This window comes from Salinibaculum sp. SYNS191, assembly GCF_037338445.1.
Taxonomy (GTDB): Archaea; Halobacteriota; Halobacteria; order Halobacteriales; family Haloarculaceae; genus Salinibaculum; species Salinibaculum marinum.
This window is the reverse complement of sequence record NZ_CP147838.1, coordinates 2,459,407-2,570,931: the sequence shown is the minus strand read 5'-3', so window position 1 is coordinate 2,570,931 and position 111,525 is coordinate 2,459,407. Positions and strand designations below refer to the sequence as shown.

The 111,525-nt window shown below is 67.8% G+C and carries 105 protein-coding genes and 2 tRNA genes (2 of these 107 cut by a window edge); 56 read left to right on the top strand and 51 right to left on the bottom strand.

Going from position 1 to position 111,525, the window contains the following annotated elements; translation table 11 throughout:
* Positions 1-188 carry the 5' portion of a zinc ribbon domain-containing protein gene (locus WDJ57_RS13730; protein ID WP_338901384.1) on the bottom strand. It extends 28 nt beyond the left edge of the window, so only the first 188 of its 216 coding nucleotides appear in the window; its start codon is at positions 186-188; its stop codon lies off the left edge, out of view.
* A gap of 150 nt (positions 189-338) precedes the next feature.
* Between WDJ57_RS13730 and WDJ57_RS13725 the strand changes: the two genes are divergently transcribed.
* The 3 genes from WDJ57_RS13725 to WDJ57_RS13715 all read left to right on the top strand — a co-directional run bounded on the left by WDJ57_RS13725 (position 339) and on the right by WDJ57_RS13715 (position 2,744).
* Entirely contained in the window at positions 339-1,379 is a 1,041-nt protein-coding gene (locus tag WDJ57_RS13725) for a phytoene/squalene synthase family protein (protein WP_338901383.1), read from the top strand.
* Between the two features lie 48 nt (positions 1,380-1,427).
* A complete protein-coding gene (locus WDJ57_RS13720; RefSeq protein ID WP_338901382.1) occupies positions 1,428-1,916 on the top strand; it encodes a GNAT family N-acetyltransferase in 489 nt (162 codons plus the stop codon).
* Positions 1,917-2,042: 126 nt separating this feature from the next.
* Positions 2,043-2,744 carry a 5-formyltetrahydrofolate cyclo-ligase gene (locus tag WDJ57_RS13715; RefSeq protein ID WP_338901381.1) on the top strand — a complete coding sequence of 234 codons (702 nt, stop codon included), beginning with the start codon at positions 2,043-2,045 and terminating at the stop codon, positions 2,742-2,744.
* 102 nt (positions 2,745-2,846) lie between these two features.
* Here WDJ57_RS13715 and WDJ57_RS13710 read toward each other — a convergent pair whose 3' ends face one another.
* From WDJ57_RS13710 to WDJ57_RS13695, 4 genes are all read right to left on the bottom strand, one after another.
* Positions 2,847-3,296 carry a hypothetical protein gene (locus WDJ57_RS13710; protein ID WP_338901380.1) on the bottom strand — a complete coding sequence of 150 codons (450 nt, stop codon included), beginning with the start codon at positions 3,294-3,296 and terminating at the stop codon, positions 2,847-2,849.
* A 204-nt stretch (positions 3,297-3,500) separates the two neighbouring features.
* Positions 3,501-5,837: a DEAD/DEAH box helicase gene (locus tag WDJ57_RS13705; RefSeq protein ID WP_338901379.1), complete on the bottom strand. Its 2,337-nt coding sequence runs from the start codon at positions 5,835-5,837 to the stop codon at positions 3,501-3,503.
* 555 nt (positions 5,838-6,392) lie between these two features.
* Positions 6,393-6,806: a universal stress protein gene (locus tag WDJ57_RS13700; protein ID WP_338901378.1), complete on the bottom strand. Its 414-nt coding sequence runs from the start codon at positions 6,804-6,806 to the stop codon at positions 6,393-6,395.
* Positions 6,807-6,926: 120 nt separating this feature from the next.
* Complete coding sequence (locus WDJ57_RS13695) at positions 6,927-8,324, bottom strand: dihydrolipoyl dehydrogenase family protein (protein WP_338901377.1); 1,398 nt, start codon at positions 8,322-8,324, stop codon at positions 6,927-6,929.
* A gap of 165 nt (positions 8,325-8,489) precedes the next feature.
* Here WDJ57_RS13695 and WDJ57_RS13690 point away from each other — a divergent pair, with 165 nt between their 5' ends.
* Together WDJ57_RS13690 and WDJ57_RS13685 are read left to right on the top strand one after the other, a co-directional pair.
* On the top strand, positions 8,490-8,633 hold the full coding sequence (locus WDJ57_RS13690; RefSeq protein WP_338901376.1) for a DUF7331 family protein: 144 nt from the start codon (positions 8,490-8,492) through the stop codon (positions 8,631-8,633).
* Positions 8,634-8,661: 28 nt separating this feature from the next.
* Positions 8,662-9,042 (top strand): winged helix-turn-helix transcriptional regulator, encoded by a 381-nt coding sequence (locus tag WDJ57_RS13685; protein ID WP_338901375.1) that lies wholly within the window; start codon positions 8,662-8,664, stop codon positions 9,040-9,042.
* Here WDJ57_RS13685 and WDJ57_RS13680 read toward each other — a convergent pair whose 3' ends face one another.
* The gene (locus tag WDJ57_RS13680) at positions 9,043-9,621 is read right to left on the bottom strand and encodes a response regulator transcription factor (protein WP_338901374.1); all 579 of its coding nucleotides are present in this window, start codon (positions 9,619-9,621) and stop codon (positions 9,043-9,045) included. It abuts the gene before it with no gap.
* 97 nt (positions 9,622-9,718) lie between these two features.
* Between WDJ57_RS13680 and WDJ57_RS13675 the strand changes: the two genes are divergently transcribed.
* Positions 9,719-10,441 carry a hypothetical protein gene (locus tag WDJ57_RS13675; protein WP_338901373.1) on the top strand — a complete coding sequence of 241 codons (723 nt, stop codon included), beginning with the start codon at positions 9,719-9,721 and terminating at the stop codon, positions 10,439-10,441.
* 40 nt (positions 10,442-10,481) lie between these two features.
* On the opposite strand, the gene WDJ57_RS13670 is transcribed toward WDJ57_RS13675, so the two are convergent.
* Positions 10,482-11,057, bottom strand: a complete 576-nt coding sequence (locus tag WDJ57_RS13670; protein WP_338901372.1) for a response regulator — start codon at positions 11,055-11,057, stop codon at positions 10,482-10,484.
* A 113-nt stretch (positions 11,058-11,170) separates the two neighbouring features.
* On the opposite strand from WDJ57_RS13670, the gene WDJ57_RS13665 reads away from it, so the two are divergent.
* On the top strand, positions 11,171-11,464 hold the full coding sequence (locus tag WDJ57_RS13665) for a hypothetical protein (RefSeq protein WP_338901371.1): 294 nt from the start codon (positions 11,171-11,173) through the stop codon (positions 11,462-11,464).
* On the opposite strand, the gene WDJ57_RS13660 is transcribed toward WDJ57_RS13665, so the two are convergent.
* Positions 11,465-12,334: an NAD(+)/NADH kinase gene (locus tag WDJ57_RS13660; RefSeq protein ID WP_338901370.1), complete on the bottom strand. Its 870-nt coding sequence runs from the start codon at positions 12,332-12,334 to the stop codon at positions 11,465-11,467.
* A 114-nt stretch (positions 12,335-12,448) separates the two neighbouring features.
* On the opposite strand from WDJ57_RS13660, the gene WDJ57_RS13655 reads away from it, so the two are divergent.
* A complete protein-coding gene (locus WDJ57_RS13655; RefSeq protein ID WP_338901369.1) occupies positions 12,449-13,540 on the top strand; it encodes a KaiC domain-containing protein in 1,092 nt (363 codons plus the stop codon).
* Between the two features lie 289 nt (positions 13,541-13,829).
* Here WDJ57_RS13655 and WDJ57_RS13650 read toward each other — a convergent pair whose 3' ends face one another.
* A complete protein-coding gene (locus tag WDJ57_RS13650) occupies positions 13,830-14,927 on the bottom strand; it encodes a hypothetical protein (RefSeq protein WP_338901368.1) in 1,098 nt (365 codons plus the stop codon).
* A gap of 276 nt (positions 14,928-15,203) precedes the next feature.
* Between WDJ57_RS13650 and WDJ57_RS13645 the strand changes: the two genes are divergently transcribed.
* Complete coding sequence (locus tag WDJ57_RS13645) at positions 15,204-15,737, top strand: NUDIX domain-containing protein (protein ID WP_338901367.1); 534 nt, start codon at positions 15,204-15,206, stop codon at positions 15,735-15,737.
* On the opposite strand, the gene WDJ57_RS13640 is transcribed toward WDJ57_RS13645, so the two are convergent.
* Positions 15,734-16,162 carry a universal stress protein gene (locus tag WDJ57_RS13640; protein ID WP_338901366.1) on the bottom strand — a complete coding sequence of 143 codons (429 nt, stop codon included), beginning with the start codon at positions 16,160-16,162 and terminating at the stop codon, positions 15,734-15,736. The genes WDJ57_RS13645 and WDJ57_RS13640 overlap by 4 nt on opposite strands.
* Positions 16,163-16,337: 175 nt before the next feature.
* Positions 16,338-18,209: an ATP-binding protein gene (locus WDJ57_RS13635; RefSeq protein WP_338901365.1), complete on the bottom strand. Its 1,872-nt coding sequence runs from the start codon at positions 18,207-18,209 to the stop codon at positions 16,338-16,340.
* A 102-nt stretch (positions 18,210-18,311) separates the two neighbouring features.
* Here WDJ57_RS13635 and WDJ57_RS13630 point away from each other — a divergent pair, with 102 nt between their 5' ends.
* The 8 genes from WDJ57_RS13630 (at position 18,312) to WDJ57_RS13595 (ending at position 25,662) form a co-directional block, all read left to right on the top strand.
* On the top strand, positions 18,312-18,650 hold the full coding sequence (locus tag WDJ57_RS13630) for a DUF7113 family protein (protein WP_338901364.1): 339 nt from the start codon (positions 18,312-18,314) through the stop codon (positions 18,648-18,650).
* A 193-nt stretch (positions 18,651-18,843) separates the two neighbouring features.
* The gene (locus WDJ57_RS13625; protein WP_338901363.1) at positions 18,844-19,134 is read left to right on the top strand and encodes a DUF211 domain-containing protein; all 291 of its coding nucleotides are present in this window, start codon (positions 18,844-18,846) and stop codon (positions 19,132-19,134) included.
* Between the two features lie 6 nt (positions 19,135-19,140).
* The gene (locus WDJ57_RS13620) at positions 19,141-19,722 is read left to right on the top strand and encodes a VIT1/CCC1 transporter family protein (protein ID WP_338901362.1); all 582 of its coding nucleotides are present in this window, start codon (positions 19,141-19,143) and stop codon (positions 19,720-19,722) included.
* A gap of 115 nt (positions 19,723-19,837) precedes the next feature.
* Positions 19,838-20,899 carry an NAD(P)-dependent alcohol dehydrogenase gene (locus tag WDJ57_RS13615; protein ID WP_338901361.1) on the top strand — a complete coding sequence of 354 codons (1,062 nt, stop codon included), beginning with the start codon at positions 19,838-19,840 and terminating at the stop codon, positions 20,897-20,899.
* 34 nt (positions 20,900-20,933) lie between these two features.
* Positions 20,934-21,395 carry a pyridoxamine 5'-phosphate oxidase family protein gene (locus tag WDJ57_RS13610; RefSeq protein ID WP_338901360.1) on the top strand — a complete coding sequence of 154 codons (462 nt, stop codon included), beginning with the start codon at positions 20,934-20,936 and terminating at the stop codon, positions 21,393-21,395.
* A gap of 40 nt (positions 21,396-21,435) precedes the next feature.
* Positions 21,436-23,991, top strand: a complete 2,556-nt coding sequence (locus WDJ57_RS13605; RefSeq protein ID WP_338901359.1) for a calcium-translocating P-type ATPase, PMCA-type — start codon at positions 21,436-21,438, stop codon at positions 23,989-23,991.
* Positions 23,992-24,024: 33 nt separating this feature from the next.
* Positions 24,025-24,474 (top strand): pyridoxamine 5'-phosphate oxidase family protein, encoded by a 450-nt coding sequence (locus tag WDJ57_RS13600; RefSeq protein WP_338901358.1) that lies wholly within the window; start codon positions 24,025-24,027, stop codon positions 24,472-24,474.
* Between the two features lie 72 nt (positions 24,475-24,546).
* Positions 24,547-25,662 carry a hypothetical protein gene (locus WDJ57_RS13595; RefSeq protein WP_338901357.1) on the top strand — a complete coding sequence of 372 codons (1,116 nt, stop codon included), beginning with the start codon at positions 24,547-24,549 and terminating at the stop codon, positions 25,660-25,662.
* Between the two features lie 4 nt (positions 25,663-25,666).
* Here the strand turns inward: WDJ57_RS13595 and WDJ57_RS13590 are convergent, their stop codons facing one another.
* From WDJ57_RS13590 to WDJ57_RS13580, 3 genes are read right to left on the bottom strand one after another with little or no spacing between them, the layout of a single operon-like run.
* Positions 25,667-26,350: a hypothetical protein gene (locus tag WDJ57_RS13590; RefSeq protein ID WP_338901356.1), complete on the bottom strand. Its 684-nt coding sequence runs from the start codon at positions 26,348-26,350 to the stop codon at positions 25,667-25,669.
* Positions 26,351-26,408: 58 nt separating this feature from the next.
* On the bottom strand, positions 26,409-27,008 hold the full coding sequence (locus tag WDJ57_RS13585; protein WP_338901355.1) for a metal-dependent hydrolase: 600 nt from the start codon (positions 27,006-27,008) through the stop codon (positions 26,409-26,411).
* Positions 27,009-27,066: 58 nt separating this feature from the next.
* Complete coding sequence (locus WDJ57_RS13580; RefSeq protein ID WP_338901354.1) at positions 27,067-27,918, bottom strand: hypothetical protein; 852 nt, start codon at positions 27,916-27,918, stop codon at positions 27,067-27,069.
* Positions 27,919-28,027: 109 nt separating this feature from the next.
* Here WDJ57_RS13580 and WDJ57_RS13575 point away from each other — a divergent pair, with 109 nt between their 5' ends.
* Together WDJ57_RS13575 and WDJ57_RS13570 are read left to right on the top strand one after the other, a co-directional pair.
* On the top strand, positions 28,028-29,305 hold the full coding sequence (locus WDJ57_RS13575) for an MFS transporter (protein ID WP_338901353.1): 1,278 nt from the start codon (positions 28,028-28,030) through the stop codon (positions 29,303-29,305).
* Entirely contained in the window at positions 29,302-30,174 is an 873-nt protein-coding gene (locus WDJ57_RS13570) for a hypothetical protein (RefSeq protein WP_338901352.1), read from the top strand. Before WDJ57_RS13575 ends, WDJ57_RS13570 begins: the two co-directional genes overlap by 4 nt.
* 31 nt (positions 30,175-30,205) lie before the next feature.
* On the opposite strand, the gene WDJ57_RS13565 is transcribed toward WDJ57_RS13570, so the two are convergent.
* Positions 30,206-31,063 carry a DUF6544 family protein gene (locus WDJ57_RS13565; protein WP_338901351.1) on the bottom strand — a complete coding sequence of 286 codons (858 nt, stop codon included), beginning with the start codon at positions 31,061-31,063 and terminating at the stop codon, positions 30,206-30,208.
* A 126-nt stretch (positions 31,064-31,189) separates the two neighbouring features.
* Between WDJ57_RS13565 and WDJ57_RS13560 the strand changes: the two genes are divergently transcribed.
* Positions 31,190-32,488, top strand: a complete 1,299-nt coding sequence (locus tag WDJ57_RS13560) for an MFS transporter (RefSeq protein ID WP_417750486.1) — start codon at positions 31,190-31,192, stop codon at positions 32,486-32,488.
* A 432-nt stretch (positions 32,489-32,920) separates the two neighbouring features.
* On the opposite strand, the gene WDJ57_RS13555 is transcribed toward WDJ57_RS13560, so the two are convergent.
* The 7 genes from WDJ57_RS13555 to WDJ57_RS13525 form a co-directional block, all read right to left on the bottom strand.
* Positions 32,921-33,526 carry a class I SAM-dependent methyltransferase gene (locus WDJ57_RS13555; RefSeq protein ID WP_338901348.1) on the bottom strand — a complete coding sequence of 202 codons (606 nt, stop codon included), beginning with the start codon at positions 33,524-33,526 and terminating at the stop codon, positions 32,921-32,923.
* A gap of 84 nt (positions 33,527-33,610) precedes the next feature.
* Positions 33,611-34,060 carry a cyclic nucleotide-binding/CBS domain-containing protein gene (locus WDJ57_RS13550; protein WP_338901347.1) on the bottom strand — a complete coding sequence of 150 codons (450 nt, stop codon included), beginning with the start codon at positions 34,058-34,060 and terminating at the stop codon, positions 33,611-33,613.
* Positions 34,061-34,321: 261 nt separating this feature from the next.
* Positions 34,322-35,482 carry an acyl-CoA dehydrogenase family protein gene (locus tag WDJ57_RS13545; RefSeq protein WP_338901346.1) on the bottom strand — a complete coding sequence of 387 codons (1,161 nt, stop codon included), beginning with the start codon at positions 35,480-35,482 and terminating at the stop codon, positions 34,322-34,324.
* 181 nt (positions 35,483-35,663) lie between these two features.
* Entirely contained in the window at positions 35,664-36,374 is a 711-nt protein-coding gene (locus WDJ57_RS13540) for a helix-turn-helix domain-containing protein (RefSeq protein ID WP_338901345.1), read from the bottom strand.
* 55 nt (positions 36,375-36,429) lie between these two features.
* Complete coding sequence (locus WDJ57_RS13535) at positions 36,430-37,557, bottom strand: zinc-binding dehydrogenase (RefSeq protein WP_338901344.1); 1,128 nt, start codon at positions 37,555-37,557, stop codon at positions 36,430-36,432.
* Positions 37,554-37,964 (bottom strand): nuclear transport factor 2 family protein, encoded by a 411-nt coding sequence (locus WDJ57_RS13530; RefSeq protein WP_338901343.1) that lies wholly within the window; start codon positions 37,962-37,964, stop codon positions 37,554-37,556. Before WDJ57_RS13530 ends, WDJ57_RS13535 begins: the two co-directional genes overlap by 4 nt.
* A gap of 175 nt (positions 37,965-38,139) precedes the next feature.
* Positions 38,140-39,588, bottom strand: a complete 1,449-nt coding sequence (locus WDJ57_RS13525; RefSeq protein ID WP_338901342.1) for an aldehyde dehydrogenase family protein — start codon at positions 39,586-39,588, stop codon at positions 38,140-38,142.
* Positions 39,589-39,726: 138 nt separating this feature from the next.
* Between WDJ57_RS13525 and WDJ57_RS13520 the strand changes: the two genes are divergently transcribed.
* Positions 39,727-40,845: a mandelate racemase/muconate lactonizing enzyme family protein gene (locus WDJ57_RS13520; RefSeq protein WP_338901341.1), complete on the top strand. Its 1,119-nt coding sequence runs from the start codon at positions 39,727-39,729 to the stop codon at positions 40,843-40,845.
* 42 nt (positions 40,846-40,887) lie between these two features.
* On the opposite strand, the gene WDJ57_RS13515 is transcribed toward WDJ57_RS13520, so the two are convergent.
* The 5 genes from WDJ57_RS13515 to WDJ57_RS13495 form a co-directional block, all read right to left on the bottom strand.
* Positions 40,888-42,363 (bottom strand): CoA-acylating methylmalonate-semialdehyde dehydrogenase, encoded by a 1,476-nt coding sequence (locus WDJ57_RS13515; RefSeq protein WP_380629846.1) that lies wholly within the window; start codon positions 42,361-42,363, stop codon positions 40,888-40,890.
* A gap of 180 nt (positions 42,364-42,543) precedes the next feature.
* Positions 42,544-44,616, bottom strand: a complete 2,073-nt coding sequence (locus WDJ57_RS13510; RefSeq protein WP_338901339.1) for an ABC transporter ATP-binding protein — start codon at positions 44,614-44,616, stop codon at positions 42,544-42,546.
* Positions 44,613-45,497, bottom strand: a complete 885-nt coding sequence (locus tag WDJ57_RS13505; RefSeq protein WP_338901338.1) for an ABC transporter permease — start codon at positions 45,495-45,497, stop codon at positions 44,613-44,615. The genes WDJ57_RS13510 and WDJ57_RS13505 overlap by 4 nt, the downstream gene beginning before the upstream one ends.
* Positions 45,498-46,454 (bottom strand): ABC transporter permease, encoded by a 957-nt coding sequence (locus WDJ57_RS13500; protein WP_338901337.1) that lies wholly within the window; start codon positions 46,452-46,454, stop codon positions 45,498-45,500.
* Between the two features lie 21 nt (positions 46,455-46,475).
* Positions 46,476-48,143, bottom strand: coding sequence for an ABC transporter substrate-binding protein (locus WDJ57_RS13495; RefSeq protein WP_338901336.1), 1,668 nt, complete (start codon positions 48,141-48,143; stop codon positions 46,476-46,478).
* A 251-nt stretch (positions 48,144-48,394) separates the two neighbouring features.
* Here WDJ57_RS13495 and WDJ57_RS13490 point away from each other — a divergent pair, with 251 nt between their 5' ends.
* Complete coding sequence (locus WDJ57_RS13490) at positions 48,395-49,447, top strand: alcohol dehydrogenase catalytic domain-containing protein (RefSeq protein WP_338901335.1); 1,053 nt, start codon at positions 48,395-48,397, stop codon at positions 49,445-49,447.
* Between the two features lie 37 nt (positions 49,448-49,484).
* On the opposite strand, the gene WDJ57_RS13485 is transcribed toward WDJ57_RS13490, so the two are convergent.
* From WDJ57_RS13485 to WDJ57_RS13475, 3 genes are all read right to left on the bottom strand, one after another.
* Positions 49,485-50,621, bottom strand: coding sequence for a mandelate racemase/muconate lactonizing enzyme family protein (locus WDJ57_RS13485; protein WP_338901334.1), 1,137 nt, complete (start codon positions 50,619-50,621; stop codon positions 49,485-49,487).
* A gap of 74 nt (positions 50,622-50,695) precedes the next feature.
* Positions 50,696-52,138: an aldehyde dehydrogenase gene (gene aldA / locus WDJ57_RS13480; protein ID WP_338901333.1), complete on the bottom strand. Its 1,443-nt coding sequence runs from the start codon at positions 52,136-52,138 to the stop codon at positions 50,696-50,698.
* 257 nt (positions 52,139-52,395) lie between these two features.
* Positions 52,396-53,706: a hypothetical protein gene (locus WDJ57_RS13475; protein ID WP_338901332.1), complete on the bottom strand. Its 1,311-nt coding sequence runs from the start codon at positions 53,704-53,706 to the stop codon at positions 52,396-52,398.
* 543 nt (positions 53,707-54,249) lie between these two features.
* Here WDJ57_RS13475 and WDJ57_RS13470 point away from each other — a divergent pair.
* From WDJ57_RS13470 to WDJ57_RS13455, 4 genes are all read left to right on the top strand, one after another.
* Positions 54,250-55,041, top strand: a complete 792-nt coding sequence (locus WDJ57_RS13470; RefSeq protein ID WP_338901331.1) for an IclR family transcriptional regulator — start codon at positions 54,250-54,252, stop codon at positions 55,039-55,041.
* Positions 55,042-55,607: 566 nt separating this feature from the next.
* Complete coding sequence (locus WDJ57_RS13465) at positions 55,608-56,537, top strand: DMT family transporter (protein WP_338901330.1); 930 nt, start codon at positions 55,608-55,610, stop codon at positions 56,535-56,537.
* Positions 56,538-56,645: 108 nt separating this feature from the next.
* Positions 56,646-56,900, top strand: a complete 255-nt coding sequence (locus WDJ57_RS13460) for a DUF5789 family protein (protein WP_338901329.1) — start codon at positions 56,646-56,648, stop codon at positions 56,898-56,900.
* A gap of 29 nt (positions 56,901-56,929) precedes the next feature.
* Complete coding sequence (locus tag WDJ57_RS13455; RefSeq protein WP_338901328.1) at positions 56,930-57,112, top strand: hypothetical protein; 183 nt, start codon at positions 56,930-56,932, stop codon at positions 57,110-57,112.
* Positions 57,113-57,550: 438 nt separating this feature from the next.
* Here the strand turns inward: WDJ57_RS13455 and WDJ57_RS13450 are convergent, their stop codons facing one another.
* Positions 57,551-57,931: a cyclic nucleotide-binding/CBS domain-containing protein gene (locus WDJ57_RS13450; RefSeq protein WP_338901327.1), complete on the bottom strand. Its 381-nt coding sequence runs from the start codon at positions 57,929-57,931 to the stop codon at positions 57,551-57,553.
* Between the two features lie 98 nt (positions 57,932-58,029).
* Entirely contained in the window at positions 58,030-58,464 is a 435-nt protein-coding gene (locus WDJ57_RS13445) for a DUF7539 family protein (protein WP_338901326.1), read from the bottom strand.
* Between the two features lie 182 nt (positions 58,465-58,646).
* Between WDJ57_RS13445 and WDJ57_RS13440 the strand changes: the two genes are divergently transcribed.
* Entirely contained in the window at positions 58,647-59,096 is a 450-nt protein-coding gene (locus WDJ57_RS13440; RefSeq protein WP_338901325.1) for an Hsp20/alpha crystallin family protein, read from the top strand.
* Positions 59,097-59,218: 122 nt separating this feature from the next.
* A complete protein-coding gene (locus WDJ57_RS13435; protein WP_338901324.1) occupies positions 59,219-59,845 on the top strand; it encodes a phosphoribosyltransferase in 627 nt (208 codons plus the stop codon).
* Positions 59,846-60,377: 532 nt separating this feature from the next.
* Here WDJ57_RS13435 and WDJ57_RS13430 read toward each other — a convergent pair.
* Positions 60,378-63,713, bottom strand: a complete 3,336-nt coding sequence (locus WDJ57_RS13430; RefSeq protein WP_338901323.1) for a PAS domain S-box protein — start codon at positions 63,711-63,713, stop codon at positions 60,378-60,380.
* Positions 63,714-63,935: 222 nt separating this feature from the next.
* Between WDJ57_RS13430 and WDJ57_RS13425 the strand changes: the two genes are divergently transcribed.
* The 3 genes from WDJ57_RS13425 (at position 63,936) to WDJ57_RS13415 (ending at position 68,610) form a co-directional block, all read left to right on the top strand.
* A complete protein-coding gene (locus WDJ57_RS13425) occupies positions 63,936-65,498 on the top strand; it encodes a globin-coupled sensor protein (protein ID WP_338901322.1) in 1,563 nt (520 codons plus the stop codon).
* A gap of 116 nt (positions 65,499-65,614) precedes the next feature.
* Complete coding sequence (locus tag WDJ57_RS13420) at positions 65,615-67,426, top strand: PAS domain S-box protein (RefSeq protein WP_338901321.1); 1,812 nt, start codon at positions 65,615-65,617, stop codon at positions 67,424-67,426.
* The gene (locus tag WDJ57_RS13415; protein ID WP_338901320.1) at positions 67,423-68,610 is read left to right on the top strand and encodes a sensor histidine kinase; all 1,188 of its coding nucleotides are present in this window, start codon (positions 67,423-67,425) and stop codon (positions 68,608-68,610) included. Before WDJ57_RS13420 ends, WDJ57_RS13415 begins: the two co-directional genes overlap by 4 nt.
* 263 nt (positions 68,611-68,873) lie before the next feature.
* On the opposite strand, the gene WDJ57_RS13410 is transcribed toward WDJ57_RS13415, so the two are convergent.
* Positions 68,874-68,948, bottom strand: a tRNA-Ile gene (locus WDJ57_RS13410).
* Positions 68,949-69,052: 104 nt separating this feature from the next.
* On the opposite strand from WDJ57_RS13410, the gene sufU reads away from it, so the two are divergent.
* Positions 69,053-69,475 carry a Fe-S cluster assembly sulfur transfer protein SufU gene (sufU, locus tag WDJ57_RS13405; protein ID WP_338901319.1) on the top strand — a complete coding sequence of 141 codons (423 nt, stop codon included), beginning with the start codon at positions 69,053-69,055 and terminating at the stop codon, positions 69,473-69,475.
* A gap of 170 nt (positions 69,476-69,645) precedes the next feature.
* On the opposite strand, the gene pan2 is transcribed toward sufU, so the two are convergent.
* Together pan2 and pepF are read right to left on the bottom strand one after the other, a co-directional pair.
* Entirely contained in the window at positions 69,646-70,866 is a 1,221-nt protein-coding gene (pan2, locus tag WDJ57_RS13400) for a proteasome-activating nucleotidase Pan2 (RefSeq protein WP_338901318.1), read from the bottom strand.
* 99 nt (positions 70,867-70,965) lie between these two features.
* A complete protein-coding gene (pepF, locus tag WDJ57_RS13395) occupies positions 70,966-72,756 on the bottom strand; it encodes an oligoendopeptidase F (protein ID WP_338901317.1) in 1,791 nt (596 codons plus the stop codon).
* Between the two features lie 122 nt (positions 72,757-72,878).
* On the opposite strand from pepF, the gene WDJ57_RS13390 reads away from it, so the two are divergent.
* Complete coding sequence (locus WDJ57_RS13390; RefSeq protein WP_338901316.1) at positions 72,879-74,210, top strand: M28 family metallopeptidase; 1,332 nt, start codon at positions 72,879-72,881, stop codon at positions 74,208-74,210.
* Positions 74,211-74,247: 37 nt separating this feature from the next.
* Here the strand turns inward: WDJ57_RS13390 and WDJ57_RS13385 are convergent, their stop codons facing one another.
* The 3 genes from WDJ57_RS13385 to gpmI form a co-directional block, all read right to left on the bottom strand.
* A complete protein-coding gene (locus tag WDJ57_RS13385; RefSeq protein WP_338901315.1) occupies positions 74,248-76,950 on the bottom strand; it encodes a PAS domain S-box protein in 2,703 nt (900 codons plus the stop codon).
* An 83-nt stretch (positions 76,951-77,033) separates the two neighbouring features.
* Entirely contained in the window at positions 77,034-77,840 is an 807-nt protein-coding gene (truA, locus tag WDJ57_RS13380; protein ID WP_338901314.1) for a tRNA pseudouridine(38-40) synthase TruA, read from the bottom strand.
* Positions 77,841-79,451: a 2,3-bisphosphoglycerate-independent phosphoglycerate mutase gene (gpmI, locus tag WDJ57_RS13375; RefSeq protein WP_338901313.1), complete on the bottom strand. Its 1,611-nt coding sequence runs from the start codon at positions 79,449-79,451 to the stop codon at positions 77,841-77,843.
* Between the two features lie 88 nt (positions 79,452-79,539).
* Between gpmI and WDJ57_RS13370 the strand changes: the two genes are divergently transcribed.
* Positions 79,540-80,202 (top strand): helix-turn-helix domain-containing protein, encoded by a 663-nt coding sequence (locus WDJ57_RS13370; RefSeq protein ID WP_338901312.1) that lies wholly within the window; start codon positions 79,540-79,542, stop codon positions 80,200-80,202.
* A 7-nt stretch (positions 80,203-80,209) separates the two neighbouring features.
* Here the strand turns inward: WDJ57_RS13370 and WDJ57_RS13365 are convergent, their stop codons facing one another.
* Positions 80,210-80,404, bottom strand: coding sequence for a hypothetical protein (locus WDJ57_RS13365; RefSeq protein WP_338901311.1), 195 nt, complete (start codon positions 80,402-80,404; stop codon positions 80,210-80,212).
* Between the two features lie 131 nt (positions 80,405-80,535).
* Here WDJ57_RS13365 and WDJ57_RS13360 point away from each other — a divergent pair, with 131 nt between their 5' ends.
* Positions 80,536-80,925: a DUF7522 family protein gene (locus WDJ57_RS13360; protein WP_338901310.1), complete on the top strand. Its 390-nt coding sequence runs from the start codon at positions 80,536-80,538 to the stop codon at positions 80,923-80,925.
* Between the two features lie 49 nt (positions 80,926-80,974).
* The gene (locus WDJ57_RS13355) at positions 80,975-82,225 is read left to right on the top strand and encodes a DNA double-strand break repair nuclease NurA (protein ID WP_338901309.1); all 1,251 of its coding nucleotides are present in this window, start codon (positions 80,975-80,977) and stop codon (positions 82,223-82,225) included.
* Here the strand turns inward: WDJ57_RS13355 and WDJ57_RS13350 are convergent.
* The gene (locus tag WDJ57_RS13350; RefSeq protein WP_338901308.1) at positions 82,222-83,535 is read right to left on the bottom strand and encodes a glycosyltransferase family 2 protein; all 1,314 of its coding nucleotides are present in this window, start codon (positions 83,533-83,535) and stop codon (positions 82,222-82,224) included. The genes WDJ57_RS13355 and WDJ57_RS13350 overlap by 4 nt on opposite strands.
* 233 nt (positions 83,536-83,768) lie before the next feature.
* On the opposite strand from WDJ57_RS13350, the gene WDJ57_RS13345 reads away from it, so the two are divergent.
* From WDJ57_RS13345 to WDJ57_RS13320, 6 genes are all read left to right on the top strand, one after another.
* A complete protein-coding gene (locus WDJ57_RS13345; protein ID WP_338906299.1) occupies positions 83,769-84,353 on the top strand; it encodes a 2Fe-2S iron-sulfur cluster-binding protein in 585 nt (194 codons plus the stop codon).
* Between the two features lie 41 nt (positions 84,354-84,394).
* Positions 84,395-84,467, top strand: a tRNA-Arg gene (locus WDJ57_RS13340).
* 333 nt (positions 84,468-84,800) lie between these two features.
* The gene (locus tag WDJ57_RS13335; protein WP_338901307.1) at positions 84,801-86,042 is read left to right on the top strand and encodes a hypothetical protein; all 1,242 of its coding nucleotides are present in this window, start codon (positions 84,801-84,803) and stop codon (positions 86,040-86,042) included.
* A 270-nt stretch (positions 86,043-86,312) separates the two neighbouring features.
* Entirely contained in the window at positions 86,313-88,451 is a 2,139-nt protein-coding gene (gene katG, locus WDJ57_RS13330; RefSeq protein WP_338901306.1) for a catalase/peroxidase HPI, read from the top strand.
* A 636-nt stretch (positions 88,452-89,087) separates the two neighbouring features.
* Entirely contained in the window at positions 89,088-89,417 is a 330-nt protein-coding gene (locus WDJ57_RS13325) for a hypothetical protein (protein WP_338901305.1), read from the top strand.
* Between the two features lie 115 nt (positions 89,418-89,532).
* Complete coding sequence (locus WDJ57_RS13320) at positions 89,533-89,778, top strand: hypothetical protein (protein ID WP_338901304.1); 246 nt, start codon at positions 89,533-89,535, stop codon at positions 89,776-89,778.
* A 21-nt stretch (positions 89,779-89,799) separates the two neighbouring features.
* Here the strand turns inward: WDJ57_RS13320 and WDJ57_RS13315 are convergent, their stop codons facing one another.
* The gene (locus WDJ57_RS13315; protein WP_338901303.1) at positions 89,800-90,123 is read right to left on the bottom strand and encodes a YbjQ family protein; all 324 of its coding nucleotides are present in this window, start codon (positions 90,121-90,123) and stop codon (positions 89,800-89,802) included.
* Positions 90,124-90,250: 127 nt separating this feature from the next.
* Here WDJ57_RS13315 and WDJ57_RS13310 point away from each other — a divergent pair, with 127 nt between their 5' ends.
* The 4 genes from WDJ57_RS13310 (at position 90,251) to WDJ57_RS13295 (ending at position 95,639) form a co-directional block, all read left to right on the top strand.
* Complete coding sequence (locus WDJ57_RS13310; protein WP_338901302.1) at positions 90,251-91,810, top strand: cryptochrome/photolyase family protein; 1,560 nt, start codon at positions 90,251-90,253, stop codon at positions 91,808-91,810.
* Entirely contained in the window at positions 91,807-92,106 is a 300-nt protein-coding gene (locus WDJ57_RS13305; protein ID WP_338901301.1) for a hypothetical protein, read from the top strand. Before WDJ57_RS13310 ends, WDJ57_RS13305 begins: the two co-directional genes overlap by 4 nt.
* A gap of 578 nt (positions 92,107-92,684) precedes the next feature.
* The gene (gene cooS, locus WDJ57_RS13300; RefSeq protein WP_338901300.1) at positions 92,685-94,610 is read left to right on the top strand and encodes an anaerobic carbon-monoxide dehydrogenase catalytic subunit; all 1,926 of its coding nucleotides are present in this window, start codon (positions 92,685-92,687) and stop codon (positions 94,608-94,610) included.
* A gap of 69 nt (positions 94,611-94,679) precedes the next feature.
* The gene (locus tag WDJ57_RS13295) at positions 94,680-95,639 is read left to right on the top strand and encodes an ArsA-related P-loop ATPase (RefSeq protein ID WP_338901299.1); all 960 of its coding nucleotides are present in this window, start codon (positions 94,680-94,682) and stop codon (positions 95,637-95,639) included.
* 38 nt (positions 95,640-95,677) lie between these two features.
* On the opposite strand, the gene WDJ57_RS13290 is transcribed toward WDJ57_RS13295, so the two are convergent.
* Entirely contained in the window at positions 95,678-97,108 is a 1,431-nt protein-coding gene (locus WDJ57_RS13290) for a carotenoid oxygenase family protein (RefSeq protein WP_338901298.1), read from the bottom strand.
* Between the two features lie 130 nt (positions 97,109-97,238).
* Here WDJ57_RS13290 and WDJ57_RS13285 point away from each other — a divergent pair, with 130 nt between their 5' ends.
* Entirely contained in the window at positions 97,239-97,874 is a 636-nt protein-coding gene (locus WDJ57_RS13285; protein WP_338901297.1) for a DsbA family oxidoreductase, read from the top strand.
* A 6-nt stretch (positions 97,875-97,880) separates the two neighbouring features.
* On the opposite strand, the gene WDJ57_RS13280 is transcribed toward WDJ57_RS13285, so the two are convergent.
* The 3 genes from WDJ57_RS13280 to WDJ57_RS13270 form a co-directional block, all read right to left on the bottom strand.
* Complete coding sequence (locus WDJ57_RS13280) at positions 97,881-98,144, bottom strand: HalOD1 output domain-containing protein (RefSeq protein ID WP_338901296.1); 264 nt, start codon at positions 98,142-98,144, stop codon at positions 97,881-97,883.
* Between the two features lie 126 nt (positions 98,145-98,270).
* A complete protein-coding gene (locus WDJ57_RS13275; protein ID WP_338901295.1) occupies positions 98,271-98,915 on the bottom strand; it encodes a helix-turn-helix domain-containing protein in 645 nt (214 codons plus the stop codon).
* 252 nt (positions 98,916-99,167) lie between these two features.
* Positions 99,168-99,629 carry a deoxyuridine 5'-triphosphate nucleotidohydrolase gene (locus tag WDJ57_RS13270; protein WP_338901294.1) on the bottom strand — a complete coding sequence of 154 codons (462 nt, stop codon included), beginning with the start codon at positions 99,627-99,629 and terminating at the stop codon, positions 99,168-99,170.
* Between the two features lie 128 nt (positions 99,630-99,757).
* Here WDJ57_RS13270 and WDJ57_RS13265 point away from each other — a divergent pair, with 128 nt between their 5' ends.
* Positions 99,758-101,728, top strand: a complete 1,971-nt coding sequence (locus tag WDJ57_RS13265; protein WP_338901293.1) for an aconitate hydratase — start codon at positions 99,758-99,760, stop codon at positions 101,726-101,728.
* Between the two features lie 191 nt (positions 101,729-101,919).
* Here the strand turns inward: WDJ57_RS13265 and WDJ57_RS13260 are convergent, their stop codons facing one another.
* Positions 101,920-102,426 carry a hypothetical protein gene (locus WDJ57_RS13260; RefSeq protein ID WP_338901292.1) on the bottom strand — a complete coding sequence of 169 codons (507 nt, stop codon included), beginning with the start codon at positions 102,424-102,426 and terminating at the stop codon, positions 101,920-101,922.
* Between the two features lie 96 nt (positions 102,427-102,522).
* On the bottom strand, positions 102,523-103,590 hold the full coding sequence (locus tag WDJ57_RS13255) for a Brp/Blh family beta-carotene 15,15'-dioxygenase (RefSeq protein WP_338901291.1): 1,068 nt from the start codon (positions 103,588-103,590) through the stop codon (positions 102,523-102,525).
* Between the two features lie 121 nt (positions 103,591-103,711).
* Between WDJ57_RS13255 and WDJ57_RS13250 the strand changes: the two genes are divergently transcribed.
* Genes WDJ57_RS13250 through WDJ57_RS13240 form a run of 3 tightly spaced genes read left to right on the top strand, consistent with a single transcriptional unit; the run spans position 103,712 to position 105,202 of the window.
* A complete protein-coding gene (locus WDJ57_RS13250; RefSeq protein WP_338901290.1) occupies positions 103,712-104,026 on the top strand; it encodes an SHOCT domain-containing protein in 315 nt (104 codons plus the stop codon).
* The gene (locus tag WDJ57_RS13245; protein WP_338901289.1) at positions 104,023-104,574 is read left to right on the top strand and encodes a DUF4188 domain-containing protein; all 552 of its coding nucleotides are present in this window, start codon (positions 104,023-104,025) and stop codon (positions 104,572-104,574) included. Before WDJ57_RS13250 ends, WDJ57_RS13245 begins: the two co-directional genes overlap by 4 nt.
* 37 nt (positions 104,575-104,611) lie before the next feature.
* Positions 104,612-105,202, top strand: a complete 591-nt coding sequence (locus tag WDJ57_RS13240; RefSeq protein WP_338901288.1) for a TetR/AcrR family transcriptional regulator — start codon at positions 104,612-104,614, stop codon at positions 105,200-105,202.
* Between the two features lie 33 nt (positions 105,203-105,235).
* Here WDJ57_RS13240 and WDJ57_RS13235 read toward each other — a convergent pair whose 3' ends face one another.
* Positions 105,236-106,231: a sodium:calcium antiporter gene (locus tag WDJ57_RS13235; RefSeq protein WP_338901287.1), complete on the bottom strand. Its 996-nt coding sequence runs from the start codon at positions 106,229-106,231 to the stop codon at positions 105,236-105,238.
* Between the two features lie 112 nt (positions 106,232-106,343).
* Between WDJ57_RS13235 and WDJ57_RS13230 the strand changes: the two genes are divergently transcribed.
* The 4 genes from WDJ57_RS13230 (at position 106,344) to WDJ57_RS13215 (ending at position 109,689) form a co-directional block, all read left to right on the top strand.
* Entirely contained in the window at positions 106,344-107,450 is a 1,107-nt protein-coding gene (locus WDJ57_RS13230) for an aminopeptidase (RefSeq protein WP_338901286.1), read from the top strand.
* Complete coding sequence (locus tag WDJ57_RS13225) at positions 107,447-107,659, top strand: hypothetical protein (RefSeq protein ID WP_338901285.1); 213 nt, start codon at positions 107,447-107,449, stop codon at positions 107,657-107,659. Before WDJ57_RS13230 ends, WDJ57_RS13225 begins: the two co-directional genes overlap by 4 nt.
* Before the next feature lie 110 nt (positions 107,660-107,769).
* Complete coding sequence (locus tag WDJ57_RS13220; protein ID WP_338901284.1) at positions 107,770-108,438, top strand: HAD family hydrolase; 669 nt, start codon at positions 107,770-107,772, stop codon at positions 108,436-108,438.
* 66 nt (positions 108,439-108,504) lie between these two features.
* Positions 108,505-109,689, top strand: coding sequence for a PQQ-binding-like beta-propeller repeat protein (locus tag WDJ57_RS13215; RefSeq protein ID WP_338901283.1), 1,185 nt, complete (start codon positions 108,505-108,507; stop codon positions 109,687-109,689).
* Between the two features lie 12 nt (positions 109,690-109,701).
* On the opposite strand, the gene WDJ57_RS13210 is transcribed toward WDJ57_RS13215, so the two are convergent.
* Both WDJ57_RS13210 and WDJ57_RS13205 read right to left on the bottom strand, forming a co-directional pair.
* On the bottom strand, positions 109,702-110,607 hold the full coding sequence (locus WDJ57_RS13210) for an alpha/beta hydrolase (RefSeq protein WP_338901282.1): 906 nt from the start codon (positions 110,605-110,607) through the stop codon (positions 109,702-109,704).
* Positions 110,608-110,679: 72 nt separating this feature from the next.
* Positions 110,680-111,051 carry a cyclophilin-like fold protein gene (locus WDJ57_RS13205; protein ID WP_338901281.1) on the bottom strand — a complete coding sequence of 124 codons (372 nt, stop codon included), beginning with the start codon at positions 111,049-111,051 and terminating at the stop codon, positions 110,680-110,682.
* Between the two features lie 79 nt (positions 111,052-111,130).
* On the opposite strand from WDJ57_RS13205, the gene WDJ57_RS13200 reads away from it, so the two are divergent.
* Positions 111,131-111,525 carry the 5' portion of a dCTP deaminase gene (locus WDJ57_RS13200; protein WP_338901280.1) on the top strand. Its footprint extends 31 nt past the window's final position, so only the first 395 of its 426 coding nucleotides appear in the window; its start codon is at positions 111,131-111,133; its stop codon lies beyond the right edge, outside the window.

Genomic DNA, 111,525 nt, shown 5'->3' with positions numbered 1-111,525 from the left:
CTGCCGCGCGAGCCGGTGTCGCGGTACAGCTCCGAGTACCCGCAGTTCAGGCAGGAGACGACCTGAAACTCGTTGGTCTGGATGTCGAACATCTTGCTCAGGCCGCCGCCGGTTGCCGCGATGGTGCCGACGTCGGTCTCCGTGTGGCCACACTTCGGACAGCCGGAGTCGGAGTGGTCGGGGACCATGCGATAAAGTTCGGCTATTTGTCACATAAACGTGTCGGCCCAGGGGGGAGAGTAGCGAGGCGAACAACGGTAGTATATAACCGATGATACCATAGTATAGACAAGAAAATCGATGAGCCCTCAGCCGCCCTGCTCTACGGTGGTCGAGCGATGACACAGCGCAGTACCGGCAACGCCGACCTCGCGTGGTGCTACGACGCCGTCACGGACGTCTCCCGCACCTTCGCCATCACCATCGCCGAACTCGACGAGCCGATGGCGCGCGACATCTGCGTCGGCTACCTCGTCTGCCGCGTCGCCGACACCATCGAGGACGACCCACACATCCCGCCGTCGGAGAAGGCCCGCCTGCTCCGGATCTACGACGACGTGCTCGACCCGACGAGCGACGCCGACGCCGGGCAGTTCGAGTCGGCGGTGAGCGAGTGGGTCCCGTCCGACCCCGGCGCCGACTGGCGGGTCGTCGCCAGCGCTCCCCGCGTCCTGGGGACGTTCCGCGCGCTCGACGCCGACACCCGCGACCGCATCCGGCCGCCGGTCCGCGAACTCGTCTCGGGCATGGCGGAGTTCGTCGAGCGCTACGCCGACGAGGGCGGCCTGCGCATCGAGACCGTCGACGAACTGGAGGAGTACTGCTGGTACGCCGCCGGCACGGTCGGCGATCTCGTCACCAACCTCGTCGCACAGGAGGCCAGCACGGCGGTCACGGACCGGCTGGAGGAACACGCCCGCGACTTCGGCCTCCTGCTCCAGCTCGTCAACGTCGCCAAGGACGTCGGCACCGATTACGCCGAGGAGAACAACGTCTACCTGCCGGAGGCGTGGCTGGACGACGCCGGCGTCAGCCCGTCGGACATCGACGACCCCGCCGCCGTCGACCGGCTGGCGTCGGTCGTCGAGCGCGTCACCGCCCACGCCGAGGGCTACCTCGACGGGACGCAGGCGTGGCTCGAAGCCATGCCCGAACACCGCGGCAACACCCTGTCGGCCTGGGCGATTCCGTTCCTCCTGGCGGTCGGGACCATCCGCGAACTGAAAGCGCGACCGGAGGACCCAATCCGCGAGGGCAACGTGAAGATCTCGCGGGCGGAGGTCCACGCCGTGATGGCCCAGTTCGGCCAGGGCGTGACGGCCGACGACCTCGACACCCTCCGGAACCGCATCGAGCAGCGACCGCTCCACGAGTGGTGACGGCCCCGGCCGGCAACGTTCTTGTACCATGCCAGTAAATGCCACAGTATGTCGGCCGTCCAGTTCCGGCAGGCGACGCCGGACGACGCCGCCGCCGTCCTCGCGGTAAAGCGGGCCGCCATCCGGGAAGTCGCCGGCTTTCACTACAGCGACGAGCAGATAGCCGCCTGGGCACCCGACCAGGACGGCCTCGCCGACTTCGAGCGGGCCATCGGCAGCGACAGGTTCACCGTCCTGCTCGCGGAGGCCGACGGCGAGACGGCGGGCTACGGCGTGCTCAACGCCGACGCGGGCCGCATCGAGGCCGCCTACGTCCACCCCGACCACGGCGGCGAGGGCATCGGCAGTTCGCTGGTGGGACAACTGGAGACCCGCGCCGAGATGCGCGACGTCGACCGTCTCGACGTCGTCGCCGCCCTGAACGCGACGGGGTTCTACGAGTCGCTGGGGTACTGGCACCTCGACACCGAGGTCCGCACCATCGACGGCGTCGACGTCGAGTTCGCCATCATGGCGCGCCACCTCGACGGGGCCTGACCGCGGCGACTTTTTTGTAGCCACCCGCGCGAGCCCGACCGCGGCGACTCCAGGTTTTTGTAGCCGCCCCCGCAACCCTGACCGCGGCGACTCCAGGTTTTTGTAGTCGCCAGCGCAAGCGATGCCATGGACAAGCAGGCGCTCCGCGAGCGGGTCTGGGACGACCTGGAGGCGTCCGGTGAGGCGCGGTTCCCGTTCCCACCCCACGGCCGCATCCCGAACTTCGCCGGCGCGGACGCGGCCGCCCAGCGACTCGCCGACGAGCCGGAGTTTCGCGCGGCCGACGCCATCAAGATAAACCCGGACTCGCCCCAGCGGCCGGTCCGCCGGCTGGCACTGGAAGCCGGGAAGACCCTCTACATGGCGGTGCCGCGGCTGGCCGAGGAGGAGTGTTTCGTGGAACTGGACCCCGACCGCATCGACGATATCGACAACGCGACGACCATCGGCGGGGCCGACGAGGAGGGCGTGCAGGTACCCCCCGACGACGTGGCTCCCATCGACCTCGTGGTCTCGGGAAGCGTCGCAGTCACCGAGGACGGCGACCGCATCGGCAAGGGCGAGGGCTACAGCGACCTGGAGTACGCGCTGTTGCTCGAACTCGGGCTGGTCGACGGCGAGACGCCGGTGGCGACGACGGTCCACGAGCGGCAGGTGGTCGAGGGGCCGGTCGAGACCGCCGCCCACGACGTCGGGATGGACCTCGTGGTGACGCCAGAGCGGGTCGTCCGCCCAGGGGAGGTCTACAAGCCGGCGGGCATCGACTGGGCCCTGCTCTCGGAGGAGCGCATCGCGGAGATACCGGTGTTAGAGCGGTTCCGGCTGTAGGTCTCGGAGTGCTTTGCAGAAGTATTCGTACGTTCTAACGTGGCAGATTCGTGACTGAATGAAATCGAGGTGACCGACTCAGAGCATGAATCTCGCATTGTGCTATTGAGGGTCTCCACAGGTCGGTTCGAGTCGTACCAACTCGGTGGAACTGATACGGACAAACACTCCGGTTACTGAGTCGCCCCCTTGGACGCAGAGACTCTCACCGAGTCTCTCGGGTCGTTCTCCTGCTCGAACCTCGGTGATTTGGGACGGCCACTCTGCGGTAAGCGGTTCTGCATCATCCACGACGACCGAAATCCGTGCTGGTTCTCCGTCGAACCACTCGGTATCTTCCTCTTGATCTCCCGCCTCAATCATGAATGACTGTCGAAATATCGTTTCGTCCGCTTCGTCGGTTACCTCCACGAGTGTCTCAATGTCTTCGTCAGTGTTATTGTCCAGTTCGACTTGACTAAGTGGCTCAGAGTCGCTCAGAGCCGTACAGCCAGCAACTCCGCTTATCCAGATCAGACTGAGGCCAGCAAGGTAGTCACGTCGGGAGGGCATGACACCCAGTTTGCCTGCTCGAATCAAATCAGTTTGGTTGACTGAGATACTCGCGCTATCTATACCATCTGTATCGACCGATGCTCTTTGGCCGCTATTCGAGCAGATCCTCGTGCAAGACTCGCGCTCTGTATCTTGCACGGCAAATACAACAACTATCTTATATTACTCTCGCAAACCTGTGGATTGCTCCAATACTCCCTATCAGTTCCCGCCGTCCGTCGGCAGGTCACCGGTGACCAGCGCGTTCAGCAGATCCGTCGCCACGGACTTGGAGAGCGGGTCGTTGGCGTTGCCGCAGTGAGGTGACTGGACGCAGGCCGGACAGCCGCGCTCGCACCCGCAGGAGGTGACCATCTCCAGTGTCGTCTCGGCGAGGTCGTCGATGGTCTCGTAGCCGCTGCGGGCCAGGCCGACGCCGCCGGGATAGCCGTCGTAGATGAAGATGGTCGAGCGGTCGGTGTGGGGGTGCATCGGCGTCGATAACCCGCCGATGTCCCGGCGGTCACAGAGGAACTGGAAGGGGAACATCGAGATCATGGCGTGCTCGGCGGCGTGGATGCCGCCGGCGAAGTCGCCCCGCTCGCGCAGCGCGCGGTCGAGGTCCGGCGGGAGCGTGTAGTACAGCGCCCGCGTGCGCAGCGTCGTCTCCGGCAGGTCCAAGGGGCGCTCGCCGAGAACTTCCCCGCTGTTGCTGTCGCGGCGCTCGAACCCGGTGATCTGCTTGCGCATCGTGACCTCCGCGAAGCGGACGGGCACCTCGGGGTAGGCGTCGACGGCTTTCTCCTCGAAGTCTTCCTCGACGGTGATGGTCTTGTCGTGGAGGACGCGCGTGTAGTAGTCGGCCCAGGTGCGGTCGAGTTCGGCCACGTCGTGGGTCAAATCGAGGTCGGTCACCTCGTAGGTGGTGCCCTGATGGTGGTAGATAGCGCCGGGGTGGGCGTCCCGGAGCGCGTCGTCGAACGGCAGCGTGCCGATGATGTCGCCGTCGCGGGTCCTGAGTTGGACCTCGCGGTCGGCGGCGGTCCGGAGGCTCATCTCGTGCTGGGGGCTGCCCGCGCCGCTGTAGAGCCAGCGCAGGCCCGCGTCGGTCGTCCGCCGGTCGAGGTCACCCCGCGATTCGAGGTCCGCGACGACGTCGGGGAAGGTGTCGCCGAAGTGGCGGTCGTCGTCGGGTCGGAGCCACGTCTCGCGGGCAGCGGCGCGGACGTGGTCGGGCATGAGCGCGTCGTTCTCGGGGTTGGTGACCGCCTGCTCGGGGTGGGTCTCGAACAGCCGGTCGGTGTTGCGCACGACGAACTGGTCCAGCTGGTCCTCGCCGGCGACCAGCGCGACGAGGCTGGGGTCGGTGCCACGGCCCGCGCGGCCGGCGCGCTGGAAGGTCTGCATCCGCGTGCCGGGGTAGCCGTCCAGGATGACCGCGTCGAGGCCGCCCACGTCGACGCCGAGTTCGAGCGCGCTGGTGGTCCAGACGCCGCGAAGGCTGCCGTCGTGGAGTTGCTGCTCGATGTCCTCGCGGCGGTCGTCGGTGAGTGCCGCCTGATAGGCCCCGACCTGTCCCGCGAGGTCGGCGTGCCCGCGCTGGCGGAGTTCGTCGGCGCTGTCGGTGGCGTACCGCTCGACGGTCTGGCGGGAGTCGGTGAACACGGCCGTCTGGAGCCCGCGGGTCACGAGGTCGACGAACAGCCGTTTCGCCTCGGTGTGGCTGGACTTCCGGCGGCCGCTGCCCCAGCCGTCGTCCTCGTACTCCGGGGGGTTCCAGCACAGCCAGTGGCGCGGCCCCGTCGCCGAGGTGTCGGTGTCCACGAGCGCGAAGGAGGACTCGGGGCGGCCGGTGACGCGGGCGGCGTGCTCGCGGGGGTTGCCGATGGTCGCCGACGCGCAGACGTACTGCGGGTGGGCGTCGAAGCGCTCGCAGACGCGGTTCAGCCGGCGCAAGACGAGCGCGACCTGGCTGCCGAAGACGCCGCGGTAGGCGTGGACCTCGTCGATGACGACCGTCTCCAGGCGCTCGACGAACCACTCCCACAGCCGGTGGGCGTGGGGCAGAATGCCGTAGTGCAGCATGTCCGGCGTCGTCAGAAGCACCGTCGGCTGGCGCTCGCGGACCGCCTCCTTCTCGGTCCGGGAGAGTTGCCCGGTGTAGCGGTCGACCGTGACGCGGGAGCCGAAGCCGAGGCCGTCGGCGAGGGCCGAGAGCGTCTCCGCCTGGTCGTTGATGAGCGCCACCTGCGGGCCGATATAGAGCGTCGTGCCGAAGTTCTCCATCGCACGCTCGAACGCCGGGACGGTGTACGCGAGGCTCTTGCCGCTCGCCGTCTCGGTGGCGACGACGACGTTCTCGCCGTTGCGGACCGCCTCGATAGCGTCGGCCTGGTGGGCGTAAAACCGGTCGATGCCGTCGCTGGCGAGAGCCCCTTCGAGGCGCTGGTCGACGTCCACGTCCCGGAACTGCGCGTCGCGGCCGTCGAAGACCCGGTAGTCGGTCACCTGCCCCTCGTAGTAGGGGCGACCGCGGAGCCAGTCGACAGTCTCGTCCACACGCCGGGTAGCGGTCCCCCGCACGTAGCGGTTGCGCTTGGGGCTGTCAGAAGTCGGAGCGCAACCGACCCGGACCCTCTAACGACCCGTTCGACCGTGAAACCGGCGGAGATACGCCGAATCGACCCCCTCCGCCGGGGACGGCATGGTGTCCATACCCTGCCGTCGCCGAGGCCGGCAGACCGGTAGTGTCATCGTGTCTCGTGGCATCGGTACGCATACCCAATACGGTCGCACGCCATTGACAGTGTGGCGACCGGCATCGCTGGCCGTCGAGAAACAGTATGAAACACACCATTCCAGCCACCGAAGCACTGTACAGCGACGGCCGGTTCATCGTTCACGAACGCGGTAACCCGGATGCCTGGCTCGCCTCGACCTCGCCGGTGGTGGTCGTCGACTGACCCGGACGCAATCATCCCTCACGACGTCAAACGGACCAGCCGATGACCGCCCCAGAAACGCCATAGTCGCGGCACCGCTCCGGCGGTGCCCGGAATCCGACGGGTCCGTCCCATCGGACCCTTTTCTCTCCCCGTCACGCAGACCGGCGGGTCAGACCGCGAGCACCTGCCGCTCGGTGTCCTGCAGGACGCGGTCGACGACGCTCCCCATCTTCTGGCTGTGCGTCTGGCCGCGGTAGCCCATGACGATGATGTCCGCGTCGATGTCGTCCGCGTACGCGATGATTTCGTCGTGCGGGACGCCGTGGCAGCAGTGTGAGGTGACCTCGACGCCGCGCTCCTCCCCGGTGTCGATGACGTCGGCGAGGAGGTCCATCGCGCGGTCCTCGGCCTCGTCGGTCACCAGTTCCATCGCGCTCAGCGCCGGTTCGCTGTAGTGACGGGTGTCGATGACGTGCATCGCGTGTACCTCCGCGCCGAACTGGTCGGCGAGGCCGAGCGCGGTCTGTTCGGCCCGAGCACTTCCCTCGCTGCCGTCCGTCGGAAACAGTATCGTCTCGTACATTGATGACACTCTATCTAGAGGTTGGTCGTGCGAGGATATAGGCCTACCCTTGGGGCAGGACAAGTGGACCGACAGCGGGAGAAACCCGTGTAGCGCCGGGAGAAAGCGTCGCGACCCCGCTCAGTCGTCCGCGAGCCCGTCGGCACACTCCCGCAGGAGGCCGTCGAGTATCTCGGGCGTCGTCGGGTGGTACGAGCGGTCGGGCACCTCGCGGACGTCCAGCCCCATCTCGACGACCACCTGCATCGTCTTCGCCATCACGTCGGCGTGGTAGTGTAACCCCTGATAGCCCAGCACCGTCCCGTCGCTGCGGTCGACGACCAGCCGTGCCAGTCCCTCGGGGGTGTCCTTGGTCTTGAACACGCCGTCGTCGCTCGCCTCGCGGGTGGCGACGACGACGTCGTAGTCCGCCTCGCGGGCGGACGCCTCGCTGTGGCCGACGCGGGCGAAGGGGTAGACGCCCAGCCCCGAGAACATGACGTGGTGGTGGACGTTCTCGTAGGGCGCCATCGACTCGCCGCGGGCGTCCGCGAGGATGTTCGCGGCCGTCTGGTGGCCCTGTTCCTTGGCGACGTGGAGAATCGGCTCCTTGCCGTTGGCGTCGCCGGCGACGAAGACGTGGTCGGCGTCGCGGGCCTGCATCGTATCGGCGACCCAGTCGGGACCGGGCTCTATCGCCGTGTTCTCCAGGCCGAGGCCGTCCAGCGTCGGTTTGCGGCCGGTGAAACAGAACAGCTGGTCGGCCTCGACGGTCGACCCGTCGTCCAGGTCGAGCGCGACGCCGCCGTCGGCCGTCTCAGCGATTCGCTCCTCGTAGACCTCCGTCCTGACGTCGATTCCCAGTTCCTCGCGGTAGATGTCCAGGGCGGCGTCGCCGAAGGCGGGGTCGGCCTCGTCCAGCGGTCGCGCGTCGTGCTCGATGACGGTGATGTCCATCCCGGCGGCCTCCGAGAGGTAGGGGACCATCTCCATGCCGATGTAGCCAAAGCCCATCACGACGCCGCTGTCGGGGAACTCGGTGGCGTCGAGCACGTCCGCGCTGGTCATCACGTCGACGTCGTCGATGCCCGGCAGGTCCGGGAGGTTCACCGTCGACCCCGTCGCGACGACGACGTAGTCCGGTTCGACCGTCTCGTCGCCGACGGCGAGGGTGTGGTCGTCCACGAACCGGGCGGTGTCCCGGAGCAGCGTCACGTCCTCGCGCTCGGCCCAGCCGTGGACCGCGCTGCGGCGGTGCTCGGCGAAGTTCGCGATGTGTTCGTCCTTCGTCTCGACGACAGCGTCGAGGTCGACCGGCGGTGCCTCCCCGACGCGGTGGTCGTGGCGCGCCTGGAAGCGGTGTGCGCCCGCCGACAGGACCTCCTTCGACGGCATGCACCCGCGGAGGATGCAGAGGCCGCCGCCGGGGTCACCGTCGTCGACGAGCGTGAGTTCGACGTCCGAGACCTCCACCAGTCTGTCGGCGACGGCGGTACCGGCGCTCCCGTACGCACCGACGATGGCGACGTGGATGCTCATACGGACCCCACGACCGGCCGAGAGTTGAATCTAGGTGAGGTCCGGGAAACCCCCACATCGGTTACTATCTGTAACCTGGTTACCGGTTGGTGTGCTAAGTCTTAACAATGACGAAGGGTTACCTAGTGGTGAAGTGAAACGCCGGCCCGTCCGGCACTCCCCAGCATGGAACAGGACGACACCACTGCGGACGACGAGGCACAGTACGCCGAACTCGAACTGAGCGACAGCACCGTCATCTACGACCGCGGCAACCACCAGGCGTGGCTGCAGTCCGACGGTGCCGTCGAGGCCAGGGCCATGGTGTAACGATGGGCGACGTACCCGGGACCGACCGATGAGCGAGACGGACGACCCCGAACGGCACCCCGTCGAGTGCGTCGGGGAGGACTGGTGCCCGGTGACGACGACGGCGATGCTCATCGGGAAGAAGTGGCACCCGGTCATCGTCCACCGGTTGCTGGACGAGGGACCGCTCGGGTTCAACGCCCTCCAGGAGGCCGTCGACGGCATCTCCAGCAAGGTTCTCTCGGACAGCCTCAGCGACCTCGAGGAGTCCGGGCTGATCGCCCGCGACATCGTCTCGGAGAAGCCGTTTCGCGTCGAGTACTCGCTGACGGCCCGTGGGACGGCGTTGCGCCCCGTCATCGAGGAGATGGCGGCGTGGGGCGAGACCTACCTCAAACCCCCGTCAGAGACCGGCCCCGACCCGCGGTAGTCAGGTCCCGCGGTCGATGTCGCGGTAGGTCGCGAGGAGGTCGTCGAAGTCCGCGAGTTCTTCGCGGAGTTCGCTCTCCAGTCGCTCGGCCCGCCGTTCGAGGCGTTCGTACTCCTCGCTGTCGGCCAGTTCCGCCGGCGTCTTCTCTGCTTCCAGCACCGACAGCTTCGAGTCGATGGAGAAGAACTCGTCGAGTTTTCCCTCCGCCCGGTCCGGGCGGCCGACGTGCTGGTCCAGCGTCTCCAGCAGCGTCTCCCCGGTGACCGGCTTGCAGAGGTAGTCGTCGAAGTCCATCGCCAGGATGTTCAGGTCCGGGTCGACCGCCGTCGTCATGATGACGACGCAGTCCAGCCCGCGGTCGCGTATCTCCGCGAGCACCTCGTCGCCGTGGATGTCCGGCATCCGGCGGTCCAGCAGGACGGCGGCGACGCTCTCGTCGACCATCTCCAGGGCCTCCTCCCCGCCGTAGGCCACGCGGGTCTCGTAGGGGCCCTGTAGCTGGAACGCGAACGTGTCCGCGATGGCCGCCTCGTCGTCGACGACGAGCACGACCCGCCGGTCCTCGGACGTCGGTGTCACGTCGGGTAGTCGTTGACCGAGCACCGGTAAATATTCGACGGGAAGCGGAAGGAGATGACGTACCCTTAAAACGTGGGAGGTAGTGTCACCACACGTAATGTGGCGTCAGTCCCACCCCGGACGGTCGCTCGTCCGCGCTGTCGGCCTCGCCGCCGCAGTCGCGACCGCGAGTGCCGTCCTCGCCGGAGACGGGTCCCTCGTCGCCGCGACGCCGGTGTTGCTCGCCAGCCCAGGGGGGAGCCGTCGGCGCGCGGTGGTCCTCGTCGGGTGGATTGTTGGCGGTGCCGTCGCCGGCGGTGCCATCGGACTGGGCGTCGCACGCGCGATGGCCCCCGCCGCCGAGACGCTCGCCGTCGTCTTCGGGGCCGCGACGGGCGGCGGGTTCGGGGCTGTCGTGCGCCTGTTCGTCTTCGGGACGACCGACACCGAACAGCCGGAGTCGGTGACCGTCGGCGGGGAGCCCGAGAGCGTGCCCGACCCCGAACCCGTCGACCTCTTCGAGGGCAGCCCCGACCCGATTCTGTACTTCGACGACGCCGGCGAGGGACCCGTCGTCCGCGCGGCGAACCCGGCGTTCGCGAATACCTTCGACGTCGGCGCGAGCGCCGTTGAGAACGCGGCGCTGAGAGACGCCCTGATGCTGGCAGCGCGGAGCGACGCCGTCGTCGCGGCCGCCGAACGCGGCGAGCAGTTCGACGACGTGGTCGCCTGTGAGACACCCACCGGGACCGTCGAGTTCCGGGTCAGGACGACGACGGTGGACAGCCCGACGGGGACGCGCGGCTACGTGCTGTACACGCCGGTCGGCACGGACGGATAGTCGAGACAGCGGGGCGACGGCGGACCGGGTGGTCCGGTGGCTAGCCGGGATGGCGGGCGATTTCGCGGAAGGCCGCCTCCATGTCCTCGAACTCGTCGATGGTCTGGTCCATCTTCCCCTTCAGTTCCTCGGCACGGGCCGACAGCTCCTGGAGTTCCTCGTTGTCGTCGACCGCCTGGCTCGACAGTTCGGCCTCCAGCAGGGCGAGTTTGGAGGTGACCTCCAGATACTCGGAGAGGCGTTCGTCGTATCGCTGGACCTGGAGTTGCTGGTCGATTGCCGCGACGAGGTCGGCCTTCTCGACGGGTTTGCAGAGGTAGTCGTCGAAGTCCATCTCCAGGATGTCCATCCCCGGGTCGACGGCGGTCAGCATGATGACCCGGCAGTCGGCGTCGCGGTCGCGTATCTCCGCGAGGACGTCGTCGCCGGAGATGTCCGGCATGCGCCGGTCCAGCAACACGACGTCGACGCCGCTGTCGAGCTCTGTCAGAGCCTCCTCGCCGCCGTAGGCAGTGCGCGTCTCGTACTCCCCCCGGAGCCGGAGGGCGTACACGTCGGCGACCTCCGGTTCGTCGTCGACGACCAGGACAGTCGCCCGATTGCTCCCCGATGACACACGTGACACTCCGAACTCCACCGGTAATAAGTATGTGTTCTCCTGAGAGCGGCCTTTCGATGCGGAGAGTAACGGAAGTTTAAAGATTGCCACAAGGCCAGTTCCGAACAAGGATGCTCGCGCCACCGCTTCAGGTAATCGACAGCTTCCTGCTCCAGTACAACGTCGGCGACGCGCTGCTTATCGTCTTCGTACTCGGGCTGCTGGCGACGCTACCGCTGAAATCACGGAAGGTGACGATGCTCCACATCATCGGATTCGGGGCGTTGTTCCTGCTGCTGCCCGGAAGTATGTTCGCCGTCTCCAGCGACGGGGCACACCTGCTGGGCAGCGTGCTACAGTACAAGATGCTCGGCCTCGGACTGCTCGTCATCGGACCCGTTCTCTACACGACCGCCTCGCGGTAGTCACTCCAGCTTTCCGAGTGCAGTGAAGAAATCGAGTGGTGGCCCCGCGATTCGCACGGGCGTTGCGGCCCGCTCGATGTGAATCTCCGCTGGCGGCGCAACCGTCTCCCGCATGCGCCCGTCGCTGACGGCGACCGCCGTCTCCGCGTCGTCGACCCGCACCGTCACGGTCGCGTCCGTGTCGACGACCAGCGAGGGCATCTCCTCCTCGGCGCACATCTCCGTCACGAGCAACCCCTCGACCGACGGGTGGACCAGCGGGCCACCCTCGCTGAGATTGTAGGCCGTACTGCCCGTCGTCGTCGACACGAGGACGCCGTCGGCGTGGCCGCTCGTGTACAGCGAGCCGTCGACGCGCACCTCGACGCTCACGCCGTTGCCGTGGCCGCGCTGGGCTCCCTGGACGACCACCTCGTTGAGCGCCGCCGGGAGCTCCCAGTCCTCGCTCTCGGCCCGCAGACGGGCCATCTCGCGAAAGCGCGGCTCGCCGGTCTCGTGGATGCGCTCGACCTCCGCCGCGATCGTCGCGACCGCCTCGTTGGGCGAGACGGCGTTCAGGAAGCCGACCTCGCCGAGGTTGACCCCCATGATGGGAGTGCCGCCGGCCCCGCGGGCCGTGTAGAGAAAGGTGCCGTCGCCGCCGACGCTGACCGCCAGGTCGCACTCGCTGAACGCATCGACGGGGAGACAGTGGGGCATCGCAATCCTGTCGGCCCCGTCCTCGTGCCAGACGTCACCGCGCTGGAACTCCTCGTGTGTCGACTCGTCGACGCCCACGTCGACACCCAGCTCGTGCAGGCGCTCGGCGATGTCGCCCACGAGCGAAACCGCCCGATGGTTCCCCCGCTGTCCGACGATACCGACTTTCATCGGCGATGGATTGCAACCCCAGACAGATAAACCGTCGCTGTTCGCACCGGGCAAGGTTAATTTGCCCCCCGCGATTAGCTCCGCGCATGCCTACCGAGGCCCGGAGGGTCGGTCGTGAGCGACGATGACGACGACTGGTTCGAGCGGGCCCTCTCGGACGACGAGGACGACGCGTCCGGGGAGCCGTCCGAATCCGAGGACGCGACCGACAGTGCCGGGTCGGACGCCTCGGACCTGTTCGAGGACAGTGACGCCGACGACGACGGTGACGGCGACGGTCCCTTCGAGGGCGACAGCGCGGACGCGGACCCGTTCGGAGAACCCGAGAGCGACACCGGCGGGGAGAGTCCCTTCGGTGACGACGGCGGGACCCAGTCCCCCTGGGGCGACGCCGGGGGCGGGGAGAGTCCGTTCAGCGACGACGACGGCGGGGAACTGTTCGACGAGAGCTTCGGCAGCGCCTTCGACGCCGGCAGCGACGAGGAGTTCGACGACGAGGACTTCGAGTCGGACATCCCCCGCATCGACCTCGGTATCGAGGGCCTGGACGACATGATACAGGGCGGGATTCCGCACAAGCACCTCATCGTCACCATCGGCTCCGCCGGGACCGGCAAGACCACCTTCGGCCTGCAGTTCCTCCACCACGGCCTGGAGAACGGCGAGAACAGCGTCTTCATCACGCTCGAACAGAGCAAGGAGGCCATCATGTCTACCGCCAACGAGCGCGGCTGGGAATTCGACCGCTACGAGGCGGAGAACCGCCTCGCCGTCGTCGACCTGGACCCCGTCGAGATGGCCAACAGCCTCGACAACATCCGCGGCGAACTCCCCGAACTCATCCGGGAGTTCGACGCCGACCGCATCGTGCTCGACTCCGTCTCGCTGCTGGAGATGATGTACGACGAGCAGGCCCGCCGGCGGACGCAGGTGTTCGACTTCACCCGCTCGCTGAAGGAGGCCGACGTGACCACCTTCCTCACCAGCGAGGCCAGCGAGGCCAACGCCTACGCCTCCCGCCACGGCATCATCGAGTACCTGACCGACGCCGTGTTCGTCCTCCAGTACATCCGCGGCGAGACACAGGAGACCCGCCTGGCCGTCGAAATCCTCAAAATCCGCAACGCCAACCACTCCCGCGAGATGAAACCCTACGACATCACGGACGACGGCATCAGCGTCTACCAGCAGGCGAATATCTTCTGAAACCACCTTTTTCCCGCTCGGGTGTCGGGCGCGCCTTGCGGCGCGCACCGCACCACTCGCGGCAAAAACGTGGGTGAAAAAGGCTGCTCGCGGCCGGTGGGCCGCTCGCAGGGAACCGCGCTCGCGGCGTCTGCGGCGCGCCCGAGCGCGCGCCGCACGGCCAGCGAGACCTTCGGTCTCGCCCTGCTCGCGCGGATGCTTGTGGCGGGCCTGCCCTTCCCGAGTCGCGCGGTCCGCTTGCGCGGACACGCGCTCCCGGCCACCGCAACGGCGACGACTGCACCACCTACTAATCGCACACCGCCTTCGTCGATTCTATCGTCGGCTCCGACCCGCCGAGAGTCACTGTCGTCTCGAACTCCGAGTAACAGGAGCAGTAGACGACCTCCTCGCTGACCGTCGTCCCGCCGGCGGTCACGTCGAGCGTGTAGAAGTCGCCGACCGGATGCGGGAGTTGCACGTCGGTCGTCGCGCCGCCGGTGAGCGTGACCGACGACTCGGCGACCGTCTCGCCGTCGCGGCAGAGGCGCAGCGTCGCCGCACGGTCGCTGTCGGTCGGGTTCTCGACCGTCACCGGAACCTCGCCGTCGGGGCCACACCCGACGACCGGGTCGCCGTTCCGTGGAATCGTGACCGTCAGCGACGGCCAGTTGTGTGCTTCGGGGATGCGCCAGTCGTACTCCGTGCGGCCGCCATCGCCGACATCGACGGTGACCGTGTACTCGCCGGCGGTGGCCGTCACCCCGTCCAGCGAGAGGCTCTGCCTGGCGGACAGCGTCGTCGTGCAGTCGAAGAACACCTCGCCGTCGTGGGCGAGCGCGAGCGTCACGTCCGCCGCCTCCCCGCTCTCGTTGCTGATGGTCGCCCCGCTCGTCGAGAACGTCTCCTCGGCGTCCGGAATCGCGTACGGCAGGTCTGCCGTCGAGCAGTCCGTCTCGCGCAGCGTCTCGCGGAACGTAATGCCATCATCGGTGACGACGGCCGTGAGTACACCGCTGTAGTCGTCGGCGACGAACCACTCCGTGCTGGCGCTCGTTCCGTCGGGCAGCGTCGCCGTCACGGTGTACTCCCCCGCAGCGATGGCGTCGCCGACCAGCCCACTCACACCGTCGGAGAGCGTTCGCGTGCGTTCGAGCACCTGGCTCCCGCCGTTGGAGAGGGTGACCGTCACCGAGACCTCGCGGCCGGCCTGATTGCGCGCACCGACCGCGGCGTCCGCCGCCGGCGTGCCGGTCGGCGTCTCGGTGGGGGTCTCGGTTGGGGTCCCGGTCCGGGTTCCGGTCGGAGTGGTCCCCTGGTCAGAGCCGTCGTTCAGACAGCCGGCGAGTCCGCCGGCGAGGGCGATGCCACAGCTACGGAGGAGAGCGCGTCTGGAGGGCGGGGCCATGTCCCGCACTCGTGCCAACTGCGATAAGTATCTTCTGTGGCATCGCCCGTCTGGCCCGACCCTCCCCTACCTTTATTACCCGGCGCAACGAATTATTACACGAATAAATAGGCGTAATTAAATCGCCGCTCTTTTGTAGGAGTTTCCCGTTAGCGACAGTATCGGCGTTCGTACCGCCGCATTCGCCGCCTCTCACACGACACGCGCCCACGACGTCACTCGTTCCCCGCCAGTATCGCACGCGAGCGACTGCCCCGCAGCCACGACACCAGACCAATGACATCCCACCCACACGGAGACGCGTCCGTGACCGCCCTCGAACCGATTACCGACCACGAATCGCTGCGCGACAGCGACGGCGTCCCCTACCACGAGGAGAGCGACGTCGTCGACGACGAAATCGTCGAGTTCCAGGCGGACGCGCCCGACCTCGCGGCGGTCGGCGTCACCAACGACGACGGCGACGTCCTCCTGCGCCGCCTGACCGAGACCTGCTCGTGGAAACTGCCCGTCGCCTCGGTCGCGCCCGACGAGGATTACGCCGCGGCGATTCGCGACCAGGTGTCCGAGACCATCGGCCTCACCGTCGCTCTGGAGACGGTGGCCGGCGTCTGGGACCTCCACGTGCGCACCGAAGACGGCGAGCGGACTGCCTCGCGAGCGTTCGTCGTCTTCGGCGGCGCGTCCCTCGATGGCTACGACCTCGACGCGGCGACGCCAGAGGGCGACGGCGTCGAGGAAGCCGGCTGGTTCGACGCGCTTCCCGAGGACGCGGACAGAGTTCCCGGAACGGACTTCTTTTTCGACTAGCGGACGACCGTGACGGGAACCGCCGAGCGGCGGACGACCGTCTCGGCGACGCTGCCCAGCAGAATTCGGGAGACCCCCTTGCGGCCGTGGCTCCCCATCACGACGTGGTCGATGTCGTTCTCCTCGGCGAAGTCGACGATGAACGTCGTCGGCTTGCCGACCTCGATGACCGTCTCCGTCTCGATGCCGCGCTCGTCGGCCCGCGCGACGATGTCGTCGAACTCCCGCTGTGCGCGGGCCTTCTCGTTCTCGTACCACTCCTCGGAGGCGGTCGGGATGGACACCTGTGCGCCGTAACTGGCCTCCGCGGGGTTGACGACGTGGAGGAGCACCAGCGTCGCGTCGGGGAAGGTGTCGAAGACGAACTCGCAGGCGATGTCTGCCTGTTCGGACCCGTCGACGGGGACGAGGACGCGGTCTACCATACCCGAAACTGGCACCCCCGGTAGCAAGAAGGTTCGGCCTCGCTACTCGCGGGTCGCTTGCGCTCCCCGCTCACTTTTGGAGGTCTTCCCTTCGGTCAGAACCTCCCTACTCGCGGGTCGCTTGCGCTCGCCGTTCGCTCTTCGAGGACTCCGTCGCTTCGCTCCGTCGTCCTCGCTACTCCCGCCCGTGCTTCGTCACACACTTCGAGAGCCCGATGAGTTCCACCGGCTCGGAGTTGTCGGGCGAGTAAACCACCATCTGCCCCTTCTCCATGTAGGGCACCTTCGACTCCAGGTTGCTCGGGATGTTCACCGCCGAGATGGCGTCCTCGTCGCCGAGATTGAGGACGACGGTCGTGTTTATCTGCTTGAAGACGGGGTCGGCGATGTCCTGGGGGTCCTGGGTGATGAGAAAGAGACCCAGCCGTTCCTTGCGGCCCTGCTTGGCTGCCTCGGTGAACTTCCCGATGACCTTCCGGGCCTGGACGCTGTCGGCGTCGGTCAGGAAGTTGTGGGCCTCGTCCATCCCGAGCACGACCGGCGTGTCCTTGATGCGGTCGAAACGGGGGTCGTTCGAGAGCTTCTGGTCGACCAAAAGCGAGGCAAGCGCCAGCACCACCGTCTCCGCGTGGCGGCTCTCGTTGATGTGGTAGGTCGGGACGACCGTCAGGCCGCCGGGGCGGACGAACTCGTGGATGCACTCGGTGATGGGCCTGGCGTCCTGGTCGAAGATGCCGCCGAAGCCGCGGGCGCGGCGGGCGACGGCGTCGAAGGTGGCCTCGTGAACCCGGCCAGTCTCGTCGAGTTCCTCCTTCAGCGCCGGGTCGTCGAGAAAGGAGAGGAACTGCTGGTAGGTGCCGTCGCGGCCGCGCTCGCGCCGGAAGCGGTCCAGCAGGACGTTCACCAGCGCGTTGTACTGGTTGTCGTTGAGGCCGCTGCCGGCGATGAGCCACGGGTTCGAGTAGACCATCGAGAAGGGGATGGTGAACTCGACCTGCTCGGCGCGGTGGTGGCTGGCGCTGTAGGTCGCGCCACCGACCTTCGGCACGAAGGCCACTGTGTCGTCGACGCCGCCGTGGGCGACGCCCTCGCGGTCGAGGCGGCGGGCGAAGTCGCCGTCCAGGTCGGGGTTGTCGTCGTGCATCTGGGCGTACTCGTCCTGCGGGTCGAACTGGACGACGGCGGGGGAGACGGTCCGGTCCCCGCCGGTCTCGATGGGGTACTCGCGGTCGTCGGCGAGGTACTGCCGGAGGACGTTCTTCGCGCCGTGGGTCTTCCCGGACCCGGTTCCACCCGCAACGAGGGTGTGCCGGAAGACCAGCGGGTCGCCGGCGTCGTAGTCGTCCTTCAGCCGGTAGTCGATTGTCGGGGGCTGGGCGGCGGTCCGGACCTTCTCGCCGCCGACGGCGAGGTGACCGAGGAAGACGCCGTCTTCGGGCATCTTCAGCCCCGTCTTGATGTCGGTCTTGTCGTCGGCGGTGGCGACGACCGTCTCGGGTTTGGGGACGCGGTCGGTCATCCGGCGCTTGAGTTCGCCGCCGTCCTCGTAGAGCACGGCGACGGGTTCGAGCGTCGCCATCAGTTTGAAGTCCTGTTCGTCGATGCCAGCCGAGCGCATCGCGCGGCGGGCGTGAATCTCGGTGGCGTCGTCGGCGCGGTACTCCTGGGCGTACTCCAGGCCGGTGATGCGACAGAACAGACGCTCGTTGTCCGCGGGCCGACCGGCCCGCTCTGGACTGGCGGCTTTCGCCGCCTCGTCGGGATACGGAGCGATGAGGTACGAGCCGATGCGCACGTCCGCGCGGTTGCCAACCGTCACGTACGCCCGGAGGCGGGTGTCGTCTGGCTCCTCGTCGATGCGCAGGCCCTCGGAGGCCGAGAGGACGCCGATGCCGCGGTCCTGACCGGTCGGCGCGGCCTCGAACTGCTCGAACTCGTCGTCTGTGGCGTCCGGCGCGGTGGCGTCGGGCGAGGACTCCCCGCTGCCGTCGTTCTCGCCCCCGCCATCGTCGCCGTCGAACTCAGTGAAATCCCCGAGGTCGGACATGACCGGCACAACGACGGCCCGGCACTTCGTCGTTTCCCCACCGGAGCGAAAGTGAACGACAGCGCCGGGGAGCTTTTACCCGGGGACCGCCTAGTGTTTGTCATGTTACTGATTCGGGGGCAGGCCGGTGGGACGGCCCTGACGGGGACTCTCTACGAGCGGGGGGAACGCGCTCCAACCTACCGGGGCGCGCCCGACGAGGGGGCACCCTACACCTGGGTCTGCGACGGCTTCTACGAGGTCGAAAGCGGCGGGCAGGTCCAGCGCATCGACGACCGGGAACTCCGCATCGCCTTCGAGGAACCGCTGCCGCGGGGCTTCGAGACGAAGGAACGGGCCATCGAGGCCGCCGAGGACCACCTGCGGACCCAGTTCGCCCGCCTCGGCGTCCCCGAGGCCGACGTCGAAATCGAGCGGCTGACAGCCGAAGAAGCGGAGTGACTACCGGTCCTCGTCGAGGGAGTAGCCACAGTCCGGGCAGGTCCCGTCGGTGATTGTCACCTGCGCGTCACAGTCCGGACAGTAGTCGCGGTAGCAGGCGGGGTCGCCCATAGACGGACTATGTGAGTCCCTGACAAGACGCTTGTGCCGGCCGAGGGACGCTTTTTCGTGATGGGGCCGCGTAGGGTCAGCAATGACAAACGTCCGACGGCTCGTCATCGACGTGTTGAAGCCCCACGACCCGCCGCTGGTCGATTTCACTCAGCAGACCGCCGACGTCGACGGCGTCGAGGGCGTCAGCGCGTCGCTCATCGAACTCGACCAGGAGGTCCAGAACGTCAAACTCACCTTTGAGGGTGAGTCGCTGGACGTCACGGCCATCGAGGAGCGAATCGAGGAACTCAGCGGCACCGTCCACTCCGTCGACCAGGTGGCCTGCGGCGAGTTCGTCGTCGAGGAGCAGTGGACCCACCAGGACCGCTGACCAGCCGTGCCCTCTCTCCGACAGCGCCTCGCGCGGTTGCTGGGCAAGCCCGACGTGCGCTCTATCGCCAGGCGCTACTTCATCTCCAACGGCTTCGACGGCACGCTGACGGCCATCGGCATCATCGTCGGGGCCGTCCTCTCCGGGGTCCCCGACGGTCTGACGGTCGTCAAAATCGGCGTCGGCGCGGCCGTGGGGCTGGGCACGTCGGCGGTCTGGAGCGTCTGGGAGATAGAGCGCGCCGAGACCCGCGCGGAGATACGGCGCATCGAGGAGGCGATGCTCACCGACTTAGACGACACGCGCATCGAACGCGAACAGAGCGGTGCGCGCATCTTCCACGCGACGATGAGCGGGCTGGGGCCGCTCATCGGCATCCTCATTCCGCTCGTGCCCTTCCTGTTCGAGGGGACGGTCCTCACGATGGAAGAGGCGGCGCTGATCGCCGTCGGTCTCGGTATCGGGGTGCTGGGTGCGTTCGGGGCCTACATGGGGTCGATTTCGGGCCAGCGGTGGTACGTCTCGGCGCTGCGGATGGGGCTGGCCGGCCTCGTCGTCGCCGTCATCAACGTCTTCCTGCCGGGCTGAACGCCGGCGACGCCCGCGCTCGCCACCGAGTAAGACGTGCCTAGAGACACGAGCGGCCCGATACGCTGTCTCGAACTAATGTGGATGCCCCCGTTGTGGCGTGGTGGTGAGACACGTGCAAGCATTCGTCATGCACAACATCGGCGAGACAGGTTTCGTGGAGAAAGAGGAACCCGAACCGGGGCCGAACGACGCCATCGTCCGCCCGACGAAGGGCCTGGTCTGCACCTCGGACGTGCACACGGTCCACGGCGCAATCGGCGAGCGCGACGACATCACGCTGGGCCACGAGGTCGTCGGCGTCGTCGACAGCGTCGGCGACGAGGTGGAGGACTTCACGGCGGGAGACCGGGTCGCCGTCGGCGCCATCACGCCCGACTGGGGGTCGCTGGCCGCACAGGACGGCCACCCCTCACAGTCCGGCGGCGCGCTGGGCGGGTGGAAGTTCGCCAACGTCAAGGACGGCATCTTCGCGGAGTACGTCCACGTCAACGAGGCCGACGCGAACCTCGCGGCGATTCCGGCGGGCGTCGCCGACGAGGCGGCGGTGTACGTGACAGACATGATGAGCACCGGCTTCGCGGCCGCGGAGAACGCCGACATCCCGATGGGTGGCACCGTCGCCGTCTTCGCGCAGGGGCCGGTCGGACTGATGGCGACGCAGGGCGCGGCGCTGCAGGGCGCGGGCCACATCATCGCCGTCGAGACGGTCCCACAGCGGCAGGACCTCGCGCGGACCTACGGGGCCGACGACATCGTCGACTACGAGGACGGCGACCCCGTCGAGCAGATACTCGCGCTGACTGACGGGGAGGGCGTCGACGCGGCCATCGAGGCGCTGGGGTCGTCGACGACGCTGGAGCAGTGCGTCGCGGTGACCCGGCCCGGCGGCACCATCTCCAACGTCGGCTACCACGGCGAGGGTGAGTTCGTCCGGATACCCCGCGAGGAGTGGGGCGTCGGCATGGCCGAGAAGGACATCGTGACGGACCTCTGCCCCGGCGGCCGGGCCCGACTCCGGCGGCTGTTGCGCCTGCTCGACACCGGTCGCGTCGACCCGACGCCGATGACGACCCACGAGTTCGCCTTCGAGGAGACCGACGAGGCCTTCGAACTCATGGAGAGCAAGGAGGACGACATCATCAAGCCGCTCATCGACTTCACCCAGGGACAGTAGCTAATCCCCTGTCGCCCGTACAGTCGGTATAGACATGGACCACATCGAATACGCGTACACGAGCGGGATGAGCGAGGAGGAGGTCGAGACGCGCCTGGCCGAGGCCCCGACCGGCGTGCTCGCGCTCTGTGACGACGGCGACGCCCGCGCCATCCCGCTGGCCCACTACTACGACGGCGAGCGGCTGTACTTCCGCCTCGGCAAGACCGAGGGCAGCGAGAAGTGGGAGGCCCTGTCGACTCCAGGGACGGCGACGTACGTCGTCTACGACGCCGAGCCGACCGAGGGACCGGAGGAACTCGACTCCTGGAGCATCCACGTGACCGGTCGCGTGCGCGAACTGCCGCCCGCCGAGCACGGCCGCTTCGACACGGCCGAAATCAACGAACAGTTCGCACCCATCCGGGTGTTCGACGAGGCAATCGAGGACATCGACATCACCATCGTGGAACTCGACGTCGAGACCCTAGCCGGCCGGACGACGACACTGGCATGACGGGCCTAGTTCCATTAGTGATGACACGGTAGGTCCGATAGTGTCATCGCCGCCACACGCGACGCCCGCCGACGAGGTTGTCAGCGACCTCGGGGTCGACAGCGACGGGCTCTCCGCGTCCGAGGTCGAGCAGCGCCTCGCCGAGTACGGGCGAAACGACGTCGAGCGGGGCGAGGAGCGCACCGCCGTCGACATCTTCGTCACACAGTTCGACAGCGCGCTCATCTGGGTGCTGGTGGGTGCCGCAATCCTCTCGCTGTGGGCCGGCCACGGCGTCGACGCCGTGCTCATCACAGTCATCGTCGTCGCCAACGGGGTCTTCGGGTTCGTCCAGGACTACCGCGCCGAGCAGAGCCTCGAAGCCCTCCGGGAACTGTCGGCCCCGACCGCCACCGTCGTCCGCGACGGCGAACAGCGCCAGGTCGAGGCGACCGAACTCGTCCCCGGGGACGTGATGCTGCTTTCGGGTGGGAACGTAGTCCCGGCCGACGCCCGCCTGCTCGAAGCCAACGACCTGCAGGTCGACGAGGCGGCGCTGACCGGCGAGAGCGAACCCGTCACCAAGGACGAGGACCCGGTCGCGGAGGACACCCCGCTGGCCGAGCGGTCGGGCATGGTCTACCGGGGGACCAACGTCACGCGAGGCCGCGGCCGCGTGGTCGTGACCGGGACGGGCATGGACACCGAGGTCGGCGCAATCGCGACGGAACTGGCGGCGACCGGGGAGACGGAGACGCCGCTGCAGCGCAACCTCGACACGCTCGGCAAACGGCTGGGTCTCGGCGTCGTCCTGCTCTCGGCGCTGGTCGCGCCGCTGCTGCTGTGGCGTGGGACCGACGCCATCCAGGCGGCGCTGACCGCGGTGTCGCTGGCCGTCGCGGCCGTTCCCGAGGGGTTGCCCGCCGTCGTGACGCTGACGCTGGCCATCGGCGTGCGCGCGATGGCCGACGAGCAGGCGCTGGTCCGCCGGTTGCCCGCCGTCGAGGCGCTCGGCTCCGTCGACGTCATCTGCACCGACAAGACCGGGACGCTGACGAAAGGCGAGATGACCGCGACGCGCGTGTGGGTGAACGACGCCGTCGTGGACCTCCCGGAGGGCGAGGGCGACGAGGACGACCGCGTCGAGCGGGCGCTGCGCATCGGGGCCCTCTGTAACGACGCCACCGCCGAGGAGGGCGACCCCACCGAGCGGGCGCTGGTCGGCGCGGCCGAGGAGGCGGCCATCGACGTCGAGCAGTTGCGGGCCGACAACCCCCGCACCGACGAGGTGGCCTTCTCCTCCGAGCGCAAGTGGATGGGGACGGTCCACGACGACGTTGGCTACGTCAAGGGCGCGCCGGAGGTCGTCCTCGACAACGCCGACCGGGTGCTGACCGCCGACGGTCCCGCCCCGCTCGACGACGAGCGCCGAGAGCGCATCGAGGAGCAAATCGGCGCGTTCGCCGACGACGCGCTGCGCGTGCTGGCGGTGGCCTCCACCGACGACCCGGACACGCTGGATTCCGGCCTGGTCTTCGTCGGCCTCGTCGGCATGATAGACCCGCCGCGGGCGGCCGTCGCCGACGCCATCGCCGCCAGCAAGCGGGCGGGCATCTCGGTGAAGATGGTGACCGGCGACAACGTGCGGACGGCGCGGGCCATCGGTGAGGAACTCGGCCTGACCGGCGAGGTGCTGTCGGGCCGTGACATCGAGGAGATGGACGACGCGACGCTGCGCGAGCGCGTCGTGGACGTGGACGTCTTCGCCCGCACGTCCCCCCAGCACAAGGTCCGCATCCTGAAGGCGCTGCAGTACCACGACCACGTCGTCGCGATGACGGGCGACGGCGTCAACGACGCGCCGGCGCTGAAAAACGCCGACGTGGGCGTCGCAATGGGCGTCCGCGGGACGGACGTCGCCAAGCAGTCGGCGGACATGATACTGCTCGACGACAACTACGCGACCATCGAGCGCGCAATCGAGCGCGGCCGGGCCATCTTCGACAACATCTGGAAGTTCGTCGCCTACCTCCTGAGCGCGAACGTCGCCGAGGTGGGACTGGTCTTCATCGCCTCGCTCTATGGCTATCTCATCCTGCCCGCGGTGCAACTGCTGTGGATAAATCTCCTGACCGACGGCCTGCCGGCGCTGGCGCTGGGCGCGGACCCACGCAGCGAGGACGTGATGGAGCGCCCGCCCCGCGAGGCGGGGTCGGGAATCATCGGCCGGGAGATGCTGGGGCTCATCGGCGGCACCGGTGCCGTCACGACGGCGGTGATGCTCGGGCTGATGTTCCTGACGCTGGACGGCGCGCCGGCGGTGACTCCCTACGCTCTGACGATGGTGTTCACCGGGTTCGTCCTGCTGGAGTTCGGGAAGCTGTACGTCATCCGGTGGCTGCGCGAGACGCCGACGTTCGCGAACCCGTGGCTGGCCGGTGCCGTCGCCCTCTCGCTTCTGTTGCAGCTGTCGGTGCTGTACACGCCGCTGAACCAGTACTTCGGAACGATACCCCTGGGGCTGGGCGACTGGGCGCTGCTCGCCGGCGTCTTCGCCATCTGCGTGCCCGCGTACCTCGCGGTCGCCGTCGCCGTCAAGCGACTGCAGCCTGTGTGAGCGTTTATCATGACAGCGGCCCTACGTGGGTGTATGAGCGATGAAGTGCCAGTGGAACTCGACCCCGAGGAGCGGGACGCCTTTCTCGGCCGCGGCGGCACCGGCGTCCTCTCGTTCGCCACCGACGCGGACACCGCACCACACGCCGTCCCCGTCTCGTACGGGTACGACGCGGAGGACGACGAGTTCTACTTCCGGCTGTCGGTCGGCGGGGACAGCACGAAGACCGACCTCCTCGACCGGCCCGTGACCTTCGTCGTCTTCGGCGACGAGGACGACCGGTGGAAAAGCGTCGTCGCGACCGGCGAACTAGAGTCGACCGACACCGAGGGCATCGAGACCGACACGCTCGACGGCCTCGACCGGGTCCACATCCCGCTGGTCGACATCTTCGGCGAGTCGACGCGCAACATCTCCTTCGAGTTCTTCCGGCTCACCCCCGACGAGTTGACCGGGCGAAAGGAGTCCCCGCCCGGGGTCTAACCCGGCCCGGCCTGCGGTATTATATCCTCCTCCGGCGTAGTGTGAACTGATGTGAATTTATAGAGGTGAAACATGAGTTCGACACTCCTCCGCCGCCTGCTGGTCGTCGTGCTGGTCGTAACGCTCCTCGCCACCGGTCCGGCGAGCGCACAGTCCGTCCGCGGCGGCGGGACCGTGACAGTCCCCGCGGGCACCGTCCACGAGGGTGACCTCACCGTCGTCAGCGGCACCGTCATCATCGACGGGACGGTCGACGGCTCCATCGAGGGCGTCGCCGGCTCCATCGTCGTCAGCGGCACCGTCACCGGCGACGTCGGGGCGGCCGCCGGTTCCGTCACCATCCGGGGCACCGTCGAGGGCGACGTCGAGTCCGCCACCGGTGCGGTCTCCGTCCTCGACGGGGCCCGCGTCGGGGGCAACGTCGAGGCCGGTGCTGGCAGTCTCACCCTCGACGGCGCGGTCGACGGGAACGTCAGGGCCGGCGTGGGCACGCTGACAGTCGGCGACACCGCGCGCATCGGCGGCGACCTGACCTACGCCGCGGACACCGTCGCGATAGCCGACGGCGCGCAAGTCGACGGGACGACCCGGCAGGTCGACTCGCTTTCGGTCGACGTCGGGGTCCCGGTGGTCGGCGACCTCGCCCTGTTCGGCGTCTTCACGGGCTGGGTCTTCGCCATCTTCGGGTTCCTGGTGAACTTCCTGCTCGGGGCCGCCCTGCTGCTGGCCGGCCCGCGCTTCTCCGCCCGCGTGACCGAGACGGGGCGGGAGACAGCGGTCGAGAGCGGCGTCGCGGGAATCGTTACGTTTCTCGCGATTCCGGTCGTGCTGGTGATCGTCGCGATAACGATCATCGGCATCCCGCTGTCGCTGGCGGGGCTGTTCGGGTACCTCCTCCTGCTGTGGGCGGCCTTCGTCTACGGGGCCCTGATTACCGGGACGTGGCTACTCTCGCTCGCAGACTACGACTCCACGTGGGGCGGCCTCGCGCTCGGACTACTGGTGCCCGCCGTGCTGTCGGTCGTCTGGCTCGGCGGCATCCTCTCGTTCCTCTACACGCTGCTGGGCCTGGGCGCGTTCGTCCTGTCCGCGCTCGCGGTGCGCCGGGGCGGGGACGGCGAGGCCCCCGCAGCGGGCCAGCAGCCACCGCCTGACGAGGAGAGTTCGGAGGGGCCACAACCGGCCTGAGCGGTCACCCCTCCCACGCCGGCCACGCGTCCGCGAGCGTCAGCGCGACGGCCATCACCAGCGAGCCCGCGACGACGACGCCGGCGCTCCAGGCCAGGACGGCGGCGGTCACGTCCGGCGACTGTTCGGCCAGCGACGCGAACAGGCGGAGGTCCAGCGCGACGACGAGCGCGGCACCGACCACGTCGAAGACGAGGTCGAACGCGGTGTCGCGCCAGCCGTAGTGGACCAGGACCGGTTCGACGTCGAAGCGCCGGCCCAGCGCCCGCGCCACCAGTTCGACGAGTTCCCAGCAGACGCCGGCGGCGAGGACGAAGCCGACTGTCGCCGCCGCCAGCAGCGACCCCGACGGGGAAGCGACAACGGCCATACCCGCGTACCACAGCGCCGCGACGAGGGCCGCCGACACCGTGTGGGTGACGTGGTCCCACCACCACACGGTCTCGTAGACGCCGAGCATGCCGACCATGTGCAGGAACCCGGCGGTCGCGAGCCAGACGGTGAGTTCCGGGCCGACGGTGACGGAGGGAGCGCTGACAGCCTCCACGGCGAACGGCGAGAGGGAGACGGCGACGACCACCAGCGAGTTGACCGCAGCGGCACCGTCGCGGCGGCGGAGGGCCTCGGCGGCCGTGCCGAGGATGGCGACGAGCAACATCGCGGTGCCAGCCTGGAGGAAGTCGGTCATGGCAACTCCGGTGGAGAGTGCCCCCGACCGGCCAAGGGTCTTTGGGACGGGCCGACCGTCAGCGGTACCGGCCGGGGACGTACGGGAGTGCGCGCGACGGCAGGACGGTCACGACCCGCTGTGCGACGCTGGGCAGCACCCGGCGGACGGCGGCGTAGACCCCAGCGACGCCGACGGCAGCGAGGACGACCCACTGGAGCAGTCCGTCGACCACGACGACGAGCGGGGCGGCGAGAGCGACCGACAGCAGGAAGTCCTCCGGCGCGCCGTCGTAGCGCACCCACCCGCGGGGCGAGAGCCACCGGCCCCGGTAGTGGTCGTACACGGCGCGGTCGGAGGTGCCCTCCCACGGCCGAAGTTCGAGGCCGCCGCCGAACATGTCGGCGACGCTGTGGACCGCCGCGGCGACCGCAAACAGCGCGAGCGCCACCGTCGCTGCCATCGGCGCGAGTACCGCGACGGGAACCGCCGCGGCCGCGAGCGCCGAGTAGTACACCGGGTAGTGCAGGGTCCGCCGGTGGCCGACGTACATGTCGAGGTCGGGGACGACGCCGCCGACCAGGCCGGCGACCAGCGCGACGCCGGCGAACTCCGGCACGGCGACTGCCACGGGGAGTGCGAGCACCATCCCGGCCAGCGCGTGCGTCGGGAGCATCATCGTGTCCTATTCAAAGCAACACGACGATTTGAGTGTACCGGTCTCGGAAGTACGCGCGTCAGTCGGCGAGCGACGGGCCCTCGCCGGCGTCCCCGGGCCCTCGACCGGGCAGGCGACGGAGGAAATCGAGCGCCAGCGCGGCACCGAGAACCGGCGGCAGTATCGACCCGACGACCATCCCCGCGGTCATCTCGACGCCGGTCTGGAGGTCGACGACGGTGATGGCCGAGATGCCCGGCGCAAGCAGGGCGGCGAAGACCAGCAGGACGCCGGCACAGAGGTCCCCCCACCGGCGGTCCCGCCACAGCCACACCGCGACGACGGCAAGCGACGGGACGACGACGCCGAGGTCGACGACGTACGTGACGACGCCCTGCGGGCCGAACTGCTCGATGACGGAGGGGGTCGTCCCAGCGAGGATAGCGGGAACGACGTCCGAGACCCACAGCGCCGCGAGGCCGCCGGCCGTCACGAGCAGGAACCCGGCGTAGAGCCGGCGCGCGCGGCCCTGGAGGGTGCGATAGAACGGGGCCGGGTCGGTCCGCACCATCCCGGCGGCGAGCGTGAAAAGCGACAGGGCGAACAGCGCCACGTAGCCCAGGAAGAAGTCGTTGAACGACCGGTTGAGCCCGATGGTCGCCCACATGTAGGTCATGTACGCGAGCGCGCCGAGCCAGACGACGCGGCCCCCGCGGGACCCGCGCAACGCCCCCCAGAGCCCGACTGCGAGCACCGGGACGGCGACGAGCAGGATCACCGCGTCCTCGGCGGTGATGCGGGCGAGCAGCGACGACGGGTCGGTGTAGTGGCCGTCGCGGAACAGTCCCAGGAGACTCGACGCGGCCGACAGCGCGAGGATTGCGAGCGTCGAGCGGACCTGCCAGCGGCGGAGGGCGAGTGTCTGAGTCATTGCCAGTCACCGCCTGGAGATACGCCGGACTGGCGCTTAACCGTAGCAGTGGTATCGATTGTCTGACACGCTCCAGTTATTAGGCGGAGGAGCGAGTAGAGGGCCGTAGATGCAGTTCACCGAGTTCGTCCGGCAGCGACGGTGGCCGACGGTGGTGGGGTACGGGCTGTTCGTCGCCGTCCTCGCCGCGGGGTACTACTACAACCTCACCTTCGTCCAACTGGGCCTCATCGACCTCGGGACGCGGCTGGTCGGGCTCACCCGCTTTCAGGTCTCCATCGGCATGGCCGCCCTCGCGCTCGTCGCCGTCGTCGTCGCCCTGGTGACCGGGGTCGCACTGGACAGGTACGGCCTGAGCACGGACCTCCGGGCGAAACTGCGGGTCCTCTGGGGCGTCATCGTCGTCCAGCTGGCGCTGACGCTGACCGCGCCGGTGCTCGCGTCCCCGGCGCAGTTCGGCGGCTGGATTGTGCTCTGTGCCGCCTCCATCGGCGTCGGGATGCCGACGACGTTCAGCCTCGTCGTCGACCTCGTCCCCGTCGCGGACCGCGGCCCCGTCGCCGCCGCCGCGACTGCCGCGGCCTACTTCCTCGCCAACGTCTACCCGACGCAGTGGGAGATAGAGTCCTTCAGCATCATCATGAGCGCGGCGATGGCTCCGGCGGTCCTCGTGCTCGGCTACCTCGCCTTCCGGGAGAACGCCCTCGTCGACGCGCTGGCGGGCACCCACGAGCGGCCGTCGTTCGGGATTGGACGGTTTTGCCGTCCAAACCGCGTGCGGACCGGGAGCTACGCCTTCCTCTCGGCGCTGGCGCTCATGTTCGGCGTCTACTTCATCGACAGCCTGGGCTTTCTGCGCATCATCGAGACGCCCGCCTACATCTACACGTCCTGGCAGTCGCCGGACTTCGGCGTCCACCTGCTCATCGGCGGCGTCCACGTCGTGACCGCCGTCATGGCCGGGGTGCTGTACACGAACTTCGGCCGCCGCTGGCTGTTCCTGCTCGTCTTCGGCCTCTTTGGCTTTACTCACCTCATGTACGTCTTCGACGTCCGGGCCGGCATCGGCGACGCGCCGCTTTTGATGCCGCTGTTCTACGCCGGCGCTGTGAGCTTCTACACCGTCCTCAACTTCGCCATCTGGCCCGACATGTCCACGCCCGAGACCATCGGCCGCCACTCCGCTATCGGCGTCGGCATCGCGGGGTTCCTCGCCACCTTCCTCTCGACGGCCGTCGTCCTCTACATCAAGAGCGAGTCGGTGGGACTGGCCCGCCACCTCACCATCGTCGACGCGCTCTCCCTGCTCTTTTTCTTCCTGGTGCTGGTGACGGTGTACGCCCACCGGATGGTTCGCCTGGCCCACCAGCGGGGTGAGCCGTCGTGAGGCCCGAGTCGGTGCCGCTGCTGGTGGTCGCGCTGTTGCTCATCGCAGCGCAACCCGGCGTCGAGACGGTCACGACGGTCGTCGGCGGCAGCGAGGACATCGAGACGGGGGCCGACGCGGTGGTCGTCCTCGACGGGACCGTCACGGTCGAGTCGGGGACCACCGTCGACTCGTCGCTGTACGTCCTCGGCGGGACCGCCCACATCGACGGGACCGTCGACGGGCGGGTCGTCCAGCTATCCGGGAACCTCACCGCGGGAGCGGATGCGCGCGTCACCGGGAGCGTCGACGTCTACGGCGGGACCCAGGCCGTCGCAAGCGGCGCGAGCGTCCCCGTCAGCGTCGTCGCCGAGCCCCTGACCCAAGAGCGGTCGCCGGCCGAGGCGGCCGGGATACTCCTGATGCAGGCAGTCGGCCTCGCCCTCGTCGGGGGGCTGGTCGGGCGGCGCTACCCGGACCTGCTCGCGAACGTCGGTCACTCGATGCGCCACCACCCGGTCGTCAGCGGGACGGTCGGGGTGCTCGCCACGGTCACGCTGCTGGCGCTTTTCGTCTTCATGGCCTTCACCATCGTCCTGATTCCGGTGACCGTGCTCGGACTCGTCGGCGGGCTGGTCGTCTTCCTCTACGCCTACGTCTGCGTCGGCTACCTCGTCGGCCACCGACTCCAGCCCGACCGCCCCGGCCTCGCGACTGCCGCCGGCGCGGTGGCGTTCCTGGTCGGGAGCGAACTGCTGGGCTACGTCCCCGTCGTCGGCGGCCTCGTCCCGCTGCTGGTGTTGCTGACGGCAGTCGGGGCGGCCGTGGTGACGTACTTCGGTCTGCGGCGGTTCCAGCCGCCGCGACTGGGCGCCGTCGAGGACGGGTGAGCGCCGTCGCGGGCGGACGGGACCGACTGCGCTACCGCTCGTGGTCGTCGTTGGCGACGACGTGCTCGATGGAGCGGAGGTCACCCCGCCAGTACGGTTCGTCCTCGGACTCCCAGGCCACCGCCGCCGTCGTCGGTATCTCCAGCCCGTTGTGCTCCTCGTAGTCGTCGAAGGTGCCGCGCCAGCGCGCGAAGGAGCCGTCCTCCTGGTGGTACCGCTCGGTGGTCACCGCGGTGATGTGGTCGGCGTCGTCGAAGTGGAAGACGACCGTCGCCGTCACGTGCGGGTCCTTCAGCGTCGCCTGGGCCGACTCGTCGTCCACGGGCTCCCAGGAGACCCCCTGCGTCGGAAGGAGCGCGGTCGGGTACCACACCGCCTCGGCGAGGTAGCGGACGAGTTCGCCCTGGCTCATCTCGGGGCTCGGTCCCGCCCGCATCACCGGGAGCGTCGAGCGGAGCCGCGCCTCCAGGGCCCCCTGCGCGTCCTGATAGGAGTCGATGACGCGAACCGGGAGCAGCGGCATCACGTCGATGGTCGCGTCCCAGACGAAGCCGGGCGGTTGCGTCGAGAACCACTCGGTCGCCGTCAGCGGGTGCCAGGCGTCGCCGAGACGGAACTCGCCGTCCTGGTGGAGTTGCCCGCGCCTGACGTACGGCTGGCCGTCGTCGAGGACGCGCTCGGCGTACCGCCGGACCGGAGCCGGGACGTCCGCGACGTCCTCGCTCGTGAACCGTGCGCCGTGCTGGGGGTCCGCGTCCGCGACCAGGTCGCCGACGCGGCGCTGGACGTCGCGCTCGAAGGAGTACTTGCGGGAGCGGGCGACGGCCAGGCCGGCGAGACCGAGGCCGGCTAGCACCGCCGTCCGTCGGCGTGAACTGGAGGGTGCCATCGTTGATACTTCGCCCGCTGGACCCATGAAACTACCCGCGTGGCGGCCGGGCCAGAAGAAAGTATTACGTCGGGGCTATCCCAACCGACAGCCGTGTCAGACGACGAGACGGACGCCGTGGCCGGGATGGGCCGACGGCGGGTCGTTGGGACGCTGTTTCTCGTGGTCTTCATCGACCTGCTCGGGTTCGGCATCCTCATCCCCGTCATCCCGCTGTACGCCAAGTTCTTCGGGGCCAACGAGTTCGTCGGCAGCCTGCTCATCGCCACCTACTCGCTGTTCCAGTTCGTCGGCGCGCCCATCCTCGGCCGCCTGTCGGACGAACGCGGCCGGCGACCCGTCCTCCTGCTGTCGATTACCGGCAGCGTCGTCGCGTGGACGCTGTTCGGCGTCGCGGGCGAACTCGGCCCGTTGCTGGGGGCGACCAACGGCCTCGTCGTGCTCTTTGCCGCCCGGGCCTTCGCCGGCGCGATGGGCGGCAACATCGCCACCGCCAACGCCTACATCGCGGACATCACGCCGCCGTCCGAGCGCGCGAAGGGGCTGGGCATCCTGGGCGCCGCCTTCGGCCTCGGGTTCGTCTTCGGGCCGGCCATCTCCGGCATCGTGTCGAGCCCGTTCGCACTCGACGTCCTCCGGGACCTCCTGCCGTCGGTCGTCCCCGTCACGGAGTTCACCATCCCCTCCTTCACCGCGGCGGCACTGTCGGCGGCGAACCTGGGACTGGCCTTCGTCGTCCTGCCGGAGCCCCGGCGACGCGAGACGAGCGTCGAGGCGTCGGCCGGGTCGCGGCTGCGGCAACTCTACGACGCCGTCACCGCGCCCGACATCGGCTCGCTCGTCGCGGCGTTCTTCCTGGCCTCCTTCGCCTTCTCGGCGTTCGAGAGCCAGTTCATCTTCCTGACGAACGACCAGCTCGGCTACGGCACGACTGCCAACGCCATCCTCCTGACGTACATCGGCGTCGTCATCGCTATCGTCCAGGGCGGACTCATCGGCCCGCTGACCGACCGCTTCGGCGAGTACCGCCTTGCGCTGACCGGCGCGGCCATCCAGGTGGTGACACTCGCCGCCGTCCCCTTCTCGCTGTCGTGGTCGTTCGTCCCGTCGATAGGTCCGGTCGATTCGGGCGGCGTCGCGCTGGCGGCCGTCTCGACGCCGCTGGCCTTTGGGAACGCGCTGACGAACGTCTCGCTGAACGCGCTGGTGTCGCTCAACGCCGACGAGGACGAACAGGGCGGGGCGTTCGGCCTCACGCAGTCCGCCGCGAGCCTCGCCCGCACGTTCGGCCCGGCCGCCGCCGGCCTGCTCTACGTCGCCGTCGCCTACTGGACGCCCTTCGTCGTCGCCGGCGTCCTCTTCGTCCCCATCCTCGTCCTGCTTGGCCGGGTCGCCCGCGCACAGGTCCGGCCGGCCACCGAGTGAGAACGCTGGCGGAGCGACCGCCCGGCGTTCGTGGAGTGGAAACAGGGGGCAAATCCGCAACTACCCTGCACGTACTGGGAGACTGTCGCACCAGAAATATAGATTTCCAGTATATCCTCAAAAGTCTATACTTCCGGCATCTGGTCTGGACGAATCCCAGCGACCCAGTGCAGGAGGAGTCCGAGGATCGCCACGCAGTAGAGCCGCACCTCCGATTGCGTCGTCAGCCACACGCTATCCGAACGGATGGTAGCTGACGGTCGACGCGGACGGGAAAACCAGAACACGGGCGCGCTACCCGTCTGAAGCGTGAAATTTCGGGCCGACTCAAGCGAGAGTGGGTTCGACTGGGGACGAAAAGACAGTCGTCCGAGACGCGAGGGGAAATGACGCGTTTCGTATGCTCACGCTGTGGGCGAGCGGGGTCGGGGCTCACCCGTCCGGTTCCGGGTATGACTGTCGGTGGCCGGTGGTGTTGCGGGCGACGATTTCCGTCGTCGCGGACGGGCGGCCGTCCGGGCGGCGTTCGGTCTTCGCGTCGAAGTACAGCACGGTCATGTCGAGACACGCGTGCAGGAGTTCGTTGGCGGCGAAGCGGTAGCGGTCGGTGTCCGGGCCGACTTCGACCGGGTCCGTCGTCCGCAGGTGGTGCTGGACGAAGAGCACACCGCCCGGCGTGAGGGCCTCCTTGATGTCGGCGAAGCGGTCGATGGCGCGGTAGAAACTGACGGTAACGACGTCGTAGGTCGACTCGGGGAAGGCGTAGGATGGCACGTCACCCTGAATCCAGTTCGTCCGGTCCACGACGCCGGCCGCCGCGGCGTTCTCGCGGGCGATGCGGAGTCCTTCGCGGGACTGGTCGAGGCCGTCGACGCGGTAGCCACGCTCTGCGAGAAAGACGGCGTTGCGGCCCGTCCCGGTGGCGAGGTCCAGCGCCCGGCCGTCGGGGAAGGTGTCGACGTACCGCTGTAGCACGGGCGATGGGTCGGGGTCGGTCGGATACGAACCGTCGCGGAACCGCTCGTCCCAGGATGCCATACGTCGGCCGACGCGCCCCAGCACCGTCAGAGATGGGGTTCGAGCGACGCGAGTGGGGACGACCGTCCGGGTGAGAAACGGCGTCTAGGCAGGGTCCTCGCGCGGCGGCGACTCGCCTTCGATGACCGCGGCGAGGTTCGCCAGTTCGCGGCTGTCCAGTTGCCCGGCCAGGTGGACGACGATGTCGTCGAGCGTGACGATGCCGAGCAGGTCCCCGTTCTCCATGACCGGCACGCGGCGGACGCCCGCCTCGCGCATCCGCTCGGTGAGTTCGCGCACGCTCACGTCCGGCGCGACGGAGAAGACCGTCATCGAGAGCACCTGGTTCACCGTCGTCTGTTCGAGCGAGTCGACGAACTCCTGGCCGTAGACGACGAGGTCACGGTCCGTGACGATGCCGAGCACCTCGTCGTGGGCGTCCAGGACGACGGCGCTGCCGACGCCCTCCTCGCGCAGCACCGCGGCGACGTCGAGGACGCTGTCGTCGAGATAGACGGTCACCACGTCCTCCCGGAGCAGGTCTGTAATCTCCATACCGGACGTTGGTCGGCGACGAATATAAAATTGCGATGCGGTGACAACCAAGGTGCGCACTGGCCGCGACGTCGACCGAAGGGGAAATGTATATAACGTTGTGCTCAGACGACACGCACGCCGCAGGAATGCGGCCAGAGGGTTGCAGTATCATAACCCAACTGTCTACCCTCTTCGTTCTGCGAAGCTATCAGGCACAATCAGCCCGCAGTCCGGGAGTGTGGCGGCCACAGGTCGGAGCGGCATGGCCGGCGAGTGGCCTCACTCGAAGGCCGGAATGCCAGTCAGGTCGTGGCCGAGGATGAGCGAGTGGATGTCGTGGGTCCCCTCGTAGGTGTAGACCGTCTCCATGTTCGCCATGTGTCGCATCGGCGAGTAGTCGGCCGTGATGCCGTTGCCGCCGAGCATCTCCCGCGCGACGCGGGACTGTTCGCGCGCCATGGCGACGTTGTTGCGCTTGGCCATCGACACCTGCGGCGCGCGGAGACGACCCGCCTCCTTGAGGTCAGCGAGGCGGTGCGCGAGGAGTTGCGCGAGCGTTATCTGGGTCGCCATCTCCGCGAGTTTCTCCTGCTGGAGCTGGAAGCCGGCGATGGGCTTGCCGAACTGCTCGCGGTCGGTGGCGTACTCCCGGGCCGTCTCGAAGCAGTCCCGCGCGGCCCCGACGGCGCCCCAGGCGATACCGTACCGCGCCTGCGTCAGGCAGGACAGCGGGCCTTGCATCCCCTCGACGCCCGGCAGGACGTTCGCCTCGGGGACGAAGGCGTCGTCGAGGACCACCTCGCCGGTCACCGAGACGCGCAACGAGAGTTTGTCGGTGATTTCGCCGGTGCTGACGCCGTCGCGGTCGGTCTCGACCAGAAAGCCCCGCACCGGGTCGCCCTCGGCCGAGCGGTCCCGCGCCCAGACGAGCGCCACGTCCGCGATGGGCGCGTTCGTAATCCACGTCTTCGAGCCGGTGAGGCGGTAGCCGTCGGCGTCCCGTTCGGCGTAGGTCTCCATCGCCGACGGGTTCGAGCCGTGTTCGGGTTCGGTGAGGCCGAAACAGCCCACCGCGTCGCCGGTGCCGAGCCGCGGCAACCACTCGTCTTTCTGCTCGTCGCTGCCGTAGGCGTGGATGGGGTACATCACGAGCGCGCCCTGGACGCTGGCCATCGAGCGCAGGCCGGAGTCGCAGGCCTCCAGTTCCTGCATCAGCAGCCCGTAGGCCGTCTCGCTGACGTTCGGCAGACCGTACCCGTCCAGATTCGGCGCGAAAAAGCCCAGTTCGCCCATCTCCTCGATGACACCGGTCGGGAACGTCCCGTCGAGCCAGTGCTCCCCCACGTCCCCGACTTCCTCGGCGACGAACTCCCGTGCGGTATCGCGAATCAGCCGCTCCTCCGCGTCCAGGTCGCCCTCCAGCGAGACGTAATCGAGCATATTCACGTCACTGTCTGTCACAGTCTTAGTACCTTCGAGCGAAATCCAGGTGTCGGCCGACGTCACCGGCCGGTCACACAGTCGAGACGACGGACAATCTGAGCCGGGTCTGCGGAGAGCGACAGAGCGGTCGCGAGAGTATTAGTAACAGAATTACAGTATGAAAATCTATGCTATATTTCTACTCGCCGTTCGCCGCGGAGATGTTCACGTACTGGATGAAAAACTGCATGATGCGCTTCTCAGCCTTGCGGAGGTGCTGGGACGCCGTCGTCTTGGCGATACCGAGGTCGTCGGCGATTTCCTGGAGGGTGCATCCCCGCGGAATGTCGAAGTACCCCGCTTCGAGCGCCTTGTTGAGGACGCGACGGCGACGTGGCGTCACCGACTCGAACAGTTCGCTCCACTCGGTGACGCTGGGCGTCGTGCGCCGCTGGAAGTCCGACGAGACGTACTCTATCTTGACGGGACCGAAGCGCTCCAGCAACTCGACCGCCTCCGAGAGGTCTTCTCTGTTCGTCAATAGTAAGTCGAAGCTTTCAGTTCCGTTACGTAGCTCGCCGAAGCCACCGAGCGGGATGAAGCCCTCGTGGAGGAGGACCTGCAGCGGGGTGTACTCGAAGTGCTGACTCCGGATGAGCAGCGTCGCCGAGAGCCGGTCGACGCCCCCGACGGCGTACTTCTCGATGACGTCGACCGACATCGTCGACTCGTGTTCCCGTATCGTCTCGATGACGTCGTCGTAGTCGCTCTCGGCCACCTCCAGGGCGACGAGGCCGAAGTACCGCCGGTCGCGGAACGTCGAGGCGAGGAACTCACCGGAGACGTCGTAGCTGACGAGGTTGCTGGTCCAGTCCCCCTCGTATCGGACGCTCAGTTTTGCAGTCAGCATCAGTGTGTGCCCACAGACAGGCGAGCTAAATTAATCATCGGGCGCGGACGCGGCGCTACCGGGAGGGAATCAGCGTCGCACGCGTCAGGTCGCGGTTCTCCGAGGCTTCCAGCGCCTCCTCGATGTCTTCGAGGTCGTACTCCGCGTCGATGAGGCGCTCGTAGGGGTACTCGTCGATAGTGTTCGCCAGGAACTGGAGCGCGTCGTAGAGGACCCAGGGGTCGTACTCGACGGCCGTCGTGATGTCGATGGACTTCCGCGTGAGTTTGCCCGGGTCGAAGTCGACTTCGTGGCCGGGACGAACGTTGCCCATCGTCAGATAGCGCCCGCCCTTGCGGAGCAGGTCGATTCCCTCGACGAACGCCTCGGGGACGCCGGCGACTTCGATGCCGACGTCGGCCCCGACGCCGTCGGTAATCTCGTCGACGCGCGCTTTGCGGGCCGCCACCGTGTCGAGTTCGCGGAAGTCGATGACGTGGTCGGCACCGAAGGCCTCGGCCTGTTCGAGGCGCTTGTCAACGCCGTCGATGACGATGGTCTCCGCGCCGTACTCGTTCGCGACGACGGTCGCGTTCAGCCCGAGGCCGCCCGCGCCCTGGACGACGACCGTGTCGTTGTACTCGATGCCGACCTCCTCGATGCCAAAGAGGACCTGCGACAGCGCGCAGTTGGCCGCCGCGGCGACGTTCAGGTTGTCCTCCAGTTCCGCGGGAATCTTGTAGAAGTGGTTGTCCGGGTAGATGTAGTAGTGCGTGGCCCAGGGCGCGTGGAAGTGCGGCCAGATGTCCGGGGATTTCCCCGTGTGCTCGTAGTCGTTGTCGCAGGCGTAGAACTCGCCGCGCCGGCAGAACTCGCAGGCCTGGCAGGTCTGGAAGTAGACCGGGGCGACGAGGTCACCCTCCTCGACGGGATTCCCGGCGCTGTCGGTCTCGACCTTCTCGCCGAGGTCGCTGACGCGACACAGCGCCTCGTGGCCGAGCACGCAGTCCTGGAGCGGATGGTCGCCCTTCCAGACGTGCAGTTCCGAGCCACAGACGTTCGACCTGACGACCTCGGTGACGACGGCGTCCGGTTCCGGGTCCGGCACCTCGTACTCACGGAATTCGAGGTCACGGGGCCCGTTGAGGTAGACTAGCTCGCCGGTTTCGGCCTCCTCGTCCGCCATCCGGGACTCACTGCTCATTCTGCCTCCGCGCGGACGTTCGGAACCTCCTCGGGCACCTCGTCGACGTAGCCGCGGTAGTCGAGATATGCCCGGAACGCGACAATTTCGTCGTCCTCGTTGAACTCCATCACGTCACAGAGCGGGACGCCGTCGGCCTCGCGGCCGACCGCCGTCTCGCCGTCGAGGTAGCCCTCGCAGACGACGACGTTGCCGTCCTGATGGAAGTTCGTCATGTGGTGTTCGCCGCCAGTGAAGAACTCCGAGTTGTCCTCGTAGAACTGCCGGATGTCCTCGATGCCGCGCACCACGCCGGCCCGCGAGGAGTGGACGACCGGGTCGTCCCCGTACAGTTCTAGGACGTCTTCGGTTCCTGCGTCCGCGCTGTCCATTAGCTCAAAGTACCGCTTGGCAACTTCGACGCTCATCTGTCCTGGAGTATTCGACCGTCTCCCATACCCTTTGAGGCGAACATAGTGCCTCCTTTTTATGCTAGCGAGAGAGTCGCACGCACGTCACCGGGCGACACCCGAGGCGGTCTCGGCCCAAACCGTCGGGAGGACGCGGGACCGCCAAGAGAACAGCGGTCGGAACTGCCTGCAGTCAGTTCGGCGTGATGTCGGCGCAGACGTTCTTGACCTGGGTGTAGGCGTCGACGGCGGCGAGGCCCTTCTCGCGGCCGAACCCGCTCTCCTTGAAGCCGCCGAAGGGCGTCTCCTCGCCGCCGGCGAACCACTCGTTGATGTAGACCTGGCCGGCGCGCACGTCGCGGGCGAAGCGGTGGGCACGGCCCATGTTCTGCGTGTGGATGCCGGCGACCAGCCCGTAGTCCACGTCGTTGGCAATCTCCATCGCCTCGGCCTCGGTGCTGAACTCGATGACCGACAGCACCGGCCCGAATATCTCCTCCTGGGCGATGCGCATGTCGTTGTCGACGCCGTCGAAGACCGTCGGCTCGACGAAGTAGCCGTCGCGGTCGAGCGCGTCGCCGCCGACGAGCGGTTCGCCGACCTCCGTCCGGCCGACGTCGAGGTAGTTCGTCACCTTCTCGAAGTGCTCCGCCGAGACGAGCGGGCCCATGTCGGGGTCGACCTCGCCGCTGTCGATGTCCATCGCCTCGATGCGGCGCGTGAGTTCGTCGAGGAACTCCGCCTTGACGTCCTCGTGGATGATGAGCCGCGACCCTGCGGAGCAGACCTGGCCGGCGTTGGCGAAGATGCCGGTCATCGTGCTGTCGACAGCGGAGTCGATGTCGGCGTCGGGCCAGACGACGTTCGGGCTCTTCCCGCCGAGTTCGAGGTGGACGTTGGTCACGTTCTCGATGGCCGACTTGCCGACCTCGATACCCGTGGGGACGGAGCCGGTGAAGCTCACGCCGTCGACCTCGGACTGTTCCGACAGGGGTGCGCCGGCCTCCGCGCCGAACCCGGGGAGGACGTTGAGGACGCCGTCGGGGATGCCGACCTCGGTCGCGAGCCGACCGATTTCGACGGCGGTCAGCGGCGTCTGCTCGGCGGGCTTGACGACGGCCGTGTTCCCCGTCGCCAGCGCCGGGGCGACGCTGCGCCCGAAGATGTTCGTCGGGAGGTTCCACGGGATTATCTGGCCGGTGACGCCGAGCGGTTCCCGCACCGTGTAGTCGACGTACTCGTCGGTGAGCGGGATGGAGTCGCCGTGGACCTTGTCGGCGACGCCCGCGTAGTACTCGAAGTATCGGGCGCAGGTCTCGACGTCCGCGCGGGCGTGGGAGAGGGGTTTGCCGTTGTCGCGAGTTTCGAGCAGCGCGAGGCTCTCCTCGTGGGCGCGGATTTCCGCCGCGAGGTCGTTCAGGAGGCGGCCGCGCTCCTGGGGTGGCGTCGAGCGCCACTCCGGGAAGGCCTCGCGAGCGGCGCCGACGGCCCGGTCGACGTCCGCGGCGCGCGCCCGTGCGACGGCCGCGAAGGGCTCCTCGGTGGCCGGGTTGACTGTCTCGAAGCGCTCCTCCGCCTCCGACGGGACGAGGTCACCGTCGACGAGGAGGTCGTACGTACTGAGGTCTGTCTGGGTCGCCATGGGTACCGTTGCGCCCTCTCGCCGTATTCTGGTTTCGCTGAACATGTCCCGGCATTAATACCCCGGTATAGCCGGTCGTCCCGGAGTGAACATGTGTCGGTGAACGTTTATCACACCGGGCCGTCCAGACTGGTGACAATGGAGATAACGAGCGTCAATCAGTACCACCTTCGCTACGGGATGGACGACAGTTTCCGGCCGGCCTGGAAGCCAGGTTTCGAGCAGACCGAACACGAGGTGCTGCTGTTCGAACTCGAAACGGACGCCGGCATCTCCGGCGTCGCGACGGCCTCCGGCTTCGCCGGGCGGATGGACTACCTGGAACTGGCAGAGATGTTCCTCGTCAGCGAGGACCCCCGCGAGGTCGAGTCGCTGGTGGAGAAACTGGACCCGCTCAACCTCTGGGGGCCCCGCCCCTGGCACTTCGAGGTCGCGCTGTGGGACATCGTCGGCAAGGACGCCGGCAAGCCCATCTACGAACTGCTCGGCGGGAGCGCCGACCCGATTCCGGCCTACGCCTCGACCGGGGAGCGACAGGGGCCGGAGGAGCGGCTGGCGTACGTCGACGAGCGCGTCGACGAGGGGTTCGAGGCGGTGAAGCTCCGCTGTCACGGCGACGACCCGTCCCCGGACCTCGACGTGGCGCGGCGCATCCGCGAGGCCTACCCCGACCTGACGCTGATGATGGACGCGAACATGGGCTGGAGCGTCCCGATGGTCGACGTCGAAAAGTGGTCGTTCGACGACGCACTGTCGGTCGCGCGGGAACTGGAGGACATCGGCAACGTCGGCTGGCTGGAGGAACCGCTGGACCGCCGGAACTACGAGGGGCTGGCGCGCCTGCGCGAGGCGACGGACGTGCCCATCGCGGGCGGGGAGTTCAACAACGGCATCCACCACTTCCGGGAGTTCATCAAGCAGGGCTCGCTCGACGTGCTCCAGCCAGACGCCGTGCTCGCGACGGGCATCAAGGGCGGCACGAAGGTCGCCGCGATGGCCGACACGCACGGGCTCGAATTCGCCCCGCACACCTGGAACGACGGGCTCGGCTTCGCCGCGAACCTCCACCTGCTCGCCGCGACGGGCGCGCGCTGGTGCGAGTACCCGCTCGACCCCCCGGGCTGGACGCCCGAGGCGCGGGACTTCCTGCTGGAGGAGCCGATTCTGGCCGAGAACGGGGCGGTGTCACCGCCCGACGGCCCCGGCCTGGGCGTCGAACTGGACTGGGACCTCATCGAGGAACTCGACGCGTCCTGAATACTGGTGTGTGTCGTCCCGCGGGGGGACGACGGCGGCGACTCACTCCTGGTTCGGCCAGCGCTCGATGTAACTGGTCTTGTCGGTGTAGAAGTTGATCATGTCCTGGCCCTGGGCGTGGAGGTCCCCGAAGAAGGAGTCTTTGCGCCCGCCGAAGGAGAAGAAGGCCATGGGTGCTGCAGTGCCGAGATTCACGCCGAGGTTGCCGGCCTCGACCTCGTGTTTGAACCGGTCGGCCTTGTGGCCGCTGTCGGTAAAGAGGCTGGCCGCGTTGCCGAACTCGCTCTGGTTGACGACGTCCACGGCCTCGTCGAAGTCCGCGACACTGACGAGCCCCATGATGGGACCGAAGTGCTCCTCGCGGGCGATGGTCATCTCCGGGCTCACCTCGCCGAAGAGCGTCGGGCCGATGAAGGTGCCGTCGTAGTCGTCGACGGTGACCTCGCGGCCGTCGACGAGCAGTTCCGCGCCCTCCTCGACGCCGGACTCGACGTAGCCGTGAAGCGTGTCGAGGTGGTCCTCGCTGATGATTGCGCCGATGTCGACCCCGTCGTCGAGGCCGTAGCCGACGACCTGTTCGCGGGTCTTCTCGGCCAGCGCGTCGGCGAACTCGTCGTAGACGGCCTCCTCGACGACAACCACGTCGTTGGAGAGACAGCGCTCGCCCGCGCAGGCACACGCCGAGGAGACGGTCTTCTCGGCGGCGTACTCGATGTCCGCGCTCTCGGTGACGATGATGTGGTTCTTCGCGCCGCCCTGGGCCTGGACGCGCTTGCCGTTTGCCGCCGCCGTCTCGTAGATGTGGCGGGCGATAGGTGTGCTGCCCACGAAGGAAACACCCTCGATGCCGTCGTGTTCGAGGATGTTGTTGACGGTGTCCGGCCCGCCGTGGACGAGCTGGACGACGCCGTCCGGGAAGCCGGCCCGGTCGACCAGTTCGAAGATGCGCTGGGTGACCAGCGGGTCCTGCTCGCTGGGCTTCAGGATGAAGCTGTTGCCGGTGGCGACAGCGTGCGGGAGGAACCACAGCGAGATCATCGCCGGGAAGTTGAACGGGGTGATGGCGACGAACGTCCCGAGCGGTTCGCGGACGGCGCTCTCGTCGATATCCGGCGCGGCGTGGGAGAGGGTCCCCGCCTGCATCATCTTCGGGATGCCACAGGCCACCTCGACGTTCTGGATGCCGCGGCGAATCTCGCCGCGTGCCTCGTCGCGCGTCTTGCCGTGTTCGCGGACCAGCAGTGCTGCCAGTTCGTCGATGTGCTCGTCGAGCAACTGCTTCAGCCGGAACAGCGGCTGGATGCGCTTCTCGACGGCGGTCTGTCGCCAGTCCTCGAAGGCGGCGTTGCCCGCCGCGACTGCCGCGTCGAGGTCGTCCTCGTCGCTGAACGGCAGATAGGCGAGTTCCTCGCCGGTCCCCGGGTCCGTCACCGCCTGCCCGTCAGTGCTGGACGGGGTGTGCCACGCGCCGTCGACGTAATTCTGTACCTCGTCGTTCTCGCTCAGTGTGTCGGGTATCACTCGTAGTGCGAGTACGCGGTCGGACCCGCTTAAGTTTTTGGGAATGTCCAGCAGTTTGGGCCGATGCGTTTCGAAAATCTACATATCCCCCACATAATTTCAATAATTGTTTCCGCACCGTCGGCTCACGCCGGGGTGCGAGTCCCGTGCCGTCCGTCGACGGTGGGATGGAGGAGCTTACGACGCGTCGAGTTCGGTGTCGAGCGGGTCGTTCATCTCGTCGTCGTCGAGGTGGCAACTGATGCAGTGGCCGCCCCCGCGGTCCGCCAGGGACGGGTCGTCGGTCTCGCAGACCTCGCCGATTTTCTGCGGACAGCGCGTGTTGAACGAGCAACCACTCGGCGGGTTCCGCGCGTTGGGCACGTCGCCTTCGAGGCGGATTCGGGTCTGCTCCTCGTGGGGGTCCAGCGTCGGAATGCTGGACAGCAGCGCCCGCGTGTAGGGGTGATAGGGCGGCTCGAATATCTGCTCGGTCGAGCCGGTCTCGATGATTTCGCCGAGGTACATCACCGCGACGCGGTCGCAGATGGCCTCGATGACGCTCAGGTCGTGGCTGATGAGCAGGTAGGAGGTGCCGTACTCCTCGCAGAGGTCTTCGAGCAGGTTGAGGATGCTCGCCTGGACGCTCACGTCCAGCGACGACACCGGCTCGTCCAGCACGATGAGCGACGGGTCGGCGGCGAACGCACGGGCGATGGCCACGCGCTGTTGCTGGCCGCCGGAGAGTTCGTGGGGCTTCTTGTCGATGATGTCGCTGCCGAGGTTCACCTGGTTCAACAGCTCCTCGGTCCGCTCGCGGCGCTCGTCGGCGTTCATGACGGTGAACAGTTTCAGCGGCCGCTGGAGCACCTCCCGCACCGTGCGGTTGGGGTTCAGGCTCGCCTCGGGGTCCTGGAAGATTATCTGACACTCCGAGCGGAACTCGTTGAGTTCCTGCTTGGACAGCGAGTCGATGTCCGCGCCGTCGTACTCGATGCGACCGCTGGTGACCTCGTGGAGTTTCAGCAGCGTCCGCCCGAGCGTGCTCTTGCCGCACCCGCTCTCGCCGACCAGGCCCACGGCCTCCGACTCGTGGATGTCCAGCGAGACGTCGTCGACGGCCTTGACCGGGTCGTGGTCGCCGAGGAGGTTCTGGACGAACCCGCCCTCGTCGTAGTACTTGCTCAGGTCGTCGATGGTGAGTATCGGCTCGCCGGTCGTCCGCTGGGAGGCTCCTTTCTCCGGGACGTCGATGGGGTTGTCCAGCACGTCCTGCCAGTGGAGACACCGCGACTCGTGGTCGCGCTCGGCGTCGACCGTCTCCGTCTCGATGTCCCCCGAGGTACACTCGTCGGTGGCGAACTCGCAGCGGTCGGCGAAGATACAGCCGTCCGGGATGTCGTCGAGTTCGGGAATCCGTCCCGGGATGGGTTTGACCTCCTTGTCCTCGGCGATCTCCGGCGTGGTCGCCAGCAGCGCCTGCGTGTAGGGGTTCGCCGGCGCGGTGAACACGTCGTCGACGGGCCCCTTCTCCAGCATCTCGCCGGCGTAGAGGATGTTCACCCGGTCGGCGATTTCGGAGATGACGCCCAGGTTGTGCGTGATGAGCAGGATGCCGGCGTCGTACTCGGTCTTGAGGTCCTCGACGAGGTCGAGGAACTTCGCCTGCGTCGTCACGTCGAGGCCAGTCGTGGGCTCGTCGAGGATGAGCAGGTCGGGGTTACAAGAGAGGCCGATGGCCAGCAGCGCGCGCTGCTGTTGCCCGCCGGAGAGTTCGTGGGGGTACCGCTCCGCGATGCCCGCCGGGTCGGGGAGGTTCACCTGGTCGAGCACCTCGTAGACGCGCTCGTCGGTCTCCTCGCTACTCCCCGTCTCCTGGTGGAGTTCGATGGTCTCGCGCACCTGCGCACCGATGGTCATGCTGGGGTTGAGCGACCGGGCGGGGTTCTGTGCGACGTGGGCGATACGGTTGCCCCGAATCGAGCGCAGGTCGCTCTTCGACGCCGACAGCAGGTCCTCACCCTCGAAGGTGATTGAGCCGTCGTCGACCCAGCCGTTGGCGTCGAGATACTGGACGATGGCCAGCGCGAGCGTGCTCTTGCCGCTCCCGCTCTCGCCGGCCAGGCCGACCGTCTCGCCCTTCCGGACCGCCAGCGAGACGTCGCGGAGCGCGTGAATCGTGCCGTCCGGAACCTCGAACTTGACGTCGAGGGAGTCGACACTGAGGAGTGTTTCCTGCTCGCTGCGCCGGGTCGGTTGCTGCGTACTCATTGATGATCACCCGTTTCGCGCGGGTCGAGGACGTCCCGCAGGCCGTCGCCGATGAGGTTCGTCGCCATGACCGTAATCAGCAGCGCGACGCTGGGCCAGATGAGGAACCACGGCGTCTGGTAGATGTAGTCCCGTGCCGTCGAAATCATGAATCCCCAGTCGGGGTTCGGCGGCCCGGCACCGAGGCCGAGGAACGACAGCGAGGTACCGATCATGATCGCGTAGCCGACGCGAACCGAGCCCTCGACGACGATGGGGCCGGTCACGTTCGGGAGTATCTCCCGGAACAAGATGTAGGTGTTCGACTCCCCGCGGGCCTTGGCGGCCATCACGTACTCCTCCTCGCTGACCGACAGGGTCGCCGAGCGCGTCACCCGCGCGATGCGGGGCGCGTAGACGACGCCGATGGCCATGACGACGTTGAGGATGTTCGAGGGGAGGACGACGAGGATGAGCAGGCCGAGCAACAGCGTCGGCACGCTCATGATGATGTCCATGACGCGCATCAGGACCTCGTCGACGCGACCCTTCGCGTAGCCGGCCATCAGGCCGATGGGGACGCCCAGGACGAGCGCGAGCGCAGTCGCGCCGAAGCCGAGCAACAGGCTCGTCCGGCCGCCGAGGATGACCCGCGAGAGCAGGTCCCGTCCCAGGTGGTCCGTTCCCAGCAGGAACTTGCCGCCGGGGCCGGCGAAGCGGTCGGCGACGTGGGTCGCCGTCGGGTCGTAGGGCGCGACGGACTCGCCGAGAATCGCGACGAGGACGATGGGCACCAGGAAGGCGAGTCCGATGAGGATACGACGGTTGCCGAGCAGTTTCCCGACAATCGGCGGGAGTGTCAGCCCCGCCGAGTCGTCCTGCGTTGGATTGTCAGTCGCCATCTATTGCTCCCCCAGGCTGATGCGCGGGTCCAGGAGCGTGTACACCACGTCCGCCGCGAAGTTCGCGAGGATGAACGCGATGGTCGGGACGAGAATCCCCGCCTGGATGACCGGCAGATTGCGGTTCTCTATCGCCTGGACGATGAGTTCCCCCATCCCGGGGAACGCGAATATCTGTTCGATGATGACGACGCTACCCATCATCCACCCGAAGTTCAGCGCGAGCACCGTCACGGTCGGGAGGAGTCCGTTCCGCAGGCCGTGCTTGAACAGGACGTTGCGCTCGGCGACGCCCTTCAGCCGCGCCGTCCGGATGTAGTCGGACTCCAGCGTCTCGACCATCGACGACCGGGTCTGGCGCAACACGTACGCGAGGATGATGGTGTTCATCGCGATGGCCGGCAGGAGGAGGTGGTGGAGCCACGGTACCACCCCCTGACTGAGCGGCACGTACCCGCCCTTCGGGAACAGTTCCAGTGGCGGCGTCGTGAGAAACATCAACAGCAGCGTCGCACTGACGAAAGACGGGATGCTCAACCCGACGTAGGACCCGCTGGTCACGATGTGGTCGACGAACGTGTTCCGCTTGGCGGCGGCGAGTATCCCCAGCGGGATGGCCGTGATGGCGGAGATGAGCATGGCGACAGCCGCCAACTGTAGCGTGCGCAGCAGTCGCGGCCAGACCATCGCCGACACCGACTGGCCGGAGATGAGGCTCTCGCCGAAGTCACCGGTGAACACGCCACCGACGAAGTCGACGTACTGCACCGGCAGCGGCCGATTCAGTCCGAGGTCCTGATTGACCTGCTGAATCGCCTCCTCCGTCGCTTCCGTCCCCAGGACGATGTTCGCGGCGCTCCCGGGGAGGAGGGTCGTCACCCCGAAGACGACCGACGCGACGATGAGTATCGACAGAAGCGCGATTGCCGTCCGCTTCAACAGATACAGGTAATTCATATCCGTTCCCTCACAGAGCAGTTACTTATCAACTGCGCACCGGCTGATGAAGTCCTTGATGTAGGTCGGGTAGAGGTCGTAGTTCTTGACGTAGTTCTTGTACCCGCCGTAGATCTTCGGATGGAAGGTGCCGACCCAGGCACCCTCGCGGTGGTTGATTTTCTGGCACTCCTTCATCGCCTCGGCCTTCGTCGCCTCGTCGGTCGCGGACTGGGCCCGCTGGAAGGCCTCGTCGTACGCGTCGTTGCTCCAGTTGGCCTCGTTCCACGGCCCCTCCGAGCGCAGCGCCAGGCGGGGGACAGTACTGCCCAGCACGCGCGTCGAGTAGTTCGTGATGTACCAGACGCCGTCGGTGTTCCAGTACTCCGAGAGCCACGTCTCCTCGGTGAGCCGGTTGATTTCGAACTCGATGCCGACCTGCTTCATCTGCTGCTGGAACAGCTGGGCGATGACCTCCTTGGCGGGGACGCCGTCGTCGTAGTGGAAGGTCTGCATCTCGAGGCCGTCGCCGTAGCCGGCCTCCTCCAGCAACTGCTGGGCCTTCTCAGTGTTGGCCGTCGTGCCGAAGGTGTCGCCGACGTCGAAGTCCTCGTCGTAGTAGGTGTGCACCGGCGTGACGCCCGAGTGGTGGCCGAGCACGCCCTCGGGTGAGACGGCTTCGAGAATCTGCTCGCGGTCGAGTGCGTACTTGATTGCCTTGCGGACCTTCGCGTTGTCCAGCGGCTCAACCGTCGTGTTGAGCACGATGGGGTACTGCAGCCCCGACGTCTGCTTGACGAGCTGTGAGTCCTCCTGGACGCGACCGGCGACGTTCGGCGAGATGCGGCTGACGGCGTCGATACTGCCGTCCGACAGCGAGTTGGCGCGCTGGATGTTGTCGGAGAGAATCTCCCACTCCAGTTTGTCGAAGTACGGCAGCGGGTCGCCGTTGACGCCGTCGATGTGGTAGTCGGACGCCGCCTCGAAGGCGATGTTGTTCTTCTGGTTCCACTCGGTCAGTTTCAGCGGACCGCTCCCGTAGTCGGTGTCCTGGAGCTGCTCGGGGTCGTCGTCCAGCACCGACTTCGGGACGATGAAGAAGGCACCACCGGTCTCGGAGATGCGCTTCGTGAAGTTCAGGTCGGGTTCGGAAAGCGTTATCTCGACGGTCGTCTCGTCGACGACCTCGACGGAGTCGACGCCGCTGAGACTGGACGCGGAGCCGGAGAACTCCTCGGAGGTGAGGAAGTCGTAGGTCGCCTTGACGTCCTCCGCGGTGACCGTCTCGCCGTCCATGTTCGAGTACGTCGCGTTCTCGACGAGCGTGAACGTCCAGACGGTGTAGTCGTCGTTCGTCTCCCAGTCCTTCGCCAGGTTCGGGTGGACCTCGAAGTTCTGGTCGACGCGGGTCAGCCGGTCGTACATCGACTCGGCGATGAGGTAGTCGGCGAGGAACCCACGGAACGGCGACATCGTCTGGACCCCCTGCTGGGCACCGATGGTGAACGTCCCGCCCTGCGGGAGCGACTCCGCGGTCCCCGTCGAGTCGTCGTCGGACTGGATGGTGTCCCCCCCATCGGAGCCGTCGCCGCCGTCCCCGCTCGAACAGCCGGCCAGTCCAGTGATTCCGAGCGTCCCCAGCGTGGCACCGAGTCGGAGAATCGACCGCCTGTCTGTCGTTACCGTCGTGTCAGTGTCTACCGGTGGCATACGATAACCAACCATGGAATCGTATGTAATAAAATCTTTGGTGGATATAGCCATGTTATTAAATATCATACAAAATCAGGACAGTCAGCGAGCGACGTGAAGATTCGCCGACAGGCCCGCTGAAACGGGGCAATCGCGGCCCGCTGAGGTCGGATAGTTCCCTCGTGGGTAGGAGTGAGCGCGGCGAAAGAATTGCCGGCACACAGATGTCCCGGGAAAGTTTAAAACCCGACCGCGCGTTCCGTGGAGACATGCGACGCGCAGCAGTCCTCACGGAGTACGACGAACCGCTCGCGGTGACAGAGGTCGACGGCGTAGCGCCCGGGACCGACGGCATCGTCGTCGAGACCGACGCCTGCGGCATCTGCCGCAGCGACTGGCACGCCTGGAAAGGTCACTGGCCGTCGGTCCCGACCGACGGTCACATCCTCGGCCACGAACCCGCGGGCACCGTCACGGCAGTCGGCGACGAGGTGGAGAACTTCGCCGTCGGCGACGAGGTAGGCATCCCGTTCAACGTCGCCTGTGGCGGCTGTCACAACTGCTGGTCCGGCGACTCCCACCTCTGTTCCGACGGGCTCAGCCTCGGGTTCACCGACGAACTCCCCGGGGCCTTCGCCTCCGAGTTCGCCATCCCCAGGGCCGACTTCAACGCCGTCCACCTGCCCGACGGCATGACCGCCGTGGAGATGGCCGGCCTCGGCTGTCGCTTCGCGACGGCGTTTCACGGCCTCGCGCACAAGGCCGACGTCCACGCGGGCGACTGGCTGGCCGTCCACGGCTGTGGCGGCATCGGCCTCTCGGCGGTCAACATCGGGGCCGCCCTCGGCGCGAACGTCGTCGCCGTCGACCTGGACGAGGACGCGCTCGCTCTCGCCGAACAGGTCGGGGCCACCGAGACGGTCGTAGCCGGGGAGACGGACGTCCCGAAGGCCGTGGCCGACGTCACCGACGGCGGCGCGGACGTCTCCGTCGACGCGCTCGGCATCGCCGAAACCTGCCGCAACTCCATCGACTGCCTCGCAGCCAAGGGCCAGCACGTCCAGGTCGGGATGACGACCGACGACGAGGCCGGCGAAATCGCGCTCCCGGTCGACGAGATGGTCGGCGCGGAACTGGAGTTCGTCGGCGTCAAGGGGATGCCGCCGAGTCGCTACCCCGAACTGTTCCGGATGATTGCCGGCGGCAAACTCACGCCGGCGGACCTCGTCACCAGCGAAGTCGGCCTCGGGGACGTCTCCGACCGGCTGGCGTCGATGGACGACTACGACACGCTCGGTATGGAAGTCGTCACCTCGTTCTGACGCTCGCTGTCGAGCGGAACCGCCCCCGGAGGACGCGTCAGTTCCCGGCGAGTTCGTGGACGAGGTCCCAGTCCAGTTCGATGCCCAGTCCCGGGCCATCGGGCGGTGACACCGCGCCGTCTTCTGCGAGAAGCGGCTCCTCCAGCAGGAAGTCCCGCGTCTCGATGGACCACCCCGGCGGCTCGATGGGGTACTCGCACCAGCTCGGGTTCGTGCAGGCGAGCACCTGGACGTTCGCGGCGAAGCCGATGCCGTCGTTCCAGGTGTGCGGGGCGAACTGCAGCCCGTGCACATCGGCCAGACCGGCGATGAGTTTGGTCTTCGAGATGCCGGCGCTGAGCATCACGTCCGGCTGGAGTACGTCCAGCGCCTCGCGGTCGACGAACTCGCGGAAGTGGTGGACGCCGTTGTTGAACTCCCCGCCCGCGATGGGCACGTCTGTCGCTTCCCGAAGCCGGGCGAGGGCGTCGTAGTTCAGCTGGTCGAACGGCTCCTCCAGCCAGCCGACGTTGCCGATGTCCTCCAGTTCCCGCGCGACCGACAGCGCGTCGTCGAACGTCCACGTGCCGCCGCCGGGGTGGGAGACGCTCCAGCCCATGTTCAGGTCGACCATGATCGTCAGGTCGGGGTACGCGTCTCTGACCGCGCGCGCGACGGCGAGGTCGTCGGCCATGTCGTCGGAGTGAAAGCGGAGTTTGACCGCCTCGAACCCCTCATCGACGCGCTCGTCGACCCACGCCAGTCGCTCGTCCGCTGGCCGGAGTTCGCCGCTGGACGCGTAGGCCGGAATCGGCTCGTCGTCACCGCCGAGCAGTTCGTAGACGGGCTTGCCGACCTCCTTGCCCTTGATGTCCCAGAAGGCGATTTCGAAGTGCCAGGGGCGGGGGCCGTAGGAGTTCAGCGAGGCGAGGTCGTCCAGCCGCTTCTCGATGTTCCGTGGGTCCGTGCCGACGAGGTACTCCCGCGCGAGGTCGAGCGAGTCCACGCGGGAGGCGTCCCCGGTGACGGACGTGATGCCGCTGATGCCCGCGTCCGTCTCCACCTCGTAGAGCTGTACCTTGTGGACGTGCTGTTCGAACCCCGGATACCAGGACGGCTCGAACGGGGCCGCCATCTCGTAGTCGATGTGGTAGGAGTTGATGCCAGTGATTTCCATGTCTGTCGAATGCTCCAACACCGTGACGCTCGACGCATGGACACTTTATTCTTTGCCGGAGCGGGGAGAACCGCCACCGGGAGGCGGGGTCGTCAGCTGTAGTCGTAGTAGACGCTCTTTATCTGGGTGTACTTCAGGACGCCGTACTTGCCGTCGTCGCCGCCCATGCCCGATTCGTTCCAGCCGATGTGGTGGCCCTGCCAGGCCTCGCCGAGCGTCCGGTTGACGTAGGTTTCGCCGTAGTCCAGGTCCTGGACGGTCTTCATCGCCGTCCGGTAGTCCTCGGTGAAGACGTACGAGGAGAGCCCGTAGCGCGACCGGTTGGCGTACTCGACGGCCTGCTCGACGGAGTCGACGGTGACGATGGGCGTGACGGGACCGAACACCTCCTCCTCGACGACGTCCATCGACGGGTCGACGTCGCCGAGCACGGTCGGGGCGTACCAGAAGCCGGTCTCGAAGTCGCTGCCGCTCGGCGGTTCACCGCCGGCCAGCAGCGTCGCGCCGCTGTCGACCGCGGACTCGACAGAGGAGTGCGTCCAGTCGAGTTCCCCCCGAGTGACCTGCGGGCCCATGTCGGGGTCGCTCTCGGGCGCGCCGAGGTCGAGGGCCTCGGTCGCGGCGACGTACTTCTCGGTGAACTCCTCGGCGACGTCCTCGTGGACGAACACGCGCTCGGCGCAGGTACAGACCTGCCCGGCGTTGGTGATGCGTGCGGTCAGGATGTCCTCGACGGCCGCGTCGAGGTCGGCGTCGGCGGCGACGATGGCGGGGGCCTTCCCGCCGAGTTCGAGCGAGACGGGCGTGAGGTTCTCCGCCGCGGCCTCCATGATGACCTTGCCGACGCGCGTGGAGCCGGTCATCGTCACCATGTCGGTGTCGCGGGAGGTGACCAGCGCGTCGCCGACGTCGCTCCCGCCGAGGACGAGGTTGAGCAGGCCGTCGGGGAGGTCCAGTTCCTCGTCCAGCAGTTCGAAGACGCGAATCGCCGACAGCGGCGTGGTCGAACTGGGTTTGACGACGACGGCGTTGCCGGCGATGAGCGCCGGGAGAATCTTCCGCATGAGGACGGCGATGGGGTAGTTCCAGGGGACGATGGCGGCGACGACGCCCATCGGGTGGCGCTGGAGCTGAATCTGCTCCTCGCGGTTGTCGCTCGGGACGATGTCGCCCTCGATGCGCCGGCCCCACCCCGCCGCGTAGTCGGCCAGGGTGAGCGTGCCCGTCACTTCGCCGTCCGCGGCGGACTTGGGCTTGCCCTGTTCGGCCATCAGCACGTCGCCGATGTCGCCGACGTGGTCCTCGATGACCGACCCGATGTCGCGGATGACCTCGGCGCGCTCGACGCCGGGCGTCGCGCCCCACTCGTCCTGTGCCGCCTGGGCCGCGGCCAGCGCCTCGGCGACGACATCCTCGTCGGCGTCCGGAATCGTCGCGACGACGTCCTCTGTCGCCGGATTCAGTACGTCTATCTCTGGCGAGCCCGCTCGCCACGCTCCGTCGATGTAGTGATTGGTCTCGGGTGTCTCCACCATAGACGCTCTTACTGTGAGGGCCTGTTTAGTTCTTCGGGGGGATATGGCCGTCCACCGGTCACCGTCGGGCGGCCGGTCCGGGCTCGCAACCGCGGTCTGGTCCGTCCGGACGCGGAACGAGGACGCGGGGACGGACATATCCACGTTTGCCACTCAAAGACACACGTGAACATGGCACAGTATTTATAAGGATTAATCGGTGGGAATCGGCGCGAGCGGTCGAACCGGAGCAGCCGACGGTCGGTCGGCCGCGGCCACTAGCCGAGCAGCGAGTCCTGTAGCTGGCGGAGGTGATAGAGCACGGAGTCGGTGTCCAGGGAGACGTCGTCCGCGGCGATGGGCTGGTCGGTGCGAATCGGACGCTCGACCTCGGCACCGGCGAGCAGTTCGAAGGGCACGAGGTCGGCCTCCGCGGCGACGGTCGCGTCCTGGAGGCGGCCGTAGATGGTGTCGCCGCCGCCGCCGACGATGGTCTCGCCGGGTTCGAGGTCCCGCTTGGCCGCGGCGACGACCTCCGTCGTCTGCTCGGTTACGACGCCGGTCGGCCGGTCGTGCAGCGCCGCCATCGCGACGCTGACCATCGTCTCCTGGGGGAGGTGGTACGGCCGGTGGAAGATCTGGTACCGGCCGTCGCTGGCCGTGTTGATGTTGTAGCGCTGTTGTAAGTACGCCTGCGTCGCCTCGTTGGTCGCCTCCGTCACCACGAAGGCACTGGGGTTGTCGCCCGTCGGCGTCACAGAGTCGATGACGCCGGTGCGGTCGAGCACGCCGCCGTCCTCGACCGGCCGGAGCGTTTCGAGGAGGCCGTCCCGGTCCGTCTCGGGCATGTGGATGCCGTCCGTGTCCGGCGGGAACCCGAGCGCGTTCGCCGCGGCGGAGAGTTCGACTGCGACCTTCGTGCCGTCGAGGAACGTGTTGTACATCCGGGCGTCCGGCTGGCTGTTCTCGATGAACGACTCGGGCAGGTCGTACCGCTCCAGCGAGTCCTCCTGCGTCGCGTGGGGTTTGAACGTCAGTTCGGTCCCCTGGCCGGCGGCGACGATGTCGAGTCCCTGCGTGCGCGCCCAGTCACAGAGTTCGACGACCTGTGCCGGTTCGTCCCCGTAGGCCATCGAGTACGTCACGCCGCGGTGGGCGGCAAAGCGCGAGAGCAACGGCCCGACCGTCGCGTCCACCTCCACGCTCACCATCACGACGTCGTTGCCCGCGTCGATGGCCTCCCACGCGTGGCGTGCGGCCGCCGCCGCGTCGCCGGTCGTCTCGATGACGACGTCGACGGGCGCGCCGGCTGCCGCGACGCCGTCGGTCGTCGCGACCCGCATCTCCGCCGCGAGCGCGTCCCGGACGCCCGCAGCGGACTCCTCGACGGCGACGTCCTCGTCGGGGACGCCGGCGGTCCGGAACGTCTCCGTCGCCTTGTCCAGGTCGAGGTCCGCCAGGACCGTCGGGCGGACCCCGGGTGTCTGCTCGATCTGGTACGCGAGGTGTGAACCGTACACGCCGGGCCCGATGAGAGCGACAGACAGCGGGTCGCCTACTCGTGCCTCTAGGTCGGGGATTACGTTCATCCGTAGTGGGTACAGTCTGACCGGGTAATTAAAAATTTTGTCGGCATTGCAATATTTTCTCCGGCCGCGCCGGCAGCGACGAGCCGATAGAGAGTCCAGAGCGCCCCTGTCTGCCGTTCTCGTCGGGTGTGGGTCCCGGGTCGCCGAGAGTATATAATACACTTTCCTTATAGATTCTGTATCAGAGAACCGAATGTCGACTATCGCACCTCCGAGAGTCGATGTCCACGAGAGGAGAGTCAGAGAGCGCAAGAGCCAGTCCTGGGTGTCGACAGCCCACACGGGAAGGCAAGTCGAGTCTCGATAATACGAAAGAGAGGGCACGAGATGGCGGTTCGTCGGAATATAGTAGTTCTCTAATAGAGAAAGTTCTGTCTGGAAAAGAGCACACTGCCGTCGGGCGGGAAGGAGCAGTTGACCTGGAGACAGTAGCGTTTTTGTATGAGAGAACAGCAGGGGACGCCGACAGAGTGGGAGGTCGGCGGGCGTGTGTGACCGCCGGTCCGGCGGTACGCTGATTAGTCCCCGGGAGAATGGTGGCACATGAGCGATAGACCGGGGGACGGCGGGCACAGCAAGATACAGTCGGTCGGGGCTTCCCTGGACCTCGTCATGGCGCTGACGAACGAGGGGCCGATGACGATTACGGAACTGGCAGAGGCGCTGGACCGGTCGCCGAGCAACGTACTCGCGCACCTGCGGACGCTCCAGGAGCGCGGATTCGCCGTGGAAGAAGACGGCCGCTACCGGCCGGGCCTCAGATACTACGAAATCGGCAACAGGATCAAACAGAACTACCCGCTGTACGTCCACGGCACCGAGCCAGCGGACGACCTGGCGGCGGAGACGGGTGAGTTCGTCTGGCTGATGGTCGAAGAGCAGGGCCGGGGCTACTACCTCTACAAGACGGGCGGCGACGACGCCGTCGAGAGCGGCGCGTACACGATGGGAAGCCGGTGGCACCTGAACTCGACGGCGAGCGGGAAGGTGGTCCTCGCACACATGGACGAACAGCGAGTCGACGAGGTACTCGACACGCACGGGCTGAAATCCATGACGCCGAACACCATCACCGACCGCGAGGAACTGAAGGCCGAACTGGAGACGATACGCGAGGAGGGCGTCGCACGGGACAGGGAGGAGTCCGCCGTCGGTATCCGCGGCGTCGCCGCACCGGTCCGGGGACTCGACGGCGTCATCGGAACGGTCTCGATCTCGGGACCGGCGAGCCGCATCAAGGGCGACTATTTCGAGGACGTGCTCCCGGGGAAAGTCACGGAAGCGGCCGACATCATCCGCATCAAGTACAACGGTGCCTCGGCCGTCGACCGCTGACCCGCGACCCGACCGCCAGTTCTATCAACACAGAATAGTTTCCATTACAGCCATACGACCGTAAGTACGTCAGAACCGTTCCGACGAGTCGCCGTCTGCCCGAGACGCCGGGTCCCGAATCCTCGCGCCCGGTCCAGCGAACACCCTTTGGTCAGGTTAGCTAGGCTATACGTGGCGGTTCGATTGCATTACCCGCGAGGAGGTCCCGGGCGAGAGGGCGTGGTCGGCCGCGGCGAGGGTCTCCGTAGGCGAGTTCTCTGTCGCGATAGCGGGGCCACTTAAGATTCGCACATGTGCGTCGTGATGTATATACCACCCCCTCACAAAACAGGAGTCGGGAAGGCTATCGCACCGTCCACGCAACGTTCTATGATTCTGGAATACCACAGTCGGGCCGGGAAGCGCGCGCGAGCACGGCAGGACCGTCGACGTGATGACTGCCGGGAACCGCGTGGACACCCGGGACGAGGCACGGATGTATCAATATCTATCGACAGTACCGGTTGGAAGAACGACACGATAGTCGAGATTTCTGAAAAACGGTCGGTTGTTCGAGGTGTCGGTCGGTGAACGCGCGACGAGTGTCGATTCTCTTCACAATTCTCGCCCTGATATGGGGGTCGCTGTTCGTGTTTGTCAAAATCGGTCTGCCGCACGTGCCGCCGGTGCTGTTCGCCGCGCTGCGACACGACATCGCGGCAGTGCTCACGCTCGGGTACGCGGCAACTGTCACGACGCGGTGGTATCCCCGGAGTCGAGCGGACTGGTGGCTCGTGTCGCTGGGGGCCGTGTTCTTCGTGGGGCTGTACAACGGCTTCCTGTTCGTCGGACAGCAGGGGGTGACCAGCGGCGTCGCCGCAATCCTGGTCGCCACGAACCCGATTCTCGCGGCGCTGTTCGGGTGGGTCCTGCTTCCACAGGACCGCCTCTCCGGCCTCGGCATCGTGGGGCTGGCCCTGGGCTTTCTCGGCGTGACACTCGTCGCGCGACCGGACCTGACACCGCCCTTCCGGAGCGAGTCCATCGGTGCGCTCCTGGTGGTGCTGTCGACGGCCTGTCTCGCCTTCGGGAGCGTGCTGGTGCAACGCGCCGGGAGCGACCTCTCGACGGAGGGGTTCGTCGCCTGGTCGAACGTCTTCGGGGCTCTGTTCCTGCACGGCATCAGCGTCGGGTTGCCCGACGAGTCGCTGGCCGGGGTCGAACTGACGGGTGCAGCACTCGGTGCAATCCTCTATCTCGGCGTCGTCGGGAGCGCGTTCAGTGCGGTCCTCTACTTCCAGTTGCTCGACGAACTGGGTGCTGTCGAGATAAACCTCGTGTCCTACGCCGCGCCCGTCTTCACCGCAGTCCTGGGCTGGCTGCTGCTCGAAGAGACGCTCAGCCCGCTCAGCGTCGCCGGGTTCCTGACCATCTTCGTCGGCTTCGCGCTCGTCAAACACCGGGAGATGCGCGCGGAACTGCGGAACGTCTCCGACGCACTCGGAAGCTCGCAGTGACCGGCCGCGGGAACGCCTCTGACCCGTGCCCCGACGAACCACCCGACACAGCCGGTCCCTCCAGTGCCGGAGGGTAGCTATAAGATGCGCGGGCGCGTGCTGACAACCATGCGGGAAATCAGGCTCAACGAACTGGAGACGGTACTCTCGGGCGTCGAGTTCCCTGCGACGCGGGAGAAACTAGTGAGCGAGTGGGAGGACGTGACGCTCGTGCTGGCCGACGGCGAGGAGAACCTCGGGAACGTCCTCGCGGAGTCGAGCGACGACGTCTTCGAGTCGAAGAACGACGTCTCGACCGAGGTGATGAACCTCCTGCCGCGGGAGGCGGTCGGCGAACCGTACCAGTCCGAAGGTGAAGGGTAGCGGGGGTAAGGGTCGCACCGACAGTCAGTATGAAACAGGAGGTCTACGCGGTCGAGAAGCGAACCGAGGAGGGCTGGACCGTCGTCGGTGGACGGGTGTTCGCCACGCAGGAAGCGGCCGAACACTTCGAGGAGAAGTACGTCGAGGACGACCTCAGCGGGACCGCGAGGAGCGTCGACATCCGCATCACCGAGTATCGAGTCGACGGCTGAAGCGCCCCCGACGGGGCTATCGCTGCCCGGGGACCGGCGGGCGCGCCGGCGAGCGACGGCACCGACAGCGGTTCGACTACTCCGCAGCGCTCCATCCGGGTCCCGCCAGCATTGCCCGGCGGACGGTCCGGTCGCGCCCGATAAGCCGGAATTACTCCCCAGTAGCAATGACACAGATATAGATGTAAGCCTCGAAGGAACCGGTTACTGTCAGGGACGCCAGATCCCACGGCTGCAGCGAGGGACACCCGGTCGAAGCGCGGCGTGTGTGGCAGGTATCCCGCGACTACCGAATCCGTCCCGGCAGGTCCTGGCAGTCGTCAGATGTCTTCGGCGCTCACACCCGGCAGTCGGTCACGCACTCGATGCACTCGGCGGACGAGACGGGAACCCCAGAGTAGGGGCAGCGGGCGGGACTGTCGTGTGGCCGGGTGACGGTCAACGGACGAACGACGACGCGACGTCCATGCTCGTGAGCATCCCGACGACCTCGCCGCCGTCGACCACCGGGACGTGGTGAACCAGATGGTCGAGCATCGTCGTGGCGGCCTCGCTGACCGGCGTGACCCGCGAGGTGGTGACGACGTCGGTCCGCATGACCTCGGCCACGGCCGAGTCGGAGGGGGACCGCCCGTCTCTGGCCAGCAGGACGAAGTCGGCCTCGGTGAGGAGTCCCCGGAAGCGGTCCGCGTCGTCCAGGACGACGAGGGCACCGACGTCGTGTCGAACCATCTCGGCTGCGGCGTCCTGGAGCGTCGTCGTCGGCGAGACGGTCTCCACCGGCTGTGACATTATCTGGTCGACGTAGTGTTCCTCCATACCTGCTGTATCGGGCAGTTGCACACATAGATGTTCGCCCGCCAGTGCCACGGCGCGGGCTCGACAGCTCGCGCCGTTGTCGTGGCACGTCCCGCCGGCTAGTCCCCGCCGTCCGAGCGGGACGTCTGGAGGAACGTCTCGAGGTCCGCCTCGACGAGCGCCGCGACGCGTTCGGCGTAGTCCCAGAGGACGTCGTTGAGTTCCTCCCGCGTGGCCTCGCTGAGGCTCTCCTCGCCCCGGAACCCCTCGTAGGGAATCTCGGGGTGGTAGGTGCAGACCACGCGAGCGTCCCCCGCGTCGGCCCCGCCGGCCGGAACGATGGCGTATTCGTCGGCGTCCCAGAGGCCCTCGCCGCTGCGACGGGTCAGGTCCGAGTCGATGCGGTCGAGCAACTGCAGTTCCTCGTCGGTCACCACGGCGTCCGGCCCGTCGAAGCGCTCGCCGTAGGCGCGGTCGCGCGCCTCGAACGTCCACTCCTCCAGGTGCTCGCGTGCCCTCCGGACGCTCTCGCGCCCGACGTTTGCAAATGCCATCACAGGACTACGTAGGCGGTTCTGGGAAATAAGACCCCCGTGTGCACAGCCGGCGCGGTGACGCCAGCGACACGTCGGGGTCTCGCACTCCCGGCCGGGAGGGCGACGCTCCCCGCCTCGGCGTCGGTTGGCCCGCCAGTATATGATGCTGGTCGGCGTAGTGAGACGTGGAGAGTCAGAGAATGAGCCAGCGTGGTAATCCATTCGAGATGTTAGAGCGGCTGTTCGAACGCATGAGCCAGCAGTTCGACGAAGCGTCGGAGGCATGGGAATCTGGGAGAACGCTCGCGTGGTGGTCCGAGGGCGAGTCGCTGCCGATAGACCTCGTCGACGGCGAGGGGGAGTTCGTCGTGACCGTCGACCTGCCCGGCTTCGAGCGCGACGACGTCGACGTCACGGTCACGGAACACACGCTCCGCATCGAGGCCGGACACGAGCAGCTGGTCGATCAGGAGGAGGGAACAGTACTGCGACACGAGCGTCACCACGAGTTCGCACAGCGGTCCGTGCCACTCCCGGAGAAGGTGGACGCGGACGACGTGACGGCACGAATGAAAAACGGCGTCCTGACCATCACGCTCCCGAAGACGGAGGCCGAAGCCGCCCGGAAGATAGACATCGACGTCGAATGACCCGCCGCCAGGGCGGACCGAGTCTGTCGTCGTGCAGTCGCCCGACCGAGGCCGGGTCCCGTCGTGACCGGTCCCCGAATAGTTCAATTGGCTGGCCGGCGAAGTTCTAGCGGGGACTGACAATGTTCACGGACCGAACCGACGCCGGCCGACGGCTCGCCGACCTGCTCGAAGAGCGAGGTGTCGAGGCGGACATCGTCCTCGCGATTCCACGCGGTGGCCTGCCAGTCGGGCACGCCGTCGCGGAGCGACTCGGCGTCCCGCTCGACATCGTCTCCGCGCGCAAGCTCGGGTCGCCGGCGAATCCGGAACTCGCCATCGGGTCCGTCGCCAGCGACGGGAGCGTCTGGCTCAACGAGTCGCTGATAGCGCAACTCGACGTCGCGGACTCGTACATCGACGCGGAGATAGAACGGGAACACGAGGCCGCGAGACGGAAAGTCGAGCGGTACCGGGGGACGCGCCCGCCGCTCGACGTGGGCGGAAAGACCGTCCTCGTCGTCGACGACGGGGTCGCGACCGGTGCGACGACCATCGCCTGCATCAGACAGGTTCAGGACGCCGACGCGGAACGCGTCGTCCTGGCTGTCCCGGTCGCACCGCCGGACACGGTCGAGCGACTCCGCGACGAGGCCGACGAGGTCATCTGCGTCGAGACGCCGCCGTACTTCGGGGCAGTCGGGCAGTTCTACGACTCGTTCGGGCAGGTCAGCGATGACGAGGCCAGGAGCTACCTGACGGAGGAGTGAACACCGTCACCGCCGCCTCTCCGTCGGGGAACGGCCCGAGCCACGCGAGCGTCAATCGTGCCCCGGAGAGGGCGTCGTAGTCCCGCTGTGGGTTCGCGGGTTCCTGTCGGTTTTCGACGTCTCGGCAACGAAACTGTCGCTACACGTGGAGTTTCCGATAGAAGTGAGATGTGACGCAAGTTCAGAAGATAATCGTGATTGTCTTTTTATAACTCAAATAGAGTTTTTTCTCCCCTATTTTAGATGTTGAAGCATGGGAAACGTCAATTTTCAGCAGTCTAGAGTGTTTTTGCACGCTTTTAGTCCCATTTTTCCAATATATGCTTCTGTATTTCTGTATCTAGAGATGAATAACCCGCAAATGTCGATATCTCTTCCGTGAAAGTCGGCATCTCCACGCACGCGAGTGCTGGACTGACGGGGTACGGTCAGAGAGCGGGGACGTCGAAACGCCGGCATGTCAGTAACGCTGTTGGGCGAGGGCGCGTCCGGTCGGCGTGGCTGCATGCTCCCGCGACCAGCGAGGGGGTGGTCACCCGCTCGACTCGCCCGTCCGGCCCTCGGACGCTGGCGGAGCGTCTTCGAAGAGTGCGGCAAACAGCTTCCGCTGTGCCGAGCGGATGTGATTGTGCAGCGCCGACGAGGAAAAGCCGAGTTCGTCTGCCAGTTCCGCACCGCTGGTCTGTTTGGGCGACTCGAAGTAGCCCCGGCGATACGCGAGTTCGACCACCTCGCGCTGACGGCCGGTGAGTTGCTCCAGAATCGTCTCGACGAACGCGTCCCTGGCCGCCAGCGACCCGCGCCGCTCGCGCTTGGCGAGGAGTTCGGCGTCGGGATACATCGCCCCGATGGTGTCGACGGCCCGCCGGACGGAGAAGTGGGACGGGACCGCGGCCGTCAGCCGGCAGGTCGAGGGTTCGGCCGTAATCTCCCGGACGACGATGCCCTGCTCGGCCAGCGTGGACGCGAGGAACGGTTCGGCGAAGCGACACTCGATGCGTGCGCCGTCGTCCGAGTCCACGAGTCTGGCGTCCGCGATGGCGCTCTCGCGTGCGGCACGGTCACGCAACTGTTCCGGTGAAACGTCGAGTGCCCGGAGCAGGACGGTCAGCCGGTCGCCCGGGTCCGTGGTCATCCGTTCGACTTCGAGCGTGCAGTCGAGCGCACGTGCGAGGCGGAGCAACAGGCACGTCGCGTCCTGGACTTCGAACTCCATCTCTGTGGCGCGGTCGGACAGCAGGGCGTACTTCCGGTCGGTCGCCGCAATCGCGTTCGCGAGGAGGTCGCTCAGGTCGGCACACACCGACTGCAGCCGGTCCGAGAAGGCCCGCGGAGTCGAGGCGTAGATGGTCAGCACGCACTGGAGCGTCCCCCGGTAGACGACGGGGAGGCTGACGGCCGACAGGAAGTCCCTGGTGACCGCCTCCCGTCGCCACTCGTCCCGTTGCAGGTGGGTCGCGGTGTTGGATTCGACGGCCCGCTCCCGTGTTCGTGCCGCTCGCACCGCCGGCTCGGCCCCCGCGTCGTCGGCGAGCGCGAGCGGGGCCGACGCCAGGTAGCCCCGGTCGTCCCCGGCCCACGTGCGGGGGACGACCCGGTCGTCCACCCGGTCGATGTCGCCAACCCACGCGAACACGAACGGGTCGATGTCCGTCAGCCGGGCGCAGACCTCCCGTTCGAGTTCCTCCCGCGAGTCCGCGTCGAGTATCGCCCGGGCCATCTCCCGGATGTTGCGATTGAGAGTTTCGAGTTCCTCCAGCTGGTCCGTCCGCTCCTGCAGTTGCGACTCCCGGTGCCTGAGGCGTCGCTCCCGTTCGGCCCGGTCGAGAGCAGCCTCCGTGGACGCGCCGAGAATCTCGACGAGTTCGGCGGCGCGGCGGTCGAACGCGTCGGGTCGGGACCGTGCGGCCATGAGGACGCCGTGTTCGCCGACCGGAACGACGATTTCGCTCCGGAACCGCGAGTCCGGGTTGTACGCGTCCGGGTCGGCGTGGACGTCGTCGACGACTTCGGGTTCGTCCTCGACGAAGACCCGCCACGCGATGCTGTCCCCGGGTTCGAAGACGGGCGAGTCGTCGACGAACGAGACGTCGTCGGCCGCCGAGACGGCCACGGGGGAGAGGGCGCCCGCCGCCTCGTCGAAGCCATACAGCGCAGCGGCGTCGGCGTCGAGCACGCTCGTCGCGGCCGCCGTGACCGTCTCTCCGATGTTCTCGCCCGTCGTCATCTCGAACAACTCCGTCAGCGTCTCGTTGAACCGGGTGAGCGTCTGCTCGTATTCGAGCTGGTCCGTGACGTCGCGGAAGATGCCGTACACGACCGGCCCGTCCGGCAACTCGACGGTCCTGCCGCTCACCTCGACGGGAATGGTCTCCCCGTCGCCGTCGACCGTCCGTATCTGTGTTCCGTCGGGGAGTTTGCGGACTCTCCCACCGCCCTCCGCGACGAACTGCTCGAAGAGAGCGCGATAGGCTTCCGACTCCTCCTGCGGATGTAGCGCCGACTGGTAGCGGCCGACGATGTCCGCCCTGTCCTCGCCTCGCAACGCTGCCGCGGCCTCGTTCGTTTCGAGTATCGTGCCAGTCTCGGCGTCGGCGACGAAGACCGGGTCCGGTGCCGCTTCGAGCAGCGTCCGGTACCGCTTTCGCGCCCGTTCGAGTTCCTCCCGGCGTCTGCTCTGTTCCGTGATGTCCTGCGAGACGGTCATCCCGGCGACGACGTCGCCATCGCCGTCCCGGACCGGCACGATGCGGACCCGAAACACCCGCCCCTGCAGGTCGAGCGTGGTGACGCTGGATTCGCCCTCGAACGCGCGGTCGTAGAGCGGTGCCAGTTCCGCGGCGTTCTCCGCCGGGAAGACGTCTTCCAGCCGGTTCCCCTCCAGGTCCGACACGGACGTCGTCAGGTCCTCGAAGGCGGTGCCCCCGACCAGTTGATAGCGGTGGTCCTCGTCGAAGAGCGTGACGAGGCCGTTCGGGAACTGGTCGACCAGCGTCTCGTACTTCTGCCGTTCGCGCTGGAGTCGCTGCTGCTGGGCGCGCTGGTCGGTGACGTCGAGCCCCGAACTGAGCGTCCCGGTGACGGTCCCGTCCTCGTCACGGAGGACCGTATTGTGCCACTCGACGACGCGCTCGTCCCCGTCCCTGGTCACGACCGAGTTCTCGTACCGGTCCGGCAGTTCCACAGTGCCGGCGGTGAGATCGTCGAATACCTCCCGGACCGCCGCTCGCGTCCCGTCGGGCAGACAGGTCTCGAACCAGTCGCGGCCGACGAGGTCCGCCCGGTCGTAGCCCAGGACCGCCTCCGCCTTGCGGTTCACGTAGGTGACGACGCCGTCCGCGTCGATGGCGACCATCATGACGTCGGCGATGTCGAGGAAGTGAGCGGCGTCCGCAAAGGAGAGCCGGGCAGTCGACTCGGCCGGGAGTCTGTCGAGTTCGCGCGACACGTAACTGGCAAAGAGGTCGGCCAGCGCGAGCGTCTCCTCGTCCAGCGCCCCCGGGTTCTGTCTGGCGAGGACGACCACGCCGTGCCCGTCCAGCGGGACCGTGAGAACGGACCCGTACTCGGTGCCGGGGCCGAACCGGTCGTCCCGGGTCGTATCGGCGACCAGCACCGGCCGCTTCGGGTGTCCCGTCCGCTCGACGAGTACACGGAACGGCCCCGACTCGCCGGCATTGTCGGCCGTCTCGTCGGCGACGTGTGCGGCCAGTCGCCGTCCGTCCCGGTCGAGGACGGCGCAGGCGTCGAGGGAGAGACGGGCCGCGAGTTCGTCGACCGTCCGGCGGAGCAGTGCATCACGGGACTCGGCCGACGCCAGTCGCGCTCTGGCGTCTCGTATCTCTGCGGCGCTGCAGCGAGTGTTCATCGGCTACGCTCCTCGGAGTGGCCCACATCCGGCGGGTGAGAGGGTTGACGGTGGGAGGGACACTCTACGTCGGTGACGTGGGCGAATCATATCATCGTTCATCAAAGATGTGTGGGTAACTTACTTTGATACAGCCTATAGTTTAAATTTAAACCCCATTTATTTGGGTACTATGCTCATTTCAACCCCCGAGTTGTTAGTGTTAGAATCGATTGTTGTCGTATGGCAACCGAGGAGTCGTACAAGGTAACTGACGAGAACCGCCGCCAGGTAGACGGCCGACAACTCACCGACGAAATCGGAATCGACCGGGGCGAGATTACCTGGCGAAAGGAGTTCACGCAGTTCGACGCCGCCGACAGACGGCGGCTCGAATCGATGTCGGGGACGTTCGAGCGGGTCGCCGACGACCTCGTCGACGACTTCTACGACCACCTCCAGGACTACTCCGAGAGCGTCGCGATTCTCGACGCCTCCACGAAGTCCGTCGACGCGCTGAAACGGTCCCAGCAGCAGTACCTGACCGACCTCGGCAGCGGCGAGTACGGCACCGGCTACTTCGAGCGCCGGGCCAGAATCGGGAAGATTCACGACATGCTCGACCTTGGCCCCAAAATCTACCTCGGGGCCTACTCCGTCTACTACGAGGGACTGCTCGACGCGATAGCCGCGGACGTCAAGCAGGAACTCGCCGACAGCGGCGATGAGCCGCCAGCGGCGGCGTCCGACCCCGAAGACGCCTCGGGAGGGGGGTCGGAAGCGACTGCGGAGGGCGGACTCACAGCGACGGAGGCGGTCGATGCGGTCGTCGAGCGGTCGCTGTCGGTGCTCAAGCTACTCACGCTCGACCAGCAGGTCGCGATGGACACCTACATCCACTCGTTCAGTCAGCAGATAGAGGAGGAACTGGAGCGCCGCGAGGAGGTCTCGAAGGAGGTCCAGGCCGCGATTACGGAACTGCAGGAGACCTCCGAGAGCGTCGCGGACAGTTCACAGCAAATAAGCGACGTCGCCGAGACGCAGACCGAGGGAATGCAGGAGGTTGCGGGCGAGGTGTCCGACTTGAGTGCCACCGTCGAGGAGATCGCCTCGACGACCAGCCAGGTCGAGGCGACGAGTACGACGGCCGAAGACCTCGCCGAGGACGGACAGGAGTCGGCCACGGAGGCCATCGACGCGATGGAGACGGTGGAGGAGGCGGCGACCGACGTCGCCGACGACGTCGAACAGCTGAAAGAGCGCGTCGACCAGATAGACGAGGTCGTGGAGGTCATCAACGACATCGCCGAGCAGACCAACCTGCTCGCGCTGAACGCCTCCATCGAGGCCGCCCGCGCCGGCGCGGCAGGCGAGGGGTTCGCGGTCGTCGCCGACGAGATCAAGTCCCTCGCCGGCGAGTCACAGCAGCAGGCCGGCCAGATTGAGAACATGGTAGAGCGGATTCAGGAGGACACCGAGGAGACCGTCGAGAGTCTCGACGAGACGAACGCCGTCATCGACGAGGGCATCGGCCAGGTCGAGCAGGCGATGGACAACCTGACAGAAATCGTCGAGGCCGTCAAGGACGCCGCCAACGGCATCCAGGAGGTCGCGGAGGCGACCGACGACCAGGCGGCGAGCACGGAGGAGGTCGCCAGCATGGTCGACCAGGCGCTCGACCAGGCCGAGGAGGTCCGCGACGAGGTCGAGCAGGTGGCAGCGGCCAACGAGGAGCAGACCGCCAGGGTCGAGGAGATACGGCAGTCCGTCGAACGGCTCACGACGGAGCGCGACGGCGGGAGGTAACCGCCCGTGGCCCGAACAGCGACGCGCAGACCCGGGCATCGTGGACCCCCACCGGCGTCGTCTCTCCGCCGAGGCGACCGAATCGACCGAGTCTGCGCTGTGCCGGGGGTGCCGTGATGACCACCCAGGACGAGTGTGCACCGGGCGTGGATAGCGGCCGGCCGGAGCGGCCGTATCCGGGACTGCTGGAGGCCGTCCCGGATGCCGTCCTGGTCACGGACGCGGCGACCGGCGATATCGTCGACACCAACGAGGCCGGCGCGGCGCTGCTGGGTCGGCCGCGCGAGGACGTCGTCGGAATGGCCCACGCCGAACTCTACCCGGCAGCGGAGTGGGACCGTCTCCGCGAGCACTTCGAGCCCGAGCGACGGAGTGACGGACAGACGCACGAGCTCCCCACCGGGTACGGCCCCGTCTCCGTCAGGACGGCCGAAGACGGACGAGTCCCGGTCGAAGTGACCGCGACAAAGGGTGGCGACGACGGCTCGCTCGTGCACGTCCACCTCCGCGACCTGCGCGAGCGGCTCGACCGCCAGCGGGCGTTCCGGGCGTTCATCGGGATGATTCCCGACAGGGCGGCCGTGTACGACGCCGACGGCGAGGCCCAGGAGATACTCGCGCGTCGCGGGTCCGAGCCGGCCGGGGTGGCGCCCGACGACGCGGTCGACGACCGCCACGCGCCCCCGGCCGACGAGCCGGAGCGGATTCGCGAACGCATCCGGCGGACCCTGGAACGGGGCGAACGCGAACAGTTCGAATTCCGGGCCACCCCGGAGGACGGAGCCGAACCCCGGTGGTTCGAGGCGCGGACGGCCCCGATTCCGCGGCCCGGCAGCGATGCCGAGCGGGTCGCCTGCCTGGCCCGTGACGTCACCGAGCGAAAGCGGCGGGAACAGACGCTCCGGAGTTTCCGCGAAGCCGTCGAGCAGGCCGGCCACGTCATCATGATTACCGACGCGGACGGGACCATCGAGTACGTCAATCCGGCGTTCGAGGAGGTCACGGGCTACGACGCGGCGGAGGCACTCGGGGAACAGCCGAGCCTGCTCAAGTCGGGCGCACACGACGACGCGACGTACGACGACATGTGGGAGACGATTCTGGCCGGCGACGTGTGGGAAGGCGAACTCGAAAACGAGCGCAAGAACGGCGAGCAGTACTACATCGAGCAGACCATCGCACCGATACCGGACGGCGAGGGGTCGGTCGACCGGTTCGTCGCCATCAACACCGACGTGACCGAACGGAAGCAGTTCGAGCGCCAGTTGCAACGCGAGCGCGACCGGCTGGAGACGTTCGCACGGACGATATCGCACGACCTCCGGAACCCCCTCACCGTCGCGCACAATTACGTCGAACTCGCGCTGGAGGAGGACGACGCCGAACGCCCGCTCGACCGGGCGCTCGATGCGCTGGAACGGATGGACCGGCTCATAGACGACGTGCTCACGCTCTCGAAACAGGGTCGGACGGTGGACGACCCGGAACCGGTCGACGTCGCGGCGGTCGTCGAGGACGCGTGGGAGCACACGCCGACGGCCGACGCCACGCTGGCGATTGATGACGACATCCGCGACGTGACCGTCGCGGGTGACCGCTCGCGTCTCTGCGAGGTGTTCGAGAACCTGTTTCAGAACGCCGTCGAACACGGCGGACCCGGGGTGACTGTCTCGGTGAAAAGCCATCCCGCGGCTACCGGCATCGTCGTCGAGGACGACGGCCCGGGCATCCCTCCGGGCCACCGCGAGCGGATTTTCGACAACGGACGAACGACCGTCGACAGCGGGAGCGGGTTCGGGCTGGCGATCGTCGACCAGATTATCCAGGCCCACGGCTGGGACGTCCGCGTCGGCGATTCCCTCCAGGGCGGGGCGCGGTTCGAGATTGTCACGTCCGGCACTCCCAGCGAACATTCAGCAGACAAATGACCGACGGTGCCCTCCTCCGGAGACTGTATCGAGCAGTCGTGAAGGGGTCTCGGCAAGCGGACGTCGCAGAGTGGTCCGCCGTGCTCGGCGTCGGCGTCGTCGGCGGTATCGGAGTCGCCACGCTGGCGATTCACCTCGTCGGGCTCGCCACCGTGGGCGAGGGACTGTTCAGCCTTTTCTCTGGTTCGGTTATCCCCGGACTGCTCTCGCTTCTGTTGCTGGTCATCGGCGTCTGGGTGTACCGCCAGCACTCGGGGCGGATGGCGCTGCGGGTCGGGAGCTGGTGTCTCGTCGGGGCACTCACGCTCACCGGCGTGAGTGCGATGTCGGTCGGCTACCAGAGCGCGAACGGAGTCTCGATGGTCGACGTCCGCTTCGTCGTCACCGCACACGCGACTGTCGGCGCGGTCCTGGGCTCGCTGGTCGGGATTTACGACCACCAGCGCCACCAGCGCGGGCGCCACCTCGAATCCGAACGGGAACGCGCGGAGAAGTTGAGTAACCGACTCACCATCCTGAACCGGTTCGTGCGACACGACATCCGCAACGTCGTCAACGTCGTCCAGGCCAACGCGACGCTCATCCTGGACGACGTCGAGGAGCCGGCCACGGCAGCGCGGACGATCAGGTCAAAGGCCGAGAAACTCCACAAGCGAAGCGACCGGGCGCGTCAGTTGCAGCAGTTGCTCGAACTCGAATCCAGAGGCAGGACCCGTGTCGACGTCTGCGACGTGCTGGAGTCGCAGGTGAGCCGGTTCGCGAAGGAGTACCCGGACGCCAGGTTCGAGGTGAACGTCCCCGAGTCGGCCCCCGTCCGTGCGGTCTCGCTCGTCGAAGACGCAGTCGAGGAACTCATCGAGAACGCAATCGAGCACAACGACGCGCCGACGCCACGGGTCGAGATAACCGTCACGTGGACACAGCACGGTTCCGTCGCGAACGGCGACGGGAAGACGGTCGTGCTCCGCGTCTCCGACAACGGCCCCGGTATTCCGGCGAACGAACTCGAACTGCTCCAGCGGGGGCTGGAGACCGAACTGGAACACTCGAACGGCCTCGGTCTCTGGTTCATCCACTGGGCGGTCCACGCGTCAGATGGTCGCATCGTGTTCGAGGAGAACCACCCCCGCGGCAGCACCGTCGAACTCAGACTCCAGCCTGCGTCCGAGCAGGTTGAGGTGTGAACCGGTCGCCACTCGGGCACCGTTCGCAGTAGGGCGGATTTGAACCCCGGTCGTTCCGCTTCGCTCCACTCCCTGCTTCAAACCCTCGTCGGCCACACAGACGGCGCTGGTGACTCGCTTGTCACAGTCGCCGTCAGAAGTGGGCCCGGGCGGATTTGAACCTCGGAAAGACGGTCGTTCGCTCCGCTCACGCTGCGTCTTTCCTGAACAAATCCTTCGGGCGTCACTGCGTCGCTCCTCACATCCGTTCGTCGCAGAAGCAGTGGGCCCGGGCGGATTTGAACCACCGCATACCCGGTTATGAGCCGGGGGCTCTTACCAGACTGAGCTACGGGCCCGCAGTGGAGTGCTTCCCGGTGGCCGAACTAAACTCTACCGTCTCGGCGTGCGACGGCCTCCCTCGGAAGTCTTTTCGGTCGGACCGCCGTAACGAGTGATAACAATGGGTATCGGCGGCTCCGACATGTACCGGCAGCAGATTCTCGACCACTACAAGAACCCGCGGAACTACGGGGAAATCGAGGACCCCACGTTCACCCACACCGGCGAGAACCCGATGTGCGGTGACACCATCGAGATGGACGTCGTGCTGGACGACGACGAGGAGACAATCGAACACGTCGCCTTCCGGGGCGACGGCTGTGCCATCTCGCAGGCCTCCGCATCGATGCTCTCCCAGGAGCTCGCGGGGATGCCAGTCGAGGACCTGCAGGCGATGGACCGTGACGACATCATCGACATGCTCGGCGTCGACATCTCCGTGATGCGCGTCAAGTGTGCCGTCCTGGCGGAGAAGGTCGCACAGGACGGCGTCGACATCTACTTCGGCGAGAAGGACCTCGACGAGACGACGACCGAAGACTGAAACACGGAAGTTTTCCGAGTCAGCGTATCTACCCGAAAAGCAACAGCATCCGGCGCGCGGAGCGCGCCGGTTCACTCCACGCGAGGCATCGCCGAGCGTGGAGCGAGTTTTTGTACTAAATTTTTGCGAGGAGTGGTTCGCGCTCAGCGCGAACCCGACGAGGTAAAAATTTAGGCGAACGCGATCGGCGTCCCGGCGGTGTCGTCCTCCTCGCGGACCTTCTCCAGGGCGTCCTCGAAGTCCGCCATGCGGACCGCGGTGCGCTCGTCGCGGATGGCGAACATGCCGGCCTCGGTCGCGAGCGAGGCGAGTTCCGCGCCGGAGAAGCCCTCGGTCTCGCCGGCCAGCATCGCCATGTCGACGTCGTCGTGAATCGTCATCTCCTGGGTGTGGATTTCGAGAATCTTCTTGCGGCCGTCCCAGTCGGGGTGGGGCACCTCGATGAGACGGTCGAAGCGGCCGGGCCGGAGGATGGCGCGGTCGAGCATGTCGAAGCGGTTGGTGGCCGCGATGATGCGAATCTCGCCGCGGTCCTCGAAGCCGTCCATCTCCGAGAGCAACTGCATCATCGTCCGCTGGACTTCTGCGTCGCCCGAGGTCTTCGATTCGGTGCGCTTGGCCGCGATGGCGTCGATCTCGTCGATGAAGATGACCGCCGGCTCGCGCTCGCTGGCGAGTTCGAACAGGTCCCGCACCAGGCGGGCACCCTCGCCGATGAACTTCTGGACGAGTTCAGAGCCGGCCATCTTGATGAAAGTGGCGTCGGTCTGGTTGGCGACCGCTTTCGCCAGCATCGTCTTCCCGGTGCCGGGCGGGCCGTGCAGCAGGACGCCCGACGGCGGTTCGACGCCCACGTCGACGAACTGCTCGGCGTTGATCAGCGGTTCCTCGACGGCCTCGCGGACCTCGACGATCTGCTCTTCGAGGCCGCCGATGTCGTCGTAGGTGACCTCGGGGCTGGCCGTGACCTCCATCGCCTGCGCGCGGGCGTCCGTCTCGGGGTCGAGGATGCTCTGGATGGAGAAGGAGTCGTTGATGGCGACGCGGTCGCCGGCCTCCAGGTCCTCGCGCAGCGTCGGCGAGACCTCCGTGAGCACCTCCTGGTTGTTGCCGTGCTGTTTGACGACGACGCCGTCGTCGGTCAGCTCCTCCGCCGTGGCGACGTACAGCGACGAGGATTTCAGCGTCTCGTTCTCCCGCTCCAGCCGGTCGGCCCGCTCCGTGAGGTCCTGCTGGCGGTCGCGGGCGGATTCGAGCTGGTCTTCGAGCTTGCTGTGCACGTTCACGAGCGCGACGTAGTGTTCCCTGAGCGCCTCCAGTTGCTCCTCGGCCGACATGTCGGGGTCGAGGTCGAGCCGCGGGCGCTCGGGAAGTGACGGACTGCGCGACATCTGATTGGTGAATGTTTACGGTCGCACGACATAGGTTCTTCGGCAGCGGACCCGGTTGCGTCGCCTGACGAGGGTCAGAAGTGTCGGGTCCGCCCCCACTCAGGACAGGCTGGCGAACTCGTCCAGGTACTCACCGTAGACCGACAGGGCCGAAGCGACGGCGTCGGGGTCGGTCATGTCGACGCCGGCCGTCTCCAGCAGGTCGAGCGGGTACTCCCGCGAGCCCTTGCGGAGGAAGTCGAGATAGCGCTCGGCGGCCGGCTCACCTTCATTGAGGATGTTTTCCACGAGGGCAACAGCCGCGGAGATGCCGGTCGAGTACTGGAAGACGTAGAATGCCCGGTAGAAGTGCGGGATGCGCATCCACTCGCGGGCGATGCGCTCGTCGAGTTCGGCGGGCGCGTAGTAGTCCCCCTTCAACTCGGCGTAGAGGTCGTTCAGCCGGTCCGGCGTCAGCGGTTCGCCGGCCTCGCTGAGTTCGTGGGCGCGGTGCTCGAACTCCGCGAACATCGTCTGGCGATAGAGCGTCGACCGGAACCGTTCGAGGTACTCGTTGAGGACGTGCCGGCGGAGTTGCTCGTCCTCGACAGTCTCCAGCAGGTGGTGGGTCAGCAGCGTCTCGTTGACGGTGCTGGCGATTTCGGCGATGAATATCTCGTAGTCCGCGTAGACGTAGGGCTGTTCCTCGCTCGCCAGTTCCGAGTGCATCGAGTGGCCGAGTTCGTGGGCCAGCGTGTACATCGACTCCACGTCGTCCTGGTAGTTCATCAGGATGTACGGCTGGGAGTCGTAGGTCCCGCCGGAGTACGCGCCCGACTGCTTGCCCTTGGTCTCGTAGACGTCGACCCACCGGGACTCCAGTCCCTCGGCCAGCCGGGACTGGTACTCCTCGCCCAGCGGCGCGACGGCGTCGACGACGTACTCGCAGGCCTCCTCGTAGGGCAGGTCCGGGCTCTCCTCGGTGACGAGCGGGACGTAGAGGTCCCACATCTGCAGGTCGTCGGCACCGACGGACTCCCGTTTGAGGTCGGCGTGGCGGTGGAGTTTGTCGAGGTTGTCCCGCACCGTGTCCACGAGCGTGTCGTACACCTCCGGCGGGATGTTCGGGCCGTGCAGCGACGCCTCGCGGGCGGTGTCGTAGTTGCGCGCGGCGGCCAGTTTCTCGTCGGTCTTGACGCTCTTGCGGTAGGCGGTGCCGACAGCGTTGCGCACGTCTGCCCACTCGTCGTAGAACGTCTCGTAGACGCGCCGGCGAAAGTCACGGTCGGGGTGTTTCTGCAGCGTCGTGAAGTTGTTGAGCGTGACCGGCTGGGCCTCGCCGTCGGGGTCCTCGACGGCCGGGAACTCCATGTCGGCGTTGGTCAGCATGTTGTAGATCTCGCCCGAGGCACCCGTAATCTCGCCGAGGTCGGCCAGCAGTTCCTCCACCTCCGCCGAGCGGGTGTGGGGTTTCATCCGCAACACGTCGTCGATGAAGTGGTCGTACTCGGCGAGGGCTGGCTCCTCCGCGGCCATCGACTCGAACTCGTCGCGGTCGAGTTCCTGCAGTTCGGGTTCGATGAAGGAGGATGCGCTCGCGGCCTCGGAGGACAGCGCCTGCGCGCGGGTCGCCATCGCCTGCGCGTCGTCGTCCCGGGTGTCCTCGTCCTTGCGCATGCGGGCGTAGGCGGCGACGTCCGAGACCTGTCGCATCACTGTCTCGTAGGTCTCCAGAGCCTCCCGCAGAGTCGCGGCGCTCTCGACAGTCCTGCCCTCGTAGGCACGGAGGTCGTCGAGCCGGTCCCGCGCCGCCTCGAAGGCCTCGGTCCAGTCCTCGTCGCTGGCAAAGAGCGAATCCAGCTCCCACTTGTACTCGTCTGCGATGTCCTCTCGTTCGGGAACGCTACTCATGCGGTCGAGTAGGGACCGGCCCGGCTAAAGACTTGCTTGCTGGCGGTCACGATAGGGGACGCGCACCCACGCCGGGAGCCGGTCGGCAGTACCGTTTTGCCGCCGCCGCTGGTAGACGATACATGGACGAATCCGTCGAGCGTGTCCTGGGGCGCGTCTGGCACGACGAGGCCCCGTGGGACCTGCTGAGTAGCCTGGCGGAACTCGACGACCGCTTCGGCGGCCACCCCGGGGAGGCCGTCGCCGCCGACCGCGTGGCAGACGCCTTCGAGACTGCCGGTCTCGCCGACGTACGACAGGACTCCTTCGAGTTGCTGCGGTGGACGCGCGGGTCGACGACGCTGACTGTCTCGACCGACCGTGGCGAGCGCACCTTCGAGGCCCTGGCGCTGCCGTACTCCCCGTCCGGCGACGTCTCGGGACCGCTGGTCGACGTGGGACACGGCCTCCCGTCGACCGTCGCCGAGCGCGACGTCGAGGGAGCCGTCGTCGTCGCCAACGTCGAGACGCCGCAAGACGCCGACCGCCGGGTCCACCGGATGGAGAAGGTCGGCCACGCCGCCGAGGCCGGGGCCGCCGCCTTCCTCTTCGTCAACGACCGGCCCGGGCAACTCCCGCCGACGGGGGCGCTGCGCTTCGGCGACGAGGCGGCCATCCCGGGCGTCGGCGTCTCCGCCGAGACCGGTGCGTGGCTCCGCGAGTACGCCGACGAGGGCGCGACGGCACACGTCCGGGTCGAGGCGACGACCGACCGCGCGGAGAGCCAGAACGTCCGTGCGGCGCTGGGCCCCGAGACCGACGACGCGGTGCTCGTCCTCGCGCACTACGACGCCCACGACGTGGGCGAGGGGGCGCTGGACAACGGCTGTGGCGTGGGCGTTCTGGTGGGGGCGGTCCGCGCGCTCGCACGCCTCGACCTGGAGTGTCGCGTCGAGGTAGCGGCGACGGGGTGTGAGGAAGTCGGGCTCCTGGGCAGCGAGGCGCTGGCCGAGCGAATCGACACCGACCGCCTGCGGGCCGTCGTCAACGTCGACGGCGCGGGCCGGTTCCGGGACCTCCAGGCGTTCACCCATGCCTCCGGCAGCGTCCGGCACGTCGTGGAGTCCGTCGCCGCGGCCGCCGACCAGCCGGTCGGCATCCGGCAGCGTCCCCACGCCTACAGCGACCACTGGCCGTTCCTGCGCCGGGGCGTCCCCGCGGTGCAGTTGCACAGCGCCCCGGCCGACGACGACGGGCACTGGACCCGCGGGTGGACCCACACCCGCGCCGACACCCGCGAGAAGGTCGACCGCCGGAACGTCCGCGAGCACGCGATGCTCGCGACGCTGCTCGTGCGGGCGCTGACCGAGCAGGAGGTGGCCGTCGACACGGCGACGGTCCGGGAGCACCTGGACGCCGCCGGTGCCGAACCGGGCATGCGCGCGGCGGGGGTCTGGCCGAGCGACTGGGAGTGACGAGCGCCGGGGACGAGCGCCCGGGAGTGAGACGGCGCTACTCGGTCGTCCCGTCGGCGTCGACGCCGGGAGCGGCCTGGAGTTCGATGGTCACGACGCTCCCCGTCGGGTCGCCGTCGGTGAACGAGAGCGTGCCGCCGGACTGGCGGATGATCCAGTAGACGAGCCACAGCCCCAGCCCGCTCCCGTGGTACAGCGGTTCGAGTTCCTCCTCGCCGAGCAGCACGTTCCGTTCCATCTCGGGGATGCCCGGACCGTTGTCCGCGACGTCGATGGCGACGGTGTCGCCGTCCCGGGTAACCGAGACCGACACCTCCGGGCGGTCCGCGTCGTTGTGGACGATGGCGTTCTCGACGAGTTCGTCGAGGGCCCGGCTGAACTGGCTGGTCGCCAGCGCGGTGACCCCGTCGGGAACGTCGACGTCGACTGCCGCGTCGGGGTAGTCCGTCGACGTCGAGGTTGCCGTCCCCTCGACGAGGGCCGAGACGTCGAGTGGCCGCCGCTGGAAGTTCTCCGAGAGGACTTTCGTAATCGCTCGCTCCTTGTCGACGAGCGCCGAGAGTTCCGACGTCTTCGCGACGATGTGTGTCGCCTCGTCGGCGATCTCGGGCGGGGCCGCTGACTCGATGGTCTCCGCCCGCCCCCGGATGACGTTCAGGTCGTTGTTGAGGTTGTGCCGCAACACCCTGTCGAGGACCTGCAACTGCTGTTCGCGCTCCCTGCGCTCGGTGACGTCCTGCTGGAAGCCGACGTAGTTGGTGACCGACCCCGTCTCGTCGGTGACCGGCGCGATGGTGACCCGGTTCCAGAACTCGGAGCCGTCCTTCCGGTAGTTCCGGAGGGTGACAGACACCGGCTCCTCCCGGTCGACCGCCTCGCGCATCGCCGCGACGGCCTCGGCGTCCGTCCCCTCCCCCTGGAGGAACCGGCAGTTGCGCCCGACGATCTCCGACTCGTCGTAGCCGGTCAGTTCCTGGAACCGGTCGTTGGCGTGGACGATCGGGTTGTCCTCCCGGTCCGGGTCGGTGATGACGAAGCCGATCGGGGCTTCGGTGATGGCCCGCGTCATCACCCGGAGGTCCTCCTCGCGCTCCTTGCGCTCGGTGACGTCCGTCTGGATGGCGACGAACTCCTGTGGCTCGCCCTCGTCGTCGAGAATCGGGGCGATGGTCTGGTGCGCGTAGTAGAGTTCGCCGTCCGCGCGCCGGTCGGTTATCTCCGCCTCCCAGGGCTCGCCGTCGAGCAGCGTCGCCCACAGCTGTTCGTAGTACTCCTCGGGCATCTCGCCGGACTTGAGGATTCGCGGCGTCTTCCCCACTGCCTCCTCGCGGCTGTAGCCCGTAATCTCCTCGAAGGCGGGATTGACGTACTCGATTTCGCCGTCGGCGTCGGTGATGTAGACGCCCTGTCCGGCCGACTCGACCGCCCGCTCGAACCGGCGCAGGACGCGTTCGCGGTCGCGCTGCTCTGTCATGTCCCGCGTTATCACCGTGAACCCGCGCAGCGTCCCGTCGTCGTGGAGCGCGGTGACCGTCACCGCGCCCCAGAACCGCGAGCCGTCCTTGCGGACGCGCCAACCCTCCTTCTCGCAGCTGCCCTCCTCGGCGGCGACCGCCAGCGTCGTCGCGGCGTCGGGTTCGGCATCCGGCGGGTAGAACGTCGAGACGTGCTCGCCGAGTATCTCGTCGCTCGTGTACCCCCCCAGCCGGCGGGCGCCCTCGTTCCAGCTAACGACGGTGCCGTCGGTGTCGAGCCGGAAGATGGCGTACTCCTCGACCTCGTCGACGAGCCGGCGGAACCGCTCGCGCTCGTGGGCGAGCTGGTCGCGGACCTCGACCGCGTGGAAGGCGTGCGCGATGTCGTCGCCGACCTCGGCCAGCAGCGCACGCTCGTCGTCGTCGAAGGCGTGGGGGCGTGCGGCGTAGACGTTCAGGACGCCGTAGCGGGTGTCCTGGTAGACCAGCGGGACCGCGGCCACCGACTGATAGCCCCGTTCGAGGGCCGCCTCGCGCCACGGCTCGAACGCCGGGTCCTCCTGGATGTTCTGCGTGATGGCGACGTCGCACTCCCGAAGCGCCGACCCTGCCGGTCCCCAGCCCGTCGGACCGTCGTCGGTCGTCACGGTCACGTCGTCGAGGTAGCCGCGCTCGCTACCCGCCCACGTCGTGGGCTCCAGCCGCTCGGTCTCCGGGTCGACCTCGCCGATCCAGACGAACTGGTAGGGGTCGGCCCCGGCCAGGATGTCACAGACGCGGGACTCGATTTCGTCCCGCGTGGTCGCGCGCACGAGCGCCTGGTTGACGTCGCGGACGAGCGTCCGGATGCGTTCGAGCCGGGCCGTCCGCTCGATGGCGCGGTAGCTCTCGACGACGGTGACGATGCGGTTCGCGAGCAGGTCGTACTGCTCGGCGCTGCCGTCCCGCGAGAAGTACTCCGTCGCGCCCGCGGAGATGGCGTCGCTGGCGACCGCCTCCGACCCGTCGTCGGTGAACAGCACGAACGGGAGGTCCGGCCGGACCTCGCGGACGGCGTCGAGAAACGCCAGCCCGTCCCTGTCCGGGAGGTGGTAGCCGCTGAGGATGCAGTCGACCGGGTGCTCGTCGAGGTACGCCAGCCCGGCCCGCGCGCTCTCTCTAGTGACGACCGAAAAGCGGTCGTACACCTCCTGGAGCGCTCGCGCCGTCCGGGTCGCGGCGTCGCCGTCCGCCTCGACGTGCAGGACCCGTATCGACTCGGCCATTGCCGGAGCATTTGCCCCCAGCCGCAAAACCGTTTCCAGTCGAACGCGCCCGCTGGGCCCGCTACCGTCCGTTCTGCTGACACCTACGGCGGTCCACAGTCGGCCAGCACGCCGGTTACGCGGGCCATCGTCGCGTGCTCGACACGCCGCGTCTCGAACACCTCGCGGGCGCTCGCGAGCGCCGCGTCGTCGACCGCGAAGTCCAGGCCGGGATAGGTCACGTCGGTCAGCACGAGCGGGTGCGCCGGCGCGGGGGCGACCCCCTCCGGCCCCGCCAGTGGGTCGTCGCCGAGCACGGCGTCGATGCGGTCCGTTCCGGCCTGGCCGCGGGCGACCTCCGCGACCACTGCGACGACCCGGCGGACCAGCTGGCGGGCGAAGCCGCCCGCCCGGAGGCGAACGACGAGGAAGGGGCCGTCGCGCTCGACCGCTCCGTCGAGGTCCCTGACCGTGCCCGCGTCGTCGGGCGTCAGGTTGTGGAAGTCGTGTTCGCCCGAGAGCCGGACAAGCGCGTCGCGGGCGCGCTCGGCGTCCGCCTCCGGTGCGTGGAGGTGGTAGGTGTACACGCGCGCGACGGCGTCGTGAGTCGCGTGGAAGTCGCCCGGCGCGTCGGCGCTGGCCCAGGCCCGCACGTCCGCCGGGAGTTCGCTGTTGAACGCCGCCGGCGTGAGCCACTCGGGAGCCTCGAAGGCCACCGTTTGCGCGACGGCAGAGACGCCGGCGTCGGTGCGACCCGCGGCGGCGTAGCCCGCCGGCGCGTCGGCGTCGCCGGCCAGGACGTCGAGGTCACGCAGCGCGTCGAGAAGTGCGTCCTCGACGGTGTGGACGTCCGGCTGGCGCTGGAAGCCGTGGAACGGCCGGCCGTCGTAGGCGACGCGGTAGGCGCGCATCTACTGGAGGAGTGACTCGCCGGTCATCTCCGGCGGTTGCTCGATGCCCGCCAGCGCCAGCATCGTCGGCGCGACGTCCGCGAGCGTCCCGCCTGCGCGGACCTCCCGGCCGCCGTCGCTACCGTCGCTCGCGGCTCCACCGCTCGCGCGTTCGGAGTCACGTCGTGACTCCCCGTCGGGAGAGAGGTAGACGAACGGCACCGGGTTCGTCGTGTGGGCGGTGTGGGGTTCCTCCTCGGTACCCATGTCGTCGGCGTTGCCGTGGTCGGCGGTGACCAGCACGTGCGCGCCGGCCGCCTCCAGCGCCTCGACCAGCCGACCGAGTTGCTCGTCGACGGCCTCGACGGCGGCGACGGCGGCGTCGAAGTCGCCGGTGTGGCCGACCATGTCGGGGTTGGCGTAGTTGAGCACCAACGCGTCGGGGTCCTCGGTCTCGACGACCTCGATTGCCGTATCGGTCACCTCGGGCGCGCTCATCTCCGGTTGCAGGTCGTAGGTCGGCACGTCCGGGCTCTCGACGATTTCGCGGATTTCGCCGTCGAACTCCACCTCGCGGCCGCCGTTTAAGAAGTAGGTGACGTGGGCGTACTTCTCGGTCTCCGCGATGCGCAGTTGCGTCCTGCCGGCGTCGGACAGCACCTCCCCCAGCGTGTTCGTCGGCTGTCGCGGCGGGAAGGCGACGGGCACGTCGAAGGTGGCGTCGTACTCGGTCATCGTCACCAGGCGCACGTCCGGGGGATGGGTCTCGAACGCCCAGTCGTCGGGACGGATGTCGGCGAGCAGTCGGGTCAACTGCCGGGCGCGGTCCGACCGGAAGTTCACGAAAATCGCGGCATCGCCGTCCGCCATCGCCGGCGCCCCCTCGACCAGCGTCGGCTCGACGAACTCGTCGGTGTCGCCGCGCTCGTAGGACTGCTCGGCCGCTTCGACGGCGGAGGCGGCGGTGTGGTCGGCCTCCCGGTTCACGATGGCGTCGTAGGCGCGGCGGGTCCGGTCCCAGTTCTGGTCGCGGTCCATCGCGTAGTACCGCCCGGTGACCGTCGCCACGTCCCCGGTGCCGCGCTCGGCGGCGTGGGCCGCCAGTTCCCCCAGGTAGCCAGCGCCGCCTTTCGGCGCGGTGTCGCGGCCGTCGGTGAAGGCGTGGGTGACCGCCTCGACGCCCTGCTCGGCGGCCAGGTCGACGAGCGCGTGGAGGTGGTCCTGGTAGGAGTGGACCCCGCCGTCGGAGACGAGGCCGAGGAGGTGGAGGCGGCCGTCGTTGTCGGCGGCGTAGTCGAGCGCCGACTGGATGGCCTCGTTCTCGTCTATCGGCGGGTCGCCGGAGTCGACATCTGCAGGTGCTTCGTGTTTCCACCGGGCGATGGCGTCGCTGACGCGCGCCGACTCCTGCGTGACGACGCGGCCGGCCCCGATGTTGAGGTGGCCGACTTCGCTGTTGCCCATCTGTCCCTCCGGGAGGCCGACGCGGCGGCCGTGCGTCTCCAGCGTGCCGAACGCGCCGGTCTCGCGGAGGCGGTCGAAGGTGGGTGTGTCGGCGGCGGCGACGGCGTCACGGGCGTCCGCGTCGGGGTTCAGCCCCCAGCCGTCGAGGATGACGAGCCCTACGTCCATACCAGTGCGTGGCGAGCGCGGCCCGAGACACTTTCGGTCCAGGGGGCCGACCGTTATGTGTCCCGGCCCGCTGTGGACGGACGAGAGGATGCGCTACCTGGAAGTCGAAATCGACCAGCCCCCCACGGAGCGGAACCCGATGCACGACTTTCTCGTCGCCCACGACGAGTACGCGGCCGCGCGCCTGCTCGCCCGGGAGCGGTACGACGACGCCCACGCGCTGCTGTTCCACGTCGAGGGGCCCGAGGAGCCCTACCGGAGCGCGCTGGAGGAACGGGCCGCCGTCGAGGCGTACGCGCTGGACACCTGTCCCGACGACTCGTTCTACCTCTACGTCCGGGAGGCGCTGACCACCGACGACCGCGAGTTCTCCGAGGCGTTCGCACAGCCGGGACTGCTGCTCGTGATGCCCGTCGCGTACCGGGCCGACGGGACGGTGGGGGTGACCGCCGTCGGCCCCGCCGACGCCGTCCAGTCGGCGGTGGAGGCGGTTCCCGGGACGATGGGGGTGGAGGTGCTCGCGGTCGGGGAGTACCTCGCCGGCCGGGTGGACAGCCGCCTCGAACTCACGCAGCGGCAGTTCGACGCCGTCGAGGCGGCCGTCGAAACGGGATACTACAGCGCGACGCGGGAGGCGACGCTGTCTGCCGTCGCCGAGCGGCTGGATTGTTCGACGGGGACGGCCGCGGAACTGCTCCGGCGCGCCGAGCGGACCGTGATGGCGAACCTCGTGGACAGCGGCCCGTTCTGAGACGGGACTACCGCGGCCGCTGGCCCGACGGCGGCCCCTGCAGAAGCTTGTTGCCCGACCCGCAGTGGGGGCACAGCGACTCGTCGGCCCCGTAGTACCGGCCGCAGTTGCGACAGCGGGCGCGTCTGTCCGCAGTGCCGTCAGTCGTCTCCGTCCCTTCGGTGCCGGTCGTCCACGTCTTGACTGCCGTGAGGATTCCCATAGCAGGTGACGATTGGTGCGTTCGGACTGTCGGCTCGTCGCCTCAGGCGTGACCGGGGTTTATATAGGCGTCGGCCCCCGGGGGTGGCCGCGAACATCGGAGTTATGTGTCCGGGCCGTGAGTGTCAGGACATGGAATCGGAACTGCTGTCGGACGAGCAGGCTGAACACATCGTCACCACGGCCCGGACGGCGACAGGGGACAGCCTCCGCTCGGTCACCTACTTCACGCGGTCGGATTTCGACCAGCTCTATCTGCGCGAGGACCTCGAACGCGACGCCGACCTCAACACCTTCGTCGGCCACGAGTGGCGGGGCTACCGCGAGACGCAAAACGCCTACCAGAACTCCGAACTCGGCCGCTACAAGTTCACCGTCCGGGCCTTCGAGAACGGCTACCTCCTGCGGGTGGCCGCCGACCGGAAGGGCGTGCTCATCACGACCGACGGGCTCTCGATGCAGAGCTACGAGGAGATCGCCGAGGCGCTCCAGCGGATGCTCGCAGAAGACTCCGGGCAGTGAGGCAGTCCGTGCCCCCGGTACTTTTGTGACGAGCACCGAATAGGCCGTCATGACACTCGACCCCGTCCACGTGGACGGCATCGCGCAACTCGCCGGCCAGGTCGGCGAGGACGTCGACGACACCGACCACGGCGACATCGCCGACCGCGCCTGGGCGGAATTTCTGGACCCGCTGTACGACGGCGAGGACGTGGTTCTGGAGCCGCTGGACGCGGTGCAGCGACACATGGTCCCCGTCGAGGACATCGCGCTGACCGACACGGCCTTCCCGACCCAGCACGGCCTCGACGCCGGCACCATCAACCCGACGACGTTCAAGAACGGGCTGGTACTGGACGTTTCGCAGGCGGCGATGGCCGCCGTCCCCTCCGACGTCGAACTGCACCGCGGGCGGACCATCGTGATGACCGTCCACACGAACGACCCGAGCGTCGACGTCCACGACGACTGGCGCGGCGGCGACCGCGGCTACGCCCGCCGGCGGGTGTTGCACGCCCCCCGCGTCGACCGCTACGAGCAGACTGTCGTCCACGCGCTGGCGCTGTACCTGGCCGAGAGCGAACACGCCATCGAGCAGGCCGGCGTCGTCGACGACCTGCTGGTGCTCGACGGCCCCATCTACCCGACTGGACTGTTGAAGTGGAGCGAGCGCGACCCCGAGCTCCGGCGGTTGCTGACCGAGGAGGAACAGCCCCGCGACGTGGTGGCGAACTACCTCGAACTGGTCGAGATATTCGCCGAGCGGGAGGTGCCGCTCGTGGGATTCGTCAAGAACAGCGCCTCGAAGGCGATTACGCGGACGCTGCGCTCGAAACTGGGGGCGCCGTGGGTCAACGACGACGCCTTCTTCCGGCGCGTGCTGGAGCGACTCGACGACGACGGCGACCCGAAGACCGACCACCTGACCTTTACCAACTGGTTCCGCTCGCGCGTGGGGACGGACGGGATGCTCTGTGACGGGTCGCTGTCGGTCGACCACGAGCGCGCGCTCGACGCCGAGGCCTACGAGGTGACCTTCTTCGTCGTCTACGACCCCCGCGACGACCTGATATACCGCGTCGAAGCGCCGTACGCGTTCACGCGCGAGGCCGACCTGCGGGCGGACCTGACGACGCACCTCCTCTCGGAGGTGGCCGGCGAGCGCGGTCCGCCGCTCCCGGTCGGAAAGGCCGACGAACTGGCCCGAATCGACCGGCAGGGGAAGAAGACGCTCCGGCGGCGCATCGAACGGGAGTTCGACACGACCGAGCAGGGGACGTACAACGACAAGCGGTGGAACGCCGTCGAGGAGTTCCTCTAGGCCTTCTTGGAGACCCGGTACCACTCGCCGCTCCAGGAGAACACGTACTCGAAGACGGCCTTGATGGCCGACAGGCTGTAGATGGGCAACAGAAGCGGCACCAGCAGCCAGACGTACGTGGGGGCGCTGACGAGTCCGCGCCGGTAGTCGTGCCAGTGGATGGCCAGCGTCACGCCGGTGATTGCCGCCATCGGCGCGACGAACAGGGCACCGGAGCCGGCGACGACCAGCACCGCGAACTTCGAGAGGATGGTCAGCATGAGCAGGCTCCCGACGACGGTGCTCGCGCCGATGGCGACCGAGAAGAGGTTCCGGTAGTCGGTCACCGGGCGGATGGTGGCGATGAGGCGGTGGAGGACCTGCGCGTAGCCGGTCATCCAGCGCTTGCGCTGGCCCCACCAGTCCGTGATGTTGTGGGCGGCGTCGATGCGGGAGGGGGCGTCGAGCAGTTCGCGCACGTCCAGGCGGTTCCGGTAGCACTGGTAGGCGAAGAAGAAGTCCTCGGTGAGCATCTCCTCGTCGTAGCCGCCGACGGACTCCAGCGCCTCGCGGCGCATGACGACGGCGCGGGAGGCGGCCATCTTGAAGTCCGTGAAGACGTAGAGGATTCGCCGCGAGACGTAGCTCAGCAGGACCGACTCGTAGTAGGCGAGCGACTCCATGAAGCCGTCGGGTTCGGGGACGGTCCGCCCCTGGACCACGTCGGCGTCCTGGAGTTTCGCGACCGCGAGCGAGAGGAATCCCTCGTGGACGAGTTCGTCGGCGTCGTGGATGGCGACGTACTCGCCGTCGGTCCGGGAGACGGCGTAGTTGATGGCACCGGCCTTCGAGCCGGGCTTTTCGGTGTTTATCAGGTAGTCGACACCGTCGAGCGAGGCGAGTTCCTTCGCCCGCTCGATTGTCGGCGCGTCGTCAGGTTCGCAGACGACGAGGATGTCGAGGTCCTGGTAGTTCGAATTCCGGAGGCTCCGGACGCTCCGGTCGAGCACTGCTGCGTCGCGGTACACGGGGACGATGGCGGTGACCGTGCCGGCGTCGTGGAGGGGGTCGTACCGGCACGAACGGGCGGACCAGCCCGCGAAGACGGCCGCCGACGAGAGGATGAACGCGGCGAACGAGAGCACCGCGAACTCCGCCTGCAGGAGGCCGATAGCGAGGACAGCGACGAAGAGGTCCAGCCTGACTTCCATCAGGACGAATCCGGCCTCGTAGCCGAACAGGAGGACACCCGCCGCCAGGAGGGCGAAGCCGGTCCGACCGGCCCAGCCACGTACCGCTGGCATCAACCGCTGTAATTGTTCGGGGACCATACCATCACGAATCACTGACACGACAGCTAATAAAAGGACGTGATTCGATCGGACAGATTTCTCCCGATTGACATTGACGGCGTCAAGAAGACTGCACGTCGGCGCGGGGGCTGCGCAGAAACAACAGTTAATTATACCGTTGTTCCATACCGGCGTACATGAACAGAGACGCCATTCTAATCGGCGGTGCCCTGCTGTTGTGGGTCGTTTTCCTTGGCTTCTGGTGGAACGACTTGGTCCAGCTGACATCGGTTGGCGTCATCACGGGCGTCGTGTTCACGTCTGTGGCCGTGCTCCTGCACTACTCGAAGGGAACCGAGTGGAAACCCGCCGAGGACATCTCTCAGGAAGTCCTCGAACGGCGCGCGAAATCCGTGCCGGAGACGGACTTCCCCGAGCCCATGAACCGCTCCATCGGCGGCGGCGGTGCCGTCGGCGCCGTCGGTGCCGGCGAGGGCGGCGCGGAACTCGAAGAGGGCGAGGAAGAGGATGCGGGCTTCGACCCCGCCGCCATCCCGGAGGACGAAATCGAGGTCTACGACATCGAGTTCGCCAAGGAGGGCACGACCATCGAGGTGGCGAACAACGAGACGCTGCTCGACGCCGGCGAGGACGAGGGCTGGGACCTGCCCTACGCCTGCCGCGAGGGCTCGTGTCTCTCCTGTGCCGGCCACATCGCGGACGGCGACGCCCACGACTACATCCGCCACGCCAACAACGACACCCTCAGCGACGAGGAGATGGACAACGGGTACTGCCTGACCTGCACGGCCTGTCCCACGGACAGTTTCACGCTGGAGACCAGCGAGTCGCCGTAGGTCACAACGGTTTTATTACGCTGTTTGTTACTGTGCTTCGAGGGCGGCTAGTTCAGCGGACAGAACGCCTGGTTCCGGACCAGATGGTCGGGGGTTCAAATCCCTCGCCGCCCGTGCAGCGAACGAAGTGAGCGAACCGGCAGCGAGGGATTTTGAACTACGGAACGAGCGACCGTCGTGAGCGAAGTTCAGGTGGTTCAAATCCCTCGCCGCCCGCTTTCTGCGACGAACGGACGTGAGGAGCGAAAGCGCCACCGAGGGATTTGAATTAGAACACGAGGGAGCGAAGCGACCGAAGTGGGCGTGGTTCAAATCCCTCGCCGCCCGCTTTCTGCGACCAATCCCGGGCTGGAGTCTATTCGCCACCGACCCGTTGTGTACCGGAACTAAATCTCGGGCCACCCCTCGTGACCGAACACTCTTGGGGAGGGTGTCCGAAGGCCAGCTATGTCGAGTGCGGCCTCGCTGACGGAACCGCACGTGCTCGCCCAGACGAAGGAGCATCTCTTTCCAGAGACCAGCGAAGACACGTACGTCGTCGCCGACACGCAGTTCGCACAGGAACGTTGGATCGACGATCAGCCAATAGAGGAAGTCATCAAGTCGACGCTCGCTCCGTTCAATCACGTGCAGGTCGGCTCCGGGTATCCCGACCTCGTCGGTGTGCGGCATCTCGACGACGACTTCCTCGCAGTCGACCGACTCGGTGAGGACCCGCCACTCGTCGCAATCGAAGCGAAGGGATACACCAGCGGCGGGGTCGACGTGGAGCGTGGCGTCGTGCAGGCACACGACCGTCTGCATGAAGCCAACGTCGCGTACGTCACTGCACCCGCCGGTGCGATCACCCAGTCTGCGCAGACGCTCGCGCGGGAACTCAACGTCGGCGTCCTCGGCGTGACTCCCGACGGCGACCTCCGCGTCCTCGAACGACCACGCGTCGTCGGCAACCGGACAGCCGACGAGGCGACTGCAATCCGGTTCCAGGCCAGCGCGCAGGGCGTCGCCGACAAGAACTTCGGACTCAACCACCCCAAGAACTACCTCGCAGTTCCGCTGGCCGTCTCCCACGAGAGCGATGCGCGCGCACTCGTCGAGGAACACGTGGTTGGTGCCGTCGACAGCGCCTTCCAGGGTGCCGAGTTTCTCGGACTCGTCGACCATCTGGACGATCAGTTGACGCCGCTGGGCCGTGAAGTCGTGCGGTTTGCGCTTCGGGAATACACGTCGCTGGACGCCGCTCTGGGCGCGTTCGAGCAGTGGAAGCGGTCGCGGAAGCGCTTCATCGACGTCGCGCCGAAGTGGGGCGAACTCACGCGGCGTGTGGTCTTTGCCTATCCGGCGACCCAGTTGCTCGTCGAGGAACTCCAGCAGATGTACGTCGACGGCATCGAGAGTCCGTCGCTCGTCGAACTCGTCGAGTGGCTCCACGTCCACCACCCGACGTTCACCGTGGAACTGTTTCTGCGGGGTGACGACGACGTTCGAGAGCGGGCGCTCACCGGCGACGGAAACCTTCGAGCGAGCGTTCTCGAAGATGGCACCGCCTACCACTCGCCGACCGTCTTCCAGCTGAAAGCGATGCTCTACCACGCCGGCATCCTCACCGAGCGTGGTGCCGAGCCGTCGAATCTGGAACCCGAGGCGGACGAGTGGCGACTCCGGGAACCCCTCTCGAAGCGCAAGTAGCAGTCACTGCCGAAGGGTTCCCGAACCGTCCGGATCACTCTGTCAGTAGCGTTCGAGCACGCTGGAGAGAACTGGTCTCGTCTCGGGTACGGGCGTTGCTTGCCGCAGTTCGAGTCTGCTATGTCGTCCGTCTCGGAGACGGCATACAGGCTCCAGAGCCCGAATCTGTCGTCGGCAGAGATTGACGAATCCAGTATATTTCTTGGAGTGCGACCAAGATTTCCTCCCGGATGGACACCCTTAAGATGTGAAAGCGGCAACCATCAACGTATGAATGGGTCCGACCATGACTGGTGGCCGAATCAGCTGAAACTGGATATGCTCGACCAGAACGCACAGCAGGCCGAGCCGCTGGGTGAGGACTTCGACTACGCGGAGGAGTTCCAGAAGCTCGACCTGGAGGCCGTGAAGGAGGACATCGAGGACGCGTTGACGACGTCCCAGGAGTGGTGGCCGGCCGACTACGGACACTACGGGCCGCTCATCATCCGGATGGCGTGGCACAGCGCCGGTACGTACCGCACCACCGACGGCCGCGGCGGGGCCTCCGGCGGCACGCAGCGTTTCGCACCCGTCAACAGCTGGCCCGACAACGCGAACCTCGACAAGGCGCGTCGCCTGCTCTGGCCGGTCAAACAGAAGTACGGCCGCAAACTCTCGTGGGCCGACCTGCTGGTGCTTTCCGGCAACGTCGCGATGGAGTCGATGGGCTTCGAGACGTTCGGCTTCGCCGGCGGACGCGAGGACGCCTGGGCGCCCGACGAGGGTGTCGACTGGGGCCCGGAAGAGGAGATGATGGCGGACAAGCGCCACGACGAGGAGGGGAACCTCCAGGGCGACCTCGCCGCCGACCACATGGGCCTGATTTACGTGAACCCCGAAGGCCCCGGCGGTGAGCCGGACCCCGAGGAGTCGGCGAAGTACATCCGACAGTCGTTCGACCGGATGGCGATGAACGACGAGGAGACGGTCGCACTCATCGCCGGCGGACACACGTTCGGGAAGGTCCACGGTGCCGACTCCGACGACAACCTCGGCCCCGAACCCGAAGCAGCTCCCATGGAGAAGCAGGGGCTGGGCTGGGAGAACGAGTTCGGCGAGGGCAAGGGCCCCGACACGATTACCAGCGGCATCGAGGGCCCGTGGACGGACGCGCCGACCAGCTGGGACATGGGCTTTCTCGACAACCTGCTCAACCACGAGTGGGAGCCCGAGAAGGGCCCCGGCGGTGCCTGGCAGTGGACGCCGGTCGACGACGACCTCCACGAGAGCGTGCCGGACGCCCACATCCCCGACGAGATGGTCGACCCCATGATGCTGACGACGGATATCGCGCTCAAGCGGGACCCGGACTACCGGGAAATCGTCGAGCGCTTCCACGAGAATCCCGAGGAGTTCCGGGAGACCTTCGCGAAGGCGTGGTACAAGCTCATCCACCGCGACATGGGCCCGCCGTCCCGGTTCCTCGGCCCGGAGGTGCCCGACGAGGAGATGCTCTGGCAGGACCCCGTCCCCGACGCCGACTACGGCCTCATCGGGGAGGAGGCGATTGCCGACCTCAAAGCCGAGATTCTGGAGTCGGACCTCTCGGTCTCCGAACTCGTCAAGACCGCCTGGGCGTCGGCGTCGACGTACCGCGACAGCGACAAGCGCGGCGGGGCGAACGGTGCTCGCATCCGTCTCGAACCCCAGCGGAACTGGGAAGTGAACGAGCCCGAACAGCTGGAGACGGTGCTTTCGACCCTCGAAGAGATTCAGGCGGAGTTCAACGACACGCGCTCGGACGGGACGCAGGTTTCGCTCGCGGACCTCGTCGTGCTGGGCGGTGCTGCGGCCATCGAGCAGGCGGCGGCAGATGCCGGCTACGACGTCGAGGTGCCGTTCGAGCCCGGCCGGACCGACGCCTCCCAGGAGCAGACCGACGTCGAGTCGTTCCAGGCGCTCAAGCCGGACGCCGACGGGTTCCGGAACTACGCGAGTGACGACCTCGACCGCCGGATCGAGGAGGCCCTGGTGGACAAGGCGGCCCTGCTGAATCTGACGCCCGACGAGATGACGGTACTGGTCGGCGGCATGCGGGCGCTGGACGCCAACTACCAGGGGTCCGACCTCGGTGTCTTCACCGACCAGCCGGAGACGCTGACCAACGACTTCTTCGTGAACCTGCTCGGCATGGACACCGAGTGGGAACCGGTCTCGGAGGAGCGAACCGTCTTCGAGGGGTACGACCGCGAGACGGGCGAGCTGAAGTGGAAGGGGTCCCGCGCGGACCTCATCTTCGGGTCGCACTCCCGGCTCCGGGCCATCGCGGAAGTCTACGCCAGCGACGACGGCGAGGAGCAGTTCGTGCACGACTTCGTGGACACGTGGACCAAAGTGATGACCCTCGACCGCTTCGACCTGGAGTGAGCGGACCGGAGCGCTCCCGCGTCGACGGGCGGACGCCCCGGTGAGACGCAGCGGCACGAGACAACCTTTTTGAAGCGGTCTGGACGGTGTGGAAGTTGCTCTCGACAGCGGCGTCCCCGCCGCCGGAGTGCCGTCGTCGATAGTGTCACCCGGCCAGTGGCCGGCGGACCCCGGCGGGCCTGATATAAATGTCCCCGTCCAGTTGCGGCGCAGGTGTAAGGAGGGGCGGACGCGACGTTCGGGTGTGACCCAGTGTAGCCACACCAGAAAGGACGTGCAGAACAAGATGACCGACGCCGGGAAGCACGAGATGGTCGTCGTCTGCCGTTCGTGTGAGACTGTTCTCTGGGGACTCTGAGCGGCCGGTCCGGCAGGAGAGGGTGCGCGTCACTCGACGCGGGACACGTCCCGACCAGCGGAACCGCCGCGGGGGTCCCGTTCGTCACCGCCGGCGAACCGGTCGCGAGGGTACGCAATCGTGAAGCCACCGGTCAATTGCGGGGATGGCGTGCTCGTCGCCGAACGTGCCACCGTCTGTACAGACCGGTAGCCGATACGGTAATATCTGATGGGTCAGCTGGCGTCGATGTGAGAGAGAGAGAAATACTTTTTATCGTATGTGCGCAGGTCTGTGATATGAGCGACGAAGACAGCGAGAATGGAGACAACGTGTCGGTATCAATGGAGATTACGGGCAACTATGAGGACGTCATAACCAAATTGCGCTCCGACGAGTCCGAACCGGAGACGCTCAAGCCCTTCACGCACGACCTGGAAATTCTGCTGGAGACGGTCACCCAGATGGGCGGCGGGACGCGCAGCGCAATCGCGCAGGAACTCCCGTCGGACATGACCGTCACCTACGACGCGCAGGCGGTCGTCGAGACGATGCAGGTCCTCGAGCGCTACGACCTCGTGGTGCTGGAAGGCAACACCTGGAAGCCGGGTCCGAAACTGCAGACGTAGCGGGGACGAGAGTCACGTTTCGACGCCCGCGGCTGGAGCGGCTGGAGCCGACGAATCCCGGCGTCCCGCAGGAATTGGGCGAAAGGGCTGACCGACCGGAGCCCGTATCGCCGGTGTGACCCACGACCGGATTCACGCACGGGAGCCGACCCACGACGCCGACCGCTGGACGGAGGGGACGGTCGTCGACATCGGTGAGCGGGACGGTCACTGCGTCGTGACCGTCGAGACCGACGGCGAGCGGACCGAACTGACGACGACGCTGGCGGTCCGGGACCTGTTCGTCTCGCGGCTGGACATCGAGGAGGGAACCTCGCCGGTCGGCGAGCGCGTCTGGTACCGGAAGAAAGGCGGCAGGTGAGCCGCGTCGCCGGTCGTCCGGCTATCGGGTCCGGACGGCGGTGCCGGCGACGTTCACCCAGAGCATCCCCTCGGCCATCTCCTCGTAGTCGAAGGAAGCGCCGACGACGGCGTCCGCGCCGAGTTCCGTCGCCTCCTCGCGGATGTCCTTCAGCGCCTCGTTGCGTCCCGTCTCGATTTTCTTCTCGTAGGAGCCGCTGCGCCCGCCGACGACGTCGCGGATGCCGGCGGCGATGTCGCTGACGACGTTCGCGCCGATGACCGCCTCGCCGGAGACGACGCCGAGGTACTCCGTGACCTCCCGGCCGTCGAGACCGTCCGTGGTCGTGATGGTGATGTCTGCCATGCGCGACTCTTTTCGACGGGAGGCAACATAAACCCGGATTGAGAGTTGCAGACCCGGCACATCCCCGAAGCTGCGTCTCTGTCCGGAGCCGGCGGGGAGTTATGCCGCTCGCGGCCCTAGGGTGGCCATGCGACAGCCGACGGTCGGCGACCCGCCGGAGTACGCGCTGGGCGACGACGACGTCCCCTGGGTGCTGGGCACGCAGTTGAACGAGCGGTCCGGGCCGCTCGCCCGCGCGCCGGCGGGGAGCCGGGTGCTCATGATAGAGGCGCACGGCTTCGCCCGACGGCTCCCCTACCACCACCACAAACTGACGCTGGTCTTCGCCGCGATGCGGCAGTTCCGTGACCGCCTGCTGGAGACCGGCTACGACGTGACCTACCTCCAGACGGAGACGTTCGGCGAGGGCTTCGAGCAGTTCTTCGCCGACAATCCGGACGCGACGCTGGTGGCGATGGAATCACCGAGCCACGGGTCGGGCGAGCGGTTCGCGGACCTGGTCGCGGACGCCGGCGGTGGCCTGCGCCTCGTCGAAAACGAACTGTTCGCCAGCACGCGGGCGGCCTTCGACGAATGGGCCGACGGGCGCGATGCGTTCCGCCACGAGCAGTTCTACCGCTGGATGCGCCGCGAGTCGGGCGTCCTGATGGCAGACGGCGAGCCGGTCGGCGGCGAGTGGAACTACGACGACGAGAACCGCCAGGTCCCGCCGGACGACTGGGAAGCGCCGCCCGTCCCCGAGTTCGACTACGACGCGGTCACGGCGGAGACGGCGGCGTGGGTGTCCGAAGCGTTCGATACCTGGGGCAGCACCGAGGACTTCTGCTGGCCGGTGACGCGCCGGCAGGCCCGCGACCAGCTTGCCCACTTCGTCGACCGGCGGCTGCCGGAGTTCGGCCCATATCAGGACGCGATGCGGGCCGACGACTGGGCGATGGCCCACGCGCTCCTGAGTCCGGCGGTGAATCTCGGCCTGCTGCACCCGCTGGAGGTCGTCGAGGCCGTCGAGGCGGCCTACCGCGAGCGCGAGGACGTCCCGCTCAACTCCGCCGAGGGAGTCATCCGGCAGGTGCTGGGCTGGCGGGAGTTCGTCCGCCACGTCTACCGCCACACCATGCCAGCGCTGGCGACGGCCAACCAGCTGGAGGCCGACCGGGACCTCCCCGACCTGTACTGGAGTGGCGAGACCGATATGCACTGCCTGTCGGAGACGATAGACGACGTACACGCGCGCGGGTACGCCCACCACATCCAGCGGCTGATGGTGCTCGCCAACTTCGCGACGCTGTGGGGCGTCGAACCGGCGCAACTCAACGAGTGGTTCCACGCCACCTACGTCGACGCCTACCACTGGGTCACGACGCCGAACGTCGTGGAGATGGGCCAGTTCGGCCACGGCGTCTTCGCGACGAAGCCGTACGTCTCCTCGGCCAACTACGTCGACCGGATGTCCGACTACTGCGGGGACTGCCGGTATTACAAGACGAAGGCCACCGGCGAGGGTGCCTGCCCGTTCAACGCGCTGTACTGGGACTTCCTCGACCGCAACGAGGAGCGCCTGCGGCGCAACCACCGGATGGGGCTGATGTACAGCCACGTCGACGCCAAGCAGGAGTCGGGCGAGATGGCGGCGATACGCGAGCGGGTCGCAGACCTGCGTGCGATGGCGGCCGCCGACGAGCTATGACGACGACGTGTGCGCTGTGCCAGCGGGTCGTGCCCGACGAGCGCATCCCGGACCCGCAGGTCGTCCAGGAGCACCACCTGGTACCCGAGAACCGCAAGGACAGTCCGACGGTGCTGCTGTGTCGGCCCTGCCACAAGCAGATTCACGCCCTCTTCAGCAACGCGGAACTCCGCGAGGAGTACGACACCATCGAGGCGCTGCGCGAGGCGGAGCGGCTGGCGGACTACGTCGAGTGGATTCGCGGCACGGAGAAACTCGATATCAAGGTGGCGACCAGCGACCGCCGCGACGGGTGACCGTGTCCGGAGTCGCCGTGACGCTGCGACCGGCGCGCGAATCGACGTTCGTCGCATTCGAGTGTCAATACCCCGGAGACCGTCAACTTCGGCACGAGTTCGAAACCCTCGTGGCAAATTCTGTCGCTATTTCATGGACGAACGGGCAGAAGATTTAATATACACTGGACACACAGTGGGTGTATGGAGGAAAAGAAGGACACAACGACACGAGTCCAACCGAGTACTGAGTACAGCCGCAACCGCCCGTCGATGTACGAGCCGGTACTTCGGGGGAAACTCACAGAGTAGGCCACCCGTCCTCGTCCCAGCCAACTGCCTGTTTCCGCCCGTGTGCTGTTTTCGTCACGTTTTCTGTATTCCCAACGCCGACACCGAGCGACGCGACTCTCCCTGCCGGAACGCACGGCGTTCGTGTCATACAGTCGTCGAGTGTCCACCGAGTCCGCCGAGAGCGCGAGAAAATCGAACTGCCGCCGCGTGCGTGATACAAATATTTGGCGGCGAGTTACTGGGGGATGGGAAATCGGTCGTGAATGTATTTAGAGATACCCACAACTCCGACTTAGGGATTTGTCATGTCCTCACAGGAGACTCCCCAGGACGGCGAGGAGTACCAGCTACCGGAGGAGCGACTGGAGGAGAGCCAGCCCCAGTGCCCGTTCGGCAAGGGTGGGGGCTGTTGCCGAATCTGTTATATGGGCCCCTGTCGTGTGACCGACGGCCCCCGGGGGATGGACAAGGGGGTCTGCGGGGCGACACCGGGGACCGTCGTGGCGCGCAATCTCTACCGGGAGATCGCCGCCGGTGCGGCCAGCCACGCCGACCACGCGCGTGAAGTCGCGGAAGTGCTGGAGGCCATCGGCGAGGGCGAACTCTCGGCCTACCAGGTCCGCGACGAGGAGAAGCTACGGAGCGTGGCCGCGGACCTCGGCCTGGACCCGGAGGGTGAGGTGCAGACGGTCGCAAAGCGGGTGGCCGAGGCCGCCCTCGCAGACTTCCAGGAGGGCGGCGACACGCTCAACTGGCTCGACCGGATGCCCGACGAGCAACGCGAGTTCCTCGACGAGCAGGGCATCGAACCCCAGCCCAGTGCCGACCAGGAGGTGGCGCGTGCGATGCACCGGACGACACAGGGCAACGACGCCGACCCGGCCCACATCCTCCAGGGCGGCATCGAAGCCGGACTGGCCGACGGCTACGCCGGGTTGACGATGGGCACGGACCTCCAGGACGTCATCTTCGGCACCCCACAGCCGGTGACCACCGAGGCGAACCTGGGGACGCTGAAGGAGGACCACGTCAACCTCGCCGTCCACGGCCACTCGCCCGTCCTCTCGGAGATGGTCGTCAAGTACGCCGACGAACTGGAGGAAGCGGCGAAGGAGGCCGGGGCCGAGGGCATCAACCTCGTCGGCATCTGCTGTACCGGCAACGAACTCGCCGAGCGCGAGGAGATTCCCCTCGCGGCCCACTCCACGCAGGCCGAACTCGCTGTGACCACGGGCGCGCTCGACGCGATGGTCGCGGACATCCAGTGCATCTGGCCGGGCATCGGCGACGTGATGGAGTGTCACCACACCAAACTGCTCACGACCACCGACTACGTCCAGATTCCCGGCGCGGAACACATCTCCTTCGACCCCGAGACCGCCGCCGAGGACGCCGAGGAAATCGTCCGGCGGGCCATCGCGGCCTACGAGGACCGCGAGAGTCGCCAGAGCTACGAGGTCGAGATTCCCGACGAGAAGACCGAAGCGGTCGTCGGCGTCTCCGACGACTTCGTGCTCGACGTGCTCTCGAACGCCGACCCCGAGAACCCCGCCCGGCCGGTCGTCGAGGCGATGGAGTCGGGCGACCTCCGGGGTATCGTCGGCATCGTCGGCTGTCCCAACCCCAAACTCCGGACCGCGGAGATGACCGAGCGGCTCATCGAGGACCTCCTCGCGGCGAACGTCCTCCCGGTCGTCACGGGCTGTATCGGCCACATCACCGCCCAGGCCGGCTACCTCGACCCCGGGATGACCGACGAACTCGCCGGCGACGGCCTGGCGGAAGTCCTGCACGCGCTCGGCGACGCGGCGGGGCTGGACGGCCCGCTCCCGCCGGTGTGGCACATGGGCTCGTGCGTCGACAACTCCCGCATCGGCAACGTCGTCCGTGCGCTGTCGGAGGCCGCGGACGTGCCGACGCGGGACCTGCCGGTCGCCGCCAGCGCACCGGAACTCATCGCCGAGAAGGCAGTCTCCATCGGCACCTGGGCGCTCGCGCTCGGCCTGCCGCTTCACACCGCGCCGGACCTCCGAATCGAACACAGCGAGACGGTCAGCGAGATTATGACCGAAGACCTGGAGGACATCACCGGCGGCTACCTCATCCAGGAGGAGAACCCGGAGATGGCGGCCGACGAACTGCTGGCGGCGCTGGACGACCGGCGGGCCGACCTGTTCGGCGAGGAAGCGATCGACCGCCACGAGCGCGAGGCTGCTGCGCCGGAGTCGTAGCGTCCGGCGACCCCGCAGTCCGGTAGTCCGGTCGCGTCGCGTCCAGACGAGTCCCACGAACTCACCACCATGTGTGACCACCACGACCACGACCACGAGCACAGCCACGGGGAACACGACCACACCCACAGCCACGGCGACCACGAGCACGCCCACCCCCACAGCCACGACGGCGACCACGACCACGATGACCACGAACACGGCGACCACGGCCACAGCCACGAGGATGGTCGGGGCACCGACGCCGACGCAGTCGGCGAGGAGTCCGGCGTCGACACCGGCGGCACCCTCCGCGTCGCCGTCACCGGGAAGGGCGGCGTCGGCAAGACCACCTTCTCGGCGGCCATCGCCGACGCGCTGGCGGCGGACCCGGACCGCGAGGTCGTCGCGCTCGACGCCGACCCGGACATGAACCTCGCGTCCGCGCTCGACGTCGAGACGCCGCCGGCAATCACGGAACAGGAGGGGTTGATCGAGGACCGCGCGGGCAGCGGCGGCGGCCTCGTCAGCCTCTCGCCCGACGTCGACGACGTCTTCGAGACCCACGCGACCGGCTTCGGCGAGAACGGCCGCCTGCTCACCATCGGCGCGCCGGCCGGTGGAAACACCGGCTGCATGTGCCCGGAGAACAGCTTCGTCCGGTCGCTCGTCCGCTCGGCGCTGGACGTCGACCACCTCGTCATGGACATGGAGGCCGGCGTCGAGCACCTGGGGCGGGGCACCGCCGACGAGGTGGACGTCATGCTCGTCGTCGTGGAGCCGTCGATGGCCTCGATAGAGACCGCAAAGCGGGTGAGCGACCTCGCCGACGACCTGGGGGTTCCGGCGGTCCAGGCGGTCGTCAACCGCACGCGGGGCAACGCCGAGCGGGTCGTCAACGAACTCGACGTGCCCGTCGTCGCGACCATGGGCGAGGACGACGACGTCGCCGAGGCCGCGCTGACCGGCGAGTCGCCCGTCGCGGCCAGCCCCCGTCTCAGGGAGGTCGCGGCGCGCATCGTCGAGAGCGTCGACGCCATCGAGGGGTAGCGCGTCCCGACAGCCGTGTCGACCGACGGGGCAGACCGTCAGACCTCCGGGAAGAAGCGGCCGTGGAACCCGAAGGGTTCGGCGTGAGGGAGGAACGCCCGTGCGCGAACGTCCAGGGTGGCGGCGTCGAAGACCAGCAGCATCGTCTGTTCGCGGTCGACGTCCAGCGCCGTCGCCAGCACGACGCCGTCGTCCTCGCTGTCGGGGTCCGGGTGTTGCACCGGGACCGGTTCCTCGACGTAGACCGACCGCTCCCACCACTCGCGTGCGGTGCCGGTCTCGCAGTCGACCTTCACCAGGCCGTTCGCGCCCGCGCGGTCGGTCGCCTGGCCGTACGCGTAGCGGTGCCGCCGGCCGACGACTGACCGAGCGACGCGGGGCATCTCCATCCCGCCGTCGTACAGCCGCGTCCGGTCGACGGCGTTCCGGGCGGGGTCGACGCGGTACCGTTTCAGGTGGGCGTCGGGCACCGCCGGGAACCCCTCGCCGTCGAGTTCGTCCATCGACATCGCGTCGACGATGTCGCCGTCGGGGAACTCGACGAGGTCCACCAGTACCGCGTCGCCGTCGACGTATGCGTTGACGTGGTGGAAGGTGAACGCGGGGTCGAGCGTCGGGTCCGCGACCACCTCGCCGGTGTCGCGGTCGACGACGAGCACGCGCGTCCCGCGGTCGGGTTGCCAGTCGAGCATGTCCATCGCGCCCTCGCTGAACGGGTTCAGCGCCCGCAGCACCGAGAGCACGAGCGGCGACTCCACGACGACGACGTGGTCGGCGGTGACGCTGCAGTCGTGGACGTAGGCCGGGCCACGGGCGTCGAGCGAGGCGATGACCTCCCGCTCGCGACTGTCGCGGGCGAGGCGGTAGAGGTGGTACTGCGGCGTCCGGCCGAACTGGGTGGCGAAGCCGACGAGTTCCCCGCGGTGCGGGTCGTCGACGAGGTGGGCCGCGGTGATGTGCTCTGTCAGGTCGTCGGCGAAGGTGAACTCGCCGCGGGTCTCCAGCGTCCGGGGGTCGAAGGCGACCCGGCGGGGGGCCTCGGTGAGCGCGACGTACTCGCCGTCGATGCGTGCGACGTGGACGTTCGCGTTGTCGGTCGGGTCGGGAACGCCGAGCGAGCGCAGCCAGGACAGGGCGCGCCGCCACCCGCGCGTGTCGGTGCCGAACTGGCCGGTCAGGCGACCGTCCAGCGCGTCCTCGTAGGCACCGGACCGGAGGAAGCGGTTGGAGTACCGCACCGTCCCGTCCGCGAAGGCGTAGCGGCGCAGCATCGCCAGTCCGTCGAACCAGTGGGAGACGCGGCGGTCGCCGACGTCGAAGCGGCCGGGGCCGTTGCGGACCAGCGTGCCGGAGAGCCAGTCGGGGACGGTCCCCTCGACCGTCGGGCGGTGGTCGTGGACTTCGGTCGTCAGCGAGCGGAAGCCGGGGCCGTAGGCGGTCACGGGAGTCCCTGCGGCCGGGACGAACATCAATCCAGCGCGCCGCTGCGGGCGACGAGCACGACGCGCGCGGTGCCGGTCAGCGGCCGGTCCGACGAGTGCGGCCGGCCACCGCGCATCCACGCCGGGAACTTAACTGGTGGTGGGACATATTCGGTGTGTGAGCGAACCAGAGCCCACCCCGAGCATCACGGTCTACTCCGATTACGTCTGTCCGTTTTGCTACCTCGGGCGTGAGTCCCTCCGGCAGTACCAGACCCAGCGGACGGAGCCGCTGGTAATCGACTGGCACCCCTTCGACCTCCGCGCGAGCACGCGCGCCCCCGACGGCAGCATCGACGAGAGCGCGGACGACGGCAAGGACGACGCGTACTACGAGCAGGCCAGGGAGAACGTCCGCCGCCTGCAGGAGCGCTACGACGTCGAGATGGACCTCGACCTCGCGACCGACGTAGACTCGCTGAACGCACAGCTCGTCTCCTATCACGTCAAACAGGAGCGCGACTACGAGCAGTGGCTGGAACTCGACGAGGCCATCCTCGCGGCGCTTTGGACCGACGGACGGGACATCGGCGACCCCGACGTCCTGCGTGACCTCGCGACTGACGTCGGTCTGTCGGCCGACGTCGTCGAGACGGCGCTGTCCGACGACGCGCTCCAGGCGGAACTCAGAGACCAGTTCCGGGACGCACAGCGGTCCGGCATCACCGGCGTCCCGACGTTCGCGTACGACGACCACGCCGCTCGCGGGGCCGTCCCGCCCGAGCACCTCGAACGCCTCGTCGAGGGCGTCTGAGGGCGGTCAGTCCCCGACGTCGATGGTGCCGTCCGGCCCGACCGTGACGTCGTGGCCCTCGACGGAGAACTGTAGCTGCTCGCCGGCGTCGAGCGCGGCTGCCAGCGCGGTCAGGTCCACGTAGGCCTCCGCGTCGTCGAGACGGTCGGCGTCGAGGTCGGTCGCACCGGTGACGGCCTCGACGATTGCAGTCCAGGCCGGCGTCGGCCGTACCCACTCCTCGTCCTCGGACTCCTGCAAAATGTAGACCGCACCGTCGTCCTGGCTCATACGCCGGAGTACCGACCGGGGGTACATAACGACGGCGAGCGGTTTCAGGCTGTGAAACGACTCCGGGACCCAACACAGACCACCGGCATGGCCGCCGCAGGACCGCGCTCCAGCGTCGGGACCGCGTCACTCGGGAGTCAGCAGCGCCGAGTCGACCAGCGAGTCGAGGCCGCGGCGGAGTCGCTCGGAGGCGGCCTGGCTGGAGACGCCGAGTTCGTCTGCCAGGTCGGCCAGCGAAGATTCGCGGGGCACCTGGAAGTAGCCCGCCTCGGTGGCGAGGACGAGGATCTCCCGCTGGGCCGGACTGATGCCGTGGCGGCCGGCGTTGGCAGCGGCGTCCTGTTCGTGGACGTCCTGGACGGTGACGTCGAGCCCCGTCTGCTCGCAGGCGGCGCGGAACGAGGAGAGCGCGTCGCGGCCGGGGAACCGAAACCGGAGGGTCCAGCGCCGTTGCTCGGCCGTGCCCGTGAGGAAGACGCCACCGTTCCCGACGGCCGCCGCGTACAGTTCCGCGGCGGGACACTCGGCGGCGGCGGTGACCTGGAACTGGGTGCCGTGGGGCGTCGTGACGACCTGCATCGCGTCCGCGACCGTGGGGTCCGCGGCCAGGGCGGCGGCGAACCTGTCGGGATTGTGGTCTGCGAGCCAGCAGACCGTCCGCAGCGGGACGCCATCGGCAGCGTCCAGTCCCTCGAGGACGACCTCCCCCACCCGCGCCTCCTGCAGCGTCGGCCCGAGCAGGTTCGCCCCGAACTGTAATTCTACGTTCATCTGGGCCGTGTTACGTTATCTTCGTGGCACACTTGTAACTCCTGCATGAACAGAAATGCAGGACGGGTCGCCCTGCGTCCGAAACGCCGGTTGGAGGCGATGTCGCCGGTAGGAATCTGTCAGAGGCACGGTCCGGGTTTCTCTCCCCCCAACGCGGCACGCACAGTTCGTCTGTGACGTACATAGATCTGACGCCTGTATATTCAGGGGACCCGTCGTCGCAGGTCGCTACAGTGTCGGGAGGCCGGTCTGTCAGAGGTTCTCCTGCTGGTAGGACCCCTCGTAGGTCCCTTCGTGTGCGGCCTCCGCGAGGACCAGCTGGGCGATGCGGGCCCCGGCCTCGATTTCGATTGGGTGGTGGACCTCCAGCAGGCCCTCGCCGCGGCCCTCGTAGCCGGCGTCCCAGACCGCCGTGTCGAGCATACAGGAGTTGCGCAACAGCGACGACCGGGGGTAGAGGAAGCCGACGTGGCCCTCCGGAATCGCGATGCGCTCGCCGTAGCGGACGACGTACCCGCCGGGGTCGAGGTGGTAGACATCGTCGTCGGCGTCGCATTCGCGTCGGTCGCCGACGGTCTTGCCGCCGCGCTCGATGCGCCCGGGCTCGACCTGCTCGAAGACGGTCCCGAGCGTGAGGTCGACGCCGTTGGGCTGGACCTGGCTCTCCCGGAGGTCGCCGAGGTGGCTGGCGACGAATCGGCCGCTCTTGAACATGGCCGAAAGTACGCTGGCCGGGACAAAACGGTGGCGGTCACGCCTCCCGCCGGCGTTTGGCGAATATTGCCGATCGATACAGCGGAACAACATGATTTATGTCCGCGGATAGTCGACCTAAGAACGCTATGGGACAGACACTTACCGAAAAGATTCTCGATGACCACCTCGTCGAGGGCGAGCTAGAGCCCGGCGAGGAGATCGGTATCGAGATCGACCAGGTTCTCACACAGGACACCACCGGAACGCTGGTCTGGCTCCAGTTCGAGGCCCTCGGCCTCGACGAGGTCCAGACCGAACTCGCAGCCCAGTACTGCGACCACCAGACCTACCAGTTCGACTTCAAGAACACGGACGACCACCGTTTCCTGCGCTCTGCGGCCGGTACCTTCGGCGCCTACTTCTCGCGGCCCGGCAACGGTATCTGTCACAACGTGCACAAGGAGAACTTCGCCGCGCCCGGCAAGACGCTGCTGGGCTCTGACTCCCACACGCCGACCCCCGGCGGGATGGGCCAGCTCGCCATCGGTTCCGGCGGCCTGGACGTCGCCGTCGCGATGGGCGGCGGTGCCTACTACGTCGACATGCCGGAAGTCGTCAACGTGCGCCTGGAGGGCGAACTGCCCGAGTGGGCCACCGCGAAGGACGTCATCCTCGAGATGCTGCGGCGCCTGAGCGTGAAAGGCGGCGTCGGCAAGATCTTCGAGTACACCGGTCCGGGCGTCGAGACGCTGTCCGTGCCCGAGCGGACCACCATCACCAACATGGGGACCGAACTCGGCGCGACCTCCTCGATCTTCCCGACCGACGAGAACACGCAGGACTACCTCGAACGCCTCGGCCGCGCCGAGGAGTACGTCGAACTGCAGCCCGACGACGACGCCGAGTACGCCGACGAACTCACCATCGACCTCTCGGACCTCGAGCCGCTCATCGCGTGCCCGAGCATGCCCGACAAGGTCGTCCCCGTCCGCGAAGTCGCCGGCGAGGACGTCGAGCAGGTCATCATCGGCTCCTGTACGAACGGCGGCTACCCGGACATCCTCCCGTCCGCGAAGATGCTGGAGGGCCGCGAAGTCGACCTGAAGACCGAGATGATCGTCGCACCCGGCTCCAAGCAGGCCTCCGAAATCCTGGCCCGGCAGGGCTGGACCGCGGAGATGATGGCCGCCGGCGTCAACTTCTCCGAGGCCACCTGCGGTGCCTGTATCGGCATCGGCCACGTGCCCGGCTCCGACTCCGTGAGCCTGCGCACCTTCAACCGCAACTTCGAGGGTCGTTCCGGCATCGAGGACGACAACGTCTACCTGTGCTCGCCGGAAGTCGCCACCGCGGCAGCCATCGCGGGCGAAATCGTCGACCCGCGTGACCTCGCCGAGGAACTCGGCGACCTCGAAGACCCAGGCTTCGAACTGCCCGACCAGTTCGACGGGTCGAAGACGGACATCATCGAGCCCGAGGAAGCCGTCGACGACGACCTCGTCAAGGGGCCGAACATCGGCGACGTGCCGCTGAAGGACCCCCTCGACGCGCACCTCGAAGGGTCTGCCCTCCTCAAGATGGAGGACAACATCACGACCGACCACATCATCCCTGCCACGCAGGACATCCTGATGTACCGGTCGAACATCCCGAAACTGTCGGAGTTCACCCTCTCGCGCGTCGACGACACCTTCGCACAGCGCGCGCTCGACGCCGACGGCGGCTTCCTCGTCGCCGGCGAGAACTACGGCCAGGGTTCCTCGCGTGAGCACGCGGCCCTGTGCCCGATGTACCTCGGTATCGAGGGCGTCCTCGCACAGAGCTTCGCCCGCATCCACAAGGCGAACCTGTTCAACTTCGGCCTCCTGCCGCTGGAGATCGACGAGGAGACCTACGAGAAGATCGACCAGGGCGACGACATCGAGATCGTCGACGACGTCGCCGAAGCGGTCCGCTCCGGCCAGGAAGAGTTCACCATCCGCGTGAACGACGACTGGGAAGCGACGGGCACGCTGGACGCCTCCGAGCGCGAGCGCGAAATCCTCGCCGACGGTGGCAAGCTGACCCACGTCAAACAGCAGCACGACGAGGGCGGCGCGGCGCCGGCTGACGACTAAGGAACCACCTTTTTCCGCCTCGGGTGCGCTTCGCGCACCTCTCGGCGCAAAAACGTGGGCGAAAAGCACCGCGGGAACAAAGCTCCAGCGAGACCTTCGGTCTCGCCCTGCTCGCGGCCGGTCGGCCGCTCGCAGTACAACACAGTCGCTCACTACTGTGGACGCAAACACTCGCTTTCTTTTGGACCCGCTCACCCGAAGCGGTCGGACAGAATCGCGCCGAACCCGGCCGCGCCGACGGCGAAAGAGACGAGGCCACCGATGCCGGTCAGCGTCAGCCCGCCGTTGATTGCCGCGGCGACGAGCAGCGGCACGAACCAGCCGTCCCGGTGGTCGACGAGGCGGTCCGCGATGGCGAGGAAGGCGATGGCCGCTCCGACGGCCCAGACGAGGCCGACGACGAGGCCGAGGATGGGCACGAGGAGGATACCGACGATGGTGATGACCAGCGCGACGATGAGGACGACGACCAGCACTATCGCGAGGAGGCCGTAGAGGAAGGAGGTGAGCGGGTCCTCGCGCACCGCGTCCATGATTCGCTCGACGTAGTCGGGGGCAATCGCGACCAGGATGGCCCCGACAATCAGCGTCGAGACGAACGCACCGACAGCGCCGCTGCCGAGCCCGAACACGAGGTCGACGTCTGTGGTTGGTACCCTGACTGACTGGAGGACCGGGGCGGTCACAGTGGAGAGCATACGTGTCAGTACGGCAACTAGCAGCAAAAAGGCGCGCCTCGCCGTGTGAGTGACTGCCACGGGGAGCGGCGGCCGGTCGGGCGACGGCGGCGGCAGTTACGGCACGAACCAGATGCCCTGGTCGCGGTCGAACAGCGAGCCGACGACGACGTGGGGGAGGGCGATGATGCTGACGAAGACGCTCCAGAACGCGACGGCGCCGATGACCGTCGGCGCGCCGCCGAGGGGATGCGGTGCGACACGGAAGAGGACGCCCGCGATGAGGAAGGTCAGGATGGCCCCCGCGAGCAGGAGGCCGCCGGCGGCGAGCGTGACGTGCTCGGGCCGGTCGAAGTCGAGCAGGTCCGGGCCGCCGGTGCCACGCTCGGCGTCGATAGCCATCGACCGGCCGACCTGCCGGGTGGAGTACCACAGCGGGAAGTACAGCCCGACGGCGACGACGACGGGGACGAGGTAGAAGTACGCACCGAGCAGCGCCGTCTCGCCGGCGTCGAACAGCCAGCCCCGGCCGCCCCCGCGGACGTAGCCCAGGCCGACGTGGACGACGGCGGCCAGCGCCCACGCGCCGCCGATGAGCCACCGGGTCACGTCGAAGTAGGGGGCGACGGCCATCAGCGCGCCCTCCTCGAAGATGCCGACCATGTAGTGGCTGAACGTCTGGAAGACGCCCGGCCAGGCGAAGATGGGGACGGCCATGACCGCGCCGCCGCGGACGGCCGCCGCGAGCAGGCGCTGGGGGCGCGTCCGGAGGTGGTCGGTACCGGTCGTCGCGTCGAGGACGGAGACGCCGCCGAGGCCCCCCTTCGCGACGGCGACGCTGATAGCCAGCGCCAGCCCCGCGACCGGGGCGAGGAAGAAGAGGCCGACGAACGCGGCGACCATCCCGACGTACAGCGCGAGGTACCGCCAGCGGAAGTCCAGGTCGCGCCGGCGGAGGTTCGAGAAGTGCTCGTAGCCGCCGTGGGGGAGGTTCAGCGCCACCATGCCGAAGAGGTATATCCACGCCTGGGTGGACAGCGACAGGCGGACGCCGAGCCCCCCGAGGAGGAGGAAGAACACTGCGACGGCGGCGAGCGCGACCCGGGAGAGCGTCAGCGCGGGGTTGCTCGACTGCCGTCGGACCGGTGCCTCCGCGCCGTGACCCGCCAGTGTGCTGCTGCCCATATTGACCCCTTCGTACACGACCGCCGAGTAAGTCATGCCGGATATTTTGGGGAGTGACGAAGTGACCTTTTGAGTAAGTACTTACTCAAGATTTATGTCGGTGGAGCGTATAGAGCCGGGTATGAGAACCCAACCGAAGCAAAACGAAGCGGCCGTCGCCGGGCTGGTGTCGATGGTGGTGCTGGCCGTCGGACTCGTCGTGACCGCGGCGGACGTCCCGATGGCGTGGGTCGTCTGGCCGCTGGGCTACGGTGTCGTGCTGCCTCTGGCTATCGGCTACGCGAAGCGCCGACGGCGAGAGCCCCGCGAATCCCGAGCGCGAGGAGAGCCGGACCGACTCGCCGAGGCGAAGCGACGCTACGTCGACGGCGACATCGACGAGGCGGAGTTCGAGCGCGCCGTCGAGACGGCCATGCAGCGCGAGGGGTCGGCGTGAGGCTGCTCGGGACCCTCGCGGAGCGACTGCGCGGACTGCTGGGGGCCGACGAGCGGACCGGCCGGGTCCACGCCGAGCGCGACGCGGACGTGGTCGTCTTCGTCGTCGGCATGCGAATCAACGCCCTCTGGAAGGTCCACCGCTGGCTGCCGGTCTTCCTGGTGGCGCCCCGGATGGTCCGGGAACTCCGCCGGGACCCCGGCTCGGGGCTGCTCGGAAGCTGGACGTTCGTCTCGCCGCTGCGAACGGTCGGGTTCGTCCAGTACTGGGACTCCTTCGAATCGCTGCGAGCGTACGCCCGCGACAGCGACCACCTGCACCTCGACGCCTGGGCGGACTACAACGCCGACGCCGAGGACGGCGCTGTCGGCATCTGGCACGAGACCTATCGCGTCGGTGCCGACGAGTACGAGACGGTCTACAACCACACACCGCCGCGCGGGCTGGGCGCGGCGGCGGGCAGCGACCTGGTGTCCGCGACCGGACAGCGCGAGTCGGCGGCCGGGCGCCTCGACGGAACCGAGGACCCGGCTCCGGTGGAACCGTGAGCGCAAGGCTGAAGCGAGCGAGCACTCACTCGGACGTATGAGCGACGGCATCGCCCCCGAGACGAAGGCCGAAATCGCGCTCGCAGTCCGGCGGGCCCTCGCCGAGCACGGCTACGAGCGGCTGACGACGGCGAAGATCGCCGCGGAGTACGACAAGAGCGAGGCCGGCCTGTACTACTACTTCGACACGAAAGACGAGATGATTGCCGCCTTCCTCGAACACACCGCGGGCCAGCTGGGCGAGGACCTGGCGGCCATCGGCGAGGGCGACCCCGAACGACAGCTCCGTGCGGCGTGTGAACACCTCTTTCTCTCGCCCGGCGACGCGGAGGCCGGGGTCCACGTCGCCATCATGGAACTGCTCTCGCACGCGCCGTACAACGAGACGCTTCGGGACCCGCTGCTGGCGCTGGAGTCCGCGACGCTCGACGCGCTGACCGGTATCGTCCGCGACGGCGTCGAACGCGGCGTCTTCCGCGACGTCGACCCCCGCGCCACCGCCGCCTTCCTGCTGGCGGCCGCCGACGGCTCGACCGGCTTTCACGTCGCACTGGAGATGGACGTGGGCGAGGACCTGCAGCGGGGCTGGTCGGCCTACGTCGACTCGTTGCTGGCCGACGGGGAGTGAGGCGTCTGGAGTCCGTGACGGACGACACCGTCGCTACCCGGGAAACAGGACGAGGCGGCCGGCGACGTAGACGAGGTACACCAGGACGAGCGAGAGCCCGTCGTGCCGGGTGAAGGACCCGTCCCGGCGGAACCAGACGTAGCCGAGGACGCCGGCTCCGACGAGGAGTTTGAACGGCAGGTCCCAGAGGACGACCGACGGCGGGACGGCGTACGTCGACAGCGCGCCGCCGAGGCCGATGCCGACCAGCGAATTGACGACGTTGGTCCCGAGGAGCGTCCCCAGCGCGAGCAGCGGCGTCCGACGGCGAATCGACTCCAGCACCGTCGAGAACTCCGGGAGCGCCGACGCGATGCCGATGGTGACGACGGCCAGCATCGACCCGCTGAGGCGCAGTCGGTCGACGACCGTCTCCACGACCGAGAGCACGACGAAGGCACTCGCCAGGACGACGCCGAGCGCTGCCACCGCGACGAGGGCGTCCCGGCGGACGTGGCGGCTCTCGACCGGTTCCTCCGGGAGTCGCGGCACGCGGGCGGTCCGGGTGAAACTGAAGTGTGCGTAGACGATGAAGGAGGCGAGCAGGACGAGGCCGTCGAGGTGGGAGATGGTGCCGTCGACGGCGACCCCCAGCAGGAGCGCGAAGGCGCCGAGCATCGGGAGGTAGCTCGCCCGGACGAACCCCCAGGAGAGGGTGCAGTCGCCGAAGCCGACGAGAAAGACCCCGAAAAGCAGGAACTGCTGGGCGGTCGAGGAGCCCATGTTGGCACCGATGACGGTCCCGGAGGCGACGGCGTAGTCGAGCGTCCCACTGAGGATGCCGAGAGAGGCGATGACGTGGGTCCCGATTTCCGGCAGGCTCGTGCCGAAGGAGAGGACGAAGACGCCGACCAGGACCTCCGAGAGGCCGAAGTGACGGGCCAGCGCGAGCAGTTTCTCGACGGCCAGGCCGGCTCCGCGGACCAGGCCGACCAGCGCGAGCGCGCCCACGACGAGCTGGAGGAGCGTCGCGGCGTCAACGACGGGCACCGAACGCACCCCCGCCATCCCGACCCCACATAGACAGTACAGAGTACTGCACGACGGGAGATAAGCGTGGGTCCGACGGAGCGCCTTTATGCGGGCGCGCCGACCGTCAGATATGGACCAGCGCGTCCGCGACCACGCCGAGACGCTGGTGGACTGGAGCGCACGCATCGAGGCCGGCGACGACGTCGTCGTCCGCGTCGGCGAGGGGGCCCACGACCTGGGCGTCGCCGTCGCCGAGAAACTGGGTGAGCGGGGGGCGAACCTGCTCGCGTGCTACGACAGCGACGAACTGACCAGCGCGTACCTGTCCGCCCACGACGGCGACTTCGACGCCGACCCCGCGTACGAACTGGCGATGTACGAGCGCGCCGACAGCGTCCTCGCGCTGGGCGGGACGCGCAACACGGCCGCCGCTGCCGACGTCCCCGACGACACCCAGCGGGCGTACGCGACGGCCCGCCAGGACATCCGGGAGGCCCGCCTCGACACCGACTGGGTGTCGACGGTCCACCCGACCCGTGCGCTCGCACAGCAGGCCGGGATGAGCTTCGCGGCCTACCGCGAGTTCGTCTACGACGCCGTCCTGCGGGACTGGGAGAGTCTGGCCGCCGAGATGGCGCAATTGAAGGAAATTCTGGACGACGGCAGCGAGGTTCGCATCCGCAAGGACGGCGACGCGACGGACCTCACACTGTTCGTCGACGGCCGCACCGCGGTCAACTCGACGGCCAGCGTCGCCGACGATTCGCACAACCTCCCCAGCGGCGAGGTGTTCACCGCACCCTACGACACCGCCGGGCAGGTGGTCTTCGACGTGCCGATGACCATCCGCGGCAAGCGCGTGGAGGGCGTCCGCCTCGTGTTCAAGGACGGCGTCGTGGTGGACTGGGAGGCCGACGCGGGCGGCGAGGTCATCGAGTCCGTGCTGGAGACCGACGGCGGCGCGAAGCAACTGGGCGAACTCGGCGTCGGGATGAACCGCGGCATCACGCGGCCGACCGACCAGATACTGTTCGACGAGAAGATGGCCGGCACCGTCCACCTCGCGCTCGGCCGGGCCTACGACGCCTGCCTGCCCGAGGGCGAGTCCAGCAACGACAGCGCCGTCCACGTCGACCTCATCACCGATATGCGCGAGGAGGGGACGACACTGGAAGTCGACGGCGAGGTGATTCAGCGCGACGGCGTCTTCCGGTGGGAGGACGGCTTCGAGGGATGACCGAGAGGGCCGACGGCGCGAGTGAGGAACGGCGACTCCAGGCGAAACTCGACGCCGGCACCATCACGGAGGCCGAGTACGCCCGGCTGACGGCGCTGCGCTTCGGGCGGGACCCCGAGGCGTTTACCTTTGCCGACGCTGCCGACTTCTACGACCTGACGGAGGACGAACTCCGCGCGGAGATGGCGTGGCTCGGCGGGGAGGGGTAGCGATGGGGTCGGCTACGGCCGGCTATTGAGCGCGGCAGAGGGCTCATAGCGACGCTTTTTCCCTCGTCGGTGGAATCCAGGGGTGACCGCCGACCGCCGGTGGGGAACCCATGGACTACGACGCCATCATCTTCGACAACGACGGCGTGCTGGTGACGCCGACCGCCCGCGAACTCTGGCGGACCGCCAGCCGACTCGCCTTCCAGGACCTCGGCGTGTTAGACGCCCTCCCCGACGACATCGAGCGGATGGGCGGGTACAGCCTCTCGGTGCTCGTCCGCCGCTGTGCACACTACGGCGTCGCGACCGACGAGTTCTGGCGCCGCCGCGAGGCGTACGCCGCCCGCGCACAGCGCCACGAGTTCCGCCGCGGCGGGAAGACCACCTACGACGACGTCGACGTCCTCCACTCGCTCGCCCCGCCGGTCGGCATCGTGAGCAACAACCAGCAGGCGACCATCGACTTCCTCGTCGAGTACTACGGGCTGGACCGCAGCGTCGAGACCCACTACGGCCGGGAACCGACCCTCGACGGTCTCGTGCGGATGAAACCCAGTTCGCACTACCTCCGGCAGGCCGTCGAGGACCTCGGCGCAGCCACTCCCCTCTACGTCGGCGACAGCAGCGTCGACGTCGCTGCCGCGGCGGACCTCGGCATCGACTCGGCCTTCGTCCGCCGTCCTCACAGGACCGGGTACGAGCCCACGCCGGAACCGACCTACGAGATAGACTCACTCGCGGACCTCCAGGGCATCTGCCGGACTGCGGTGGTGCAGTGAGCCGAGAGTGGGGCGAACACGACAGCGAAAAAGTATTTTGCGGCCACAGCCGAAAGGCGGCCCCGTATGCCCTCCACCCGCCGCGCGACGCTGGCGAGCCTCGGCGCTGCGACGGCCGCGCTCGCCGGCTGCACGACACTCGAAGACCTGCTCCGCGACCCGCCCGACCGGCGTGTGACGCCGGACTGGAGCCCCGCCCCCGGAACGTGGCCCGAGAGCGGCTACGGACCGGCGAACACGCGGTACAACCCGCACGCGACGCCGCCGCGAGAGCCGCCGACGGCGGCCTGGACCGAGTTCACGCGCGGTAACGTCACCTCGCTGGTCGTCGGCGACCGGCGGGTGTACGCCGGGACCGACGAGGAGGTCGTCGCGCTGGACCCCGCCGACGGAACCCGAATGTGGACGCGGGAGGCCGACGGGACGAGCGAACTCGCCTACACCGACGGTCGGCTGTACGAACGCGACACCGAGCGGGTCCGGGCCCGGTCGGCCGACGGCGAAAAACAGTGGGAGACGTCGGTCCCCGAACTGCCACTCGACGTCCACGAACAGGACGGGTACGTCCTCCTCCCGACGGGGGGCGGGTCCCTGACACTCCACGCCGACACGGGCGAAGTCGTCCGCGACAGAGACGGCGAGATGGGGCGAATAGCGGTCCGACCCGACGGGCTCTACGGGGCCGACTACGGAACGGTCGGCAGATACAGGCTGCGCAACCGGGGGCTGGCGAACCGGTGGACGAGCGACATTCCGGGACCGTACCAGGCGTACGCGCCGCCGGTCGTCGTCGGCGACGTGCTCTACCAGTCGGAACGGGCCCTCTCCGGCAGTGACGCGCCCGGGGGACGCCTCTCGATGTACGGCGTCGATGACGGGGCCAGACAGGGTGGACAGCCGTTCGACCACGTCCCGTTCGGCGTCGCTGTCGGCGAGAACCGGGTGTTCGTCGGGACGGCGACGATTACGGCGGGCGACCTCGGCGTCGCGGGGCGGTTCGTGGCGCTGGACCGGAACGGGAGCCGCCGCTGGGAGTACCGGGTCGGCGGCGGTATCGCACCGCCGGCGGTCGGCGGTGACGTCGTCGTCGCCGGCCCCTACGCCAAGAGCACGACGCCGGTGACGGCCCTCAACGCCGACTCGGGGCGGACCCTGTGGGAGCGGACGGTCCCCGGGAGCGCGGAACTCGTGGCAGTCGAGGACACTGTGTACGTCGGTGCTGCGGGGTCGGTCACGGCACTCAGACCGTGACCGAACGCGGCGTCACGCCACCCGGTCCTGGAAGTCACTGACCAGCCGGAACACCTCCTGCCGTCGCTCCCCGTGCATCATGTAGTGGTCGACGCCGGCCATCTCGACGTACTCGGCCTTGTCGACCGGTAGCCGGTCGAAACAGGCCAGCGACCCCTGGCGATCCGCGAGAGTGTCGTCGGTGCCGTAGAAGACCATCGTCGGCACGTCGATGTTCGCGGGGTCCCAGACCGGGTCGCCCCGTACCGACTCTCTCCAGTCGGCGATGCCGCCGGCCTGCGCGACGTAGGTGTCGTCGTCGACGCCCTGGTTGGACTCGACCTGCGCGCGCCAGATGGCGTCGAAGACTTCCGGGTCGTGGTCCGAGCGCGCCCGGACCGTCTCGCGGTCCTGCTCGAACCAGGCGCGGTCGGCGTCCGGGATGGAGAGCGCATCCAGCCCGGTCTCGAAGTCGTAGGCCGGCTCGTAGACGGGTGCGCAGTGGACCAGCGACGCGACCGGCGGGTCGTCGCGTTCGAGGTAGCGCCCCGTCGTGTGCGACCCCCAGGAGACGCCGACCAGGTGGACCGTGTCGTAGTCCTCGCGAATCCAGTCGACCACCGCGGCGATGTCGTCCGCGGCCTGGTCGGCGCGCGTCGGCGGGTCCCGTCCCTCCGGCGGTTCGTCCATCACCGCCGGCACGTCGCTGTCGCCGTAGCCGCGCTGGTCCATCGCGAAGGCGGCCCGGCCCAGGTCCGAGGCGGCGTGCAGCCAGGAGTAGGAGGTGTCGCCCTCGACGGGCGTGACGAACAGCGCCCGGGCGTTGGTGACGACGCCGTGGACGAACAGCACCGCTTCGTCGGCGTCGGCGGGCGAGCGTTCCCAGCAGTTCAGCGTCAGGCCGTCGTCGGCCGGCACGTCGTGCGAGCGGAGTTCCATGCGGACGACGTGCTCGCGCCGGCCTCAAATAGCGACAGGGTCACACTGCCACCGGGTCCCGCGCCCGCGAGGTCACGCCGGGTCGACTCGCACTGTTGCCCCGCCGTCGAGGTCCGCCAGCGGGGTCACGTCGTCGAGTCGTGCGACGACGGAGACCGGGCCGGCGGCCCGCGGTTCCTCGCCCTGGCTGGCGGGCGTCGGTCCCCAGAACAGACAGAGCGCGTCGCCCTGGGGCCAGTACGCCACCGCACCGACCGGGACCTCCTCCTGGGCGTTCTCCGGGGGCACGTCCACGGGAATCGAGAAGTACAGTTCGTCGCCCCACCGCGCCGCGTCGCCCTCGACCGGGAGCGCGTCGGCGATGGCGTCCCGCGTCTCCGGGTTCTCGTCCGTCCACGACGCCGCGAGTTCGTGGCCGTCGACGGTCACTGTCAGGTCGGTCATACGTACGAGCGCGGCCGCCGCCCACCTCAACCTGACGGCCAGACGTTTATTGACGCGCCGTGCGACACGCCCACACGCCATGGACTACGCGCAGTTCCTGACCGACGTCGTCCACGAACCGACACAGACCGAGGGGCGGGGGTTCGACCTGACCGTCGCCGAGGTGTACGAGGTGACCGGACCGGGTCGCGTCGACTTCGGCGGCGGCGAACTGGAACAGGCGGAGACGACGCCCCACGACAGCCAGAAGCGCGACCCCGACGACGACTACGAGTGGTGGCACCTGGACGCCGGACAGTACCTCATCGAGTACAACGAGGCCATCGCCGGCGACGGCATGACGTTCACGCTCCAGACCCGCGACGAACTGCTCGCCCGCGGTGCCTTCCACCCGACGCTGCACGTCACGGAATTGCCCCGCGTGCCCCTGTCGGTCGGCGGCGCGGGCATCCGCATCAAGGAGAACGCGCGCGT

What these genes read in the sequence shown, in the direction of transcription:
- WDJ57_RS13260 (WP_338901292.1), bottom strand. Translation starts at nt 102,426, where the DNA reads ATGCTCTCCACTGTGACCGCCCCGGTCCTCCAGTCAGTCAGGGTACCA.
- WDJ57_RS13490 (WP_338901335.1), top strand. Translation starts at nt 48,395, where the DNA reads ATGCGACGCGCAGCAGTCCTCACGGAGTACGACGAACCGCTCGCGGTG.
- WDJ57_RS13475 (WP_338901332.1), bottom strand. Translation starts at nt 53,706, where the DNA reads ATGAACGTAATCCCCGACCTAGAGGCACGAGTAGGCGACCCGCTGTCT.
- WDJ57_RS13455 (WP_338901328.1), top strand. Translation starts at nt 56,930, where the DNA reads ATGAAACAGGAGGTCTACGCGGTCGAGAAGCGAACCGAGGAGGGCTGG.
- WDJ57_RS13700 (WP_338901378.1), bottom strand. Translation starts at nt 6,806, where the DNA reads ATGTACGAGACGATACTGTTTCCGACGGACGGCAGCGAGGGAAGTGCT.
- WDJ57_RS13565 (WP_338901351.1), bottom strand. Translation starts at nt 31,063, where the DNA reads ATGGCACCCTCCAGTTCACGCCGACGGACGGCGGTGCTAGCCGGCCTC.
- pepF (WP_338901317.1), bottom strand. Translation starts at nt 72,756, where the DNA reads ATGAGTAGCGTTCCCGAACGAGAGGACATCGCAGACGAGTACAAGTGG.
- WDJ57_RS13495 (WP_338901336.1), bottom strand. Translation starts at nt 48,143, where the DNA reads ATGCCACCGGTAGACACTGACACGACGGTAACGACAGACAGGCGGTCG.
- WDJ57_RS13535 (WP_338901344.1), bottom strand. Translation starts at nt 37,557, where the DNA reads ATGAGCAGTGAGTCCCGGATGGCGGACGAGGAGGCCGAAACCGGCGAG.
- WDJ57_RS13420 (WP_338901321.1), top strand. Translation starts at nt 65,615, where the DNA reads ATGACCACCCAGGACGAGTGTGCACCGGGCGTGGATAGCGGCCGGCCG.
- WDJ57_RS13425 (WP_338901322.1), top strand. Translation starts at nt 63,936, where the DNA reads ATGGCAACCGAGGAGTCGTACAAGGTAACTGACGAGAACCGCCGCCAG.
- WDJ57_RS13210 (WP_338901282.1), bottom strand. Translation starts at nt 110,607, where the DNA reads ATGGAACTCCGCTCGCACGACGTGCCGGCCGACGACGGCCTGACGCTG.
- WDJ57_RS13435 (WP_338901324.1), top strand. Translation starts at nt 59,219, where the DNA reads ATGTTCACGGACCGAACCGACGCCGGCCGACGGCTCGCCGACCTGCTC.
- WDJ57_RS13445 (WP_338901326.1), bottom strand. Translation starts at nt 58,464, where the DNA reads ATGGCATTTGCAAACGTCGGGCGCGAGAGCGTCCGGAGGGCACGCGAG.
- WDJ57_RS13715 (WP_338901381.1), top strand. Translation starts at nt 2,043, where the DNA reads ATGGACAAGCAGGCGCTCCGCGAGCGGGTCTGGGACGACCTGGAGGCG.
- WDJ57_RS13560 (WP_417750486.1), top strand. Translation starts at nt 31,190, where the DNA reads ATGGGCCGACGGCGGGTCGTTGGGACGCTGTTTCTCGTGGTCTTCATC.
- WDJ57_RS13555 (WP_338901348.1), bottom strand. Translation starts at nt 33,526, where the DNA reads ATGGCATCCTGGGACGAGCGGTTCCGCGACGGTTCGTATCCGACCGAC.
- WDJ57_RS13275 (WP_338901295.1), bottom strand. Translation starts at nt 98,915, where the DNA reads ATGAACGTAGAATTACAGTTCGGGGCGAACCTGCTCGGGCCGACGCTG.
- cooS (WP_338901300.1), top strand. Translation starts at nt 92,685, where the DNA reads ATGTCCTCACAGGAGACTCCCCAGGACGGCGAGGAGTACCAGCTACCG.
- WDJ57_RS13610 (WP_338901360.1), top strand. Translation starts at nt 20,934, where the DNA reads ATGGACCACATCGAATACGCGTACACGAGCGGGATGAGCGAGGAGGAG.
- WDJ57_RS13690 (WP_338901376.1), top strand. Translation starts at nt 8,490, where the DNA reads ATGGAACAGGACGACACCACTGCGGACGACGAGGCACAGTACGCCGAA.
- WDJ57_RS13250 (WP_338901290.1), top strand. Translation starts at nt 103,712, where the DNA reads ATGAGAACCCAACCGAAGCAAAACGAAGCGGCCGTCGCCGGGCTGGTG.
- WDJ57_RS13360 (WP_338901310.1), top strand. Translation starts at nt 80,536, where the DNA reads ATGGAATCGGAACTGCTGTCGGACGAGCAGGCTGAACACATCGTCACC.
- WDJ57_RS13630 (WP_338901364.1), top strand. Translation starts at nt 18,312, where the DNA reads ATGTTACTGATTCGGGGGCAGGCCGGTGGGACGGCCCTGACGGGGACT.
- WDJ57_RS13215 (WP_338901283.1), top strand. Translation starts at nt 108,505, where the DNA reads ATGCCCTCCACCCGCCGCGCGACGCTGGCGAGCCTCGGCGCTGCGACG.
- katG (WP_338901306.1), top strand. Translation starts at nt 86,313, where the DNA reads ATGAATGGGTCCGACCATGACTGGTGGCCGAATCAGCTGAAACTGGAT.
- WDJ57_RS13335 (WP_338901307.1), top strand. Translation starts at nt 84,801, where the DNA reads ATGTCGAGTGCGGCCTCGCTGACGGAACCGCACGTGCTCGCCCAGACG.
- WDJ57_RS13510 (WP_338901339.1), bottom strand. Translation starts at nt 44,616, where the DNA reads ATGAGTACGCAGCAACCGACCCGGCGCAGCGAGCAGGAAACACTCCTC.
- WDJ57_RS13640 (WP_338901366.1), bottom strand. Translation starts at nt 16,162, where the DNA reads ATGGTAGACCGCGTCCTCGTCCCCGTCGACGGGTCCGAACAGGCAGAC.
- gpmI (WP_338901313.1), bottom strand. Translation starts at nt 79,451, where the DNA reads ATGGACGTAGGGCTCGTCATCCTCGACGGCTGGGGGCTGAACCCCGAC.
- WDJ57_RS13355 (WP_338901309.1), top strand. Translation starts at nt 80,975, where the DNA reads ATGACACTCGACCCCGTCCACGTGGACGGCATCGCGCAACTCGCCGGC.
- WDJ57_RS13645 (WP_338901367.1), top strand. Translation starts at nt 15,204, where the DNA reads ATGACATCCCACCCACACGGAGACGCGTCCGTGACCGCCCTCGAACCG.
- WDJ57_RS13295 (WP_338901299.1), top strand. Translation starts at nt 94,680, where the DNA reads ATGTGTGACCACCACGACCACGACCACGAGCACAGCCACGGGGAACAC.
- WDJ57_RS13255 (WP_338901291.1), bottom strand. Translation starts at nt 103,590, where the DNA reads ATGGGCAGCAGCACACTGGCGGGTCACGGCGCGGAGGCACCGGTCCGA.
- WDJ57_RS13650 (WP_338901368.1), bottom strand. Translation starts at nt 14,927, where the DNA reads ATGGCCCCGCCCTCCAGACGCGCTCTCCTCCGTAGCTGTGGCATCGCC.
- WDJ57_RS13390 (WP_338901316.1), top strand. Translation starts at nt 72,879, where the DNA reads ATGGACGAATCCGTCGAGCGTGTCCTGGGGCGCGTCTGGCACGACGAG.
- WDJ57_RS13540 (WP_338901345.1), bottom strand. Translation starts at nt 36,374, where the DNA reads ATGCTGACTGCAAAACTGAGCGTCCGATACGAGGGGGACTGGACCAGC.
- WDJ57_RS13725 (WP_338901383.1), top strand. Translation starts at nt 339, where the DNA reads ATGACACAGCGCAGTACCGGCAACGCCGACCTCGCGTGGTGCTACGAC.
- WDJ57_RS13545 (WP_338901346.1), bottom strand. Translation starts at nt 35,482, where the DNA reads ATGCTCGATTACGTCTCGCTGGAGGGCGACCTGGACGCGGAGGAGCGG.
- WDJ57_RS13665 (WP_338901371.1), top strand. Translation starts at nt 11,171, where the DNA reads ATGCTCGCGCCACCGCTTCAGGTAATCGACAGCTTCCTGCTCCAGTAC.
- WDJ57_RS13365 (WP_338901311.1), bottom strand. Translation starts at nt 80,404, where the DNA reads ATGGGAATCCTCACGGCAGTCAAGACGTGGACGACCGGCACCGAAGGG.
- WDJ57_RS13310 (WP_338901302.1), top strand. Translation starts at nt 90,251, where the DNA reads ATGCGACAGCCGACGGTCGGCGACCCGCCGGAGTACGCGCTGGGCGAC.
- WDJ57_RS13280 (WP_338901296.1), bottom strand. Translation starts at nt 98,144, where the DNA reads ATGAGCCAGGACGACGGTGCGGTCTACATTTTGCAGGAGTCCGAGGAC.
- WDJ57_RS13530 (WP_338901343.1), bottom strand. Translation starts at nt 37,964, where the DNA reads ATGAGCGTCGAAGTTGCCAAGCGGTACTTTGAGCTAATGGACAGCGCG.
- WDJ57_RS13710 (WP_338901380.1), bottom strand. Translation starts at nt 3,296, where the DNA reads ATGCCCTCCCGACGTGACTACCTTGCTGGCCTCAGTCTGATCTGGATA.
- WDJ57_RS13660 (WP_338901370.1), bottom strand. Translation starts at nt 12,334, where the DNA reads ATGAAAGTCGGTATCGTCGGACAGCGGGGGAACCATCGGGCGGTTTCG.
- WDJ57_RS13450 (WP_338901327.1), bottom strand. Translation starts at nt 57,931, where the DNA reads ATGGAGGAACACTACGTCGACCAGATAATGTCACAGCCGGTGGAGACC.
- WDJ57_RS13415 (WP_338901320.1), top strand. Translation starts at nt 67,423, where the DNA reads ATGACCGACGGTGCCCTCCTCCGGAGACTGTATCGAGCAGTCGTGAAG.
- WDJ57_RS13325 (WP_338901305.1), top strand. Translation starts at nt 89,088, where the DNA reads ATGAGCGACGAAGACAGCGAGAATGGAGACAACGTGTCGGTATCAATG.
- WDJ57_RS13460 (WP_338901329.1), top strand. Translation starts at nt 56,646, where the DNA reads ATGCGGGAAATCAGGCTCAACGAACTGGAGACGGTACTCTCGGGCGTC.
- WDJ57_RS13370 (WP_338901312.1), top strand. Translation starts at nt 79,540, where the DNA reads ATGCGCTACCTGGAAGTCGAAATCGACCAGCCCCCCACGGAGCGGAAC.
- WDJ57_RS13290 (WP_338901298.1), bottom strand. Translation starts at nt 97,108, where the DNA reads ATGTTCGTCCCGGCCGCAGGGACTCCCGTGACCGCCTACGGCCCCGGC.
- pan2 (WP_338901318.1), bottom strand. Translation starts at nt 70,866, where the DNA reads ATGTCGCGCAGTCCGTCACTTCCCGAGCGCCCGCGGCTCGACCTCGAC.
- WDJ57_RS13270 (WP_338901294.1), bottom strand. Translation starts at nt 99,629, where the DNA reads ATGTTCAAGAGCGGCCGATTCGTCGCCAGCCACCTCGGCGACCTCCGG.
- WDJ57_RS13350 (WP_338901308.1), bottom strand. Translation starts at nt 83,535, where the DNA reads ATGGTCCCCGAACAATTACAGCGGTTGATGCCAGCGGTACGTGGCTGG.
- WDJ57_RS13625 (WP_338901363.1), top strand. Translation starts at nt 18,844, where the DNA reads ATGACAAACGTCCGACGGCTCGTCATCGACGTGTTGAAGCCCCACGAC.
- WDJ57_RS13635 (WP_338901365.1), bottom strand. Translation starts at nt 18,209, where the DNA reads ATGTCCGACCTCGGGGATTTCACTGAGTTCGACGGCGACGATGGCGGG.
- WDJ57_RS13525 (WP_338901342.1), bottom strand. Translation starts at nt 39,588, where the DNA reads ATGGCGACCCAGACAGACCTCAGTACGTACGACCTCCTCGTCGACGGT.
- WDJ57_RS13315 (WP_338901303.1), bottom strand. Translation starts at nt 90,123, where the DNA reads ATGGCAGACATCACCATCACGACCACGGACGGTCTCGACGGCCGGGAG.
- WDJ57_RS13265 (WP_338901293.1), top strand. Translation starts at nt 99,758, where the DNA reads ATGGGACAGACACTTACCGAAAAGATTCTCGATGACCACCTCGTCGAG.
- WDJ57_RS13675 (WP_338901373.1), top strand. Translation starts at nt 9,719, where the DNA reads ATGTGGCGTCAGTCCCACCCCGGACGGTCGCTCGTCCGCGCTGTCGGC.
- WDJ57_RS13520 (WP_338901341.1), top strand. Translation starts at nt 39,727, where the DNA reads ATGGAGATAACGAGCGTCAATCAGTACCACCTTCGCTACGGGATGGAC.
- sufU (WP_338901319.1), top strand. Translation starts at nt 69,053, where the DNA reads ATGGGTATCGGCGGCTCCGACATGTACCGGCAGCAGATTCTCGACCAC.
- WDJ57_RS13220 (WP_338901284.1), top strand. Translation starts at nt 107,770, where the DNA reads ATGGACTACGACGCCATCATCTTCGACAACGACGGCGTGCTGGTGACG.
- WDJ57_RS13600 (WP_338901358.1), top strand. Translation starts at nt 24,025, where the DNA reads ATGAGCGATGAAGTGCCAGTGGAACTCGACCCCGAGGAGCGGGACGCC.
- WDJ57_RS13505 (WP_338901338.1), bottom strand. Translation starts at nt 45,497, where the DNA reads ATGGCGACTGACAATCCAACGCAGGACGACTCGGCGGGGCTGACACTC.
- WDJ57_RS13685 (WP_338901375.1), top strand. Translation starts at nt 8,662, where the DNA reads ATGAGCGAGACGGACGACCCCGAACGGCACCCCGTCGAGTGCGTCGGG.
- WDJ57_RS13470 (WP_338901331.1), top strand. Translation starts at nt 54,250, where the DNA reads ATGAGCGATAGACCGGGGGACGGCGGGCACAGCAAGATACAGTCGGTC.
- WDJ57_RS13205 (WP_338901281.1), bottom strand. Translation starts at nt 111,051, where the DNA reads ATGACCGACCTGACAGTGACCGTCGACGGCCACGAACTCGCGGCGTCG.
- WDJ57_RS13385 (WP_338901315.1), bottom strand. Translation starts at nt 76,950, where the DNA reads ATGGCCGAGTCGATACGGGTCCTGCACGTCGAGGCGGACGGCGACGCC.
- WDJ57_RS13225 (WP_338901285.1), top strand. Translation starts at nt 107,447, where the DNA reads ATGACCGAGAGGGCCGACGGCGCGAGTGAGGAACGGCGACTCCAGGCG.
- WDJ57_RS13240 (WP_338901288.1), top strand. Translation starts at nt 104,612, where the DNA reads ATGAGCGACGGCATCGCCCCCGAGACGAAGGCCGAAATCGCGCTCGCA.
- WDJ57_RS13720 (WP_338901382.1), top strand. Translation starts at nt 1,428, where the DNA reads ATGTCGGCCGTCCAGTTCCGGCAGGCGACGCCGGACGACGCCGCCGCC.
- WDJ57_RS13305 (WP_338901301.1), top strand. Translation starts at nt 91,807, where the DNA reads ATGACGACGACGTGTGCGCTGTGCCAGCGGGTCGTGCCCGACGAGCGC.
- WDJ57_RS13575 (WP_338901353.1), top strand. Translation starts at nt 28,028, where the DNA reads ATGCAGTTCACCGAGTTCGTCCGGCAGCGACGGTGGCCGACGGTGGTG.
- WDJ57_RS13595 (WP_338901357.1), top strand. Translation starts at nt 24,547, where the DNA reads ATGAGTTCGACACTCCTCCGCCGCCTGCTGGTCGTCGTGCTGGTCGTA.
- WDJ57_RS13230 (WP_338901286.1), top strand. Translation starts at nt 106,344, where the DNA reads ATGGACCAGCGCGTCCGCGACCACGCCGAGACGCTGGTGGACTGGAGC.
- WDJ57_RS13580 (WP_338901354.1), bottom strand. Translation starts at nt 27,918, where the DNA reads ATGACTCAGACACTCGCCCTCCGCCGCTGGCAGGTCCGCTCGACGCTC.
- WDJ57_RS13695 (WP_338901377.1), bottom strand. Translation starts at nt 8,324, where the DNA reads ATGAGCATCCACGTCGCCATCGTCGGTGCGTACGGGAGCGCCGGTACC.
- WDJ57_RS13585 (WP_338901355.1), bottom strand. Translation starts at nt 27,008, where the DNA reads ATGATGCTCCCGACGCACGCGCTGGCCGGGATGGTGCTCGCACTCCCC.
- truA (WP_338901314.1), bottom strand. Translation starts at nt 77,840, where the DNA reads ATGCGCGCCTACCGCGTCGCCTACGACGGCCGGCCGTTCCACGGCTTC.
- WDJ57_RS13440 (WP_338901325.1), top strand. Translation starts at nt 58,647, where the DNA reads ATGAGCCAGCGTGGTAATCCATTCGAGATGTTAGAGCGGCTGTTCGAA.
- WDJ57_RS13500 (WP_338901337.1), bottom strand. Translation starts at nt 46,454, where the DNA reads ATGAATTACCTGTATCTGTTGAAGCGGACGGCAATCGCGCTTCTGTCG.
- WDJ57_RS13590 (WP_338901356.1), bottom strand. Translation starts at nt 26,350, where the DNA reads ATGACCGACTTCCTCCAGGCTGGCACCGCGATGTTGCTCGTCGCCATC.
- WDJ57_RS13430 (WP_338901323.1), bottom strand. Translation starts at nt 63,713, where the DNA reads ATGAACACTCGCTGCAGCGCCGCAGAGATACGAGACGCCAGAGCGCGA.
- aldA (WP_338901333.1), bottom strand. Translation starts at nt 52,138, where the DNA reads ATGGTGGAGACACCCGAGACCAATCACTACATCGACGGAGCGTGGCGA.
- WDJ57_RS13550 (WP_338901347.1), bottom strand. Translation starts at nt 34,060, where the DNA reads ATGGAGATTACAGACCTGCTCCGGGAGGACGTGGTGACCGTCTATCTC.